This window comes from Halomicrobium zhouii (assembly GCF_900114435.1).
Classification (GTDB): Archaea; Halobacteriota; Halobacteria; order Halobacteriales; family Haloarculaceae; genus Halomicrobium; species Halomicrobium zhouii.
Genome location: NZ_FOZK01000001.1, coordinates 391,659 through 504,342, shown reverse-complemented (window position 1 = coordinate 504,342; position 112,684 = coordinate 391,659). Strand labels below are relative to the sequence as shown.

Genomic DNA, 112,684 nt, shown 5'->3' with positions numbered 1-112,684 from the left:
CGAAAACTCGGCGAGCGTGAATACCCACGGACTGCGCGTGATCGAGCCGTCGAGACGACTGTCGTCGCCGGATACGGCGCGTTCATCGGTGGCGCGCTCCTCGCACCAGTCGACTTCTTGCTGACGCCGCTGTATACGCTCGGCCTGCTCGCCGTGACCCTCCCGCTGGCGTACCTCCTCGTCTACCGCGGCGGCTGGGCGCGACTGCGAGGTGCGGCCTGAGTCGTCCGGACCACCGAGAACGCCACCGTTTAGGCCCCTGATGCTGGAATAGCTGGCATGGCTCGCGCGCCGCGGTTCAAACTCGCCGACACGGCCCAGCAGATCGTCGGCGGGTTCCTGCTGGCCGGCCCCTTCGTCGTCACCGAGGAGGTGTGGGTGCTCGCGGCCAACATGACCTGGGCCCACACGCTCGCGGTCGTCGGCATCGTCTTCGGCATCGGCTACGGCGCGCTGTACGAGGCCGACGACGACCGGGACCCCGACGCCGAGGCGGAGGTCGCCGGCGTCCCGCTGCGATTCGTCTCCCTGATGGGCGTCTCCTTCGGCTCCGTCGCCTTCCTCGCACTGGCCTTCACCGCACCCCAGACGTTCCTCGTCGAGGCCGGGATCCTCACCGACCCCACGACCACCGAGGTCCTGCTCACCACGCTCAAGGCCATCGCCGTCGGCGCTATCTTCAGCGTCGTCGGCGCCGCGACGGCCGACAGCGTGTTCTGATGGGCGAAACGTTCTGGGAGTGGCCCGTTACCCGCAGAGTTAAAGCGCCTGCCCGCGCCGTATTGTCCGTATGGAGTACACGCTCGCCATCGACGGGGCGCCGGAGACGATTCCGGGCGGCACGGGCGTCCTGTTGTTGCATCCGAGTACGGGCGAGACCGACCGCATCGACACGGACTTTCTGAGTACGGACACCGACAACCTGCTGGCCGTCTCGACGCGGACCTCCGCCCGCGAGGTCGAGCAGAAACTGGAGTACTACGAGGTCGACGAGGACCGGGCGACCATCCTCGACACCATCTCCATCGAACGGGGCTACACCCGCAGGGCCTCTGAGAACCTCCGCTACGTCGCCTCGCCGGACGACTGGGAGGGCATCGTGGACGAAGTCGAGACGTTCCTGGAGAGTCACGACGGCAAACTCCGGATCAGCTTCGACTCGCTGACGGAACTCATCTACTACGCCGACGAGGACCGCGCCGAACGGGCCGTGGAAGAGATTCTGGACCTGCTGGCGACCCACGACGCCGTCGGCCTGTTCCACCTGGCGAAGGGCGTCCACGACGAGGCGACGGTCGACCGGTTCCGCGACCTGTTCGACGGCGTCGTCGAACTCGCCGAGGACGACACGACCACCGCCGACTTCTGACCGGTCCCCGGACCGGAGCGATTCTGCGCCCAGATCGCCCCAGAGAGCCGCCAGAGCCGACTAACAGCACGACGGCGCCGTCGTGGTAGCTCGTGGCACATCACCAATCATTAAGAGGATAGCTGTCCTTACAGTTTCACGTATGCCGGAATGCCAGAACTGCGGCAATTTTGTAACGGCTGACTACGCACGGGTCTTCACGCCCAACGGGGTCGATGCGCCGCGGGTCTGCCCGCAGTGTGAGGACAAGATCCGAGACGGGGCGAGCGTCCGGGAAGCCCGGTCCACGCGTCGCGGATAGCACACGACTACAGCCCGCCGTCCTCGGTCCGTGCGGCCGCCGACACCGCAGGGGGTCAGTCGGTGGCCGTCTCGGACGAGAAACGCCGGGCCGCGCCCGCCCGCGACCGTGGGAGGCGGTCGACGGACGCGGCGCACTTCTCCCACCGCTGTCACTCACGCCTCGCTGGCCAGCAGCCTCACGCGTCATCGACCAGCAGTCAACCGTGGCGCCTGATCGGCCAGCAGCCACCCGTCATAGTGGTGGTTGTAACTTTGTACCGGCGTTCGCCGATACCGTCCACGTCGAACGCCGGCACGGGCTGACAACCACCACTATCAGTCCCGGCTCGCGTCGAGCACCGACCGTGCCCGTTCGAAGGCGTCGTCGGCCCGAGATCGCTCGCGTGCCTCGGCCGTGATTCGGACGAGCGGCTGGGTCCCGCTGGCCCGGAGGAGGAACCACGCGTCGCCAAGGTCGACCCGGACGCCGTCCAGCGTCGACACGTCCTCGAACTCGTCGGCGACGCGGGCGCTGACCCGCTCCATCACGCCAGTCTTGTCGTCGACTTCGACGCTGTCCCGGCGAATGGGGTACTCCGGCACGTCGGCGACCCGGTCGGCCAGCGACCGCTCGGCGTCGAGCGCGACGAGCTTGCAGGCCGCGAGCGGGCCGTCGGGACACAGCGTCTCCTCGGGCCAGATCCAGGCACCACTGGGCTCGCCGCCGAAGGCGACGCCCGGCTCGCTCGCGGCGTCGGCGACGTAGACGTCCCCCACAGGCGTGTAGGTCACGTCGACGTCGCGCTCGGCGAGGTAGTCGGCGACGGCGAGGCTGGTGTCGACCGGGACGGCGACCGCGTCCCCGGGCTCGGCGGCGTCCGCCGCGAAGATTGCCAGTAGTTCGTCGCCAGAGAGGTAGGTGCCGTCCGCGCTCGCGGCGCGGAGCCGGTCGGCGTCGCCGTCGTGGGCGATGCCCAGGCTCGCGTCGGTGTAGCCGACGAGCGTCGACAGCGACTGGCAGTTCTCGGCGGTGGGCTCGCTCGGGCGCCCGGGGAAAGACCCGTCGGGCTGGGCGTTGAGCGTCTCGACGTCACAGCCCAGGCGCGTGAGCGCCTCGACCGTCACCCCGCCGGCGCCGTTACCCAGGTCCACGACGACGGCGGGCGGGTCGGCCAGGGCCACGGCGTCGGTCAGGGCGGCGACGTGGCGCTCGCTGGCGTCGGCCGCCCGGCGCTCACCGACCGCGTCCCAGGCGACCAGTTCGGCCGCCTCCTCGCGTATGCGCCCCGAAATCTGCTCTCGCAGGTCGGCGTCGAACGCCTGGCCGGAGGGCTGCCAGAGCTTGATACCGTTGTCCTGCGGGGGGTTGTGGGAGGCCGTCACCGAGACACCGACGTCGGCCGACTCCCAGGCCACCGCGCGGCCGACCGTCGGCGTGGCCGCCAGCCCCAGGTCGACGACGTCAGTGCCCGACTCGCGCAGGCCGGCCGCGAGCGCGTCTGCGAGGAACTCGCCCGACTCGCGCGGGTCCCGGCCGACGACGACCCTGTCCGCGTCGACGCCGACCGCCCGGCCGACCGAGAGCGCGAGCGACGCGGTGACCTCGTCCCCGACCGGTCCCCTGATTCCGCTGGTCCCGAACATGGTTCCCAGTCAGGGGGCCGGGGGAAAAGTATCCACTGTTTAAATCGGCCGAAGGCGGCCCGAATCAGCGGGATCAGACCTGTGGGGCGGTGGCTGCGCGATCGTCGACGGCCGGCGCTGCAACGTCTCGGGGAGGGTGAACTGCTGGGGCCATCGTCGAGGCAACGATCGTACTCGTGACCATCGAGGGGCGTCGTCCGGTCAAAGTAACGCCCCGAGTACCACCGGACGAGGCGCCGGCTCCGACCGGCGACCGAATCCGGCCGCCACGTCGTTCGATTACGCCGACTGTAGACCCGGCTCAGGACTGGCTGGACCGGGACCACGCTGGACCGGGACTACACAGGACAGGATACACCGGACCGACGGTGACGACCAGCCGTAGCGATTTTCTACCCGCCCGCAGAGGGGACATACATGAAACAGGGCGGATCCGAGGCGGCCAAGCGGCGGGCGGGCGAGTCCGCCGCCGAGCGCGTCGCGGACGGGCAGGTCGTCGGTCTCGGAACCGGGAGCACCGCGGCCCACGCCATCCGCGCCATCGGTCGACGGGTCGATGGGGGGCTTGACGTCACCGGCGTCCCGACCTCCTTCCAGTCGCGCGAACTGGCCCGCGAGGCGGCCATTCCGCTGGCCGAACTGGACGAGGTGTCGGTCGACCTGGCCATCGACGGCGCCGACCAGGTCGCCGACGGACAGCTCGTCAAGGGCGGCGGCGCCGCCCACGCCCGCGAGAAGATCGTGGACGCGGCCGCCGACCGCTTCCTCGTCGTCGCCGACCCGACGAAGGAGGCCGACGTCCTCGACCACCCCGTCCCCGTCGAGGTGTTGCCGAGCGCCCGCACCACAGTCGCCGAGGCAGTCCGCGAGCTAGGCGGCGAGCCCGTCCTCCGCCGGGCCGAACGCAAGGACGGCCCCGTCGTCACCGACAACGGCAACCTCGTGCTCGACTGCGAGTTCGGCGAAATCGACCGACCGGACGAGCTCGCGACCGACCTCTCGGCGCTCCCGGGCGTGGTCGAACACGGCCTCTTCATCGATCTCGCGGACGAACTCCACGTGGGCACCGAGGACGGCGTCACCGTCCGACAGCTCTCGGGCTCCGAGTGAGTGTCGGGAGCCAGGACGACATCGCGAGGCCGTCGCTGGTCGAAGTAACGAAACGGAAAAACCGCGGAGTCAGCCTTACAGGTCGCGGGGCTGGACTGTCTTGCGGTCGTTCGAGTCGGCACGCCGGGCGGCGTCCTGGAGCAGTTCCTCAACTTCCTCGTCGAGCGAGTCGTAGAAGTCGGAGGCTACGTTCATGTCGTTGAGCGCTTCTTTCACGGCGGCTTTGACGATCAGGTCTGCCATACACCTCCGTGTTCCCAGTGGCACCTTATATACTTTCCTGAAGCACGGCCTCCTCGCCGGTACTCACGGGGGTTTGAGCGGTTTTGGCACTGTTTAGTTATATAAAGGAGGGTGTTTCGTCACGTTAGTCCGGTCGAAAACACCCGCCGAACGGTCCGCCAGGGCGAGAAACGGCCGCTCGGTGTCTCGCGCGCGGATTGACTTTCGAGGTGCGCGACCAGGTAGCCGGTTCCTTCGTCGGTACTTTCCCCGGCGAATTTCGTCTGCGCTTCCCCAGACTGGATTTCCTCGGGGCACGAGCGAACCGGTCAGCCTCGGCCTCCCTCGCGGCTCCCGGTGGTCGCTGTATAGCTGGCCCCTCCCTGCGGTCGGCGCCAGCCTAGCTCTCGGCTCCCGCTGGTCGCCGTTCGCTGTGTAGCTGGTCGCTCTGCGAGCGACCAGCCTACCTCACGGGTCGCTTCGCTCCCCGTTCGCATTTAGCCGGGCCCTCCCTTCGGTCGGCCCCGGCCTAGCTCCCAACCCTTACGACCACCCCCACCAGTACAACCACCATGCGCGACATACTCGATGCAGTCGCCGCGGGAGATCTCTCCCCCGCGGAAGCGGAAGCCGCGCTCGCCGGCTACGCGACGGGCGAGGCCGGTCGATACGACGCGGCGCGCGAGGAGCGGGCCGGCGTCCCCGAAGCGATTCTCTCCGAAGGAAAGACGTCCGAAGAGGTGGCGGAGCTGGTCCAGACGGCGCTGACGACGACTGGGCGAGCCATCGCGACGCGGCTGGAAGACGGCGATCCGGCGGCCATCCGCGAACGACTCGCGGAGTCCCATCCCGACGCCACGCTCCGGTGGGACGACCGGTCCCGGTGGCTGGTCGCCCACGGTCCCGACTACGAACCGACGCGGCTCGACGCCAGCGTCGGCGTCGTGACGGCGGGGACCTCAGACGCGGTTCCCGCCGGTGAGGCGGCGATGATCGCCGAGGAGATGGGCGCCGAGGTGTACCGGGTCGACGACGTCGGCGTCGCGTCGCTCACCCGGACGATCGACCGCCTCGACGAACTCCGCGAACAGGACGTGCTGATCGTCGCGGCGGGGCGCGAGGGGGCGCTTCCCACGGTCATCGCCGGCCTCGTCGACGTCCCCCTTATCGGGCTCCCCGTCTCGACCGGCTACGGCCACGGCGGCGAGGGTGAGGCCGCGCTTTCGGGGATGCTCCAGTCCTGTACCGCACTCACGGTGGTCAACGTCGACGCCGGATTCACCGCGGGCACGCAGGCCGGGCTCGTCGCCCGGCGTGTCGCCGACGCACGGCGGGACGACGGAGATACCTGACTAGTGGGTATGAGAGTACTTCTATCGTGGGAACGTATGACAAACTGCCGGCGACACCGCCGGCTATCACGATGTCCAACTGCACTCACTGCGGCGAACACGTCTCCGATCGGTTCGCGCGCGTCTTCGCCGACGCCGACGGCGAAGTCCGCGCGTGCCCGAGTTGCGCCGCGAACGCGGGGATCGCGGAAGTCGCCAAGCGACGCGCGCTCGAAGCCTGATCGGCGTCGCCGTATCGCCCACAGACCACGACACGCGCTCGGCCGGACCCGGCGGTGGGCGACGTGAGTGACGATCACTTCGTCTACGTCCTCCGGTGTGCCGACGAGTCGCTGTACACCGGCTACACGACCGACGTCGAGCGGCGGGTCGACGAACACGACTGCGGCGAGGGCGCGAAGTACACGCGCGGGCGGACGCCCGTCGAACTCGTCCACGTCGAGGCGTTCGGCTCCCGGTCCGCGGCCATGCGCAGGGAGTGGGAGGTCAAACAGCTCTCCCGTGCCGAGAAGGAAGCGCTCGTCGACGGCGACGCCCCCTAGCCCGCCGCGACGGGCACCTGTCGCCGAACCGGACCTTTTTGCTCGCCCGGCGAGCATCGTACTCTATGACCGACGACGAGGCGCGCGCCGACGCCATCGCGTTCGGCACCGACGGCTGGCGCGCGACGCTGGACGAGTTCACCGACGACCGCGTGCGGATGGTCGGCCAGGCGGTCGCGACCTACCTGCGGGACCAGGGAGAGACGGCGCCGGTCGCCGTGGGCTACGACGCCCGCGAGCACTCCCGCGGGTTCGCCGAGGAACTGGCCCGCGTCCTGTGTGCCAACGGCTTCGACGTGGTCCTGCCCGAGCGCGACGCGCCGACGCCGGTGGTCGCCTGGACGGTGCGGGACCGCGACCTGGCCGGCGCGCTGATGATCACCGCCTCCCACAACCCGCCGGAGTACAACGGCGTGAAGTTCGTCCCCGGCGACGGGGCGCCGGCGCTCCCCGACGTCACCGACGACGTCGTGGCGAACCTCGCCGAGCCAGAGAGCCTGCCAGACGAGGAGTGGGGCGACGTCGAGGAGACGGACCTCGTCGGGCCGTACCTCGACCACGCGCTGGCGTTCGTCGACGACCTGCGGGCGGGCGGCCGTGACCTCTCGGGGCTCCGCGTCGCCTACGACGCGATGCACGGCAGCGGCCGCGGCGTCACCGACCGGTTGCTCGAACGGGCCGGCGCCGACGTCGAGCGCCTCCGCTGCGAACAGGACCCCGAGTTCGGCGGCGGCGCGCCCGAACCGGTGGCCGAGCGAGCCGAAGAACTCACGGAGACGGTCACCTCGGGCGACGCCGACCTGGGCGTCATCAACGACGGCGACTCCGACCGGGTCGCCATCGTCACGCCCGAGCGCGGCTTCCTCGACCCGAACCTCTTCTTCGCGTCGGTGTACGACGACCTGTTATCCGGCGCATCCGGCGACGTCGTCCGCACCGTCTCCACGAGCAGCATCGTCGACCGCGTCGCGGAGGCCCACGGCCAGTCCGTCCACGAGACGGCGGTCGGGTTCAAGTGGGTCGCCGCGGCGATGGGCGAGCACGACGCGCTGATGGGCGGCGAGGAGTCCGGTGGCTTCGGCGTCAGTGCCCACCTCCGGAACAAGGACGGCGTCCTCGTCGCGCTGCTGGCCGCGGCCGCCGCGGCCGAGGAGCCCCTGGACGACCGCGTCGACGCGCTGCTTTCCGAACACGGCGAGATTCACCAGGGCCGCGTCAGCGTCGACTGCCCGGACGACCGGAAGGCCACCGTCCTGCAGAAACTCGAAGCCGACCTCCCCGAGTCGGTGGCCGGCGAGGGCGTCGCCGACGTCTCGACGGTGGACGGGTTCAAGATGACGCTGGCCGACGGGACGTGGGTGCTGGTCCGCCCCTCCGGCACCGAGCCGAAGCTCCGGGTGTACGCCGAGGCCGGGAGCGAAGCGCGCGTCGACGAGCTGCTCGACGCCGGGCGCGACGTCGTGGAGCCGCTGGTCTGATCTTAAGGCGCGACGCACCGTCGATCAGGTATGGACACCGACATCGAGTTCGCGTACACGCGCGGACTCGACGACGAGGAGGTAGAGCGGTACCTGCGCGAGACGCCGACCGGCGTGCTCGCACTGGCCGACGGCGACGAGGCCTACGCCGTGCCGCTGGTCCACGAGTACCGGGACGGGTCGCTGTACTTCCACCTGGGCGACCATCCGGGGAGCACGAAGCTGTCGTTCGCCGACGCGACGACCACGGCGACGTACGTCGTCCACGACGCCGAACCCACGGACGACCCCGAGGCGTTGACGTCCTGGAGCGTCCTCGCCAGGGGAGACCTCCGGGAGGTCCCCGACGACGACCCGGCGTGGGACGCGGTCGCGATCAACGAGGCGTTCGAACCGCTCCGGATCTTCGACGAGGCTGTCGAAGACGTGACCGTCGAGCTGTGGGAGTTACAGATAGAGTCGCTCACCGGGCGGACTACCTGAGCGCGGACAGGCGAACGAGGCCGTGAACCACTCGTTCAGCCGTCGGTGCCGACGACGTAGGTGTTCGCGGCCCGGTCGCCGATGCGCTGGCCGTCGTCGCTGAGGAACATGACGGCGGCCTCGATGACGAGCCAGACGGCCATGATGAACGCCGCGAAGACGAAGCCGAGTCCCTGCAGGACGGCGCCGAGGAGCGCCATCAGGGGGAACGGCGCGAGCAGGATACCGGCCCGGATCCAGCGCTGGCGCTTCGACGGTGCGGCGCCGTCGTCGCTGACGACCGCGACGTCCTGGGACCGCTTGCCGAACGTCTGGCCGTCGTCGGCGTAGTAGACGAAGTACCACACCAGTATCGCGCCGATGGCGAGCCAGAGCACGCCGTAGACGACGACGTTGACCGCCATCGTGGCGAGCAGGGACCCGCTAGTGACCGCGGCGGGATCAGCCGCGTCCATCCCCATACCGGCACCGAACGAGAGCACCGAACTGACCACGGCGGCGATGATCCACAGCACGAACGCGGCGCCGCTCAGTAACGCGAAGTCGATGAGATACGCGACGAGCCGGTCCGACGTGGCGTCGGCCGCTCGCTGGGCGATCGTTGCTGACATGAGTTAGCTACCTGGAAGGTGATCTTAGTGTCCAGATATAATCGTTTCGGGTGACACGCCAGTTCAGGGCCGTTCCGGGGTCCACAGGCCCCTGTATCGGTCTGGGTCGGCCGTCGGCTCGACGTCGAACCCCAGCCGTTCGTAGAACGGCCGGACGCCGGCGTCGAACTCGGCGACGAGGCGGTCTCGGCGGGCGGCGGCGGCCTCGACCAGTTCGGTTCCGATCCCCTGCCCGCGACGGTTCCGCCGGACCGCGACGGCGTCGATCCGGTCCCCGTCGAGGACGAGCGCGCCGAGGACGGTGGCGTCCGTTTCAGCCGTATCGTCGCTGCTACTGTCCGTACTCGTCGCCACGAGGACGGCGCCCTGGTCGAGACACTCGCGGAGTAAATCGTGGTCGACCGCTAGCGCGGCGCCGTCGAGGACGTTGCGGACGGCCGCGACCTCGCCGGGATCGGCCTCGCGGACCCGCATCTACCCGCCCTTGATGAGGCGGACGACGCGGACGTGGTCGGCGTCGACCGGCTGGTCCTCCGGGACGGTGTGGCCGTCGACCATCACCGAGACCGCGTGGGGGCTCAGGTCGACGGCGGCGAGCAGGTCTGCGTAGGTGGCGTCGTCGTCGACGGCCACGTCGTGGCTGTCCTCGCCAACGACGTCGACGGTGACGTTCATGGCCGACGATTGGCTGCGACGGCCTTGAGCGTGTCGTCACCCATCAGATCGGGTCGGTGGCGGCGGCCGGCGCGGCCTCGCCCCGGTTCCGGTAGCCCTCCCAGATGCCGAGGACGAGGGCGCCGAACCCGAGCACCAGCACGACGGTCTGGACGAGCTGGCCGAGCAGGGGGACCAGTCCGACCAGCGCGACGACGGCGACGCCGACGACCAGCGCGAGCCAGCGGTTGTCCAGGCCCGCCTGCGACAGCAGCCACTCGCCGAGCGCGTAGCGGCCGTACACCGAGGCGGCCCAGAGCACCACCAGGAAGAGGAGGAGCCCGGCCAGCGACAGCGGGATGCCGATGAACGTGACGAACAGCAGGACGAGCCCGACCACGACCCCGAGCGCGACGAGCATGCCGATACCGCCGGTCCGGACCGGGTCCCCCGCGACGCGGTCCGCGACCTCGGTCGAGAACCGCGGGAAGGCGAACAGCAGGACGGCGCCGAGCAGGAGCGTCGCGAGCGCGCCGTAGACCTGGAACACCGGGCCCGCGAACGACGGGACCGGGCCGCCACCGGTCTGGATACTCTCGTCTCGGGTGACCGTCCCCTCGACCGTCGCGCCGTCGGCCCGCGAGAGGTCGCCGTTGTAGGTGAGGTTCCCCTCGATGCGGGCGTCCGGGCCGAGCGTTATCGTGTCGGCGCCCAGTTCCGCGTCGCCGCCGACGACCCCGTCGACGTAGATGGAGCCCGCGCCGGCCTGGAGCGAGCCGCCGATCCGGCCGGTGTCGGCCAGGCGGACGGAACCACCGCCGGCCTCGACGTCGCCCGTGACGTTGCCCGCGATCTCGATGGAGCCGCCGGACATCTCGACGTCGCCCTCGACGGTGCCCGACTCGGCGATGCGCACGTCCCCGCCCGCGGTCGTCAGGTCGCCCGCGACGGTGCCGCGGACGACGACTGAGCCGGCGAAGGCCTCCAGGTCGTCGTCGACGGTCTCGCCCTCCTCGACGACGACGGTGCCGCCGCTGCGCGTCTCGGCCGCCGCGACCGCCGGGAGGGAGGCGAGCAGTGCGACGAGGACGATCAGCGTGAGCGCTGTGCGAGTCATTCGATCGAATTTTCTCACGGACCCCCTATAAAATCGCGAGCGGAGTTTCCGGCGCTGAAAGCGTGCGCCACGGCGTCGAACCGGCACCGTCGAACCGCGTCCGGTCCTCCGTCAGTCCTCGGTCGCCGTCGGGTAGTCGGTGCCGAGCAGGTCGTCGGCCGAGGCGGACTCGTCCTCGGCCTCGGCGGCCGGGCTCACGCTCCCGGTCTGGTAGCCGTGCAGGTCCAGCGTGACGTGGTCGAAGCCGACGTCGGCGATGTGGTCCCGGGCCGCCCGCACGAAGTCCGGATCCAGCGCCACGTCGAGTTCCTCCTCGCCCACTTCGATGCGGGCGAGGCCGTCGTGGTCGCGCACGCGGAACTGCTCGAAGCCCCAGGTCCGCAGGAGTCGCTCGGCCTTCTCGACGCGGGAGAGGCGGTCCTCGGTGACCTCCAGGCCCGTCGGGATGCGCGAGGAGAGACACGCCATCGAGGGTTTGTCCGCGACCGAGAGGCCGTACTCGCGGGCGATCTCTCGCACTTCCTCCTTGGTGATGTCGTGTTCGAGGAGGGGCGAGTAGGCGTTCAGTTCCTCCACGGCGCGGAGGCCGGGCCGGTGGCCCTCGCCGGGGTCGGAGGCGTTGGTGCCGTCGCAGACGACGTCGATGCCCTGCTCGCGGGCCTCGTCGTACATGGCCGAGAGGCGCATCGACCGGCAGTGGTAACAGCGCTCGTCGTCGTTGGCGACGAACTGCTCGCTGTCGAGTTCGGAGAACTCGACGATCTCGTGGCGGATGCCGATCTCCTCGGCGACGCGGTTGGCGTCCTCGAGTTCGGCCGCCGGGAGCGTCTCGCTCTTGGCGGTGCAGGCGACGGCGTCGTCGCCGAGCGCGTCGTGGGCGATGGCGGCGACGACCGAGGAGTCGACCCCGCCGGAGAAGGCGATCAGGACGGCGTCACGCTCGGCGAGGTCGGCGCGAGCAGCGTCGAGTTTGGCCGCGACGGCAGTCATGGGCTGTCGTTCGGTACGCGGAGAGAAAAGTCCGTTGCGTCTCGCGTCGTGTCTCCGGACGGTTGACACGACGGCGTCCGCCGTGACTACGGCCCCGGTCAGACGGCCGCCAACAGCCGTCTTCTCCCCGCAGATCCCGGCGACGTCCGGCGGTCCGATGACGTGCGTCATACGCACTTTTACAACCGAGAATCGCGAACTCACAGCCCCATGGGGGTCTATACCATCGCGGGCGGCAAGGGCGGCGTCGGCAAGTCCACGACGACGGCGTCGCTCGGCGTCGCGTTGCACGACGCCGGCTTCGACGTCGTCCTGGTCGACGCCGACCTGGCACTGCCGAACCTCGCCGAGGTCCTCGGCGAGCCGACCGAATCGGGAATCCACTCGGTACTGGCGGGCGAGGTGGTCGTCGACGACGTCCTCGTCGCGGTCGACGACGGGCCGGACCTGGTCGCCGGCGGCCAGACCATCGAACACTTCGAGCAGGCCGACCCGGCGAACCTGCAGGCGGTGGTCGACCCGCTCGACGACGAGTACGACGTCGTCCTGGTCGACACCGGCGCGGGGCTGAGCCACGAGGCGCTCGTCGCGACGGGGCTGGCCGACGGGACCGTGCTGGTGACGACGCCACACGAGGAGGCCGTCGACAACGTCGCCAAGACCGCCGAGTTCGTCGACCACGCCGAGGCGACGGTACTGGGCGCCGTGGTGACGCGCACGACTGCGGACACCGACCTCGGCGACGTCGCCGGCCGACTCGGCGTCCCCCTCCTCGGCGCGGTTCCGGAGGACGCCGCCGTCGACGCGGCGCCCGCCACCACCGGCCCGGCGGGTGACGCCTACCGCTCGCTCGCGTCGACGCTCGTGACCTGCCACGACGGCTGGGAAGACAGTGAGGAGGGAGCCGTCGACGCCCCCGCGAGCGTGGCCCTCGACGCCCCCCAGCGACGCGGGGCGACCGGAACCGAGAGCGTCTCGGCGGACTAGTCGCGTCGGCGTCCGGCCGAACTGCGTGAGGCCGGGCTCGGGAGACGAGCGGAGCGAGTCTGCCGGCGTCCACGCGAACGGAGTGAGCGTGGGCTCGACGGACGACCAACGGGAGTCAGCCGGCGTCCGGCCGAACTGCGTGAGGCCGGGCTCGATAGACGAACAAAGTGAGTCTATCGGCGTGCGACCGGACGCGTGAGAGCGACAACCCTTTTGCCGAACGGGCGGGTACCCGGTCACAGTTGATGGACCTCGAATCGGTCTCCGGCGTCGGCAGCAAGACGGCCGACGCGCTCGCCGAACTCGACGACCCGGAGCGCGCGCTCCGCGAGGGGGACGTGGCCGAACTGGCCCGCGCGCCCGGGATCAGCGAGGGGCGGGCTGCCCGCATCGCCCGCGCGGCCATCCGGGACGGCCACGACGACCCCGGCGGCTTCCTGGCGACCGACCGTGCCCGCGAACTCTACCGGGACGCGCTCGACCTGCTCCAGGCGCGGACCGTCACGGACTACGCCGCCAAACGCCTGGAGACGATCTATCCCAGTTCGGTGCCCGCGCGCATCGAGGAGGTCCGCGAGTTCGCCGAACGTGCGATGGACCGCGAACCCGATACCGACGTGCTGGCCGCCCTGGAGGACGTCGAGCCACTCGTCGAACCCGGCGACGTCCGCGTCAGGGACCGGTGTCTCGCGACGAGCGACGCCGAGCGCTACGCCGAAGCCCAGTCCGCGATTCCTGAGATATCGGTCGAAATCGTCGACGACACGCGTCAGCTCGCCGAGCTCGGGCGCAGCTATGCGACGGTGGTCGCGCTCGACGAGTCCTTCGCCGGCGTCGAGGTGGAGGGCGACGTCCGCGTCGAACCGGACGCCCTGGAGACCCCGGCCGACGTCGTTCCCGAGCGCCCGCTGGCCTTCTTCGCACGGAACCGGGACCGGTTGCAGGCGGCGGTGAACGTCCATCGAGCCGCGGGCCTGGACTCGCCCTGCGATCTGGACGCGCTCGAATCCGCACTCGACCGTCTCGACGAGGACGGCGGCGTCCGCGACGACGGCGAACTCGACCGCCTGTCGACGGCCGTCGACGACCTCGACGCCGCGGTGTCGACGGCCGAATCGGTGGCCAACGACCACCTGCGGGAGGCCATCGAGGAACGGGACGTCACCATCGAGGGGACCGACCTGCTGTCGCTGGTCGAACGAGGCGCCGGCGTCGACTCCCTGCTCTCCCGGGAACTGGCCGACGAGTACGACCGCGCCGTCGAGAAGGCCCGCGACCACCTCGTCGACGCGCTCGACCTGCGGGACGCGGAGTCGACGGCGCGGATGGCTGTCCCCGACGAGCCGACCTACCCCGTCGACCGCGACGAGGGCGCGGTGTCGCGCCTGCGCGAGGAGCTGACGACTGCGCGAGACCGCCGGGCGGCCCGCCTCAAGCGCGAGGTGGCCGGCGACCTGGCGGGCCTGCGCGCGGACGCCGAGTCGCTGGTCGACGCCGCCCTCGAACTCGACGTGGAACTGGCCGTCGCCCGGTTCGCCGCGGACTTCGAGTGCGCGATGCCCGCCGTGGGCGGGGTCGACGGGGAGCCCGAGGAAGAACCGGGCTTCGCCATCGAGGGCGGGCGCTCGCCGCTGCTGGACGTCCCCTTCGACGACGTCGACCCGGTCGACTACCGCGTCGAGGGGATGGCCATCCTCTCGGGCGTCAACAGCGGGGGGAAGACCTCCACCCTGGACCTGGTGGCGCTGGTGACCATCCTGGCCCACATGGGCCTGCCCGTCCCCGCCGCGTCGGCCCGCGTCGAACGCGTCGCGGAACTCCACTACCACGCCAAGACCCAGGGCACCCTCGACGCCGGCGCCTTCGAGGCGACGCTGCGGGACTTCAGTGGACTGGTGACGGATATCAGTTCGGACCGACCGATCATGGTGCTCGTCGACGAACTGGAGAGTATCACCGAACCCGGCGCCGCCGCGACAATCATCGCCGGCATCCTCGAAGCGCTGGGCGAGCGCAACGCGACGGGCGTGTTCGTCTCCCACCTCGCGGGCGACGTCATCGACGCCGCCGGCACCGACCTCACCGTCGACGGCATCCAGGCCGAGGGACTGGTCGAGGGCGAACTCCGGGTGAACCGCTCGCCGGTCAAGGGGACGCTCGCGCGCTCGACGCCGGAGCTGATCGTGGAGAAGCTAGCAGACGGCGAGCGAACGGCGGCGAACGGCGGCGAGCCCGAAGCTGGGGCCGGTTTCTACGACGATCTGTTGGCGAAGTTCGAGGAGTAGGACGGTCTGAGCGGAGCGAAGACCGTCGAAACGGCGAACGGGGAGCGAAGCGACCCGTGAGGAGTAGGGTGGTTCCGAACGGAGTGAGGAACCACCTATATGCCGAACGGCGACCGCAGGGAGCCGTGAGGCAGGCCGGGCCCTCGCTTCGTGCTGACCCGGCTCGAGTCCAACCGCAGCGACGCATTCAAAATCGCACGACAGCGATGGATTCGACTATCCCGTCGCCCGCTAGCTTTACGCCAGCAGGCCACCTACGTGTAGTACGTTGCCATCCCACACAGCCATGGACAGACAGCACCGACGACTGGCGGGTGAGTGCGCCGATCTCAGAGAGCGGCTCGCGCAGACGGAGGATCGCGTGGAACAGCTACAGAACACTCTGCAGGCCGTCGCCCGGGAGACCGGCATCGCCTCGGTCACGCATCCCTGTCGGCGGTGCGAACGGAGCCTGCTGCTCGTCCGGGACGGACAGCTCTACTGTCCGAACTGTCGGTACGGCCGGACGGTCTGACCGGGCGCGGCGATGCACCGACCGAAAGGTACCTGTCCGGGGCGGCCCGTTCCACGGGCATGCGACGACGGACACTGCTGGGGACGATAGCCGGGTCTTCGCTCGCGGGGCTCGCGGGCTGTAGTAGCGACGGCGACGACGGGTCGGGCGGTGACGGCGGCGACGGATCGGGCGACGATTCGGGCGACGGCGGCGCCGAAGGGAACGAAGTCGCGGTCGCTCCCGGCGGGTCGCTCACGTTCTCGCCGGAGACGATCAGCGTCTCGACGGGAACGACCGTGACGTGGACGTTCGAGAGCCCCACGCACAACGTCTCCTGTAATCCCGACCACGACAGCGCCGGCGCGGTGTCGCTGCCCGAGGACGCCGAGCCCTTCGCCTCCTACGAGGGGGACGACCGCTTCGCCACGAACGAGGAGGGCGAGACCTTCGAACACACCTTCGAGGTCGAAGGGACGTACGACTACGTCTGCGTGCCCCACGTCACCAGCGGGATGGTCGGGACCGTGGAAGTGGAGTAGTTCGGACGTCGGTTTCTGCGAACGGAGTACGGCTAGCGTGCGATTGTCACGCGTTCCCGCGATCGGCCCCATCGCCCTCTTGCGGTTTCACTTTCACCGTAAGTGGTAAATCGTTAAGTGTCGCCAGCACCCCAGTGAAAGTGATGAGCGACGACCCCGGAGACGATATGCTCGGGTGGGACGAGTCCGTGTTCCGCAACGAGCACGTCTTCGAGATCGACTACCTCCCCGAGACGTTCAAACACCGGGAGACGCAGATGGAGACGCTCAAGTACTCGCTGCGGCCCGCGGTCCGGGGCTCCCGGCCGCTGAACGTCATCGCCCGGGGGCCGCCCGGGACCGGCAAGACGACGGCGACGCAGATACTCTTCGACGAGTTGCGCGCCCAGACGGAGGTCCAGGCGGTGCGGGTCAACTGCCAGGTCGACTCCACCCGCTACGCCGTGTTCTCGCGGCTCTTCGCCGAGATATTCGACTACGAGCCGCCGTCGTCGGGCATCTCCTTCAAGAAGCTCTTTTCGCAGATCACCGACCGCCTCGTCGAGCGCGAGGAAGTGCTCGTGGTCGCGCTGGACGACGTCAACTACCTCTTCTACGAGTCGGAAGCCAGCGACACGCTGTACTCGCTGTTGCGTGCGCACGAGGCCCACTCGGGCGCGAGGATCGGCGTCATCGGCATCTCCTCGGACCTCGACCTGGACGTCATCGACGAACTCGACACGCGCGTCCAGAGCGTCTTCCGCCCCGAGGAGATCTACTTCAACAAGTACGACCAGACCGAGATCGTCGACATCCTCAGAGAGCGCGTCGACCGGGGCTTCCACGAGGGCGCCGTCGGCACGCAGGTGCTGGACCGGGTGGCCGAGTTCACCGAGGAGCAGGGCGGTGACCTCCGGGTCGGCATCGACCTCCTCCGGCGAGCCGGGATGAACGCCGAGATGCGGGCCTCGCGCTCCGTCGAGGCCCAGGACGTCGAGAAGGCCTACGACAAGTCGAAGTACGTCCACCTCTCCCGGCGGCTGGGCGAACTCACCGACTCCGAGAGCGCGCTCGTCGAGGTCATCGCCGAGAACGACGGCGAGCGCGCCGGCGACATCTACGAGGCGTTCAACGACCAGACCGACCTGGGCTACACGCGCTACTCGGAGATCATCAACAAGCTCGACCAGCTGGGTATAATCGAGGCAAGCTACACCAACGTCGAGGGACGCGGCCGCTCCCGGGAGCTGACGTTGCAGTACGATTCGGACGCCGTGCTGGAGCGGCTGTAGCGCCGGCGGTGGCCGGTGTGTGGGGAAGTGCCACGCGACGGCAACCGTTATTCCGCTCGTGTGAGCAGTCGTCGGCATGCCAGGACCTGCGTTTCTCGCCGGCGACCGCCTGACCCTTCGGACGGTGACGCCCGACGACTGCGAATTCATCGCGAGCCAGTGGAACAGCCCGCAGATTCGGCGATACACCAGCCAGCACGACCCCCAGTCCGTGGCCGACGTGCGCGAGATGGTCGAGGAGAGCGACGATAGCTTCGTGGATTTTCTCCCCTGTCGGGACGAGGACCCAATTGGCTACGCCTGGGCGTTCAACGTGAACGACGTGAGCGGTCACGGCGAAATCGGCTACTGGATCGTCGAGTCGGAGCGCGGACAGGGGTACGCCACGGAGGCCGTCGACTTGCTGGCCGAGTGGGCGTTCCACGACCGGCAACTCCACCGGATCCAGGCCCGCGTGTTCGCGGGCAACGAGGCGTCGATGCGCGTCCTGGAGAAGGCCGGGTTCGAACGCGAGGGCACCATGCGGGAGGCCTACCGCGTCGAGGGTGAGTTCGTCGACGCGGCGCTGTTCGGCCTGCTCGCACGCGAGTGGGAGTGATGAATTCTATCTGACAGTGGAGAAGGTACATAAAGGATCGTGCGTAACGAACGGTCGATGAGTAACTCATTCGAACACGACGCGATGGGCGGACACGCGACGCCGTCGCTCAACCTCGGCAAGATCACCGGGATGGCCACGGCGCTGGTCGTCCTCAACGTCGTCCTGATGCTGGTGCTGGCCTACGCGGTGGGCCCCATCGCACAGCTGCTGTTCTCGAACTTCTTCATCGGCATCGCCGTCTTCGTCGTCACCGTCGGGGGCGGGTTCTGGGTCGCCAACAAGGGAGTCCAGAGCGGGAACTACCCGCTGGCCGGCGTCGGCGTGACGATGATTCAGGCCGGCTACGGCCTGTTCGGCGCGGCCATCCTCGCCGCGTTCGGCGGCCAGCAGGGGCTCTGGATCCCGGCGCTTGCCATCACCGCTGTCATCACGGGCCTCATCACGGCGGTCGTCGCCCTCGTCGTGTTCAAGACGGACCACTCCTTCGCCAACTGGCAGAAGTACTCCTGGGGCTTCTTCATCGGCGGATTCGCGCTCGGTGCGGTCGGCTTCTTCATCAACCCGATGCTCATGCTGGTCGCCGGCTTGCTGTTCTTCCTCGGCTTCGTCGTCGACCTGACCTACGAGATCTGGGCCGTCAAAGCCAACCGCTACGAGAGCGACCTGCGCAACGCCCTCGGTATCTACGTCGCCGTCATGGGCGTGTTCGTCCACGTCCTGCAACTCGTCCTGCGCGTGCTCTCGATGCTGGATAACTGATTCCGAGACGGTTTTGCTGGACGCTCGCTAGGAGTCGACGAAAACACCGCAAACAGGGGAAAGCCCTCGGCCCGCTCGCGCCGTTCGCGCAACAGGTGGCGCCTAGCGCCACCCCGTCCGGCGCGAATCACGCTTCCTACCGCACGGCCGCCAGTTCGTCCTTAATCACCGCCTAAGCCATCGCGAACGAACTCGTCGGCGGCCCTGGCGGCCAGTCTCGCCACGCGGAGCGGTTCGGGTCGACCGCCTTCGGGCGTGAACCCACGGACCGCGTCGTTCGCCGCGTCGTCCCCGATGCCGACGTTGCGAACGAAGACGGTCTCGTCGTTGACCGAGAGTCGTCGGCGGTCGGGCTGGTCGTGATAGGTCGCCAGCCGGTCGCGGACGACGTCGGCGTCGTCGAGCGCCTCGCGGATGGCCGGTTCCAGGCCGAGGCTCTCCTCGAAGGCGACCGAGAGCACCGGGAGGTCAGTGGTTTCGTGGATCCGGTGCAGGTCGAGCACGTTGAACCAGGCGGGAGCGATGCCGGCGACGAAGAGGTACTGGACGTCTTCGCGATCGAGGCGGGCGACCAGGTCGCAGACGGCAGCGGTCGCGTCGCTGCCGCCGACGGTACAGCTCCCGAAAACGAAGCCGTCAGTGACCCTGTCCGCTCGCACGACGGTGCCGGCGAGCGTGCTGGTCTGGTCGCGATACGACTCAGCGACGCCGAGGGCGCGAGCCCCGGCCTTCATCACGTGTTCTCGTCGGTCTTGATGTCCTTCAGACGGTCCAGCAACTCGTCGTTCGAGGCCGTGAACTCGTACTCGACCTCGCCTTCGTGGGTGTTCTCGGCCGTGTCGACACCCTCGTCGTCTTCGAAGTCCGTGTCATACTCCTGATTATCTTGTTCCGATTCGTCGTAGCTCCCAAACCCCATACACGAAAGACTATGAGGTTCTTATTGAAAAATCACTCGCCGCAAAAGTTGGCAATCTTACACTACTTCGCCACACTCAAGCGGTGACCGGCCGACCACGTGTCCATGGCGGTCCACACTGTTACCGACGCCGCGGAGTCGTTCACCTGCAACGCCTACCTCGTCGACGGCGAAGTCACGACGCTGGTCGACGCCGGCGCCTACCCTGGCGTCGTCGACGCGATCAGAGACCACGTCGACGGCGTGGAGCGGGTCGTCCTCACCCACCAGCACGGCGACCACGTCGCGGAGCTGGATTCGGTCCTCGACGCCTTCGACGCCGACCTGTACGCCTACGGCGACCACCCGCGACGGGCCCAGAGGATCGAAGACGGCGACTCGGTCCAGATCGGCGACGAGGAATTCGAGGTGGTGTACACGCCGGGCCACGCCGACGACCACGTCTCGTTGGTCTCCGAGTCCGCGCTGTTCTCGGGCGACGTCGTGGTCCACGACGACGGCGCCTTCGACGACGGCAGTTTCGGCCGAACCGACATGGCCGGCCAGTCACGCGACCGGCTCGTCGAGTCTATCCGCCACCTGCTCGACCGCATGCCCCACTCCGTCGAGCAGATGTACTCGGGGCACGGCGGCGTGTTCGAGGGCGACGTCCGCGAGGTCGTCGAGCGCGCGCTCGAGCGGGCGGAGCGCAGAGAGCCGAAGTACCCCGACGAATAGGGAGAAGAGAGCTAGCGCTCGCGACTCGGAGAAGATCCGAACAGTGGCCGCAGAATCAGGTCGACCGCGGTTCGCTCGCTTTCGGCCGAAGCTTCTTGTACCCGCACTTGCGGCACTTCTCGGCACCGCCGGGGTTCCGGGCGTTACAGCGCATGCAGATCTGTTTGTTGAGGAGTCGCTCCGACGCTTGCTCGAACTTGGCCATACCCACCCTTGACGGGCCTGCGTGGTTAAGCGTTTCCGAATCCGCCTCTCGAGTCAATAGACGCGGAAACGACCGGAGAGGGACCTCGAACGACCTGAAAGCCCCACCCGGTAGTCTGATCAGTCGCGGATACTGGTCCCCTGGTCCACCGCCGTTAAGCCCCGGCAGCCCGACGTGCGAGTATGTACGACCGGGTCGCGGACCAGCCACTTACTATCGAAGGGTACGACCTCACCCGGCAGGAGAAGGACACCTCCAGCGGGTTCACACGGGTGACGACCACCGTCACGGTGCGCGGGGAGGGCGTCGAGGGGAAAGGTGAGGACGTCACCTACGACACCGAGGACCACGACGCGTTCGAAGCGTTCGACGCCGACCTGTCCGGCGAGTACACGCTCGACTCGTTCTCCGCGTTTCTCGACGACGTCGACCTGTGGCCCGAACCGCCACAGCGCGAGGCGTCCCGTCACTATCGGCGATGGGCCCTCGAGAGCGCGGCGCTGGACCTGGCCCTGAATCAGGCCGACACGGACCTCGGGAGCGCCCTCGGCCGGGAGTACGACCCGGTGCGGTTCGTCGTCTCGACGCGACTCGCCGAGGACGACGAGGGAACCCCGTCGACAGACCGGGTCGACCACTGGCTCGACGTCGACCCGGCGACGGAGTTCAAACTCGACCCGACGCCGGCGTGGGACGCGGACGTGGTCGCCCACCTGGCCGACACCGACGCCGTCCGCGTGGTGGACCTGAAGGCCCTCTACGAGGACTCGCAGGTCGAGACGCCCGTGGAACCGGCGTTCTATCGCCGTATCGTGACGGGGTTCCCCGACGCCGTCGTCGAGGACCCGGGCGTCACCGAGGAGACTCGCTCGGTGTTCGACGGCCACGAGAATCGGGTGTCGTGGGACTACCCCATCACCGGCGTCGAGAGCGTCGAGACGCTGCCGTTCGACCCCGAGTGGCTCAACTGCAAGCCCTCGCGGTTCGGCACCGTCGAGTCACTGCTCGACTTTCTGGCCTACTGCGAGCGAAACGGGATTTCACTGTACGGCGGCGGCCAGTTCGAACTCGACGTCGGTCGCGGCCAGATCCAGCTCCTGGCGTCGCTGTGCTATCCGGATGGGCCGAACGACGTCGCTCCCGGCGGCTACAACGCGCCGGAACCCCAGAGCGGACTCCCGCGAAGTCCGCTCGATCCGCCGTCCGATCCAGTGGGATTCCGGTGGGAGTAGCGGTCGTAGCGCGTGACGAACTGTCGGTCGAAACCAGCGGTACAGCGACCCATGTGGGACCACCAATAGCCTTTCGGCACAACCCTTTTGCTACCCTTCGGAAATGGGGTAGTATGTCCGACGAGCGGCGGTCGTTAGCCTCTCGGCGCGCGTACCTCGCCGCGAGCCTGGGAGGAGTCACGTCACTCGCCGGGTGTCCGAGTCCGTACGACCGGCGACGCGGCGTGCCGACCGAAACGGAGACGCCAACCGAGACAGCGACGCCGACCGAGACGCCCCAGCCGACGGTGACGGAGCCCGCGACGGTGGGCAAAGACGTGCTCGTCGACCAGGTCGGTTACCGCCCGGGCGACGAGAAGGTCGCCGTCGTCAGGACCCCCGCAGAGGCGTTCGACGTCGTCGACGTCGACAGCCGTTCGGTGGTCGAGAGCGGCGAACTCGGGGACGAGATCGACGACGAGTCCTCCGGTGACACCGTCCGGCAGGCGGACTTCAGCGACCTCTCTACCCCCGGGACGTACGCTCTCAGGACCGCAGACGGTTCGGCGGGGTCGTACACGTTTACCGTCGACGAGGGGGTCTACGGCGAGGCGCTCGCGGCGACGTGTCGCGCCTACACGCTCAGGCGGTCGAACACCGAAATCGACGACGACGTCACGGGGCTCGAACTGCGGCCCGGTCACACGCAGGACAGCGAGGCGAAGCTGTACTTCTCGGACGAGTTCCACGACGAGGGCGAGCAGATCGACGTCGCCGGTGGCTGGTACGACGCGGCCGACTACGGGAAGTACGTCCCCCTGGCAGCGGTGTCCGTCGCCCAGATGCTACTGGCACACGAGCGAAATCCCGCAGTCTTCGAATCGGGCCAACTGGGTATCGACGCGGCGCTGGCCGACGAGACGGCACCCGTCTGGCTGCCGGGCCTCCTCGCAGAGACGAGGTTCGAACTGGAGTGGCTGGAGAAGATGCAACGCGAGGACGGCGCCGTCTACCACAAAGTCGCCGGGACCGAGTGGCCATCGTTCGCCCCGCCGGCGGCGGACACCCAGCAGCGGTACGTGTTCGGCCTGTCGACGTTCGGCACCGCCCAGTTCGCCGGCGCGATGGCGCTCGCCGCCCGCGTCTACGAGGAGTACGACCCGGCGTTCGCTTCTCGCGCTCTCGAGAACGCGGAGGCGGCCTGGTCGTTCCTCCTCGACAACCCCGAGCCGTACTTCCGGCACGACGAGGGGCAGAACGGTGGCTCCAGCAGCTACCGGAATCCCGGCACACTGGGCGACGCCGGAGACCGTTTCTGGGCCGCGGCGGAACTGCTCAAGACGACGGGCGAGTCACAGTACGCCGACTACCTCGAACGCGAACACGCGGACCAGTTCTCGGCCAAACCCTGGCCGGTCGAGTGGTACAGGACGTTCCCGCTCGGTCAATGGGCCTACTACACCGCCGACGCGGCCGCGCCGGACCGGCGCTCGTCCGTCGAGGACGCGATTCTCGCGTACGCTGACAGCCAGGTCCAGCAGATCCGTCGGGACGGGTACAACGTCGCACTGACGGAGGGACAGTACTACTGGGGGTCGACGAGGGTCGCCATCGGCGAGGCGGTCCTCCTCCTCGTGGCGAACGCCGTCGAGGCCGACGAGGCGTACGTCGACGCGGCGCTCGACCAGGTCCACTACGTCCTCGGTCGGACGCCGACCACCAGGTCCTACGTCACGGGCGTCGGCAAGAACCCGCCGGAGCACCCGCACGACCGCATCAGCGCCAGTGCCGACGTCACCATCCCGGGCTACCTCGTCGGCGGCCCCAACAAGGACGGCGGCGACCCGGTGCTCGACGAGTACATCGAGTCCGAGCAACCGCCGCCGGCGAAGGCCTACGTCGACGACCAGGGAGCCTTCGCCGCGAACTCGGTGAGTACCGAGTACTCGGCCCCGCTGGTGTTCGCCCTCTCGCACTTCACTGTCGGCGACGCCGTACGGCCGCAGGCGGACGACGAGTGACGCTCGAGTGACTGGGCCAGTGACCGCGGCCCCGCGGTCGCCGTCAGGAGGATTCGGGTTCCCGGTCCGGGTCGTCCTCGGCGACCAGGTAGTCGTCCTGCACGGCGACGACCTCGCTGCTGTCCGCGCACTCCGCGTAGCGCCGGAGCGGTTCCTCGTTCAGTTCCAGGAAGGTGTGGCCCCAGGTGAACTTCGAGAGGATCTCCTCGGCGTGGTCGCGCTCGCCGAGTATACAGAGCGCGCCGGCGAAGGCCTCGACGGTGTTGAGCTGGAAGGCGGTGCCGTAGTTGACGGGGTTGGCGGCGACGAGGAAGGGGAGTGAACGGTGGATCCCCTCCAGGTCGAAGGCCTCGCGCTGGGCGGTCTCCCAGGAGCAATCGAGCGCGACGAGGCGGTCGTGGCGCTTGCCGTCGCCGGGCCCCGGGGCGTCCGCTGGCGAGAGCGCCTGGTCGGCGAAGGGGTTGAGGACGATGCCTGGCGGCGTCGAGCGGGTCGCCTCGTGTAGCTCTGCCAGGTCGAAGCGCGCGAGTTTTCGCGCGCTGCACTTCTTCGGGTCGTCGTCGCCCTCGTAGCGCACGTGTAGGTCCACGACGACCGGTAGGGGAGAGCGGGCTAAAAGCCCCACGAACGCCGATTCAGCGGCCGAAACGGGGTACTCGCCGAGCACCACGCGTCGTCACCCGTCGAGGGTCACCGACGCGCTCCGGTGAGTGAGGTTCTCCGCGACGAAAATCGACTCGCGCCGGGGATATCGGCCTCCGAATCGGCACGTACGCTTAAGTGCGGGAGCGAGAATGGTTTTGCCAGTGATCCCAGCGGGAACCGACGCACCGGAGTTCGAACTCCCGGGACTGGTCGACGGGGAACACCGCCGCGTCGCCCTCGGGGAGTTCCTCGGTGACGACGTGGTGATACTGGCGTTCTACCCGGCCGACTTCAACCCGGCCTGTGACTTCGACTCCGATCTCGACGAACTCGACCTGTTCACGATGCAGAAGGACGTCGAAGTGCTCGCTATCGGGCCGGACACCCTCTACAGCCACGCGGCCTTCGCCGACGAGTACGACCTGCACATCCCCCTCCTCTCGGATACCAGCCACGACGTCGCCGAGACCTACGGCGTCGACTTCGAGGACGACGTCGGCCAGCGACTGGTCGAACGGGCGGTGTTCGTCGTCGACCACGACGGCGTGATCCAGTACGCCTGGAGCACGCGCGACATGGCGGAACTCCCTCGCAGCGAGGAGATCAAGGACGCCATCGCCGACACCGGCGGCGACGACACCGCCTTCGCCCGCTACCGGGTCGGCCACGCCCACTACACCGAGGGGCGGCGGGCCTTCACCAGCGCGATGGGGTCGTACCGCGACTCGGAGTGGATGGTCGCCCAGTCGGACTTCAGGCGCGCCCGTGAGGAGTTCGAGGAGGCCGCCGACCACCTGGACAGTTCGGCCCGGTTCGTCGACGACGAGACGTTCGAGGCGTACTACGAGCGATCACAGGAGAAGGCGACGGCGCTGTGGCAGGCCGCCGACTGGCTGAGCAAGTCAGCCAGCGAGTACTCCAGCGGCCGCGGCGCGGAGGGCCAGCGCCTGCGCGACGACGCCGAGGGCCCCCTGGAGACCGCCCGCGACCTGGGCGAACCGGTCGACCCCGACGACTGGCCGCCCGACGAGGACGCCGACGACGAACACGATAGCTTCCTTCCCCAGGAAGCGGAGGGCGACAGCGCGCTGGCGGTCGACATCGACGAAGCCGCCGAGAGCGAAGCGGAAGGAGCCGAGGCAGAATTCGCCGGTACGGACGTCGACGGTGACGCCGAGGGGGAGGAGTCCGGCGGCGAAATCGACGACGCGGAACTCCAGGAGATCGAGGCCGAGCTCACCGCGAGTCAGCCCGACAATCCCGAAGGCGAGGAACTCGAGGAGGCGCCCACGAGCATGGTCGACGCGCCGCCCGAGCGGACGGACGAGCGGGTCGACGGGAGTGATGTCGGAGGCGACGACGGCGCCGAGGACGCTGGCGACGACGAGATCGACGACGACGACCTGAAGGAACTCGAGGCGGAGATGCAGGCGAGCCAGTCCGCCGCCGAGGCCGCCAACCGGGCCGCCGCGGACGAGGACCCGTCCGACGACGGCGAACGGGCGCCCCTCGACGACGACGGGGGCGGCGAACTGGACGGGGATGCGGACGGGGCGGACGACGGGGTGGACCCGCTCGCCGAGTCGCCCGACGACGCACCGGCGGACCCAGACGCCGACCTGTCGAGCGGCGGTTCGCCAGCGCCCGGCGCGTCCCGGTCGCTCGAACCCGCGGGAGGCGACGGATCCGGACCCGGCGGCGGCGACCCGCTGGAGCCAGACGGGAGCGACGATGCGCTGGACACCGACGGGCCGGGCGACGACGACGACGTCCTGGACGACGAGCCCCAGGGCGCCAGCGACGAGGACCTGGCCGACATCCCGACGGCCGAGGACCTGGCTGCGGACGAGGACGGGGAGGACGAAGACGGTGGAGACGAGGCTGACGAACCGAGCGACGAGAGCGGCGGTAGTGGCTACTGACCGCCGACGGATGCTGACCGCCGACGGACGCTGACCGCCAACGGACGCTGACCGCCGGATTGTAGTCGCTGGCCTCCGTCGTCGCTCGCATGGACCGGACGGCGATGGCCCGTGCGTACTACGACGCGCTCGACGACCAGACGTACGACCGCCTCGCCGACCTGCTGGCCCCCGACTTCGCCCAGTCACGGCCGGACCGCGCCTTCGAGGGGCGCGACCGTTTTCTCGAGTTCATGCGCGAGGAGCGGCCCCAGACCGACACCTCCCACCCCGTCGACGCCGTGTTCGAACGGTCAGACGGCGTGGCTGTCGAAGGGCGATTGATAGGGAGTGACGGAAACCTGATCGCGGCGTTCGTCGACGTCTTCGCCTTCGACGGCGACCGGATTGCCGAGATCCGCACCTACACACGGTGAGGAGGGGCGCTGGACGGTCGCTGCCGTCGAGCGAAACTGTCGTCCGGACGCGTCGGTCGTCACTGAACCGACCAGTTGTTTTAATTACTCTTCCTGCGCAGTCCGGATTATGCGACAGGTCCTCGCAACGCAGCTCTCCGACAGGCCGGTGATGGGCGCCGACGGCGAACGCCTCGGCACGGTGCACAACGTCACGATGAACACGACGACCGGCGAACTCGTCTCCGTCGTCGTCACTCCCGAGGGGGACCTCCACGGCTTCGACCGGACGGACGACGGACGCGTCCGCCTCCCCGCCTCCAGCATCCAGGGCCTCGACGACTACCTCGTCGTCAACCCCACGCGCGAGACGTGGAAAGGCGGCGAGGCCGAGTCGTGAGCTCGGTCGAGGTGAGGACGCTCCTTAGTCGAGTGCCGTAAGCAGCACCACGGTGAGCGCCGCGACGGCGGCCATGGCGACCGCCCAGCCCAGTCGGCCGGCGAGCCCGTCGGCCATCGACGTCGCGAACGAGACGACGCCGATGCCGACGGCTGTCCCCAGAGCCAGCTTCAGTTCGTCCCGCTCAACCTGCGAGAAATCGAACATCAGGACCGGTACTCGTTGTCGTTATTCCCCGTCGCCCTCGCCGACAGCGGTCTCGCCGATGGGGTCGTGGCCCTCGATGACTTCCTGGCCGCCCATGTAGGGCTGGAGCGCCTCGGGGACGTCGACCGTACCATCGGGGTTCTGGTAGTACTCCAGGATGGCGACGATGACGCGCGGCGCGGCGACGCCGCTGCCGTTGAGCGTGTGGAGGTACTCCGCCGACTCGTGGCGCTCGGGCCGGTAGTGGATGCCGGCGCGGCGGGCCTGGAACTCCTCGAAGTTCGAGACGCTGGAGACTTCGAGCCAGCGCCCGCCCTCCGCGGGGCCCTCGTCCATGTCGTCGCCGGGGGCCCACACCTCGACGTCGTACTTCTTGGCCTGGGTGAAGCCCATGTCGCCGGTGCACATGTCGAGCACGCGGTAGGGGAGTTCCAGGCGGTCGAGGACCTCCGTCGCCTCGTCGAGGAGCCCCTCCAGGCGGTCGTAGCTCTCCTCCGGGCGGACGAAGTTGACGAGTTCGACCTTGTTGAACTGGTGAACGCGGACGTAGCCCCGGGTCTCCGTCCCGTGCTCGCCGGCCTCGCGGCGGAAGTTCGGGCTGAAGGCCTGGTGTTTGACCGGCAGGTCGTCGTCCAGCAGAATCTCGTCGCGGTACATGTTGGTGACCGGCACCTCCGCCGTCGGGAGCAGCCACAGGTCGTCGTCGTCGTAGTCGTCGCCGTGGCGAGCGCCGACGCGGTATGCGTCCTCGTCGAACTTGGGAAGCTGGCCCGTCCCGCTCATCGACGCGCTGTTGACCGGGATGGGCGGGGAGACCTCGACGTACTCCTGCTCGCGGTGGACGTCGAGCATGAACTGGATGAGGGCCCGTTCCAGGCGCGCGCCGTCGCCCTTGACGAACTGGAACCCGCCGCCGGTGACCTTGGCGCCGCGCTCGAAGTCCAGGATGTCCAGTTCCTCGCCCAGGTCGTAGTGGGGCACGACCTCGTCGGGGAGGTCCCGGAGGTCGTCGAACCCCTCGCGATAGCGCTCGACGTTGTCCGACTCGTCCTCGCCGACGGGGACGGAGTCGTGAGGGACGTTGGGAATTTCGAGGAGTCGTTCCTCTAATTCCGCTTCGAGTTCGTCGGCCCGGTCCTCGACGTCCTGGAGTTCTTCCTTGATCTCCGAGGAGCGCTCGATGGCCGCCTGGGCCTGCTCCTCCTCGCCCTCGCGCTTGTACTCGCCGATCTGGCTGGAGACCTCGTTGCGCTGGTGGCGCAGGTCGTCGCCGTGGGCTTTCAGCTCCCGCCACTCCTCGTCGATCTCGAGGATCTCGTCCAGGTCGACGCCGGTGACGCCCTTGTGCTCGATGGCGTCCCGCACGACGTCGGGGTTCTCCCGGACGAACTGCCTGCTCAACATGTCTCGGGATTCTCGGGCGCTCTCCGTATACGTGTCGATGGTGAGTCGGCGTGTGACACAGCAGTACAGAGGGAAGTCGGTGCGATGACGTGCGTATCATAGTGGAACGCCCACTGCCCGCTACCACCGAATAAAAACTTCAGTCGTTTTCTTTGAATCGGGCGGGGTCCAATTCGATCTACTTTGATCTGACGGAGGCAATATCCAAACTTTCGCCATTTTCTTTGGATCTCCCGCCGGCCGGCCCTGCCGACTGTGGGTCCTCGACGGCTGATCCAAACTTTGGACGCTAACTTTGCTTTCGCCGATGGTGGGAAATTTACAGTATAACCCCGTCGACTGCACAGCAGCACTCACGTCAGCACGATTGAGAACCACGTGACCGTTCACCGGACGGCCCGCCGACACCAACGCTTAACCAGCGGCCACCCGGGAGTGCAGACATGGCAATCGGGGACGTCACGCACGCGAGCGAGGTGCACGAGGACCTGTGGTACGTCGACACCGGGATGTACGGCGTCGAGGAGTACGGCTCGGTGTACGTGATCGACGCCGAGCGTCCCGCCGTGGTCGACACGGGCCTGGGGACGAACTACGAGCGCGTGCTCGACGCCGTCGAGGCGGCGGGGATCGACCCGGAGGACGTCGAGGTCATCGCGGCGACCCACGTTCACCTCGACCACGCGGGCGGGGCGGGGTTCCTGGTCGAGGAGTTCGAGGACGCGGCGGTGTACGTCCACGAGAGCGGTGCGCGCCACCTCGTCGACCCCGAGCGGCTCTGGGAGGGGACGAAGGCGGCGGTCGGCGACCAGATCCAGTACTACGTCGAACCCGAGCCCGTGCCGGAGGACTGGATCGTCGAGATCGAGGACGGCGACCGGATCGAACTGGGCGACCACGCGCTGGCGGTCCACCACGCGCCGGGGCACGCGCCCCACCAGGTCGTCTTTCACGACCCCGAAATCGACGGGGTGTTCACGGCCGATGCGGCGGGCATCTACAGCCCGTCGACCGACGAGGTCCACGTCACGAGCCCGCCGTCGAACTTCGACCTGGAACGGGCGCTGGACGACGTCGAGACGCTCGAAGCGATCGACCCCGAATGGCTGCTGTACGGCCACTTCGGACCGGCACGGACGGCCGGTCGCCTCGACACCTACGCCGAGATTCTGTCCGCGTGGGTGGCCGACGTCGAGTCGGCCCGCGACGAACTGGGTGACGACGACGCCGTCATCGAGCGGTTCAGGGAGACGGTCGACACGCCCGACATCTGGGGCGAGGAGAAGTCGGCCGCCGAGGTGGGGATGAACGTCCGCGGCGTGTTGACGTATCTGGACCGCAGGGAGTCCTGAGAGCGGCCCGGTCACCGACGCGGTCAGACGGGTTTTATACGGGAGAGACTGGAAGAGCGTAGTGAAGATGGCCGAGTCGACGCTGTTGTTGCTCGTGGCCGGGATCATCGCCATCGGGGTCGTCGCCCAGATACTGGCAGACCGGCTTCAGGTGCCCGCGATCATCTTCTACATCGTCGTGGGGCTGGTCATCGGTGAACCCGGCCTCGACCTGGTCACCCAGGAGACGTTCGGCGAGGCGCTGCCGACCATCGTCGGGTTCGCCGTCGCGATCATCGTCTTCGAGGGCGCGTTTCACCTGAAGATAGAGCGGATACGCGAGGCCCCCGCGGCGGCCATCCGGCTGGTGACGATAGGTGCCGTCATCGCGCTCGTCGGGACGGCCGCTGCCGTCAAGTTCGTCCTGGACGTTCCCTGGGACCTGTCGCTGGTCATCGGGTCGCTGCTGGTCGCGACCGGTCCCACCGTCGTCACGCCGATCCTGCGGGTCGTCCCGGTCCGGAACCGGGTCGCGGCGGCCCTGGAGACGGAGGGGATCGTCAACGACGTGTCCGCGGCGATCATGGCCGTCGTCTTCTTCAACCGCGTCAACCCGGCGGCCTCCATCGAGAGCCTGGAGCAGGCGTTCGTGACGCGCCTGGGCGTCGGCCTCCTGTTCGGCGTCATCGTCGCCGGCCTCGTCTACTACCTGCTGCGGTACGTCGACCTCTCGCCGGGTGACGCCCCGCGCAACGCCCGGTTGCTCGTCCTCGCTGGCGCACTGGTCGCCTTCGCGGCCGCCAACTACGAGGCGACGGAGGCCGGCGTCGCCGCGGCCGCGACGGCCGGGTTCCTGCTCGGCAACGCCGACATCCCCTACGAACACGACATAGAGAGTTTCAAGGGCGACGTGACGTTGCTCGTGCTCTCGTTCGTCTTCATCGCGCTCGCGTCGCTCGTCAGCATCCGCACCCTGGAGGTGGTCGGGTTCGAGGGGTTGCTGGTCGTCGGCCTCATCGCGCTGGTCGTCCGCCCGGCGCTCGTGTTGCTCTCGACGGCCGGCGACCGGTTCTCGACGGGCGAGCGCCTCTTCATGTCGTTCGTCGGCCCGCGGGGGATCATCCCCGCCTCCGTCGCGACGCTGTTCGCCGTCGAACTCAGGGCGGAGGGCCTGGAGACGCAGGCCGACGTCCTGCTGGGGACCGTCTTCCTGGCGATCTTGCTGACCGCCGTCTTCCAGGGCGGCCTCGCGCGGAAGATCGCCGAATACCTCGAAGTGATACCAATGAGAGTCATCATCGTCGGAGGCGGCAAGGTGGGCCGATCGCTCGCCGAACGCCTCGAAGACCGCGGCGAGAACGTGGTCATCGTCGAAGAGCGGGACCGAGTGGTAGAGAGAGCCCGGAACGAGGGGTACACGGTGCACCAGGGCGACGGCACCGACACCGAGGTGCTCCGGTCGTCGGGCGCCGAGAACGCCAAGACCGTCGTCGCCGCCACCGGGGACGACGACGCCAACCTGCTGGTCGCCCAGCTTGCCAAGTCGAAGTTCGACGTCGAGCGGGTCATCGCGCGGGCGAACAACCCCGACAACGTCGACGCCTTCGAGGACCTCGGGGTCCGGACTATCTCCTCGTCCATGGCGACGGCCTGGGCTATCGACAACCAGATCGAACGGCCCGCCATCGCCCACTGGATGACCGACGTCGGCCGCGTCGGCGACGTCCAGGAGGTCGAGGTGACCAACGACGACATCGTCGGCAAGCCCGTCAGCGAGGTCGGCCCGATGCTTCCGGACGCCTGCCTCATCGCACTCATCACCCGCGACGGGGAGACCGACGTCCCGACCGCCGACTTCGTCGTCGAGCGCGGGGACATGCTGACGCTGCTTGGCCGGAACGACTCGGTCCGCGAGGGGATGGCGTTCGTCAACAGCGACGCCAGCTAGCGGTCGTCGTCCATCCCGTCGTCCGCACCGCCGCCGCCGTCACCGTCGGCGACGTCGGCCTCGCTGTCAGCGTCCTCGGTCCACGGTGACTCCCCGTTCTGTCCGCCGGTCTTGTACACGCCGCGAGCCGTGGCGACGTGGTGGTCGTCCGCATCGTGCACCTCGACGTTCACGACGGCCACGCTCCCGCCGTTGCGGACGACGTCGGCCGTCGCGGTCAGGTCGGCCGTCGCCGGCGCGAGGTAGTCGATGCGCATGTCCACGGTCGGCGCGACGTCACCGGTGAGCGAGACGACGGCCGCGCCGCCGACGGTGTCGGCCAGCGAGTAGGTGACGCCGCCGTGGGCGACGCCGCCGTGCGGATTAGTGGTGTGTTCCTCCCGGAGCGGGAGTCGCCCCTCGGCGTGGCCATTGGCGGCCTCGGTCACCTCGATGCCCAGCGACTCGACGAACGGGATCTCGTTGAAGACGGCTTCGAGACTCATTGCCAGTGAGAGGAGGGTACGCGGGATAAGCCCTCCAGAACGGGAAGGAACGGGCCGCGCGTGGTGAGTGACCCGTCACGCTTTTTCCATCGCCCGACCGACCACCAGCCATGACCGAGATCGAACGCGCCGCACGAGCCGTCGAGGACGGCGACCTCGTCGTCTACCCGACGGAGACGGTGTACGGGCTGGGAGCGGACGCACTGGATCCCGACGCTGTCGAGCGGGTGTTCGCGGCGAAGGGCCGGGACCCCGACGACCCGCTCTCACTCGGCGTCCCGGACGTCGACACCGCCCTCGAGTACACCAACCCCACCGAGCGCGAGGAGCGCTTCATGCGGGCGTTCCTCCCCGGCCCCGTCACCGTCGTCGTCGAGCGGGGCGACCAGGTGCCCGACGAACTGACGGGCGGGCGCGACCGCGTCGGGATCCGGGTACCCGAGCACGAACTGGCCCGTGACCTCCTCGCCGCGGCCGGCCCACTCACCGCGACGAGCGCGAACGTCAGCGGCGAGGGGAGCGTCCGCCGGGTCGCGGACCTCGACGACGAGATTCGCGAGGCGGCGGCGGTCGTCCTCGACGGCGGCGAGACGCTCGGGGCAGAGTCCACGGTCGTCGACGTCGGTGAGGAGGAGATACTGCGGGACGGTGGGATGGTGACGGCCGTCCAGATGTGGCTCCGGAGTAACTAGGCCGGGCCCGACCGACGGGAGGGGCCGACTTATGTGCGAACGGTGAAACCCCGAGCCACCCGGGAATCACGGTTTCAGGATGCTCTTGAGCGACCGCGTTCGCGTGCCACAGGACTCCCGGTACTCGCAGGGTTCGCACTTGGCGCCGTTCGACGTCCGCGGCGGCGGGCCGTCGATGGACTCGGCGGTCCGGAGCGCGCGGCGGTAGTCGCCCGTGCGACGCGTCGTCAGTTCGATCTCGCGAACGACGCCGTAGGCCGGGTACTCGGCGTAGGCGCGGTCGACCTGCCGTTCGCGTTCCCAGGAGAGCGCCTTGGCGGCGGCGACGAGTCGGACGGACTGGGGCTCCCAGACGCCGTCTTCGGGCGGGCGACCGGCGAAGACCAGCGACGGGGCGAGCGGGTCTTCCAGCACCTTGTGGGCGACGCCGCGACAGTCCTTCCCTTCGAGGAACGCGTTCTTCAGCGGCGGGTCGGCGAGTTCGTCCCACGAATCGAGGTCGTCGCTCGCCGTTCGGAGTCGGTCGCGGAACGCGCCGGGCGAGACCTCGATGGGTGCGGCGAGCAGCGCCGCGTCGACGGCCAGCAGGTGCTCGTACTGGAAGGCCAGTGACCGGACGTCGCTGACGTCGGGTATCTCGACGTCGGCGTCGCGGCGGCGGTGGTACAGCTTCCGGGCGCAGTACGCGGCGGTCTCCAGGTCGCGGAAGGCGTGCATGGACCGCTCTGGTCCCGTCTTCACTGATAAAGGGTCGGCCGCGCCGCCGGGGTGGCCGGCGCTAAAAGCTGACGTCCGCGTCCTCTTCGAGCGAGCCGATGTCCTCGGTCGTGTCGTCGAGGCCGTTCTCGGGCATCGCGTCGGTCATCGCCGTGAGGCCGGCGTCGGCGAGGGCCTCCTCGAACTCGGCCTGGAAGCGCTGGCTGACCTGCCGGGCCTCGTTCTGGGCGGTGACGACCCGGCGGTAGTGACGGACCGCCTCGGGCGCGACGTCGAGGTCGTCGGCCAGCGTCGCGACGTCGTCTCCGGCCCGCTTGCGGAGCGGTGCGAGGTCGAACGGCGCGTCGGTGTCAGCGTCGCGGAAGAGGTGGAGATCAAGCCTGGCGTCGAAGACGTCCTCCGGTGCGACGTCCAGGTCGTCGGCGATAGTGGCGTCGTCGTCGCCGTCGTAGAACCCGCGAACGACGGCGGCGAGTCGCTCGTCGTCGAGCCCGGAGTCGAAGTCGTACCGGTCGCGCATGCGTTCGATAACTGCGGCGATGCGGTCGTCCACCCCGTCCTCGTCGGTGGTGAGCGAACCAGGCGACTCCTCCTGGGACTCCGTGACGGTCTCCTCGCCGGCGACGTCGACGAAGATGTCGCGCAGTTCCTCGGTCTTCTCGTCCATCGACCGTGAAAGGGTGGACGGACGGGTAAGTATCTGTCGGGAACGGGCCAAACGGGCGGGAATGCGGCAGATAGCTGGACAGTACGACCGCAGCCAGTGGGGCGTGAACTCTGAACACCGATTCTGTTTCCGACAGACTGCGGCGGGGCCCAGCAAGACTTAAGCGGCAGGACGATGGGTGATATCACATGACATTGCCGCTCCAGGCGGCCACGCGGCCCACCTTCTGGCAGATCAGCCCGCTCGGGAAAGCGATCTTCTACTACCTCTCGGCGGTGGCGATCCTCGTCTTCCTCGTCGGCGTCTACGGGCGATTCTCCCGGTACGCACGCGCGAGCGAGGACCCGTTCCCGCGACTCGACGACCTCCCTGCCCGGGTGGTCACGGCCGCCGGCATCGTCTTGTCGAACCAGAAGCAGTTCGACCGCGACTGGGTCGCTGGCCTGTGGCACTCCTTCGTCTTCTGGGGCTTTCTGACGCTGCTCACCGGGACCACTATCCTGGGGATCGACATGGACCTCTACCGGCCGCTGACCGGCGACTCGTTCTTCGTCGGCGACTTCTACCTCTCCTATTCATTCGTGATGGACCTGATGGGGCTGTTGTTCGTGGTGGGACTGGGAATCGCCATCTGGCGGCGCTACGGCGTCCACATGGACCGGCTCTGGGGTCGCCACACCGACAGTTCCGATCACCTGCTGGTCTGGTCGCTCTTCCTCCTGGGCGTCGGCGGCTACCTCACCGAGGGCGTCCGGATCCTCGGGACGTCGGCGACGCGGGACGTCAGCTTCGAGACGGTGAGCTTCGTCGGCTGGACCGTCGCCCGCGCGTTCGAGGGAGCGGGCGTCACGCCGGAACTCGCGACGGCGGCGTACCCCGCCGTCTGGTGGAGCCACTCGCTGCTGGCGCTGTGGTTCGTCGCCTGGGTCCCCTACGCCAAGCCGTTCCACATGCTCTCGTCGTTCGCCAACGTCCTCACCCGTGACGAGAAGGCCGGGGTGAGACTACCGGGCGTGCCCGCCGACGCCGCCCCGGAGGAGATCGGCCCCAACGAGATAGACGACTTCTCGTGGAAACAGCTGCTCGACCAGGACGCCTGCACCAAGTGCGGCCGGTGCTCGGACGCCTGCCCCGCGAAGGACGTCGGCCGGCCGCTTGACCCACGGGACGTCATCCTCGACCTGAAGCGCTACCGCGAGGAGCGCGACGCCGGGGAGGCGGGAGAGATGCCCATCATCGCCGACGGTGGCACCTCCGTCGTCGACAGCGAGACGATGGAGTCCTGCCTGGCCTGCATGGCCTGCATGGACAGCTGTCCCGTCGAGATCGAACACCTCACCAGCTTCACGGAGATGAACCGCCGCCTGACGGAGTCGGGCCAGATGGACGAACACGCCCAGGACGCCATGATGAACGTCTTCCAGCACGGGAATAGCTTCGGCGACCCCGAGCGCAAACGTCCGGACTGGACCGACGAACTGGACTTCGACGTCCCCGACGCCCGCGAGGAGGCCGTCAAATTCCTCTGGTACGTCGGCGACTACCCCAGCTACGACGGCCGGAACCAGGAGATAGCGAAAGCGCTCGCCCGCGTCTTCGAGGCTGCAGACGTCTCCTACGGCATCCTCTACGAGGACGAACAGAACGCCGGCAACGACGTCCGCCGCGTCGGCGAGGAGGGCCTCTACGAGATGCTCGTCGAGGACAACGCCGCCGCCATCCAGGACTGCGAGTTCGACCGCATCGTCACCACCGACCCCCACGCCTACAACACGTTCATGAACGAGTACCCCGAGTTCGAGGCCTGCGAGTGGGGCGAGGACGACGTCTTCCACTACACCCAGGTCGTGGCGGACCTGGTGGAGACCGGTGCGCTCGACGTGCCGACGACTCTGGACTACACCGTCACCTTCCACGACCCCTGCCACCTGGGCCGCTACAACGGCGAGTTCGAGGCGCCCCGGGAGCTCGTGGACGCGACGGGGTGTGAGCGGGTGGAGATGCCCCGCAACCGGAAAGATTCGTTCTGTTGCGGGGGTGGCGGCGGCGGTCTCTGGATCGAAGTCGAGGAGGAGCGCAAGCCGAGTGAAGAGCGGTTGCGGGAGGCGGTGGAGGATACGAAGGCCGGAAGCGGGGTCGAGAAGTTCGTCGTCGCCTGCCCGATGTGTACCACGATGTTCGAGGACGGCCGCAAGACCGGCGGCTTCGAGGACGAACTGGAGATCGTGGGCGTGACCGAGTTGCTCGCAGAAGCCCTGAACGATGGTGAAGTCGCCGCGTCTGCGTGATCCCGGTCTGCCAGCCCGCAAACCAGGAACGGATCTGCAAACGACAAAGGAAAGCCCTCGGAGCGCTCGACTCGTGCGACCCCGCTGCGCCCTTCACTTCGTTCCAGTGCTTGCGGGGTCGGACTTCGCCGACCGCACCTCGCCCTTTCATTCCTCCAGGACAACACGGCAGCCCTGCCCTTCCCCTGGTCGCGCGATAAAACGCGCTCCCGGCCAGACTGCGTTCGGCTGGAGACAGTCATGGCGCCGGACGGAGAGCAGCGTTCGCAGACTCGCTACCCGTCCCAGGAGACGCCGGGAACGTCCCCGACCGTCGCCGGCGCGTCGGCCAGCGCCGCCCGGAGGTCGGCCACACCGGGCTTGTCGACCCGGTCCGGGTTGACCCGGACTTCCACGGACTGGTGACCGAGTGAGACGAACCCCATATCCAGTTCCTCGGCCGTCGCCCGGAGTGCGAGGCCTGCGTCCGCGTCGCCCGCGGCGACCCGGCGTGCGGGACCCTCGTGGCCGGGCGCCGTCCGTTGCGCGCCGTCGATGGCGTTCACGAGTTCACCGCGCGTCGCGTCCCGTTCGGCGGCCAGGTCGTCGAGCGCCGCGTCGAACGCGTCGCGCAGCCCGGACCGGCCCTGGTTGACGAACCGCCAGTCGCCGTCGACGAGGGCGGCCAGGCCGTCGATTCCCGCGGCCGCCGCCGTGTCGGGTGCGACGACGATTCCCCACTCGCGCGTCCAGCCGCCGAGTGGCGTGCCGGCAGCGCCCTCGTCGTCCCCCGTCACGACGGCGACGTCGGGGACGCCATCGGCGAGTCGGCGGTCGCCCTCGGCCGACCCGACGGCGAGGAAGCGCGTCCGGGGAACGCCGTCGAGCAGGTCCCAGAGAGCCGGGTCGGCCTCGCCGACGCCGAACAGGCGCGGCGGGCGGACGTCGGTGCCGAACAGGGCGACGGTGACGGCCGTACCCGCCTCCAGCAGCGACGTCTCGGCGGCCATCTCCACGATGCCGTCGGCGTTCGTCAGCGTCGTCGTCGCGCCGCTGCCCTTGTCGACCGGGTAGGCGAGCGTCCCGCCCGCGCCGTCGGTGACCAGCCCGACGGGGAGGAGTCGGTGGCGCCCCTCGTCGTAGTGGACGTCCTCGCTGAGTTCGGCCCGGCGCTCGGGTCGCTCCAGCGGCGGGCGCCCGGCCGCCTCGCGGATGGCGGGCGCCACGAGCGTCCGGAACACCGACAGCGCCGACACCGGGTAGCCCGGGAGGCCGACGAACGGCGCCCCGTCAAGGCGGGCGACCAGCGTCGGCTTGCCGGGCTTGATGGCGACGCCGTGGTGCAGTTGCTCGCCGCCGTCCGCGATGACCTCGGAGAGGACGTCCACCGCGCCGGCGCTGGTGGCGCCGGAGGTCGTCACGAGGTCGCAGTCGGCGGCGGCCTCCCGCAGGACCCGTTTCATTTCGGCGGTGTCGTCGCCAACGGTGGGGTACACCGCCGGTTCGCCGCCGGCGTCGCGGACCGCGGCGGCGATGGACTGCCCGTTGACGTCGTATATCTCGCCGCGTTCGGGGTGGAGGTCGTCGCCGAGGGAAACCAGTTCGTCGCCCGTCGAGACGACGGCGACGCGGGGTCGGTCCCGGACCGCGACGGTCTCGCGACCTAGCGCGGCCAGCAGGCCGATCTCCCGGTTCGTCACGACGGTTCCAGGCCCGAGCGCCCGCTCGCCCGGCGCGACGTCGTCGCCGGCCGGCATGACGTGATCGCCAGGGGTGACGGTAGTCCTGATCGCGACGTCCGACTCCCGGCGGCTGGTCCGCTCGACCATCACGACCGCGTCCGCGCCGGCCGGCATCACGGCCCCGGTCGACACCTCGACGGCGGTCATCGGGTCGACGTCGGCGTCCGGTTCCTCGCCGGCGTGGACCTCGTCGACGATCTCGAGGACCGTCGGCGCGGCCTCGCTGGCGCCGACGGTGTCGGTCGCCCGGACGGCGTAGCCGTCCATGCTCGCCCGGTCGAACCCCGGTACGGCCAGGTCCGCGTCGACCCGTTCGGCGAGGACGAGCCCCTGCGCCTCGGCGAGCGGGACGGTCTCGGTGTCGCCGCCCAGGTCGAATTGGGCGATAGTCTCGCGGACCGCGTCGGGGTCGGCCAGCGTCAGGAACTCGGTGCGGTCGCTCATTGCTCGGCCCTCCAGTTCTCGACGGCGACGGTGTGGCCCTCCGGGAACCCCTCCGTCTCCTCGGGGACGACGACCCAGCCGTCCGCCTCGGTGACACTGGAGAGGACGCCCGACCCCCGGGCGCGAATCGGCGTCGCCACGCCGTCGTCGAGGGCGACGCGGGCGTACGTCCTGGTGCCGACGGGGCTGGCGAGTTTGCGGGAGAGCGTCGCCTCGGTGGTCGGCAGATCGGCGAGAGGACGGTTGGCCAGCCGACTGACGGCGGGCCGGACCAGCGCCGTCGCGGCGACCAGACAGCCGACGGGGTAGCCCGGCAGCATGACGACCGGCGTCTCCCCGGCGGTGCCGAAACCGACTGGGTGGCCCGGCTGGAGTGCGACGCCGTGGCCCTCGACGGAGCCGATGGACTCGACCGCACCGGGCACCCGGTCGCGCTCGCCTGCGGAGGTGCCGCCGAGGGTGAGGATCAGGTCCGCGTCGCGCTCCTCGCTCGCCTCGCGCAGGGCCGCCCGGAGCGCCTCGCTGTCGTCGGTGACGGGCTCGAATCGCTCGGTGTCGCCGCCCCAGCGCTCGACGTACCGGCCGACGGTCAGGCTATTCGACTCGACGACCTCACCCGGGTCGGGGTCGGCGCTCACGAGTTCCTCGCCGGTCGGGATGAGGACGACCCTGGGCCGTCGAAAGACGTCGACGGCGTCGAGACCGACCACCTGGAGGAGTCCGAGGTCGGCCGGTGCGAGCCGATGGCCGACGTCGAAGAGTCGCGCGCCGGCTTCGACGTCCTCGCCCTCGGCCCCCACGTTCTCGCCGGGCGCGACCGCCTCGAAGACGAGCACTTCGCCGTCGACCAGCTCGGTCCGTTCGACCATCACGACTGCGTCGGCGCCGGCCGGCATCGCCTCACCGGTGTCGACAGAGACCGCCTGCCCTGGGCCGCCGGCCTCGTCGCCCTCGTTGTCGCCCTCCTCGTCATCGCACTCGGCGAGTGCGAGCCTGACGGGCGCGCGCTCGCCGGCGTCGACGACGTCCGTCGCTCGCACGGCGAAGCCGTCCATCGCGGCGCGGTCGTAGTGCGGGACGGCTCGCGGGGCGTCGATGTCGGTCGCGATGATCCGGTCGTCGGCTTCGGCGACGGGGAGGGATTCGGTCTCCTCGACGGGCGTGATCAGGTCGAGGAGCGCCGCCCGCGCGTCGTCGACCGCCGTCCGCTCGCCGACGGCCGTCATCGTCGGGCCAGCCCCAGGACGTGGTCGATTTCGGGCAACAGTACTTTCTCGACGCCGAGTTCGACGGCGTCGGGGTTCCCCGGGAAGGCGTAGACGGCCGTCCCGTCGGCGACCCCCGCGGTCGCTCGCGAGAGCATCGCCATCGTCCCGACCTGCTCGTGGCTCAGCCGCCGGAAGTACTCGCCGACGCCGGGGAGTTCCTTCTCCAGCAGCGGGCGGAGAGCCTCCACCGTCACGTCGTCGGGCGTCAGCCCCGTCCCGCCGCTGGTGACGACGACGTCGACGTCGCCGAGGAGCGAGTCGATGGTTTCGGCGATCTCGTCCTCGTCGTCCGTGACGATTTCCTGTACTGTGACCTCGTGGCCGGCGCTCTCGATGGCTTCGCGGGCCACCGCCCCGCTCCGGTCGTCGCTCGCCGAGCGCGAGGTCGAGATCGTGAGGACGGCGAACGACCAGGTCTCGTCGGCCCCGTGGTGATGGTGGTCGTGGTGGTTGTGGTCGTGGTGGTCGTCGTGACCGTTGTCTCCGTGATTGCCACGGTCGTGGTGGTCGCTCACGACAGCGCCTCCTTGTGTTTCTCGACGACGCGGACGTCCTCGATGCGGGCCGCGGGGTACTCGCCATCGTCGTCCTTCTCGGCGGATTTCACCATGTCGAAGACGGTGAGCAGCGCTCTGGTGACGCCATTGAGCGCCTCCATCTCGACGCCGGTCTGGCCCGTCGAGGACACCTCCACGGTGCTCTCGACGGCCGCCTCGCCGACGTCGAACTCGACGGTGACGCCGTCGATGGGGATCTGGTGACACAGCGGAATATCGTCCCAGGTACGCTTGACAGCCTGGATGGCCGCGACGCGGGCGGTGGCCAGGACGTTCCCCTTGGCCACCTCACCGGCCTCGATGATCGCCGCCGTCTCGGGCCGGACGGCGATGCGGCCCGTCGCCACCGCGCGGCGGTCGACGGTCGCCTTGTCGCCCACGTCGACCATCTGCACGCGTTCGTCGTCGTCGACGTGACTGAACTCGTCCATACCCTATGGTCCGGGGCGAGCCACTAACCCCTTTCCACGCGAACGACGTTTGCGCCGGTGAGAAACTATACGTACGTCCGGGTCCCGTTCGAAAACGTGTACGTCCTGGGAATCGCCGGTCCCTCCGACGCGGGCAAGACCACGCTCGTCGAGCGCCTGGCGGAGCGCCTCTCGGAGCGCGGGTCCGTCGCGACGGTCAAGCACCTCACCCACTCGCCCGACGTCGACACGGATGGCAAAGACACCGCCCGCCACCGCGCCGCGGGCGCGCAGGCCACCTACGGCATTACCGACGACGAGGGCTGGTTCGCCACGGGCGCCGATCGGACCCTCGTGGACGCGCTGGACGAGCTAGCGCCCGACTACGACTACGCGCTCGTCGAGGGGTTCTCCGATGCCGCGATCCCGACCGTCGCGCTGGGGGGTCGGGACCACGAGGGAGCGCGGGTTACCGCGGCGCCGACCGCCGACGACCTGGCCCTCGATTCGGTGGTCGACGCGCTGCACGAACGAGAGCCCTACGAGACGCTGGGCTCGCTCGCCGCGCGGGTGAAACGATCCGCCCGGCAGGATCGGGCCGGCGCCATCGCCACCTTCACCGGGCGCGTGCGCGAGCGAGACGGCCCCGACGACGACCCGACCGAACACCTGGCCTTCGAGAAGTACGACGGCGTCGCCGAGGAGCGACTGGCGGCGATCCGGAGCGACCTGCTCGACCGCGACGGAATCTTCGAGGTCGCACTCCACCACAAGACGGGCGTCGTCGAGGCCAGCGAGGACATCGTCTTCGTCGTGATCCTGGCCGGCCACCGGGCCGAGGCCTTCGAAGCCGTGGAGGACGGGATAAATCGCCTGAAAGACGAGGTCCCCCTGTTCAAGAAGGAAGTGACCGTCTCCGACGAGTTCTGGGCCCACGAGTCGGAGTAACTGCGGCTGGCAACCCCGTCTCTTGATCTGACTTCGTCATCGGCACCGCAAACAACTCGAAAGCCCCGACCGCCTCAACTCTAGGGACTACCGCTAGCTCGGAATACTTCACCACAAACAGCCAGAAAGCCCTCGGCGCGCTCGGCTCGGGGGACTCGTTGCGCGCGCTCGCGTTGCTCGCGTGCTTACGTCGTCCGCCGTCGCCGACCGCACCTCGCCCTTTCATTCCTCCCAGGACCACAGGCAGCCCCGCGCTCCCGGCCGAGCGGTTGCGTTGAGCCGAGCACCGCGAGGCGATGCTCGTCAGAACGGAGTTCTGACGGTGGAGCGGTCAGGACGCGTGTCGCTCGCCGGACGGCGAGCGACCGGGGAGGTTTGGTGGAGCCATTCGCGAGCGCCTTCATGGCGCGAGCTATGCGATCCCTGGTGGACTGAAAGGGCGAGACGGGGTCGGGGAAGCACGCCGACGCAAGTACCGGAGCGAACGGAAGTGAGCGAGGAACGCAGCGAGGCGCGCGACTCGAGCGCGCCGAGGGCTTTCGACGTGTTTGCGGTAATGCTGTCGACTCCTCGCACGCAATCCTGTAATATTCCACCCACGCCGATCCTCCCATCAGAACCTAAAACACCAACAGTCGGTCCAGAGACCACCGAGTCGAAGGTGATCACATAGACACCCGAACACGTTTCTAGTGTACGATTATGAACGAATACTGTTTTGAAGGTTGAATACGAGGGGGTAAACAAGAGATATTCCCATGGGATTCGAACAAATGCGGCCGAAATATGGGCAAACGTTCGGCAATATTTTCCAGCAGCGGGGTGAGCCATGAGCGACTGGGTGCCGACGACGTGCATGCGGTGTGCCGTCGGCTGTGGCCACCTCCAGCAGGGCGTCGACATCGGCTACGGCGTCGACGTGGTCCGGGGTGACGCGGCCCACCCGGTCAACCAGGGACTTGCGTGCCAGCGCGGCGTCAGGGAGAGTCAGGACCCCGACGGCGAGTGGCTCACGCAGCCCCTCGTTCGCCGCGACGGGGAACTGGTTCCGACGACGTGGGACCTCGCGCTGGCCGAGGTGGTCGGTCACTTCGAGGACACCCTCGACGCTGGCGACGACGTGGCGGTTCTCGGGAGCGGCCAGCAGACCAACGAGGCGGCCTACGCGCTGGGCAAACTCGCCCGCGGCGGGTTCGGGACGCGGTACTACGACGCCAACACCACCCTCTGCATGGCCAGCGCGGTGACGGCCTACTACCAGGCGTTCGGGAGCGACGCGCCGCCGTGTACCTACGACGACATCCCTGAGGCCGAGAGCCACGTCGTCTGGGGGGCGAATCCGGCCGTCGCCCACCCGGTGATGTTTCGGTGGATCCGTCAGGCCGCAAGCGAAGAGGGCTCCGAGATGCTCGTCGTCGACCCCGTCGCCACCCAGACCGCCGAGCACGCCGACGGCCACGTCGCACCCGAACCTGGCAAAGACCTCGCGCTCGCCCGCGCCGTGCTGGCGCGCCTCGTCGAGACCGACCGCGTCGACGAGGCGTTCGTCGAGGAGGCCACCGAGGGGTTCGACGAGTTGCTGGCGACGCTACCAGAGCCCGAGGCGGCGGCCGAGGAAGCGGGCGTCGAGATGGCCGACGTCGACAGACTGGCCGACGCCTTCGACCGGAAAGCCCTCTGTTACTGGGGCATGGGCGTCAACCAGCACGTCCAGGGCACGGAGCTCTCCCGCGCGCTCGTCGACCTCACGCTGGCGACGGGGAACCTCCGGCCCGGCGGCGGCCCGTTCTCGCTGACCGGCCAGGCCAACTCCATGGGGACGCGCGTCTGCTCCTCGAAGGGGAGCTGGCCGGGCCAGCGGCCCTTCGCGGACCCGAACGAGCGCGCGTTCGTCGCCGACGCCTGGGACGTCCCCGTCGAGCGGCTGCCAGACGACCCCGGGCCGGGGCCGGTCGGCGTCGTGGAGGCCGTCGACGACGAGGTGGAGGCGGTCTGGACCGTCGCCACCAATCCGGTCGCCGGGATGCCCGACGCGGGCCCGGCCAGAGAGCGGCTCGAAGACGTCTTCGTCGTCGCCCAGGACGCCTTCCGCTCCGAGACCACGGAACTGGCCGACGTCGTCCTGCCGGCGGCGACCTGGGGCGAGTCCTCGGGGACGACGATGAACATGGAGCGCACCGTCTCGCGCGTGCGCCCGGCGACGGCGGTTCCAAGCGGCGTCCGGAGCGACCTGGAGATCATCGCGACCATCGGCGCGCGCCTCTTCCCTGACCTGTTCCCCGAGAAGTCGCCCGACCCCGAGACCGTCTTCGACGAGTTCCGCGAACTCACCGCGGGGACGAAGGCCGACTGCTCGGGGATCGGCTACGACCGCCTCGACGACGAGAAGGCCGTCCGCTGGCCCGCGCCCGATGCCGACTCGCAGGGCGGCTACCGCTACTACGAGGGCGGTGCTGGTGACGCGGAGGACGGTGCCGACGATGCAGACGACGGCGGCGCCGACGCGGACGACGACGGCACCGAGTCCTGGACGTTTCCCACGGCGTCGGGCAAGGCGCAGTTCTCCACCGGAACCCAGGGGGGCCTCCCGGAACCCGTCGACGACGAGTACTCGCTCACGCTGACGACGGCACGGGAGTCCGATGGGTACAACACCGGGATCCGGTCGCGGTCCGTCGACGACCCCGGCCTGGTAGTCGCGCGGATCAACCCCGAGACGGTCGCCGGCAGCGACGCGGTCGAGGACGACCGGACCGTCGTCGAGTCCCGCCGCGCCGCGGTCCCGGCGACCGTCGAACCGGACCCGGCCGTCCCGGAGGGGATGGTCTGGCTGCCCATCCACCACCCGTCGACGAACCGGCTCACCGTCGACGCGCTGGACCCCCAGTCGAAGGAACCGAACTTCAAGCAGTGCGCCGTCCGCCTGGTCGCGCCTGCCCAGCGCGACGCCGCGAGCCTGTCGGTCCCCGCCGACGACTGATAGTGGTGGTTGTAACTTTTTACCGGCGTTCGCCGGTACCGTCCACGTCGAACGCCGGTAAGGGCTTACAACCACCACTATGAAGGCGGGTAGCGCACCGGGCGCTCCACGCGGGCGCCGCTGGCGCGCTCGCACTACTCCGCCAGTCGTCGGCCTCGTCGGTTCTCGCGCCGGTCGATCGCCCCGTAGCGACGGCATCGTCGTGCGGTCGGCCCCCGTTACGCCGACAGGGCCGCGTCGAGACGGGGCCTGCTGAACCGTGCGAACGGGCAGCAGAACCGGATCGATCGTGATAATATGCATATTACTTCGTTTAATTGTGGCCGGCCGTCCACCGTAGTGCCCATAATTCGAACGATCGGTGTGGCCAGCGTTAATAGGGTCGCAATCTACCAACTATCCGTACATGAAGTCGCCAAACATTACGGGAGGTGGCGGAAAACGATACAAATGGCCAGATTTCCCCGATAACGATCGTGGAGGATCGACGGGGCGTGGCGTGAGCGACCGGGCGGGCAGTCCGGTGGAGGTGGGAGACCGATGGGACTGATCCGGATGACGAAGTGGCGGACGCTCGTGCTCGCCACCGTCGGGTTCAACTTCTCGTTCCTGATCTGGTTCTCCTTCGCCCCCTTCACCGGGCCGATGGCCGAGGAGTTCGGCCTCTCGCTGGCCGAGATCGGGATCCTGGCGAGTTCGGCCATCTGGCTCGCGCCGTTCGGCCGGATCCTGACGGGCTGGCTCTCGGACAAGTTCGGGGCGCCGGCGGTGTTCGCCATCGTGCTGGGCTACGTCGGCGTGTTCTCCATCGCGAGCGCCTTCGCCGAGAGCTACGGCGTGTTCTTCGTCACTCGCCTCATCGTCGCGACGGCGGGCATCACCTTCGTCATCGGCATCCAGCACGTCTCCGAGTGGTTCGAGGAGGGCCAGCTCGGCACCGCGGAGGGCATCTACGCCGGCATCGGGAACGCCGGGGCCGCCGGTGGGGCGCTCGTCCTCCCGCGCGTGTTCGGGCCGGACTGGTCCGGCCCCGTCTTCCAGACGAACTGGCGCGCGGCGTTCTTCTGGACCGGCCTCGTCTCCATCGGCCTCGCCATCGCCTACTACGCGCTCGGCGAGGCAGCGAAATCCGAAGAGAAGCGGGAAGCGACCGCCCAGAGTGCCACCTTCAAGCAGTGGGTCCACACGGCGACCCGCTACGGGACCGTCGTGCTCGCGCTGGCGTACGTGATGACGTTCGGCCTGGAGCTGTCGATGAACGGCTGGCTCGCGACGTACTACAGGGAGGGGTTCGCCACGGACAACCTCGTGCTGGCCTCGACGTTCGCCGCGACGTTCTCCGTCGCGGCGGGCCTCCTTCGACCGATCGGCGGCTACGTCAGCGACCTGCTCGCGCGCAAGGAGAAGGACATCCTCCCGTGGTTCACGGGGCGCTACCGCGAACAGTGGACGTTCCTGACCCTGTGTTTCGTCGTCGTCGCGATGGTCGGGATGACGTTCGCGGGCCTCAGCGGCGAGGTGCTCGTCGCGGTCGGCGCGGGCTTCCTCGTCGGGACAGGCTGTGCCTTCGCGGAGGGCGCCATCTTCGCGCAGGTCCCGGCGATGTTCCCGGACAGCTCCGGGTCCGTCGCGGGCATCGTCGGCGGCATCGGCACGGTGGGCGGCATCGTCTACCCGCTCGTCTACTCGTCGACGCTGCTCCCGAACCTCCACGTCGGCTACGCCATCGTGGGCGCCTCGATGATCCCCATCGTCCTGCTGAACGCGTGGGTCTACCGACCCCACATCGCCCGGCGGGCGACCACCGACGGCTGGCTGGTGGGTTCGTCGGGCACCGAGTCGACGACCCCGGGCGGGGACTGAGGGCGGGCCAGGCCGTCGTTTCACGGCTGCTCCGGGGGAACCTGGCGCGCACCGGTGGCGGTCGCGTCGCCGGGTGGGGCCGCCTTCGAGCGACGGTTTCCGCCCGGTCGTGTGGATACCCGGGCAGTTTCTCCACGCTTTACAACCTTAAACAGAGGGAACACATCCTCATATCGACCGTCCGTCCAGCCGGGCCAGAGATAGGTTGACGAACGTGTTGCACACCATTTAGTCCGCGTGGATACTTCGTATCTCGTAGTGAATACTGCGTGCGTGTAACGGAATTACCGACTTCAGTGGACGGTTGCACGGATCGAGTCTGTCGCGGCCGGTTCCCGCCCGGCTCGCGGCCGAGCGCGGGTCGCTGCCCTCGCCCGGACCGAACCGGGGTGAGTCGATGGGACTGATCCGGATGACCCGGTGGCGGACGCTGGCGCTGGCCACCGCCGGGTTCAACTTCTCCGTGATCGTCTGGTTCTCCTTCGCCCCGTTTACGGGCCCCATCGGGGACGACTTCGGGCTGTCGCTGGCCGACGTGGCCGTGCTGGCCAGTGCCGCAATCTGGATCTCGCCGCCGGGACGGGCCGTCGCCGGCTGGCTCGCCGACCGGTTCGGCGCGTCGAACGTGTTCGGAGCAGTCCTGGCTGTCGTCGGGGTCAGTTCCGTCGCCAGCGCCTACGCGACCGACTACGTGGTGTTCTTCGCCGCGCGCCTCGCGGTGGCGACGGCGGGGCTCACCTTCGTCGTCGGCGTCCAGCACGTCGCACAGTGGTTCCCCGACGAGCAACTGGGGCTCGCCCAGGGCCTCTACGCCGGACTGGGGAACACAGGGGCGGCCGTGGGCGCGCTGGCCCTCCCGCGGCTGTTCGGGACCGACTGGCGGTCGGCGTTCGTCGTCACCGGCGTCGGCGCGCTGGCGATGGGAGCGCTGTACCTCCTCCTGGGGACCGACGCGCCCAGCGAGTCCACCGCGGCGGAGAACGCCGAGAACGCGACGCTGTCGTCGTGGCTCCACATCGCGACGCGCTACGGCGTCGTCGCGCTGGCGCTCGGCTACGCCCTGAGCTTCGGGCTCGAGATCTCGATGAACAGCTGGCTCCCGACGTACTTCCGCGAAGGGTTCGGGACCGACCTGGTCGTCGCCTCGACGTTTGCGGCGGCGTTCCCGCTGGCCTCGGGCCTGCTGCGCCCGATCAGCGGCTACGTCTCGGATCGGCTCGCGCGGGGCGAGACGAACGTCCTCCCGTGGTTCACGGGGCGCTACCGGGAGCAGTGGACGCTGATCTGCGTGTCGACGGTGGTCGCCGCGATGGTCCTCCTCACCGCCGTGGGCCTGACGGGGAACGTCCTCCCGACCGTCGCCGCGGTCGGGCTGGTCGGCCTCTGCTGCGGGTTCACCAACGGCGCCATCTTCGCGCAGGTGCCCGCGATGTTCCCCGACAGGTCGGGGGCGGCGGCGGGCATCGTCGGCGGCGTCGGCACCGTCGGCGGCATCGCCTTCCCCGTCGCCTTCGCCTCGGTCGCGGACGTCTGGACCATCCACGGGGGGTACGCCGTCGTCGCGGTGGTCGTGGTCCCCATCGTGGCCCTGAACGCCTGGGTCGCCCGCCCGGAGATCGCTGCCCGGGCCAACGTCGACGGCTTCGTCTCGGTCGAGTCGGAGGGGCCGCAGGTCGAACCCGGAGGCGACTGAGATGCGCTCGGGACTCGTCCTCGCCGGCGGTCGCTCGACGCGCTTCGGCGAGGCCGACAAATCCTTCGCCGAGGTGGACGGACGGCCGATGATCCGTCGCGTCGCCGACCGTCTGGGAGCGGTGACCGACGAACTCGTCGTGAACTGTCGGGACGACCAGCGGACTGCCGTCGCCGACGCGCTGGAGGGGATCCCCTACCGGGTGGCCGTCGACCCCGTGCCGGACGAGGGGCCGGTCGCCGGCATGCGGACCGGACTGCGGGTCGCGAGCGGGAACGCCGTCGCCGTCGTCGCCTGCGACATGCCGCTCGCCGACCCCGCGCTGTTCGAGCGCCTGTTCGCGGCCGTGGACTCGGCGGCCGTGCCGCGGGCAGACGACCGCCTCCACCCGCTCCACGCGGTCTACGATCGCCACGCCGGCCGCGTCGCCTGTGACCGTACGCTCGCGGCGGGGTCCCGGCGGCTGTACGACGTTCTCGCGCGCGTGGACCCCGTCGTCGTCGACGCCGACGACGTCACCAGGTACCGATCGCCCTTTACGAACGTCAACTCGCGCACCGATCTGGCGGCCGTCACTGGACGGATCGAAAATTGAGGGGCAGTATAAGGCGTTCTAGGTCCTTGTACTTCGACCGTTCGTCCGGATCCAGGCCGTAATTTTTGAAATGTGTGACGATTACCCTTATTGCCGGCGCGTTCGCGTATTCTAGCCGTAGAACAAAGGACGTTCGTGTAGATATGAAGCGCGAATGAGGAAGATCTACAAAGACAGAGTGATACAATGGCCCACAAGAAGGAAGACTGGAAAGGAGAACTGTACGGCGACGACGTCAGGGAGAAGCTAGAGGAGTTCGCCGAGAACGGCTGGGAGTCGATCCCCGAGGAGGAGCGCGAGGAGTGGTTCTCCCGGTTCAAGTTCTGGGGGGTGTTCCACCACCGCGGCGGCCAGGAGAGCTACTTCATGATGCGCCTGACCAACTGCGGCGGCGTTCTGGAGCCCGGCCAGCTCCAGGCCATCGGCGAGGTCGCCCGCGACTACGCCAAGGGGCCGGTCGAGAACCCCGAGTTCGGCAACGGCTGGGTCGACTTCACGACCCGGCAGTCGATCCAGCTCCACTGGCTCAAGCTCGAGGACATTCCCGAGATCTGGGAGAAACTCGAGGCCGTCGGCGTCTCCTCGCGCTCGGCCGGCGGCGACACGATGCGCAACATCTCCGGCTGTCCGGTCGCCGGCAAGGCCGACGAGTACGTCGAGAGCCGCGAACTGCTCGACGAGATCCAGGCGGGCATCCGTGGCGACGACGCGCTGTGCAACATGCCCCGGAAGTTCAACATCTCGGTGTCGGGCTGTCGCCAGGGCTGCGCCCAGGACTCTATCAACGACATCGGGCTCGAACCCGCTCACACCGTCGTCGACGGCGAAGAGGTCAAGGGGTTCAACGTCCGCGTGGGCGGCGGCCTCGGCGGCCGCGAACCGCGCCCCGCCCGCTCGCTGGACGTGTTCGTCCGCCGCGACCAGGCCTACGAGACGGTCCGGACGTTCGTCGAACTGTACCACGAGGAGGGCGACCGGCAGAACCGCTCGAAGAACCGCGCCCGCTTCTTCGTCGACGACTGGGGGACGGAGAAGATCCGCGAGGAGATGGTCGAGCGGCTCTCCTTCGAGCCCGCCCGCGCCGGGACGAACTTCCGCGGCGAGTACACGTACAACGCCGGCAAACCCGCCGAGCGCGGCGCCCACGACCACGTCGGCGTCTACGACCAGCAGGACGACCGGAACTACGTCGGGCTCTCGGTGCCCGTCGGCCGCATGCCCGCCGAGGACGCCATCGAACTGGCGGACCTGGCCGACGCCTACGGCTCCGGCGAGGTGCGGCTGACCCGCCGCCAGAACCCCCTGATCATGAACGTCCCCGACGGGAACCTGAAGAACCTGCTCACCGAGCCGCTGCTCGATACCTACACGCCCGAGCCGAACCCCTTCGAGCAGGGGGCGATGGCCTGCACCGGGACGGAGTTCTGCTCCATCGCGCTGACCGAGACGAAGGCGCGGACCGCGCGCCTGCTGCGCTGGCTCGGCGAGCACGTCGACGTCCCCGACGACGTCGACCGGATCAAGATCCACTACTCGGGCTGTACGGCCGACTGCGGCCAGGCGATGACGGCCGACATCGGCCTCCAGGGGATGCGGGCCCGCAAGGACGGCGAGATGGTGGAGGCGATGGACGTCGGCGTCGGCGGCGGCATCGGCGAGGAGCCCACCTTCATCGACTGGGTCCGCCAGCGCGTCCCCGCCGACGAGGTACCCGGCATGATCGCCAACCTCGTCGAGGCCTACGCCGCACTCCGGGAGGACGGCCAGACGTTCCGCGAGTGGGTCGACGCCACCGGCCACGAGACCATCGTCGAACTCGCCGAACCGGAGGAGGTCGAGGGGTACGAGGACCTCTCGCTCACCGACGCCAAGCAGTCGTGGTACCCCTTCGACGACGGCGAGAGTCCGGCGCCGACCGACGCCGAGGGGGCGCCGATTTCGGCAGATGATTAGGATGGTCCGAGCGAAGCGAACGACTGCCTCAGTTTCGACCGGGCGTCCACCGGTTTAGTTGGCGCGTCGCGGCTGGACGATTCCCTTCCATACGCAGTACAGCGTCATCAGGCCAATTTCCACCGTGTACAGCGAGACCGGCTCGACCGAGCCGTCCGCTATCAGCCGGGACTGAACTGCGACGACGACGACGAGCAGGGCGAGCGCTATCCACCCGCGTCGAGAGACGGTACGGCCCTGGAGCTCCATCTTGTTTGAGATGCCGGCGGATACGAAATCAATCTTTGTACAGTGGCGTCTCGCCGGGCGCTACACACGGTCGCGGAAGGCATCTCGAACGCGCTCGCCGCCGAGGCCGGCGGCCCAGGAGAGCGTCCCGAGGACGACGGCGGCGACGCCGAGGAAGACCAGGCCGTCGGGGGAGAGGAAGGCCACGAGGCGCTCGATCAGTGGGCGGCTCGACAGGCCGAGCAGGTAGTGGTCGGCGTTGGCGCCGAGCAGCGGCATGTAGGCGGCGAGCCAGCCGAAGATCAGGCCGCTTTGCCGGTAGCCCATGGTGGCGGCCGCGATCGTACCCACGATGGCGGCGTCCATCGCGAGGAAGACGACGCCACCGGTGACCTCGAAGAGGCCGACCGCGTACGCCAGGAAGGTGCAAAGGAAGAGCCCGACGGCGAACACCAGGTCGAGGCGACGCTGGAACCGGTGTTCTGGGGGACCGAGGAGGAGCGTCCGGAACGAGGGGACCATACTGACGGTCCCGACGGCATGGGTCAAATTGCTGTGGGTACGTGGCGCCGGGAGTGCGGAGGCGCTCGCCGCCGTTCCCTCGAATTACGACGCGGTCGCCGACGAAGTGGTCCGGTCGGGAACGAGCCACGCGGGAACGACGCGCGTGAGGACGACCATCCCGGTCAGTTCGACGAGGGTCTGGGTCACGACGACGGCCGGCGCGAGTGCGTACTCCGCCGGCAGCGCGAGCGCCAGCGGCAGGACGACCAGCGAGTTCCGGGTGACCGAGGTGAACACGAGCGCCCGGCTCTCGCCGACGTCCATGCCGAGGGCGCCCGCTGCTAGCCGACCCAGCAGCGGCATGACGACGAGAAAGGCGACGTACACCGGGACGACGGCCGCTATCTGGCCGATAGAGTCCTGCACGCGGGGCAGTTGGGAGGCGATGACGACCAGCAGCGTGGCACCCATCATCGGCACCGGTAACCACCCCATCGCCGACTGCCACCGCTCGGCCCGGGGCGAACGCTCGGCCGAGACCTCGGTGAGCCAGGCGAGTGCGAGCGGGCCGGCGATGATGACGAGAAAGGCTTCGAGGAACGGACCGGCCTCGATGGCGCCCGCGACGGCCGGGCCAACGAACAGCCAGAGGTACGCCGGCAAGAGGAGCAACTGGACCACCATCAGCACCGGCGTCGCCGCCGTGACCTGCTCGGCGTCGCCGCCCGCCAGGTCGGTGAAGGAGATGACGTAGTCGATACACGGCGTCAGCAACACCATGAAGGCGCCGACGAGAATCACCGGCTCCGGTGGGAGGAAATGACTGAGTGCCCACGCGACGGGCGGGACGACGAGGAAGTTCATCCCGAGCGCGGCGGCCATGAACCGGCGGTCCCGGAACGCCGCCCGGATGCGGACGAACGGCACCTCCAGGAAGGTGACGTACAGCAGGACCGCTAAGACGGGATTGATCAAGCGTTCCAGCGACCGGGCCGCGCCGGGGCGGCCGACGCCGAGGGCGACGGCGACCAGGACTGCCACGGCGTACACCGCGACCTGGTGGCGCTGGAGAGATCGTTTCGAGATCACGAGTGGGGAGCCACCGTGGAGTTCACCAGACGTCGGCCGGGGTCGAATCCTCCGCGACGTCGGTGTCGAGGTCGATGTCCTGGATGAGGTCGACCAGCGCCTGGAGTTCGGGGAAGGTGTAGACGGTGAGGTCGATGTCGGTGTCTTTGCTCACAATGTGGGAGTCGATGACGAACACGAGGTCGGACCTGGGCCAGCCGCCCATGTCGTCGATGATGGCGGGCGTGCGGTCGAACAGCAACTGAGGCGTGCCCATGTCGATGGTCGTATCGAGCACGTTCGCCCAGCCGTCGATGAACCCGGACGTGAGGATGTTGCCGATCTCCTGGAGCCCGCTGCGTTCCATGTCGGTGAAGCCGTCGCCGTCGTCTCCACTCCCCACGCCACCCATCATCTGCCCCACCAGGTGCCTGGCGTCGGTCGGGTCGAGGACGAACAGGACGTAGCCGCCGGGCGCCTCGGTGAGTTCGACGTAGATACCGACGCGCTCGGCGTCGCCCATGTGGGTCTTCACGTCGCCGATGTCGAGGAAGTTGATCTGGGACGTCCGGACGGCCGCCGGCACCCCGGTCAGCTGTTCGAGGTGGTCGGCGACCGTGCTCGACCCCTCCTTCGCCATCGTGTTGAAGAGGTCGAGCTTCCGGACGTCGACTTCGAGACTCATACGCTGCTGTCCGGAGCGAACGGCTTAACGCCACCGACGGACCGGGGTTCGCGTGTCAGACGGTTCGTACCAGTCGTCTCTCCGTGAGCGGTTCAACTACTGTGTTGATCGATCTGAGCTACGACGGCCACTGGAGTGATAAACGACAGCCCGAAAGCCCCCTCCCGCTCGGGTCGGGGGGCTTGCTGTGCTCCTCGGCTTCGCCTGCGGTGCTTACTGCGCCCGCCTTCCCCGAGCGGTCGGCCCCTTTCAGTCCACCCGAATCGGCCGATCCGTCAGGAGCAAAAGGTGGGACTGAAAGGGGCGACGTGCTGCGGGAACCCCGGCGATGCAAGCACGCGAACGGAGTGAGCGCGCAGCGAGCCGCGGGACCGCAGCACGTCGGGGCTTTCCTTTGTCGTTGGTAACGCCGTCAGTTGTTCGGTCCCAAATTGATCAATCTAGTAGTTCAGTCATTCGCGAACGAAACCGTCGAATCCAGCGTCACACCCGGCAGTCGACACCAGTCGCTACCCAGGTAGAGTGTCGCGAAAAATACGTGATCAGTCGGTTCAGTCGCCGCGGAGCGGCGACAGCGGGTCGTCGGCGACCGTGTCGAGGACGACCGCGGTGGTCACCTCGGCGACGCCCTCGGTGGTGACGAGTTCGCCGACGCGTTCGTTCAGTTCGGCGGTGTCGCGGAACCGGCCGACGGCGACGACGTCGTACTCCCCGGTCACCTCGTAGACCGTGACGTACTGGTCTGCCGTCCGCAGTTCGTCCAGCACCTCGGCCCGCCTGGCGTCGGCGGCGGTCAGCTGGACGACGGCGGTGACGTCGAAGCCGAGTTCGTCGTAGTCGACGCGGGCCTCGTAGCCCGCGATGGCGTCGCGCTTCTCGAGTCCGGTGACTCGCTGTTCGACGACGGGCGGGGAGATGCCCGTCGCGGCCGAGAGGTCGTTCGTCGTCGCCCGACCGTCCTCGGCCAGGGCCGCGAGCAGTTGGCGGTCGGTGTCGTCGACCTCCATTCGCTTAGACGGCGTCGGGGCCGCTGTTGCCAGTGCGGACCTGAACGGCGTCCGTGACCGGGAGGACGAAGATCTTGCCGTCCCCAGGCTCGCCCGTGTGGGCGGCCTCGCGGATGGCGTCGACCACGTCGTCGGCGGGGACGTCGGCGACGACGCACTCGATCTTCACCTTCTGGTGGAGGTCCACGACGTACTCCTCGCCGCGCCACTGGCCCTTCTTCGCGGGCTGGGAGCCGCGGCCGGAGACGTTGGTCACCGTCAGCGACGGGGCGCCGACGTCGGTCAGTGCTTCCTTGACGTCCGCCAGCTTGTCGGGGCGGACGATCGCCGTGATCATCTGGATGTCAGTGTCAGTTGCAGTTTCACTCATTGTCGGTCACCTCGCTGCCCGCAACGCTGCCGTCCGTTCGCACGATGCTTCCTCCATCGGTGGCGACGCCGTCGTCGACCCCGAACTCGGGGTACGTGTCAACGCCGTGTTCGCTGATGTCGAGGCCGTCACGTTCGTGTTCGGGCGTGACGCGGGCCTGTCCGATGGCCTTGAGGACGCCGAACACGAGTGCGGTCGCGGCGATGGTCCAGCCGGCGACGATGACGACGAAGACCACCTGGTCGATGAACGCGCCGACCATCGTGGTTCCTTCGAGGGCGCTCGACGTGGCCACGAAGGGAAACAGCAGGGTCCCGATGACGCCCGCGCTCCCGTGGACCGGGAAGACGGCGCAGACGTCGTCGATCTTCAGGCGCTTCTCGACGAAGCCGAAGACGATGGGGAGCTGGGCGCCGGCGATGCCACCGACCACGAACGCGCCCCACCAGGTGGTGGTGTCCGGGATAGCGGTGATGCCGACGAGGCCCGCGAGCAGGCCGTTGGCGACGTACAGCGTGTCGACCTTCCCGGTCTTGATCAGCGAGACCGCGCTCGCGCCGATGGCACCGCAGGCCATGGCGATGGTCGTCGTCATGGCGACGCGACCGACGTAGCTGAACGCGCCCAGGGTGAGCGCGCCGTCCTCGACGGCGAAGACGGTCGCGGCCGTGCCGACGTTGAAGCCGTACCAGCCGAACGCGAGGATGAGCGTCCCGAGCACGGCGAAGGTCAGCGAGTGGCCGGGGATGACGTTGACGGAGCCGTCCTTGTTGTACCGCCCGATGCGCGGGCCGAGTACCCAGGCCGCGGTGAGACCGGCGATGCCGCCCATCCCGTGGACGATCATCCCGCCCGCGAAGTCCTGGTATCCCAGCGAGGCGATGAAGCCGCCGCCCCAGGTCAGCCCGGTGACGACGGGGTAGATGACTGCGGCCAGCAGGATGGTGTAGGTCACGTACGCGCGGAGCTTCGCGCGGCCGGCGACGGCGCCGGAGACGATGGTCGCCGCGGTCATGGCGAACACCGCGCCGAACAGCCAGCCGACCCAGTCACCCGAGCTGCCGACGAGAGCGGCACTCGCGAAGCCCGAGCCACCGACGAGGCTCGAGATCCCGCTGCCGATCAGGAAGAACATGACGACCCCGACCGACCAGGTCAGGAGGTTCTTCGTGAGCTGGTTCGCCACGTTCTTCGAGCGCACCTGCCCCGCCTCGAGCATGGCGAAGCCGGCGTGCATGAAGAAGATCAGGAACGTTACGACGAGTACCCACATGAGGTTGACACCCTCGGCGAGTACCGCTGGATCGATTTGCAGTGGTGCGAATGACATTATGATGTTCACTTTGGTGGTTTTGGCTGCTTATCGTGATTGAACGTCCAACATTCTCTCGTAAACGCCCGACTTTGTCATGCAGTTCACGGAGGAGGGGTGGGAATCACACTACATAAGGGTTAGCTTGAAGATAACCAGATCCTGTGCTAGATTAATAGACGGCCGTCCAGATTAGGGCACAATATTATGGATATAAGGTGGTTGGCCGTCCAGAAAGGAGACGCCCCACAGCCACCGATTCCGACGTTCGTCCAGGGCGTTTCCGCAAAAATAGCCGAATGTGGCCCGAAATCCTCGCGCGCGCTCCCCTCTCGGAACGGTCAGTCGGACCGCCGAAAGCGACCGTCACACCGGCGGGAGAGTGGTCGTCGTGGACTCACCGGCGGAGTGCGGCGGTCAGGCTGACGGCGCCGAAGAGGATCAGTGCGAGCGCGAGCGGCGGAACCGACCCCCACTCGACCGAGTAGACGAGGTAGAGCGCAACGGCCGGGCCCGCCACCACGGCCGTCGTGCCGGCGAGGTGGGCGAGTTCGAGGTCGCGACTGGGGGCAGTGCCGACGCTCTCGGCCAGGTCGATGGCGGCGTGGGCGAACGTCCACGAAAGGATAATCCCGACGGCCGCGGCCAGCAGCGGACCGGCGGGCGCGCCGCTCGCGGCCGCGAGGACGAGTTCGCCGAACAGCCCGACGCCCGCCAGCGTCGCGAGGACGCGACTCGACCGGCCCAGCGCGGTCAGCAACAGGAGGACGCTCGCGACGCCGACGAGGGTCGCGAGCGTGTCGACGCCGGTCAGGACGAACGCCGAAAGTCCAGCCATCGCGGCGGCACCACCGGTGATCCGGCCTGCGGAGGCGTTCCCGATACCGCTCGCAGAGCCAGTCACGCTGGCCGTCCCTCCGTGCGCGTGAGGAGCCGATCCAGGGATTCGTCGGACTCCCAGTCGTGGACGGCGACGCCGAGCGAGCGCACCGTCCACAGGCGTTCACGGCGTTCGAGAGCGACCAACCGCTGGCCGGTCGTCCCCGCTGCGGTCGGGTCCGGGCTGAGGACGGCGACGGAGAACTCACGGGCCACGAGCCGACGGACGAACGCCGCGGCGTCCCCGTCACAGAGCGGGCTCAGGAAGACGACCGTCGCGTCCCCCGGTGGCTCGGACAGGACGCGTCCGCGACCGTCGTCGCTGGATTCCGAACCGGTGTCCACGGTGTCCGCGGTGTCCGCACTGTCCGCGCCCGACGCCGCGAACGCCGAATGGCCGGCGAGGCGGTCCTGGAGTCGACGGCGATGGGAGGCACCGCGACCGGGCGGCAGCCAGCACGGCGTCGGGCCGAGCGCGGCCAGGCCGGTCCGGTGCCCGGCGTCCCCGAACGTCTCGACGAGCGTCCGTGCAGCGGCGCTGCTGCGTTCGACGGCCGTCTCGCTGTGCTCGCCGGGCGCCAGATTCGCCGCCGGGCGCGAGTCGACGACGACGACGACCGTCGCCGTCCGCTCGCGCTGGAACTCGACGGTCGCGAGGGTACCAGTCCTGGCGAGTCGGTGCCAGTCGACCCTGCCCAGCGGGTCGCCGGGCCGGTGCTCGCGGACGGCGTGGAACGCCAGCCCCTCGCCGGCGTCCCGGGTCACCAGGTCGCCCACCGCACCCAAGCGGCGAGGACTGAGCGGGATCGTCGACGCGTCGGCGTTCGTGGGCCAGGTCAGCGTCTCGGTCGCCGCGGCCACCCGGGCCCGGCGTTCGACGACCCCGGTGACGTCCCGGACGGCGACGTGGGCCGGGTCGAACGCGGTGCGCTCTCGGCCGCCGCGTATCTCGTAGGTGAGCGTCGTCGCCGCCCCAGACCGGAGTGCAGTCGCGAGACGGGCGTCGCCGTCGACGACGCGAACCCCGTCGGGGACGCCGTCCGCGAGTCGCAGGTCCGCGATGGTCCGTTCGCCGACGTTCTCGACGGTGAGTGTGACGGTGACGGACTCGCCGACGCCCGGCTCGGCCGGGTCGAAGCGACGTTCGAGAGCGATCGAGACCGGCGGTGGCGCAGCGACGCGCTCGTAGGCGACAAGTGCCACGCCGACGCCGGCGACCAGCAACAGCCCGGCAGACCGGAGCACCAGTCCCAGCGCGGCGGCCGCCAGCGCCCCGCCGGCCAGCCCGACCCACCGGTTCGTCCGGCGCTCCGACAGTATCTCCACGCGGTCGGCGTCGGTCATCCGTCGACCACCCGGCGGTGGAGTTCGGCCACCGCGTGGTCGGCCCGGCGCTGGAAGGGCGTCTCACCGGTCGCGAGCGCACGCACGTGGTCACTCACAGACGGTTGATCCTCGCCGTCAGACAGGAGCGCCGCGGCCCGCTCGTCGTCGGTCCACGTGCCGTCTCGAAGCCGCTCGCGGGCCTCCGCGGGCGTCCACCCCTCGGTCCGCACGAGTGTGGCGACCGCCGCCCGCTCGATCCGGTCGGCGAGTTCGGCCCGCGTCTCCCCCTCGCGCCACGACACACCGGCGAGGCGTTCGTCGACTCGCTCGCCGGGAATCCGGGCGTTCGCGGTGGTACCGGGGTCTGGCAACGGCTCCGTCGTCGGCCCCTCGGCCGACCGGACGAGAACGGAGAGGGCGGCGATGGCCCCACCGGCGAGGACGGCCATCGCGAACGGGAGCGTGCGCGGGCCGGGCGAGGGCGCGGGTCCGCCGGTCACGACGAGACCGAGGCCGGCGAACGTGGCGAGGACGCCGACGGCCAGCGGCAGGCGGTGGACTCTCACGGACCGTCCTCCGCCGCGGGGTCGCCCGCCCCGGCGTGCTCGGTCCCACCGCGCGCTCGCTCGGCGGCGGACCGTGCCCGTTCGGCGCGTTCGTCGGTCACCTCGGCCCGTCCGTAGCGAACGCGGCGAAAGAGGTCGGTGAGCGTGTCGACGGCTACACCGTTCCAGCCTCGTTCTCTGGCGAGGGCGGCGTACTCGCCGGGCGTCGTCGTCTCCGGGTCGCTCGCGTCGATGGCGTCGGCGACGTCGCGCCAGGCGCGGTAGACCGGGTTCGACGCGGGCGGGTCGTCGGGCGTCCACGCCGCAGTCGACCCGGCGTCGTCGTCGGTGTCGAGGCCCGCATGGTCGTCGGCGACGCCGTCGACGGCCGCGCCAGTGCCACGACCCGCGCGAAGCCAGAGCAAGCCGGTGACGACCGAACCGAGGCCGGCGAGCGCGAGGAGGACAGTTCTGGGGACCGTCGGAAGCAGGCCGGTCGTCGTCAGTTGGATGCCGGTAGCCGGACAGGTCTCGCACGACCCACCCACGGGAGGCGCGTCGTCGGCCGGACCCGCGCCGTAGCGACCTTGCCGGTCGACGAATTCGCCGTCACCGCCGGTCGCGGGGTCCGACGGCCCGAGGGCGTCGTCCAGGGTCGCCGCGCCGACGCCGAACGCGGCGACGGCCGCGGCGGCGACGAGCGCGACGAGGAGGGTCTGTCGGTTCACGGCGGAGGCTGCACAGGGGTCGGAGGAATACGTTACGGAAACTGAAAGTGTCGTCCGTTGTTACGAGTGGCGAGCCCTCGTCGCTCCGGTCAGACCGTCCCGATCGCCCGGTGTCGGCGAACCAGATAGTAGCCCCCCGTGATGGGGAACACGACGGGCGCAAGGACGAAGAAGAAGACGGCGAGATTGAGGTAGTTCCCCGGGTTCGGCCGCCAGCCACTGGAGTTGAGCCGGACGTAGGTCGCGTCGCGATAGATGGCCAGCGGGAACGGGACGGCGGTCAGGATAGCGAGACCAACCAGGAGGAAGGGGACGATGGTGCCACTGTTCGTCCCGACGGAGAAGGCGAGCGCGAGCAAGATGGTCGGGAGGACAGTCCCGGCCGCCACGAACACCCACCACCAGTCGCGCTCGACCCAGTCGACGACGAACTGGTGACGCTTGTAGATGTGGTGGAGCTTCATCAGATACCCGAAGAAGAGGCCGAGAACCGCGTACAGCACCGGACTGGGCTGCCACTCCAGGTCCGCCTCGTTGATCTTCATCGTGTCCAGGTAGAGGACGACCGGCGTCAACAGCCAGGAGACGAAGAAGAGCGCGAGGCCACCGACCCACCACGCGCTCACCGCGGCTACGGCGCCCATGAGCCCCGCTTCGCTCTCGCCGAACCCGAGCAAGATGATACCGACGCCGAGCAGCGCGTAAAGTGCGATCGGTAACAGCAACAGGATCTCGACGCCGCGATACGCCTTCGAGGGGACGTCCTCGACCGTGACCATCCCGGTTCTGGTTCCACCCATGAGTATCTGCACGCACGTGTCGACGGGTCAGATATAATAATTTCGGCTGTTTCGGGCGGGAAAATGTCGCTCTCGGCCGGTCACAGTCCGGGATGGCGGACACGGCAATCGGAGTGGGCGCCATCGCTGCCCCGAACCACCGACGCGACGGGCCGTGAACGCCTCGCCGGTCAGTCCAGCCGACTCGCCAGGTCCTCGGCGAAGTAGGTGAGGATGAGGTCGGCGCCGGCGCGCTTGATGGACAGCAGGGACTCGTAGGCGACTTCCTCCAGGTCGAGCCAGCCCTTCTCGGCGGCAGCGTGGAGCATCGCGTACTCGCCGCTAACGTTGTAGGCTGCGACGGGGTGGTCGTACTCGCGGCGGACCGCGCTGACGACGTCGAGGTACGGCAGGGCGGGCTTGACCATCAGCACGTCCGCGCCCTCCTCCACGTCCAGGGCCACCTCGCGCATCGCCTCGCGACCGTTCGCCGGGTCCATCTGGTAGTGCCGGCGGTCGCCGAACGCCGGAGCGCCGTCCGCCGCGTCGCGGAACGGGCCGTAGAACGCCGAGGCGAACTTCGCCGCGTAGCTCATGATGGGCACCTCGTCGTAGCCGACGTCGTCGAGTCCCGTCCTGATGGCCCCGACCATCCCGTCCATCGCTGCCGAGGGAGCGACCATGTCAGCGCCCGCACGTGCGTGCGAGACGGCCGTCTTCGCGAGCAGGTCGAGCGTCTCGTCGTTGCGGACCGTGAGCGTCGGGTCGTCGGCCGCGTTCTCCTCCACCAGGCCACAGTGCCCGTGGTCAGTGTACTCACAGAGACAGACGTCCGTGACGACGTAGGCGTCGGTCTCCTCGCTGATCCGGCGAACGGCCGCCTGGACGACGCCGTCCTCGGCCCAGGCCCGGGTGCCCCGGTCGTCCTTCGACTCGGGGATGCCAAACACCATGACGGCCTCGACGCCCGTTGCCAGCACCTCCTCGACACGCTCGACCGCTTCGGCGACGGGCACGCGCTCGTGGCCCGGCATCGACTCGATGGGGACCCGTTCGTCGGTCGTCGCGTCGACGAACACCGGTGCGATGAGGTCCGACGCCGAGAGGTCCGTCTCCCGGACGAGCGACCGGACGCCGTCGGCCCGCAGACGACGGGGTCGGCGAGTGGGGTTCATGCTCGCGGGTAGCGTATCGGCGGTGAAAGCCTTACTGCCTCGCCGCGTTCCGAACAGAAGACATTTGCACGCGACGCGATTCACAGACGACTAATGGCCTCCACGCAGTCCTCGCGCTCGCGGCTCCGCGTCTTCGCCGAGGACTACGGACTGCTCGTCATCGCCGCCTCGTTCGCGCTGTTAGCGATCACCGGCGTCGTCCTCTTCTTCGTCGGCGACGCGGCCTTCGCCAAGGAACTCATCGAGACCTACGGCCTGTACGTCCTCTTCCTGATCTTCGTGCTCGAAGGCGCGATGTTGCTCTACTTCGCGCCGAGCGAGGGGATCGTCCCCTTCGCCATCGGCGCGCTCGCGACGACACCGTCGGGGTACGAGCTGGACACCATCGCCCTCATCATGGTCGTGGCCGTCGTCGGCGCGACCATCGGCCAGACGGCGCTGTTCCTGCTCGCCAAGCGCGGCGGTCGGGAGTGGCTGCTCCAGAAGCCGTGGTTCCGCGTCAGCGATTCGAAGCTGGAGCGGTTCGAGGGCTGGTTCGACCGCTGGGGTCGCCCGGCCGTCCTCGTCAGCAACGCGCTGCTGTTCACTCGCGGCATGCTGACCGTCCCGGCAGGGGTCGCCGAGATGGACCTCCGAGAGTTCGTCGTCCTGTCGGCCGCCGGGACGCTGATCTTCGAGTCCTGGCTCGCCGTCGCCGCCTACTACTTCTTCGAGTTCGGCGTGATGGAGCTGTTCTGAGCGCCAGATTGTGTCACAGCCCTGCGGAGAGTACCGACAGGTAGTGTTCGACGATACCGCCGGCCCAGAGCGTCGCGTGGGCCACCGCCGGGACGACGAGGTTCTCCGTTCGCTCGTAGGCGAGGCCGAACACCAGGCCGCCGACGAACGTCTCCACGGCCACTGCGAGCACAGGACCCATCCCCTCGGAGAGGAGCGCCATCGGGACGTGCATCAGCGCGAAACAGCCGGCAGCGAGGACGAGCGCCGGGGCGACGTCGAACGCCTCCCGCAACCGTCCCTGGACGACGCCCCGGAAGAGCAACTCCTCGGCCGGCGCGGCGAACAGGAACCAGACGACGAACGCGACGAGCAGGAGCGTCGGCTGCGTGGCCAGTTCCGGGACGCCCGCCGAACCACCCGAATGCGTGACGACGCCGAGGAACGCCAGCACCGGCCCGACGACGAGCGCGACAGCCTTGAGAAGGGGAAAGACGGCCACAATCCAGAGGGCGTCCCGAAGGGTCGGCCGCCGGAAGCGGGCGTACCGTCCCGGTGCGCCGCAGTAGACGACGTACGCGAGCGCGACGATCAGGAATCCGATCTGGACGCTCTTGTTCAGCAGTATCCGTGCGGCGGCCGCGTCGCTCACGCCAAGCAGTCCGGCGACGGGCCAGGCGACGATCGCGACGGTGATTGCTGCGACGGTGCCGACGACCGTCAGGCCGAGCGCCACAAGGGCGGCGGCGTACGGGCCGTCCCCGGACGCACCGAGCCGGTCCCCGAGCGAGCGGATAGTTGACATATCGGCGCCGACGCGCGGCTCACCTATAGGTCGCCGAGCAGAGTTTCAGAGCCGGAAATCGCGTCGGTCTGGCCAGTTACTGTGATCGCATTCCAGGTCCACGCCACGGCGGCGACCATCCGTCACCGTCGTCCGAACGCTTCCGGATGCCGGCCCCCGGTTGCGACTGCGGCCGTCTGACCGGGTGCGAAATCTCGTCTGGATCTGGTGCTCGGACGAACGTTTATCAGACAGAACGGTCTACTCGCCCCTATGGCGACGTCGGTACCGGTTAGCGACGAGACCAAGGCCCGGCTCGAACAGCTCCAGGCCACTATCGAGCGGGAGACGGGCCAGTCCGTGACCCAGCAGGAGCTGCTGGACCGGATCGTCGAGCGGGAGTTCGAGTCCCGCGACGCGCTGATCGCGTCGTATCGTGACGACTGGGACGGACTGTCCGACGAGGAGAGAGATCAGTGGCTCTCGGGAACGCAGGCTTCCGGCAATCCGGTCGACGAGGGCGACATCGATGCGGTTCTGTACGAAGACGAGGCGCTGAACGAGTGAGTATATTCGTCGATACTGGCGTCTTCTACGCCCACCACGACGAAGATTCACCGCGGCACGACCCAGCGACGGCGGCCATGAGAGCCGCCATCAGCGGCGAGTTCGGTCGGCTTCTGACGAGCGACTACGTCTACGACGAAACGGTCACGCTAGCGCTTTCACGCTTCGAGGACCCCGAAGAGGCCCGCGGTGTCGGGGACCGTATACGAGGCTGTGGTCCGTTCCCCGACGCCGTCGATATGGTGTTCGTCGGGCGTGAAGGTTCGTCGACGGCGTCGAGACGCTCGATCGGTTCGACGACCAGGGACTGAGTTTCACGGACGCGACCACCATCGCACTCGTCGAGCGCCACGACGTCGACCAGGTACTCGCGTTCGACGACGACTTCGACGGCATCGTGCCGCGACTCGACCCGGCGACGTTCTAGTCGTCCACCACTTCGATCTCGTCCCGGAGCCACGCGACGGCAGCCTCGACGGCCTCCGAGTCGGTGCCGGTCACCTTCACCCGCCCCGGATCCCGCCCCTTCACGGGATAGCTCCCCACCGTCACGTCGAACCGGCCGCGGATGTCTTCGAGCGCCGCGTACAGCGCGCCCTCCGGCGCCGGCGTGGTGAGCGTCTCCGAGATGGCGTCGCCGCCGAAGTCCTCGGCCACGAGCGCGAACATGGCCCGGAGTTCCTCGGGAAAGCCCGGGAAGACGTAGACGTTCTCGACGGCACAGCCCGGCGCGAAACTGGCGTCGGTGATCAGCGGTTCCGCGCCCGCGGGCAGGGCCGCCTGCGCGTCCAGGTCGATGTCGAACGCGTAGTCCTCGGCGAGGTCGGGGTTGTCCTCGCGGAACTGCCTGGCCTTCTCGGCGATGGTCTCGCGGACCGACTCCTGGACGACGAGGTCCCGGTCCAGCGCGTCGGCGACCGCCTCTATCGTGACGTCGTCCGGCGTCCCGCCGAGACCACCCGTGACGACGACGGCGTCGAACGCCTCGCTCCACTCGCGGACGTAGTCGGCGATCGTCTCCTCGTCGTCGGGGACGGTGAGGATGCGCCTGGCGGTGGCTCCCCGATCCCTTAGCTGCCGGGCCAGCCACGTCGCGTTGGTGTTCTCGGTGTCCCCCGACAGGATTTCGTCGCCGACGGTGAGGATGGCGACCTCCATTTGTAGTGGTCGATGGTCGCTGGCCGATTAAGCGTTGTTCGATGGGAAGCGGTGTGGCGCTCCGACAGCGGGCAGCCTCCCGCCTAGATACCGCCGGCGGCCATCAAGAACAGGGCGAGCGAGATGACACCGAACAGCACGGCGACGCCCTTCTTGATCGTCTCCGTATCGAGCGCGTTCGACACGTAGGGAGCGATCTGGCCGCCGAGCGCGGCCGCGGGAACGGTGAACACGACCATGTTCCACGGCGTCGTCGCGAGGCTCAGGGAGTGGCCGCCGGGGACGAGACCGCCCCCGAAGACGTGGACGAGCGAGGCGATGATCGCCGTGGTCGCGACGACGACGTGGTTCGTCCCGATGGCCACCCGGACCGGCACGTCCGTCCGGAGCTTGGAGATGATGCCGAGTTCGCCGATGCCGAAGCCGGCCAGCCCCTGGAAGAGCCCGCCGACGGCGTAGTTGGCGAACCGTTCGAGGTAGCCCGACCACGTGTACGTGTAGGTGTCTCCCGAGCGGTCGACGCGCGTCACCATTCCCGCGTCGTCGATGCCGACGCCCGCGGGGCCCAGCTTCCCGTCGTCGTCCGGCAGGCCCGCGTCGGTCCCGCCGTCCGTCGCCACGTCGGCGCCGCCGCCCCCACCTGGCTCCTCGTGGCCGAGGTCCGCCGTGAACATGAGATACGCAGCGGCGACGAGCGCCAGCGCGAGCAGTGCGTGAAACAGCGGCTCGGGAATGACGAACGACAGCAGGGCGCCCCCGACGACGAAGGGGAGCGCGCCGAGGACGAGCGTGAGCCCCAGCCGCCGGTCGACGAGGCCGTACTGGATGAACGCCAGCGCCGAACTCGACAGCCCGAAGGACTCGCTGATCAGCCCGACCTTCACGAGCGTCTCCGGTTCGAGCGGGTGGGCCAGCAGCGGGAAGATGAAGATCAGGAACGGCACGAACAGTGCGGACCCGCTGATCCCGACGGTGTTGACGATGGTCGCCCCCAGCAGGAAAAAGGGGAACAGCCACCAGTAGTCGAGCCAGTACGACAGTCCGACCCCCTCGGGCGTCGGTGCGGCCAGGACGACCGCCGCGACGAACACCAGGGGCGCGGCGAAGACGAACAGGTGCTGGCGCCGCAGGAACTCCCGCTGGACCAGCTGGGCAGAACTCGCAGACATCGTGGTTCAGGGCAGGCAACGCGCGACTCGTGGCTCGTCCCCGCCACGCCGGCCGAACTGACCAGCGCGCGATTGCCGGGTAGCTTCCCCGGGCGACTGAGTAGTGTTCGATCGATCACGACCGTGCTCGTCGACGCTACCGACCATTGGCGGCGCTGTTGGATTGGACTTTGAAAAGATCTGTGTGTGAGGTTCCGTGTGGTGTGTCTCCCCAAATGGAACCGCGACCGAATCGACCGTTCCCGGCGGGTTCGCTCGCCGTTCGCTGTATAGCTGGTGGGTCGCTTCGCTCGGCACCGACCTGCCGTGGCTCACGGCTCGTTTCACTCGCCGCTTGCCGTTTCGTCGGCCCCTCGCTGCGCTCGGCGCCGACCTACCTCGGCTCGCTTGTCGCTGGCGCTCCCGCTCGCCATTTAGTTGGTGCTCGCTGCTCGCGGCTACCGCCGCTCGCGCGTTCGGAGGCGCTCACTCCGTTCGCGCCTCCCGTCGCTCGCACCAACCTACCTCGGCTCACGGGTCACTTCGTTCCCCGTTCGCCGTTTCGCCGGGCCCTCCCTCCGGTCGGCCCCGACCTACCTCGGCTCGCGTGTCGCTGGCGCTCCCGCTCGCCATATAGCTGGCCCCTCACTTCGTTCGGCGCCAGCCTACCTCGCGGGGTTTAAGCCCACCCACACCCACCCTTCGTCCATGAGCGAGGCCGAGGCCGAAGCGGTCGGGCGCGAGGAAGTCTGGATCGAAAAGTACCGCCCGACGTCGTTCGACGACATCGTCGGCCACGAGGACATCGTGGAGCGGCTGCGGAGCTACGTCTCCCGCAACGAGCTGAGCCACATGCTGTTCTCCGGGCCGGCGGGGACGGGCAAGACCACCAGCGCCGTCACCATCGCCCACGAACTGTACGGCGAGGACTGGCAGGAGCACTTCCTGGAGCTGAACGCCTCCGACGAGCGGGGGATCGACGTGGTCCGGGACCGGATCAAGAGCTTCGCGCGCACGAGTTTCGGCGGCGTCGACTACCGCATCATCTTCCTGGACGAGGCCGACGCCCTGACCAGCGACGCCCAGTCGGCGCTCCGCCGGACGATGGAGCAGTTCTCCAACAACGTCCGCTTTATCCTCTCGTGTAACTACTCCAGCCAGATCATCGACCCGATCCAGTCCCGGTGTGCCGTGTTCCGCTTCTCGCCACTCTCCGACGAGGCGGTCGAGGAGGAGATCCGCCACATCGCGGACGTCGAGGGGATCGAACTGACCGAGGACGGCGTCGACGCGCTGGTCTACGCCGCCGACGGCGACATGCGGAAGGCGATCAACGGGCTGCAGGCGGCCTCGATTACGGGGAGCGTCGTCGACGAGGAAGCGGTCTTCGAGATAACCTCGACGGCGCGCCCAGAGGAGATTCAGACCATGGTCGAGTCCGCGCTGAGCGGCGACTTCACCGCCTCGCGGTCCAAGCTCGACGAGCTGCTCACCGACGAGGGCATCGCCGGCGGCGACGTCATCAACCAGATCCACCGGTCGGTGTGGGAGTTCGGCCTCGACGACGAGCAGGCCGTCCGCGTGCTCGACCGCGTCGGCGAGACCGACTACCGCATCACCCAGGGCGCAAACGAGCGCGTCCAGCTCGAGGCGATGCTGGCGTCGCTGGCGCTCGAGAAGTAGGTCGCTGGGCCCCGCGAGGTTCGCGTCGTCTCACGCTCGAAGGCGGGACAAGTGTCTTGTGACTGCACTGACCAGTCGACCTGGTGGTGTGGGCGCCCGACCGCGTGGCCGCCAAGGCCCGTGATTGGCTGCCGTCTCCCGGTTTCGCCTATCGTCGGCCGACCCCTTCGGAACAGTTTTAGGCGCTGGTCGGCCAAGAATACCGCAATGAGCGACCTCGCCGACGAATACCGACTAGACTACTTCGAGGAGGAGGGGTTCGTCCGCCGGGAGTGTTCCGAGTGCGGGGCCCACTTCTGGACGCGCGACGAGTCCCGCGAGACCTGCGGCGAACCGCCCTGTGCGGAGTACGGCTTCATCGACGACCCCGGCTTCGACGAGGCGTACACGCTGGAGGAGATGCGCGAGGCCTTCCTCTCGTTCTTCGAGGACCACGGCCACGAACGCATCGACCCCTACCCCGTCGCCGCGAACCGGTGGCGCGACGACGCCCTGCTGACCCAGGCCTCTATCTACGACTTCCAGCCGCTGGTCACCTCGGGGTCGACGCCGCCGCCGGCCAACCCGCTGACCATCAGCCAGCCCTGTATCCGGATGCAGGACATCGACAACGTGGGCAAGACCGGCCGGCACACGATGGCCTTCGAGATGATGGCCCACCACGCGTTCAACGCCCGCGAAGACATCGAGAACCCCGAGCAGTACGCCTACCAGGGCGAGGTGTACTGGAAAGAGGAGACCGTCGAGTACTGCGACGAACTGTTCGAATCACTGGGCGCTGACCTCGACGAACTCGTCTACATCGAGGACCCCTGGGTCGGCGGCGGCAACGCCGGCCCCGCCCTCGAAGTCATCTACGAGGGCGCCGAGCTGGCGACGCTGGTCTTCATGTCGATGGAGCAGGACCCCGAGGGCGAGTACGAACTGAAGGACGGCAACACGTACGCCCCGATGGACACGTACGTCGTCGACACGGGCTACGGGCTCGAACGGTGGACGTGGATGTCCCAGGGGACCCCGACGGTGTACGAGGCGATCTACCCCGACATGATCGCCTTCCTGAAGGACAACGCTGGCGTCGAGATGACCGACGAGGAGGCCGAAATCGTCCACCGCGCCGCCAAGCTCGCCGGCCACATGGACATCGACGAGGCCGAGGACATCGAGGCCGCCCGGGACACCATCGCCGACCAGGTGGGCGTCTCGACCGACGAGCTGCTCGACCTGATGGAGCCACTGGAGAACATCTACGCCATCGCGGACCACTGCCGGACGCTGGCGTACATGCTGGGCGACGAGATCGTCCCCTCCAACGTCGGCACGGGCTACCTCGCCCGGATGGTCCTTCGCCGGACGAAACGGCTCTGTGACACCGTCGGCGTCGACGCGCCGCTGGACGAACTCGTCGACATGCAGGCCGAGCGGCTGGGCTACGAGAACCGCGACCACGTCCGCGACGTCGTCCGCACCGAGGTCGAGAAGTACCGCGAGACGCTGGACCGGGGCGGCCGTCGCGTCCGGCAACTGGCCGACGAGTACGCCGAGAAAGGCGAGGCCATCCCGGTCGACGAGCTCATCGAGCTGTACGACTCCCACGGCATCCAGCCGGACATGGTCGAGGAGATCGCCGCCGAGAAGGACGTCGACGTCGAGGTCCCCGACGACTTCTACGCGCTCGTCGCCGGCCGCCACGAGGGCGGCCAGGCCTTCGAGGACGAGACGGGCGTCCCCTACGCCGACCGCATCGCCGAACTGCCCGACACCGAGCGACTCTACTACGAGGACCAGAACCGCATGGAGTTCGAGGCCGTCGTCCTCGAGGTGTTCGACCGCGAGGACGGCGACTTCGACGTCGTCCTGGACCAGACGATGTTCTACCCCGAAGGCGGTGGCCAGCCCGCGGACCACGGGACGCTGGCGACGGACGACGTCACCGGCGAGGTGACAGACGTCCAGCTCCACGACGGCGTCATCGTCCACACCACCAGCGAAGACCCCGGGAAGGGCGAGTTCGTCCGCGGCCAGATCGACGCGACGCGACGCCGGCGCCTGATGCGCCACCACACCGCGACCCACCTCGTCGTCCACGCCGCCCGGCAGGTGCTGGGCGACCACATCCGGCAGGCCGGCGCCCAGAAGGGCACCGAGAGCGCCCGCATCGACGTCAGCCACTACGAGTCCATCTCGCGCGAGCAGGTCGAGGCCATCGAGGACCTCGCCAACGAGATCGTCCGGAACAACGTGCCGGTCACCCAGGAGTGGCCCGACCGCCACGACGCCGAGGCCGAACACGGCTTCGACCTCTACCAGGGCGGCATCCCGCCGGGCGAGCAGATCCGGCTGATCCACGTCGCAGAGGACGTCCAGGCCTGCGGCGGCACCCACGTCGCCCGCACGGGAGACGTCGGGACGATCAAGGTTCTGGGCACCGAGCGCGTCCAGGACGGCGTCATCCGGCTCACGTTCGCCGCCGGCGACGCCGCCATCGATGCGACCCAGCGGACCGAGAACGCGCTGAACGAAGCCGCCGACATACTCGACGTCAGCCCGCAGGACGTCCCGGAGACCGCCGAGCGGTTCTTCTCGGAGTGGAAGGCCCGCGGCAAGGAGATAGAGGAGCTCAAATCCCAGCTCGCCGAGGCCCGCGCCAGCGGTGGGGCGGACGCAGAAGAGGTCGACGTCGGCGAGGCGACGGCCGTGATCCAGCGCATCGACGCCGACATGGACGAACTCCGCGCCCAGGCCAACGCCGTCGTCGAACAGGGGAACATCGCCGTGCTCGGCTCGGGTGCCGACGGGGCCCAGTTCGTCGTCGCCGTCCCGGACGACGTCGACGTCAACGCCGGCCAGGTCGTCGGCGAACTGGCGGGGATGGTCGGCGGCGGCGGTGGCGGCCCCGCCGACTTCGCCCAGGGCGGCGGCCCCGACGCCGACGCGCTGGAGGATGCGCTCGAGGACGCCCCCGACGTGCTCCGCCGCGTCGCGAACGCCTGAGTTCCCGATTCATTTCTCGCGACTCGACCGACGCTCGCCAGCGACTGCGCTCGTGCTCCCGGATTCGGCTCGGGACCGCGCGGTTCGCCCTCCGGCGTAAACGTCCGGATCGGTTCACCGCCTGTCGAACCGCTGTCGGCCAGTTTCACTTTCACTCCCCTGTTAACGGGGGTTTATATCCCCCCACGCATAAGGGAAATCCATGGCAGCACAGGAAGAACTCGAAGACCTGCCGGGCGTCGGACCGGCGACAGCAGAGAAGCTCAAGGAGAACGGATTCGACAACTACCAGGGCATCGCCGTCGCCAGTCCGGGAGAGCTCTCCAACACCGCCGACGTGGGCGAGTCCTCCGCCGCCGACATCATCCAGGCCGCCCGGAAGGCCGCCGACATCGGCGGCTTCGAGACCGGTGCCACAGTGCTGGAGCGTCGTGAACAGATCGGCAAGCTCACCTGGGGCGTCGACGAGGTCGACGAACTCCTCGGCGGCGGCGTCGAGACCCAGTCGATCACCGAGGTGTACGGCGAGTTCGGGGCCGGCAAGTCCCAGGTGACCCACCAGCTCTCCGTCACCGTCCAGCTTCCCTCCGAGCACGGTGGCCTGGAGGGCTCCACCATCTTCGTCGACTCCGAGGACACCTTCCGCCCGGAGCGTATCGACCAGATGGTCCGCGGCCTGGACGACGAGGTCCTCGCGGACACGATGGAACTCCACGGCGTCGTGGGCGAGGAGGAGACGGCGGACCCGACCGACGAGAGCAACCTCGAGGCGCTCGTCGAGTCGGTGCTGGACAAGATCCACGTCGCGAAGGCGTTCAACTCCAACCACCAGATCCTGCTCGCCGAGAAGGCCCAGGAGATCGCCAGCGAGAGCCAGGACGAGGAGTTCCCCGTCCGCCTGCTCTGCGTCGACTCGCTGACCGCCCACTTCCGCGCCGAGTACGTCGGCCGTGGCGAACTCGCCGACCGACAGCAGAAGCTCAACAAGCACCTCCACGACCTGATGCGCGTCGGTGACCTGAACAACACCGCGGTCCTCGTCACCAACCAGGTCGCCTCGAACCCCGATTCCTTCTTCGGTGACCCGACACAGCCCATCGGTGGCAACATCCTGGGGCACACGTCGACGTTCCGTATCTACCTCCGCAAGTCCAAGGGGACCAAGCGGATCGTCAAGCTCGTCGACGCGCCGAACCTCCCCGACGGGGAGGCAGTCATGCGCGTCGAACAGGACGGTCTGCTGAACGAATAGAAGGGCGACGCGACCGACGGGAGCGGGTCCTTCTCACACCCGAACGGTCCTGCGGAGCGGGAACACGTTCGGCGGTCGATTCTCGCGGTCGATAATCGACGAACGGCCTTATACTCACACACCACGTACTAACGGCATCGTGACCGATTCACGCCGACGCGTCGAGGCGGACGAACTCCGGTCGCTCGCCTTCGACGCCATGCCAAGCGAGGTGGCCGTCCTCGACGCGGACGGAACCATCCTGGAGACGAACGGGTGCTGGACGACCTTCGCGGAGGACAACGGCATCGCGTTCCACCCGGACATGATCGGCCAGAACTATCTCGACACGTGTGACGCCGCAGAGGGCGACGAAACGGCGACAGAGGCCGCGAGCGGTATCCGGTCCATCATCGACGGCGAACGGGAGTCGTTTCAGTTCGAGTACCCCTGTCACTCGCCCGACGAGCGCCGGTGGTTCATGATGCGGGCGCTCCCGTTCGAGTACCAGGGGAGCCGCTGTGTCCTCGTCGTCCACACGGACATCACCGACCGCCGGGAGGCCGAACTCGCCGTCGAGGAGCGCAACGACCAGCTCACGCTCCTGACCGACGTGCTGAGCCACGACCTCCGGAACCCGCTGAACGTCGCGCTCGGCCGGGCCGAACTGCTCGACGGCGACGACGAACAGGTCGCGGCCGTCCGGTCCTCGCTCGAACGGATGAACACGATCGTCGAGGACGCGCTCGTGCTCGCTCGCAAGACCGACGTGGAACAGCTCTCGGCCGTGGACCTCCCCACGGTCGTCCGCGACGCCTGGTCGCACGTCGCCACCGCGGACGCGACGCTGACCGTCGAGCCGATCGATCGCATCGAGGCCGACGAGAGCCTCCTCAGTCAGCTCCTGGAGAACCTCTTTCGCAACGCCGTGGAGCATAGCTCCACGAGCCCACCCTCGCACGCTCGGGAGGACGCCGTCGAACACGCCGGCAGTGACGTAACCGTCGTCGTCGGCCCCCTCGACGACGCGTCGGGCTTCTTCGTCGCGGACGACGGTCCCGGCGTCCCGGCACCAGACAGGGACGAGGTGTTCGAACCCGGCTACACGACCAACGCGGACGAGGGCGGCACCGGCCTCGGCCTCGCCATCGTCGACCGCATCGCCGACGCCCACGGCTGGTCGGTGCGCGTGACCGACGGCGACGACGGGGGCGCCCGGTTCGAGTTCTCCGGCGTGACGTCAGCGTCCTGAGAGGCGTCTGACGCCGGACCGGATCTGTCGTGGTATATTGTACCAATCGCAGGCCGGCAACTGATTTCGAGCCGAAGCGATCGGGTTGGGATCGAGTCACGGGGCGAGAGACCTCTCGGAGAAGAGAGAGGACGGCGTCGATGATCAGCGTCGAACCCCCTCGGTTCGAGTCGAACCGACCGCCGTCTCGCGTCTGACGGCCGTCTGACCCCGGAGCGAAAGTCGAACGACGGACGGAGAAATCGAGAGATGGCGAAGGGATTCGACGGGAAACGGAGGGGTTCCAGCGTCCTCCAGGCGAAATCCGGCTCCCTCAGTCGCCCACCTCCGACGGTCAACTGACGACCACGCACGACGAGAGGCGTGGGTGTGGTCAGTCGCCCGCCTTCGACGGTCAACCGACGACCACCCACGACGAGACGTGCGTGTGGTCAGTCGCCCGCCGACTTCATCCCGGTCCCCTCGAGGTCAGCCCCGTCGACCGAAGAGCGAAGCGCGTCCATCCCGTCGTCGCGGTCGATCCCGAAGTTGTCCGCGTAGAGGGCCTGCACGCGCTCGAACTCTGCGTCGGAGAGCGGCGGCGTGTCGGAGGCGCCCGCCCACTCGTCGACGTCGTCGGTGGTTCGGAACGTCGGCGTGACGCTCGCCACCTCGTCGTGGGCCAGCAGCCACTGGATCGCCGCCTGGCCCATCGTACGGGTGCCGTCGGCGTGGTCCGGGTCCGCTCGCGGCTCGTCGCCGCTCGCGCCGTCGCCGGAACTTCGTTCCGGCCGTTCGAGGAAGCGCAGCGTCTCTACCTTCTCCCAGCCCGTCTCGTACCACTCCTCGGGCCGGAACCCACGGTGGTCGCCCTCGTCGAGTTCCGTCTCGGGGGTGACCTGTTCGTTCAGCAGGCCCGAGGAGTGCGGAACGCGGGGCAGGACGCTCGTGTCGGCGTCGAGTTCCCGGATGGTGTCGATGAAGTGCTGGCCGGGGGTCTGCTCGAACAGGTTGAACACGACCTGAACGGCGTCGAACTCGTTCTCGATGGCGGCGTCGCCCTCGGCGAGCCAGCCGATGGAGGGGCCCAGCGCCCAGCCGATGGCCTCGACCTTCCCCTCCTCGCGGAGTTCGTCGAGGAGTTCGAGGACGTCCGGCGTCACCTCGTCGACGTTGGCGTTGTGGAGCATCAGCAGGTCCACGTAGTCGGTGTCCAGGCGCTCCAGGGAGCGGTCGAACGCCGTGCGGAGGTAGTCGGCGTCCATCTCCTTGGGGAGTTCGCCGTGGCCGGCCTGCGGGTTGTTGTAGAAGTCGTACCCCACCTTCGTCGAGAGGGTGACCTCGTCGCGGTGTTCGGCCAGCGCCTCGCCGACGAGTTCCTCGGAGTTCCCGTGGCCGTAGACGTCGCCCGTGTCGAAGAACGTCACGCCCTCGTCGAGGGCGTGCTGGACCATGCCGATCGCCTGCTCGCGCGTGCGGTCCCCCCACCAGTCGGTGCCGACGACCCAGGCGCCGAAGCCGACCTCCGACACCTCCACGCCGGAGTTGCCGAGCTCGCGGTAGTGCATGATCGGATCTATTGAGCGCGTCTACTTAGGCGGTGTGGAACCCGCCTTTCGGCGAGACAGTTACGCCGTCCCGTCCCCGCCGCCAGCGAGGCGTCGCTTCAGCAGGTAGCCGCCAGCGCCGAGGGCGGCGAGCGCGCCACCGACGGCCAGTCCGGGCCCGAACCCGTCTACAGGCCCCGAAGACGACCGGGCCCAGAACTGTTCGCCGTAGGTGGCGTCGTCCGCGAACGCGTCGGTGAGTGGCGTCTCCCCGCCGACGACGGGCATCTCGACGGCGCTCTCCGAGAGCGATAGCGTCACCGTCGCGTTCCCCGGCGGGCGGAGGGTGAACTCCCTGTCGGTCGCGTAGACGACCAGTCCGATCCGGGACCCCTCCTCGAAGACGTGGTCGGTCGCCTGGAGCGGGAACTCGACTGTCACCGGCTCGTCCGCATCGAGCGGGCGTGACTCTCGCAAAGACTGCTTGTACGCGACCGGCGAGTCGTACTCGCGATAGCTCGGCCGGTTCAGGGGATCGGCCCAGCCGCGAGTCACGACGTCGGCCCCGGAGGGCCCGTACTCGACGAGCGCCACGCTCACGACCGTCGGATCGTCGAAGGAAAGCGAGAGGCTGGGGACGACGCGCCCGCTGACGTGGACCGACGTCTCGAGGGGCGGCGTCCCGTAGCGGAGCCGGTGGCCCGATTCCGTGGCCACGGCGTGTTCGCGGACCGGAATCGACGGGTCGTCGACGAACGACTCCGCTGCCGGGTCGGGGTCGCCGACGGACGCCTCGCCCGCCGTCGCTCCGCCGGTCCGGAACCGGAGCGTCACCGGTTCGGCGCCCGGGACCGGCCACTCCTGATACGTCTCTCGTGACCCTCCGAGCACTGGCTTCCCGCCCCGGACGACCGTCACCGGGTCCTCGTCCATGACGCCGTTGTCGACATCCTTGAGCCAGTAGGCCCACCAGCGGTCGAGTAAGGTTTCCCACCGCTGCCCCCGAGGCGATCTGTGACCCCCCTCGTGTAACCAGAGCTTCAGCGGGACGTCGGCCGCGTCGAGCGCCTCGTACCAGTCCGCGACGTTGTTCGGCTTGACGATGGGGTCGTCGACCGCGTGAGTCAACAACACCGCGGCGTCGACGGCGTCGGCGTCGGGGAGGAACTCGCGCTCGTGCCAGAAGTCGTTGTAGTCGCCAGTGGCGGTGTCCTGTCCCGTCTCGATCCGCTCCGTCCAGTGGTCACACGCCGGTCGCCTGGCGTTCCCTGCCTGGACCCACGTCCCGAGGTCGGTCATCCCCGCCGACTCGTCCGGTACGACGGATATCGGCGTCCCGTTCGCGCGGAACAGCGAGTACTGGCCGTTGTTGGCGGACTGTGGGACGACGGCTTCGAGCCCGTCGACCCCGGTCGTCGCCAGGGCGTTCGCGAGTTCACCGTTCGCGGACGCCCCGATCAGCCCCGTCGTCCCGGTCGTCCAGTCGGCCTCGACAGTGGCCCCGCCCGTCGGGGAGTCGTACGCCGTCGCGCGGCCGTTGAACCAGTCCACGACGGCCACGAGCGCCTCGATCGTCGGCGGACCGGCGGCCGTGTAGCAGCCGGTTGATCGGTGGGTCCCGAGCGACGACACCTGTGCCACCACGTACCCCTTCGACACGTACCGACGCTGGAGAGCGCGTGCGTCGGGCAGCGAACTCGCGTGGGCCGGCCGGTGGTCGGGGCTTCTGCGGTCCGTCCGACGACTACTGTCGGTCGCGTCAACCGTCGCCCTGGCGGAATCGCCGTCCTCGCTCGCGGAGAGTTCGACTGCGCGGTCGTACAGCATCTCCGGGGTCGAATCGCTGTGGGTCTGTTCACCGTAGTAGGGGCTCGCGGTCGCGATGACGGGCAACTGGTCCCCGTTCGCCGTCGACGCCGGCCGCGACACCCTGACGTAGATCCGGTCGACATCCCCGCTGCCGTCCGTGTCGACGACCGTCTCGACCCACGCCTCCTCCTCGATTCGCTCGTCGTCGGAACCCTGTGCGTCCGCGGCGGCCAGTCCCGCACGGTTCGGCGTGGCGACCGTTCGCCCGGTGAGGCCGCTGGCCCCGACCGCCGCGGCAGAGCCAGCGGCCAGCAGTCGCCGGCGGGAGAGCGAACCTGCAGACCTCGAACGGGAACGGTCACCGGCGTCTCCCCTCTGAGAGTCAGCCATCACTCGCGAGTCAAACTGCTGCCATATCTTCCTTCCGGACCGTGTTATTTGTATACTACCTGGACCAGTCCGCTCACAGTAGTAGTTGTAAGCCCGTACCGGCGTCCACGCGAACGGAGTGAGCGTGGGCTCGGGTGACGACCAACGGGAGTCAGCCGGCGTCCAGTCGAACTGTGTGAGACTGGGCTCGGGAGACGAGTGCAGCGAGTCAGCCGGCGTCCGGCCGAACTGTGTGAGACTGGGCTCGAGAGACGAGTGCAGCGAGTCTCCCGGCGTTCGACGTGGCCGGTACCGGCGAACGCCGGTACAACGTTACAACTACCACTATCAGTCCGCCCCGCCGCCCGCAGTCCGTCGCGGCTCCCCGTCGGAAGCCCCTTCGTCGCGCGAGTTCCGCAGGTCCGGGACGGCGACGCCGGTGGGGAACCAGTCCGTGGCGCCGCTCCGGCGGACCCACCACCAGGTGAGGCCGATGGCGAGGGCCAGCGCCACGTAGACGACGAGACCGGCCTCGGGGCCGAACGAGCCACCAGTGACCAACGGATCGCCGGTCTGGCGGACGTCGAGGACCGTCGCCGGCGTCGTCAGTCCGCTGACGGGGAAGCCGTACACCGACGACAGCGAGAAGTTCCAGGTGATATGGACGCCGATGGCGATGCCCAGGTCTTCGGTCACGATGTACGTCCACGCGAGGAAGACGCCGACGACGGTGATGTTGAACGCGGAGACCAGCGTCGCGTTCGGGTTGGCGATGTGGACGATTCCGAAGATGGCCGAGGTGGCCACGGCAGCGATACCGAGGGCGGTCCGGGGACCGATCGGGCCGAGCCCGTTCAGCCCCTCGGCGACGTTCGTCATCAGGTAGCCACGGAACAGCACCTCCTCGCCGACGCCGACGGCGACGAACATGAGGACGGTGAGGACGAACGCGACGGGGAACGATTCGTCGATACCGAGCCCGGGCCTGCTGAGGAACAGCTGTTCGACCGTGATCAGCCCGGCGGCGAGTTCGACGGCGAAGACGGCCGTCGTCATCGCCAGGCCGAGGAGGAGGCCGAAGCCGAGGTTTGGCCACCAGCGCCGGCCGCCGAGCCCCACGTCGGGGAGCGTCCGGCGGTCGACGAACCACGCGGCGACCACGAGCACGCCCGTGATGAGGACGTTCGACGCGGTCTGGGCCACGAGTGTCGAGGCGAGGATTCCGCCGACGACCAGCGGGCCGGCGAACGACAGGATCGCCTGGGCGTAGTCGACGGCGAGGAACAGCGCCAGCGACGCGAGGACGAGAATGAACGTCGCAGCGATCAACCGCCACCCGGCCCGGAGTCGCCGTTCACGTCCGTTCACGAACACGCGTCTGCTCAGTGACCGGTCGCCCGGCTCTGTCATGGCTGATCCGTCTCGAAGCCGGAACTTAGTTCTGGGTGAAAGATACCTATTCACCGCCTAACACGCCTGCGTCGGGTGGTTACACTCGGGTAACGGAAACCCCTTTGTCCGCCCACTGTGTTGAGCAGTGTATGACCAAGCGTCACGTCTCGTTACCGCCGCTCGCGGAGGAGGGGCTGCGGGCGTTCATCTCCGACGTCGACGAGCGCCTCTCGGGGGAGGAGGACACCTGCGACGTCGTCGAGGACGTGCTGATCGACCTCCACGGGGACCGGGCCGCCTACGAGCGCTGGCAGGCCGGGGACAGCGTCTCGCCCGCCGAACGGGTGCGCCTCCAGGGATACGACCCGTGCAACGCGACCCTGGAGAGCGAGTACTACGCCGAGAAGGACGAGGAGCGGTTCACCCGGTCGAAACACCTCCAGTGGCTCTGGCGCCAGTTCGACGCGACACCGATGGCCGACAACGTCGAGTTCGCGCTGCGCTTCCGGCAGATGATCGCCGAGCACCTCTTCGAGTCGGTGGGGGAGAACTGCCGCTTCTTCAAGGGGATCTCGTTCACCTACGGCCACAACATCTCCGTGGGCGACAACGTCGTGATCCACGACGACGTCCACCTCGACGACCGCGGCAAACTCACCGTCGGCGACCGTGTCTCTATCTCCGACGACGCCCACGTGTACAGCCACGACCACGACGTCAACGACCAGACCGCCATCGAGAACTATCACACTATCATCGAGGACGACGTCCGGGTGACCTACGACTCGATGGTCCGCGCCGGCGTCCGTCTCGGGGAGAACAGCGTCCTCGCCGCCAAGTCTATCGCCGCCCGCGACGTCCCGGCCCACCACATCGCCGCCGGGACACCGGCCGAGAGCGTCAAAGTCAAACCGGGCTGGGAGTCGGTCGCCGAGCCCATCGAGGGCGCCAACGTCGACCGCCGCGACGAACGGGAACTCGACTACGCGGTCCCCGACGACGTGGAGACGTTCGACGAGTTCGGGCGCGACCGGACCCCGCCGGACGCCTGACCGGGACAGGGATCGCGGCCACCAGCGTCGCAGACACCTGCATCGCGGCCACCAGCGTCGCAGACACCAGCATCGCGGCCCTCGCCGCCACGTAGCAGTCACCAGATACGGACCGGGAGACGGCCAGATCCCCGCGGACTCGCTTCTCGCCCCAAAATGTCCAAGTATCTTGCCAACGTATGACACAGCATGGAAGCGCTGGGCTGGCTCGTCGCGTACGTCCTCGGGTTCGCGCTCGTCCAGCTCTTGCTCTACCGCTACATCCAGCGGGACGACGCCTCACCGGACGCCGCCCCCGGCTCCGTCGACCGCTCCGCACGCCGGTCGATGGAACAGCCGTCCGCCCGACCCGGAGCGGGTGACGGCGACGGCGAGGAGGGAATCCACTGTCGCCACTGCGGGACCCTCAACGACCACGAACAGCAGTTCTCCTACTGCCGGGAGTGCGTCCAGCCGCTCCAGTGACCGCTGTCGGCCCGCTCCAGTGACCGCTGTCGGCGACGGCTCGTCGGGGCTCGAATTCCCAGGAACTCCCCCGCGGCCACCTGCCCGACCAGTCGGTTATCAGCCCTGAAAACCGAGCGCAAACACCTATACCGGGAGTTGGCATTGCAGGCAGTATGCGCGTTTCGAGCGGCGTTCCGGGATTCGATCAGCTCGTCGAGGGTGGGCTTCTCGAGGACCGACTGTACGTCATCAGCGGCCCGCCAGGGAGCGGCAAGACCACGTTCTGTGCGCAGTTCATCACCCAGGGCGCGAAGAAGGGCGAGGACTGCCTCTACGTGACGATGCACGAGACTCAGACCGAGCTGATGCAGGACATGTCGGGCTACGAGTTCGGCTTCGACCGGGCGATGCAGTCCGACGCCATCCAGTTCCTGAACCTGGTGACCGAGAGTGGCAAGCGGACCATCTCACAGTTCGGCACCGAGAGCGGGCTGACGAACCGGCTCATCGCCTTCATCGAGCAGAACGGTGTCGACCGCGTCGTCGTCGACTCGACGATGCTGCTCCAGCACTTCCTCACCGACGTCTCCCAGGAGATTACGGGCTTCCTCTCGGCGCTCAAGCAGACCGACGCCACCATCCTGCTCATCTCGGAGATGACCGATCCGTCCTCCTACAGCGACGAACACTACCTCGCCCACGGCGTCATCTTCTTCCACAACTTCCTCGACCGCGGCAGCATGACTCGCGGGATGCAGGTGATCAAGATGCGCGGCACCGCCATCGACTGCGACATCCGCCAGATCGACTTCTCCAACCAGGGCCTGCAGGTGTATCCGGACGAGAAAATCGAGTCATGAGCCTCTACGAGCGCGAGTACGGGACCGACTGGGACGCCCTGGACAAGGACGAGGCCACCGAACGGGCCTACGCCATCGGCGTGGCCGAGAAACTCGGCGAGTACAACCGCGACGAACTGGAGGCCGTCTACGACGAGATGGACACCTCCTACAACAAGAGCCTGGTCGAACTCGCCTACCGCGAGGGGCGCCAGGAGGCCACCGAGGCCGCCGAGCGGGCCAACGCCGACGGCGACGCGGTCTGGGCCGAGCTCGTCGAGGGCGAGACGGTCACCGTCGACCCGGACGACCGCCCGACCGGCGGCCGCGACGGCCTCCCCGAGGCACTGGAGACCAGCGACGTGCTCGACCGCCAGGAGGTCGATAGCACCGACATCGTCGACCGACCCGAGTTCCTGGACCGGTAGTTCGACGTCGGATTTTCGGAGTGAGTGGTAATGTTTGCTCAGTACAAGTGAGCTACGTATCGATCTGTGACGGCCGAAACGACCTGAGTGAGCACGACCGTAAACACCTCGAAAGCCCTCGGCGGGCTCGCGGTCGCTCAGCGGGATACCCTCACGTGCGTTCGGGTAGGGCCCGCTGAGCGACTGCCTTGCAGCGCGACCCCACCTCGCCCTTTCAGTCCCCCAGGGACAGCCGTCGCTCGCGCTGCCTCACTCCGTTCGGCACGCACTCGCGATTGGCTCCGCCACCCCTCCCCGGTCGCGCCTGGCGGCGCGACACGCTTCCTGACCGCTCCGCAACCGCCCGGCCGGGAGGCCGTCTCGTCGGCCGACCAGGGGAAGGGCAGGGCTGCGGTGCTGTGCCTGGTGGATGAAAGGGCGAGGCGGGGTCCGGGAACCCCGGACCTTCAAGCACCGGAGCGTAGCGAGGAGCACAGGAGGTCCGCGGGACCGGAGCGCGCCGAGGGCTTTCTGGCTGTTGGTAGTCTTGTTTTTTCCAGCGCAATTCCGACGAACCACCGGTTCAACTCACAGGCTGCAAGAGCGGCTGGTCAGAGGTCGACTGGTCTGGTCTCCGGGTCTACGAAGGGTGATCAGACGGGGATCTACACCCAGAAACGCTCCCCGCAGGAAACGGAGCCCTAAATCGAGAGCTGGTCGGGGCCGTCCTCGCTGATGGAGACCGGGTCGCGGTCGGAGTAGCCCACGCGGCCGATGCCCTTCGAGGAGACGGCGCTGTACATCGCCAGGCGCGCCTGGTCGGCTGACTCGTACGTCTCCGGCGTGAGTCGTTCGAGCACGTCGCCGAGGGACTCCGTGCCGTTCGGGAGGTCGAGTTGCACGTCGCCGTAGGCCTCGATGAGGTCGCTGGTCGTCGCGGGGTAGTCGTGGTCGTTCATCGGCGTCGTCGCGCTGTCGAGCAGTCGCATGCACCAGCATTCTTCATGGTCGTTAATAAACCTTCACTATTAATCATACAATGCCATCAAGGGCGTATAAGGTGCACACCGGAACCGGCATAGGGTGAGCGGGCGAGGGTCGAGTCGAGATGGTCGTCGCCGACCTGCACGTCCACACCACGAACTCCGACGGGACGCTGACGCTCCCGGAAGTGCCCGGTATCGCTCGTGAGGCAGGGCTGGACGCCGTGGCCATCACGGACCACGACCGCCTTCATCCCGACCTCGACGGGCCCGTCGTCGAGCGCGACGGGATGCTGGTGATCCACGGAATCGAACTCCGGGTCGACGCCGGCGACCAGCGCGTCGACCTGCTGGGCTACGGCGCCCGACCGACCAACGCGCTCGTCTCGGAGTGCGACCGAATACAGGCGAACCGCGAGGAACGCGGCGCCGCCATCGTCGACTGCGTCGAGGACCGCCTGGGTGTCTCGTTGCCCGTCGAGCCCCGACCCGGGCTGGGTCGCCCCCACGTCGCACGCGCCATCGCCGAGGTGAGCGAGTACGACGTCCAGGGAGCCTTCGACGACCTGATCGGCGACGACTGCCCGTGTTACGTCCCCCGCGAGGTGCCCTCGTTCGAGCGCGGGCGCGACCTCCTCGCCGAGGCCTGCGGGCTGGTCGGCCTGGCGCATCCGCTGCGGTACCCCGACCCCGACGCCGCGCTCGCCCTGTGTGACTCGCTCGACGCCGTCGAGCGCTGGTACCCCTACGACGACGCGGTCGACACGGCACCCGTCGACCGGGCCGTCGAACGATACGACCTGCTCGAAACCGGCGGGAGCGACGCCCACGGAGAGGTTCTCGGCGTGGCCGGCCTCGACGACGCTGCCTTCGAGCGCATCCGCCGGGCCCTCGACGTCTGATAGTGATAGGTGTAATCCATTACAACCGGCCGTCTGACGCCTGGCATACGAGAGCGGAGGGTTCAATGCCCCCCAGTCCATAGCGCCTGCCATGCAGTGCCACTACTGCGAGAACGAGGCCGACGTCGCCGTCGAAAAGGACGCGGTGAAGGTCGGCGTCTGCCAGGTGCACTTCCGCGAGCAACTGGAGGAGCTCGAGGAAGCCGAGTGGCTCTCGGACGTGGACGAAGAGCTCGACATCGACCGGTCCGAGTGAGCCCCGCCGCCCACACGCGCCCGTAGTTCTACGACAGCGGTCGGACGCCGGGAGACTCGCTGCACTCGTCTCCCGAGCCCAGTCTCACACAGTTCGACTGGACGCCGGCTGACTCCCGTTGGTCGTCACCCGAGCCCGGCCTCACACAGTTCCGCCGGACGCCGGGAGACTCGCTGCACTCGTCTCCCGAGCCCAGTCTCACACAGTTCGACTGGACGCCGGCTGACTCCCGTTTCTTCGCGATACCGTGCCCGACCAGCAGCGGCTCCGCCCCGCACGCCCAGTACCTTTACTCGCTGGCCGCCCAATCGTCAGACATGGAGAAGGTCACTCTCGACGCCGTCGACTCGCGGATGGGTCCCGCCGACGTCAAGCGCCCGCTCTCGAACGCGCTCGACACCGACGACGTCGCGGTGAACTACTACGAGCTCGCCCCCGGCGACAGCTTCGGCTTCGGCTACCACCGCCACGCCGACCAGGAGGAGGTATTTCACGTCCAGCGCGGCACCGTCACGTTCGAGACGGAGGACGGTGACGTCGACGTGGCTGCTGGCGAGTTCATCCGCTTCGCCCCCGGCGAGTGGCAACTCGGCACTAACCGGGGTGACGAGCGGGTGGTGGCGCTCGCCATGGGCGCACCCGCCGACGCCGGCGCGACGGAGATGCTCCGGGAGTGTACGGACTGCGGCGGCCGCACCGAGAACCGCATCGAGATGACCGACGACCGCGACGCACTCGTGACGGTCTGCGAGGAGTGCGACGCGGAGACAGGCCGGTTCACATGATGTCGACTGCACACACCGCACAGACCGCCGCTGCCCCGCCACGGCTCGTCTACGACGACCAGTGTGGCTTCTGTACCTGGTCGGTCGAGCTCGCACTCCGTCACGGGGAGTTCGAGCCAGTGGGTTTCTCGGAGCTCTCGCCCGACCAGCGCGCCCGACTGCCCGAGTCCTACGACCGGTGCATGCACCTCCTGACCGACGACGCGGCCTACTCGTGTGGCGCCGCCGCCGAGCGAACCATCGAACTGGCGCTCCCGGCGACGCGGCCACTGTTCGGCGCCCTCAGGCAGGTCCCCGGCTACGCCCGGTTCCGGGAGGGACTCTACCGCTGGATCGGCGACCGACGCACGATCTGGGGGCGCTACCGGAGCGCCTCCCCGCCGGCGAGTCGGTGACACCCAGACAGTCACGCCGATGACACCCAGGCAGTCACGCCGGTGACACCTGGGACAGTCGACGACAGTCGTCTCTCCATCAGTCGCGGATATTCAGTGTACAGACACACATAATCTAAATTTTCAGTCTGTGCATCACTTCTGTCGCCGTCTGTCGCTTTCCACATCCCTCGGGAAAGTGATACGACGGTGCGAGGTACTGGAGTCGGTCCCCCGATCGCCCGACGTAGGTGCGTCTGACAAACGATTAAGTGGGTAGAACGAGCAACAGTAACACATCAATGGGCAACAAGAACAAGACCATCTCGTTCAGGGTGAGCCAGGAGAAGTTCGAGACGCTCCGGGACATCGCAGAGGAACGTGACATCTCGCTGTCTGCAGTCTTCCGTGACTACGTCGACATGCTCGTCGCCCACGACGGCCAGGTCGAGGTCGTCCCCGAACACGAAGTCGGCGAGTCCGAGAGCACCACCGAGAGCTTCCCGCCCAAGGTCGAGGTTCCCAAGAGCTTCGTCCGGGAACACGAGCGCCTCGAACTGGAGGCCGACCACCTGCGCGAACAGCTCGAAGAGCACAAGCGCTACGTCACCAAACTCCGCCAGCAACTCGACCAGAACGACGACGAAGACGTCGTCCAGCTCGAGGACCTCGACGGCGACGACGAGGAGGAGACCTCCTACCGCATCGGGAGCTTCGAAGACGCCTAGCTGAACTCGGCCCGGCCCTTCTCTGCGGCGTCTCTCCCCTTCAACAGCGAGAGAGTCACGCCGTTCACGGCATCCTCAGAACGCTGAGCGTTCTGATGGGCATCGCTAAACCTTCGGTTTGTTCAATGGGCGTGAATAGCGTACGCTCCGCTGAGAAACCGCCGTGGAACTGCTCATCCCGAGTCTCCACCAGCTTTACTTTCGCCCAGAAGGACTGTAATTTATGTTCCAAGCGCTCCTTCCATCAGTTGGCAGATGAAGCGAACCAACACATTCGCCGTCCGACCACTCTCCGAGAGTGGAGAGCAACTGCTGGTGGACCTGTTGGACGCTTCCGCCGCTCTCTGGAACGAAGTCAACTACGAACGCCTCATGCGGTACAACGACGAAGAGGGGTTCGAGGGCGGCGTCTGGGACGCCGACACCGGCAGTCTCGAAGGTCAGTATAAAGGCGTGCTTGGTGCATCAACCGCGCAACAGGTGATACGGACAAACAGCGAAGCGTGGCGCGGGTTCTTTCGTCTGAAAGACCAGTATCACGGCGAGTCGAACACATTAGTCACGGAACACCCGGAACCACCGGGCTTCCGTGGGAACGAAGATGACGGCCGGCAACTCAAGACCGTCATTCGCAATACGTCGTACACGGTCGAATGGGGCGAGCGCTCCCGACTTGAAATACTCGTTGGGAGCGAGTTGAAAGACCGATACGACCACACTGGACGACTCCGGCTCGAAATCGCTGGCGACCCGAACTGGCCTGAGTACGAAAAACAGGGTCGGTTGGACCTGTGGTACGACGAGACTGATAGCACCGTCCGAGCTTCGCAACCCGTCACTGTTTCTGAGGACGTCCGGGACACTCCACTGGCTGACGAGACGGCCGCTCTGGACATCGGTGCGAACAACCTCGTCGCCTGCACTACCACGACCGGCAAGCAATATCTGTACGAGGGCCGCGAGTTATTCCAGCGGTTCCGCGAGACGACGCGAGAGATTGCCCGATTACAGTCGAAACTCGAAGATGGCCGATACAGTAGCAAACGCATCCGGCGACTATACCGGAAACGAACCCGTCGCCGCGAGCACGCTCAAGAAGCGCTGTGCCGTGACCTGCTGGAGCGGCTCTACGAGGACGGCGTGAACACGGTGTATATCGGTGGATTGACCGACGTACTGGAGACGTACTGGTCTGTCGAGACTAACGCCAAGACCCACAACTTCTGGGCGTTCAAGCAGTTCACCGAACGATTAGCCTGTACTGCCGAAGAGTACGGAATTGCAATCGAAGTTCGGTCGGAAGCGTGGACGAGTCAAGCGTGCCCGCAGTGTGGTTCGACAGACCGAACGACACGGCATCAGGACACACTCACGTGTCCGTGTGGGTTCGAGGGACACGCCGACCTTGCAGCATCAGAGACGTTCCTGAAGCGGCACACGAGCAACGCAGTCAGGCCGATGGCACGGCCCGTGCGGTTCGAGTGGGACGACCACACCTGGTCGGAGTCACCACGCTCTCACCGTCCCAAAGAACAGCGCACAGACCAGAGTACCGTCCCTCGTGACGGGAATGTTGCCTCCGGGGAGTCGCAGGCAGTCTGAGACTCCCACGCCGGAGAGGAGATCCCGGTGTTCACACCGGGGAGGATGTCAAACCAGGTCGTCCCGTTTCTGGCGCGCCTTCGCTGCGACGTCTCCCTGCCCGTCGACTTCCGCCAGCGCCTCGACCGCCTCCAGCGTCCGGATCGAGTCGTCGAGGAAGTTCCGCACGTCGCCGGGATAGGCGTACAGCATGTAGTCGTCGCCCATCACGTCGACGACGCCCTGAGGCCCCAGGCCCTGCTCGCGGAGTTCCAGCAGGTAGCGGGTGAACTTCCGCTCGGCACAGCCGCAGTGGGGGTTGGCCTGGCAGTCACAGTCCAGGAAGTCCTCGGCGAACTCGAGGACCCGGTCGCGACTGGCCTCGTTGAGCTTCGCCAGCCCCTCGCCCTGGAACAGGATGTCCAGGGTCGCGCCCTTGAACGCACCCTTGGGGAACGACGTCTCCAGCTGTGAGGCGAGCTGGCGGTGGTTCTTGACGTATATCTTGTCCGTGATGGCCACGCTTGCACGGGGAAAGGCGGTCCGGGTGCAAAAGCCTCTCGAAGCGGGGGTGGAGTCGTAACGTATATTTATCTCAGCCGGTTATCCTCATATGCTTCAACGTGTCCGGGTTGGGGTAGTGGCATCCTACAGCCCTGTGGCGGCTGTGAGGCGGGTTCAATTCCCGCACCTGGACCTAGACAACTTTTGCCGCTAAGTTTCCGGCGAGGTTTCCCCCGCACCGTTTTACTTTCACCGCGCTTGGGGAGTTTTTAATTTCTCGAAGGTATGCTGGAATAATATGGCGGAACACACGTGTCCGACCTGTGGTGATCAGTTCGATAGCAGGCGTGGACTGGGCGTCCATCACAGCGCTTCGCACGACGAGCGCCTACCGAATCGTGAGTGTGAGGAGTGTGGTGTCTCGTTCTACAGCGACTACGCGAAGAAGTACTGCTCGTCTGAGTGCCACGATAGAGCAGTCTCGTACGATGGTGAGAACAATCCGAACTACCGGGGTGGGAAGGAAACCACGGCGTGTGAGATCTGTGGGGCTGACTTCGAGTACTACCCCAGTGAGAAACCGGGGAAGTTCTGCTCGACGTGTGTCGAAAGTGAGTCGTGGCGAACGACGCCCCATCTCGAAGGCGATGCGAATCCACGCTGGAAAGGGGGGAAACGACAGTACACGTGCGACGTCTGCGATGTGTCGTTCGAACGGTACCCGAGTGGCGTCTATGGCGAGGCGACGCTCTGCTGTCGTGACTGTCTCGCAGAGTGGATTTCCGAGGAATTTACGGGAGAGGGACATCCAAACTGGCGTGGCGGTGGGAACGAAGCGTATGGATCAGGCTGGGACCAGGTTCGCAGTCAGGCGCTCGAACGGGACGAATACGCCTGCGTTATTTGCGGAGCCGACGCTGAAACGCTGGGCCGTAATCCGGACGTTCATCACATCATTCCGGTTCGAGTCTTCGTCGAGTCGCCAGTGTTTTCGATGGCAGACGCCCACACCCTCGACAACGTCGTCTCCCTCTGCATCGCCTGTCACCGCCGCGCCGAGTTCGGCCACTACTCGCGGGCGGAACTCCGGTGGCGGGCAGGCGTCCTGCGCGAGCGGAGGGAGCGCAGGGCTCGATAGACGAGCGGAGTGAGTCTATCGGCGTCCGAGCGACACCGTGCTGAGAGGCGGAGTACGGATCAGATACGTACCAGTTGTTGATAATTTCGGCATCCAGTGGCAGTGAGACCGCAGTACTGCGGCGATATTGTCCTCCCCGCCACACCTATAGAAATCCAGATAGTTACCACCCGGAGTTAAGGTGGACGAGAGTAATCACCGTCTGTGCAGTCACAGACACGAGTCGCGGTACTGCAGTCGATTTTGCTGGTCGTCACGCTGTCGCTCGTCGGGGTGCCGGCCCTCGCGGGGACCGCTGCGCAGTCACCCGAGATGGACGGGACTGTCGCCGCGAACGCGGAGGCGAACGCGACGGACGGTGGCAACGAGTCGCTGGCCGGCGAGACGGTCACGCTCCACGTATCGGGCGGTGAGGGGACTGAACGGGTGTTCTCCTTCCACGTGAACGAGAGCGGGGGGATCGAGGGGCTCGAACGCGGCGCGCGCGAAGACGCGACGGTGACGCTGCGGACCGACGAGAAGACGTTCGAGCGAATCGCGCACGCATCGGACCCGGAGCGAGCGTTCAGAACGGCCATCGAACGGGGTGACGTCGAGACGCGGATCGCCGACGACGCGGCCGACGCCGAGTGGGACGTCTTCGAGAGCGTCGAGGAACTCGCCCGGTCGCTTGGCCTCTGAGCGCGGGCAGTAGCTGTTTTCGCCGCCGTCGCCTCCCTCAGGACTGGGGTCGGAAGACGGCGGCGTCGCTCTCCTCGGCGCCGTTCTGGTAGTTCGGACTCGATTTGATGATCGTCAGCGCGGTCATGATGTCGGTCCGGGTGAGCAGGCCGAGGAATCGGTCGTCGTCGAGGACGAGCAGGCGACCGACCTCGTTGTCGTCGAGTTCCGTGAGCGCCGTCATCACGTCGTCGTCGGGCGAGACGGTGAACAGCTCGGTGGTCATGACGTCCCTGACGCGGTAGGCGTCGCGCTCGACGTCGCGCACGGCGCGGGCGTCGTCGAGCGTCACGAGGCCGACGACGTCGTCGCCGACGGCGACGGGGTAGCCGGTGTGGCGCTCGCGGAACATCGTCCGGATCAGTTCGCTGACGCTCGTCTCGGGGTCGACGGTGGTGACCCGTTCGGCGGGCGTCATCACGTCGCGGACGGTGACGCCCTCGAAGGCGGCCCGCATCACCGTCTGGCGGGACTCGCTTTCGGCGCCGATGTAGATGAAGAATGCCAGCCCGATGAGCAGCGGGTTAAAGGGCGGAATCAGGCCGAAGAGACCCAGCAGGATGGCGAACCACTTCCCCACCTCGGCGGCGAGTTCGGTCGCCCTGGCGAACGGACGGTTGCGGGCCAGCAGCGCCCGGAGGACTCTGCCGCCGTCCATCGGGAACCCGGGGAGGAGGTTGAACGCGGCGAGTGCGACGTTCATCAGCGCGAGGTAGCCCAGCACGAAGCGGGCGGCCTGGAACCCCGTCTCCGCCGACCCGGGGACGACGACGAAGGCGACGTACGAGAGGACGCCCAGCACGACGCTGACGATGGGCCCGGCGATGGCGATAGTGAGTTCCTGGCGCCAGTCCTCGGGCATCTCGGTCAACTGGGCGATGCCGCCGAACAGCCACAGCGTGATGGAGTCGATGGGGTAGCCGTAGCGCCGGGCCACCAGCGAGTGGCCCAGTTCGTGCAGGACGACGCCGGCGAACAATCCGACGGCGGCGGCGACGCCCAGGACCCACGGGAGCGAGCCAGTGGTGAGCACCGCCGCGTCGAGACCGGCGCCGGCCCGGTTGAGCAGGTCGACGGTCTGGGTGACCTGCGACCCGATGATCCACGCGAAGATGGGAAGGACGAGCAGGAAGGTGAGATCGAGCTGGATGGGGATCCCGAACGCGCTCCCGATACGGAACCGTCGCATGCGCGAGGCTAGAGCGGGGACGGTCTTAAGCCCCCTGTAGAGGACAGATTCCGGCCGGTCGAGGACGCCGGTCGATACGCCTTTCGGGCCCGGAGGCGAACAGGCGTGCATGAGCGACCCACTCGTTCGCCGCGCGGAGGACGTCGAGTACGAGGACGTCGGCGCCGCCGACGGGATGGCCAAGGGCGTGCTGGTGGGGGAGGATCAGGGCGCCCCGAACCTGGCGATCCGCCGGTTCACGCTCGAACCCGGCGGGTCGGTCCCGAAACACACCAACGAGATCGAACACGAACAGCACGTCCTGGCCGGGAAGTACACCGTCGGAATCGAGGGCGAGGAGTACGAGGTGGAGGCCGGCGACAGCCTCCACATCCCCGCCGGCGCGGTGCACTGGTACCGCAACGACGGCGACGAGGAGGGTGCGTTCCTCTGTGCGGTCCCGGCCGGCGACGACGCCATCGAACTGGTGGAGGAGTAGGCCGCCGGTCGAGCAAGACTCCCCCGTGTGTGGGCGCGCGGTAACGACGTTATTATACGATCAGGTCGCGGTGGAATCTAGCCGAGGCGACGGCTCACCCGGTTCGACCTGCAATGACATCGAAGAACCCCGCGATTGAGATCGTCACGACGGGATGTGGACTCTTCGTCAGTCTCGGGCTCGTGACCGACGGCTACCAGGAGTTCGAACGGGGCGCCCCGATGGCCGAGTGGGTCCCGCTGCTGTCGCTGGGTCTGATCGTCGGACTGTTTCTGGTCGCGATGGGAGTCGCATCGCGCGTCGGCGAGGACCCCGAGACGACTGAGGGCTTCCCACTCGCTCTCCAGGCCGCGACCGGGACCTTCGTCCTGACCACTGCGGCCGGCGTAGCGTACGTGACTGCCAATTTCACGGCTATCCTGAGCTGGGGGCACGTGGTCATCGGGTTCGGCGGGCTGCTGGTGATGGGCTGGGCGTGGCTCCGAACGGCCTCGTGAACGATGGGGTGTCCGCTCATTCCGCCGGCCCGAACGCGTAGAGGCCGTCGACGGCGTTGACGAAGAGTGCGCCGTCGGCGACGACCGGCTGGGACTCGACGCCGCCCATCACCTGGTCGCCGCCGACGACTTTGTCCGGGAAGTCGTGACGCCAGCGCTCGCTGCCGTCGGTCGGGTCGAGGACGACCAGGGGCGCATCGAGGCCGATGGTCCCGGCGTAGACGGCGTCGGTACCGACCGCCACCGACTGGACGGACTCGCTCTCCGAAGCGGGGACGACCTGCCAGTCGACGCTGCCGTCGCTCGCTGCCAGGGCTGCCAGGGAGCGCCCCGCGCCGACGTAGACGGTCTCGCCGTCGACGGCGAGACCACGAGGCCGGCCCTCGAAGTCGCGCCGCCACCGCTCCGACCCGTCGGCCAGTTCGAGCGCCTGGACGTAGTCGTCGCTACTCGCCACGTACGCCGTGCCGTCCACCGCAACGGGCGTCGTGAAGGCGTCCCCCGCTACCTCGGTCCGCCACCGTTCGCTCCCGTCCGCGAGCGACAGGCCGAGGACGACGCCCGTACCGTCCCAGCCGCCGGAGGCGACCGCGACGGTCCCGTCGGCGACAGCGACGCCGTTCTGGCGCTTCGGCGGTTCGACCGACCACCGTTCCTCGCCGTCGTCGAGCGCGTAGGCGCGGACCGAGGGGCGACGGACGTACTCGCCGGACTGGCCGTCGACGGAGCCGGAGAACGGAACGACGACGGCGTCGTCGACGACGGTGGGATCGGTCGGGCTGTCGTCGCCGACGTCGACGCGCCAGGCGGGGCTGCCATCCGCGACGTCGAACGCAGCGACCTGCCCTTTCACGCAGGTTATCACCCGTCCGTCGGCGAGGGCCGGCCAGCCGCGGCTCGCGTTCGGTAGCGACTGCGTCCACTCGATCCGGCCGTCGCTGGCGTCGCGAGCCACGAGTGCGGGCGGGCCGTCGACTCTGTGGACGAGCGTGTCCTCCTCGGGGGTCGGCGTCAGCGTGGGTCGGTCACTGGTGTCCTCGCCGAGTTCCGCGTAGTGGAACAGCCGCCCGTCGGCCAGCACCGGTGGGCCGCTGCGGATCCGCCGGAGGTGCCAGTACGGTTCGCCGTCCTCGGGGAGGCCAGTGGCGGCCGTGACGCCCGTGTGGCCCGCTTCGGCGCCGAACTGCGGCCAGGTGCCGGCGGCGTCGAGAGGCTTCGGGGAGCGTTCCGTCGCCGTCGGTCTGTCCTCCTCGTCGGTCGGCGCCGTCGTGGTTTCGTCGGTGTCGGGGCCGTCGGTGGGAGTACCGGGCGCGTCGCGGTCGCTACAGCCGGCGAGTGCGAGCGGGGCCGCTGCCGCGACGGCGCGGAGGGCACGCCGTCGGGGCCAGGGGTCGGGCATGTGTCTCGACGCAGAGGTCTACTGTCGGAGGGTAAGTGCTTTCCGTGCGCTCAGGCCAGTTTTTCACCGTTCGGCCACACACAGGGCAGTTGTGAGCGAGCGGGGCTGCAGTGTGTTCCCCGTGATCGTCCCACATAGCCAGTCCGAACATCTCAAGTAGCGCAGCCTCCTCGATACGGCTGTGTCTCAGCAGGTCGCGCAGGTGGACACGCTGTTCCTCCACGAGCGAGGGGACGACTACCGGGTGGCCGTCCAGCGGGACGGCGATCGCGTGTTCCACGGCGTGCTCGAATGCAAGCAAACCGACGCCGGGCCCCGTCCCCGGCGGCTGCGGATCAAGGACGGGTCCAGCGAGGAGCTGCGCAGCCCGGACCAGTTCGTCGAACTGGCCCGCCGAGCGGAGCGCATCCACGTCTCCCAGCAGACCTCACCTGCGGGTCGCGAGGAGATTCGCGAGATGCTGGCGGGCTACCAGCTGGAGTGTACCGTCGTGCGGACCTGTCGCTTCTGTGCCTCCAGCGGCGAGTACTCGCCGATAACTTCGAATACTGCGATCGACGCCGACGGCGAGTCCATCTGTCCGGACTGCGCGAAGGCCGAACTCGACCGGGAACTGGCCTTCAGCGGCGGGATCACTAGCGACGCCAGGGACCGCCTGGAGGACCTGCTGCTTGAGGTGCAGGATCTAGAGCGCATCTCGAACCTCCTGAAGGGGAACCTCGACCCCGATCTCACGAAATTCGACGAGATTTCGGCGACGACGGACGACGTCGACCCGGTCCGCGTCGACTCGCTGGACCTGCACCCCGGTATCCAGCAGCACCTGGAGGGACGGTTCGAGCACCTCCTGCCCGTCCAGAGCCTCGCCGTCGAACACGGCGCCACCGACGGCGAGGACCAGCTCGTCGTCTCGGCGACGGCGACGGGGAAGACCCTCATCGGCGAGATGGCCGGGCTCGACAGGGTCCTGAATGGGAAGGGGAAGATGCTCTTCCTCGTGCCGCTCGTGGCCCTGGCCAACCAGAAGTACGAGAAGTTCCAGGAGCGCTACGGCGACATGGTCGACGTGACGCTCCGGGTGGGCTCGTCCCGCGTCGGCGGCGACGGCAACCGCTTCGACCCCTCCGCCGACGTCATCGTCGGCACCTACGAGGGCATCGACCACGCGCTCCGGACGGGGAAGAACCTCGGTGACATCGGTACCGTCGTCATCGACGAGGTCCACACGCTGGGCGAGGAGGAGCGCGGGCACCGCCTCGACGGGCTGATTTCCCGATTGAAGTACTACTGCGAAGAGAACCCCGGCGCGGACGGCACCCAGTGGATCTACCTCTCGGCGACCGTCGGCAACCCCGGCCAGCTGGGCGACCAGCTCGGCGCCAAGCTCATCGAGTTCGAGGAGCGGCCGGTGCCCATCGAACGCCACGTCACCTTCGCCGACGGCCAGGAGAAGACCGACATCGAGAACAAGCTGGTGAGGCGGGCCTTCGACAGCAAGTCGAGCAAGGGCTATCGCGGCCAGACGATCATCTTCACCAACTCGCGGCGGCGCTGTCACCAGATCTCCCGGAAGCTGGCGTACGATTCGGCCCCCTACCACGCCGGGCTGGACAACCGCAAGCGCAACCGGGTCGAGCGCCAGTTCGCCGACCAGGAGATCGCCGCCGTCGTGACGACGGCCGCGCTCGCGGCCGGGGTCGACTTCCCCGCCTCCCAGGTCGTCTTCGACTCGCTGGCGATGGGTATCGAGTGGCTCACCGTCCAGGACTTCTCCCAGATGCTGGGTCGGGCGGGTCGGCCGGACTACCACGACAAGGGGACGGTGTACCTCCTCGTCGAGCCCGACTGCTCGTACCACAACAGCATGGAGATGACCGAGGACGAGGTGGCGTTCAAGCTCCTCAAGGGCGAGATGGAACCCGTCATCACCACCTACGACGAGTCCGCCGCCGTCGAGGAGACGCTCGCGAACGTGACCGTCGGCGGGAAGGCCGCCAAGCGGCTCAACGACCGCATGGTCGGCGAAGTCCCGACCAAGCACGCGCTGGGCAAGTTGCTGGAGTACGACTTCATCGACGGGCTGCGGCCGACGCCGCTCGGCCGCGCCGTGACGCGATTCTTCCTCGCCCCGGACGAGGCGTTCGCGATTCTCGACGGGGTTCGGAAGGGCGATCACCCCTACGACGTCGTCGCCGACATGGAACTCCGTGACGAGTACGAGTGACTCTCTGTTTAGTCCGGGAACGTTTTCGGGTGATCGCTAGGCGTTGGTGATCTGGCTGAGAGTAGTGGAAAGTCATCGATCCGCGCTCTCGGCGTCAGTGCCAATACCGCAAACAGTGGAAAGCCCTCGGCGGGCTCCAGTCCCGGGGCTTGCTGCGCTCCTCACTGCGTTGCGGTGCTTACTGCGCCCGGGTTCCCGGAGCCCGCCTCGCCCTTTCAGTCCGCCAGGCCCGCTACCGCAGCCCTGCCCTTCCCCTGGTCGCGCGATAAAACGCGCTCCCGGCCGGGCAGTTGCGGAGCGGTCGGGAAGCGTGATTCGCGCCGGACGGCGCGAATTCGGGGAGGAGTGGTGGTTCCAATCGCGAGCGCCTTCATGGCGCGAGCAATGCTGACACTGGTGGACTGAAAGGGCGAGGTACGGTCGACGATGCCGGACGAAGCAAGCACCGCAGCGGAGCGAGGAGCGCAGCGAGTCCCGCGAGTCGAGCGGACCGAGGGCTTTCGAGGTGTTTACGGTTCCTATCCAGACGCTTGCAACCGGGCCGAGGGATTTCCTCAATTTGTAGCTTCAATGTCGGCGATTAGCAGTCGAACCGATGTCGCGCCATCGTTCGCAGCAGATCGCTGTACAGACCACTAGCCTAGATTTCATATCCGAGAAATCGGGAGATAGTTTCTTGTGTGCCGATGAAATGGGGGAGATATGGGCGTGTTCGACTTTCTCCCCGGTCGGGGTGGGGACGGCGAGGGGGCATCGTCGTCCGAAGATGCCGCGACCAACGGAGAGGGGACCGGGGGAACCGACCGAATCGAAGACCTGACGCCGGCGGACTTTCGCGAGCGTGCCGAGACGCTGGCGAAGCGTTCGGACGTGCCGACGCTGGATTTCACCGTCGACTCGCTGGCGGCGCTCGACGACCTGGCGACCGGGTCGGTGGGCGGCATCGGCGAGGTCGCCTACGGCAGTTACCTCGGCGAGACCATCGTCCGCGAGTACGGCGGCGAGTGGACCGACGAGGACGGCTGGCAGGTGGCCGTCGCGCTGGCCGACGACCGGACGACCGTCGCCGTCTTCGACGCCGCACGGATGTCCATCGAAGGCGACCCCGTCTTCAGCAAGGTCACGGCCCGACTGGAGGCCGAGGGCGCGGTGCGGATGCCCGACGTCCCCGGAAACCCGCCGGACCCCGAGGAGGCAGCCCCGAAACGGGACGTGAGGACCGACTCGACGGCGAGCGATGCGGGCAGCGAACCCGCGACCGAAACCGCTGTCACCGACGACCCGGCGGGCGACGAAGCGGACGGTGGGACGGCCAGGGACGAAGACGGCGGTACGGCCGACGAGGACGCCACGGTCGTGACCGACGGCACCGCCGAGGACAGCACCGCTGTCGAGGCCGACGCCGGAGCTGGCGACGTCGGTGGGCCCGAGACGGACGTCGGGGCCGACATCGGGGACGACGCGGACTCGACGGGAATCGACGGCGTCGGTTCGGACGACGTGGCGTTCGGCATCGACGACGGCACGGCCGGCGACGACGATGACGACACCGACGACCGAACCAGCGTCCTGCCCTTCGGCGGGTCGAGCGACGCGACGGGATCCGACACCGAGGACGACTCCGAAGCGTCGATGACGACCGACGACGGCCCGTCGGGACTGGCGACCGACGACGAGACCGGTGCCTCAGCGGGGCTCGCGGACGAAGTGGCCAGCCAGGTAGCCAGTGACTCGGCCGTCGGCGACGTGGCGCCGGAAGGCGACGAGGAGTCGTCGAGCGACGACGCGGCGGGCATCGACGTGGGCGCTTCGAGCACCACCACGGCCGACGCGACCGACGAGAGCGGACCAGTCGGGAGCAATCCAATCGAGAACAGTCCAGACGGGGACAGTCCAGACGGCAACAGTCCAGCCGGGAACAGTTCAGCCGACAACAGTCCAACCGGGGACAGTGCAGCCGGGAACAGTCCAGACGAGAACAGTCCAGCCGGGAGCGATCTGGGTGGCGCCACCTCCGCGAACGCCGACGCGCCCCGTGGCGACACCGACGGGGAGGACGAGCCGACGGCGCCGAAACGGTACGTCCTCCGTGAGGCCGCGGAGGAACTCGCGGACGGCTGGCCGTCGCGGGACCTCGATTTCACCCCGGCGTCGCTGCCCCGGCTCGACACCTTCGTCGAGGACCAGTGGGACGGTCGGTTCCGCGCGAGTAGCCTGGCCGACCGGACCGTCGACCACGAGGACACCGGCGACCCGCTCGCCCAGCTCGGCACCTACTACGCCGAGGTGCTCGTCCGGTGGCTCGACGGCGAGTGGGTCGCCACCGACGACGGCGAGGGCGCCATCGAGGTGCCCGACGTCGGCGAGAAGGTCGAACGGGTCGCCGTCTTCGACGTCGCCCGGGAGTGTCTGATCCCGCCGTCGACGTTCGCCTACCGCTACGACGCGCTGGTCAACCGACTGTACGCCGACGAGGAGCCCGTCAGCGACGGCCGCGCCGACGTGTTCGACGACGACCGCGCCTCGCTCACCTCCTCGGACGTGATCACGCAGTTCGCCGACACGGCCGACGAGTTCGTCGAGTCCTGGCCGAAGTACCCGCTCGATTACTCGCCGCGGTCGGTCCGGGCGCTGGACGAGATTGCCCAGCGCCAGACCAGGGACTGGGACCCGGCCGGCGTCCCCCTGGGCGACGGCACGGACCCCGAGTCACTGCGCCTGACCGCGCGGGCGACCGCGGCCGGCGCCTACTTCGCGGCCGTCCTGGTCAGGCACAGAGACGCCCAGTGGCGGATCGACGGCGACGACGTCGAACTCGTCGTCGCCCGGCCCGCCGGCGAGCGAACGGTCGACCCCGTCGCCACCGCCGCCGACGCGCTTCGCGGCCGAGACAGTTTCCTCGACACGTACGCGAGCCTCGACGACTGACTGGCACACGCGGTCCCGTCGAGGTACACGCGGTCCCGTCGAGGTACACGCAGTCCCGTCGAGGTACACGCAGTCCCGTCGAGGCACACGCAGTCCCGTGGATAGCCCGAATCCCCACCTTTTTCGTCGCTGCGGGCGCCTCATCTGACGTGCCACTCGCAGCCGTCACGCCGGAGATGGCCTTCGTCTTCGCGCTCGTGGTGGCCTCGCTCGTCCTCTTCGCCACGGAAGTCGTCCCCGTCGACGTCACCGCCATCGGCGTGATGGTCGCGCTGTTGCTCGCCGAGCCCGTCACCGTCATGCTGGCCGACGCTGGCCTGATCGCCGGGCCGCTGTACGTCCTCCACCAGCCCGGCGACGGCCTCTCGCCCGTCAGTCAGGGCCTGTCGGGCTTCGCCTCGTCGGCGACTATCACGGTGCTTGCGATGTTCATCCTCTCGGCCGGCGTCCAGCGCACCGGCGTCATCCAGATGCTGGGTGCGATGATCGCCCGGTTCACCGGTGACGACGAGACCCGTCAGCTCGGGGCCACCATCGGCCTGGTGGGCCCCATCTCGGGCTTTATCAACAACACCGCCGCCGTCGCCATCCTGCTGCCGATGGTCACCGACCTGGCCCACGAGGGCCGCACCTCGCCGTCGAAGCTCCTCTTGCCCCTCTCGTACGCCTCGATGTTCGGCGGGACGCTCACCCTCATCGGGACGTCGACGAACATCCTCGCGAGCGAACTCGCCGGCAACCTGGCACGGCAGAACCCGGCCCGCTACGGCGCGCTCCGCGAGTTCACCATGTTCGAGTTCACCCAGCTCGGCGTCGTCGTCCTCGTCGTCGGCACCATCTACCTCATGACGGTCGGCCGGTGGCTGACGCCCGCCCGCATCAAGCCCGAATCCGACCTCACCGAGGAGTTCGAGATGGCCGACTACCTCACCGAGGTGGTCGTCCGCGCGGACTCGCCGCTGGTCGGCGACACCGTCCGCGACGCGCTCATGGCGACCGACCTCGACGTCGACCTCGTCCAGCTGATCCGCGACGAGGAGGTGTTCCTCGAACCGCTCGGTCCGAGGGTCATCCGGGCCGGCGACGTGTTCGCGCTCCGGACCGACCGCGACACCCTCGTCGAGTTACTCGACACCGAGGGGCTGGACGTCGTCCCCGACGCCATCCTCGACGAGGACGACCTCGAGGCCGCCGAGGAGCGCCAGAACCTCGTCGAGGTGGTCGTCTCCCCCGGCTCGTCGCTCGTCGGTAACTCGCTGGTCTCCGCCAGCTTCCGCCAGCGCTACGACGTCTCCGTCCTCGCCCTGCGACGGGGCGGCGAGCTCATCCGCCGCCGGATGGACGAGGCCGTCCTCCGCGTCGGTGACACGCTGCTGGTCCAGGGGACCGCCGACAGCATCGACCGGCTGAACAACAACCCCAACTTCATCGTCGCCCAGGAGGTCGAGCGACCGGACTTCCGGCAGTCGAAGATTCCCGTCGCCGTCGGCATTGTGGCGCTGGTCGTCGGCCTCGCCGCGGTGACGCCCATCCCCATCGTCGTCTCCGCACTCGCCGGCGCGCTCGCGATGGTGCTGACCGGCACCCTCCGGGCGACCGAGCTGTACGACTCCATCCAGTGGGACGTCATCTTCCTCCTCGCAGGTGTGATTCCCCTTGGCCTGGCGCTCCGGGAGACCGGCGGCGCCGGCCTGATCGCCGACATGCTGGTGCTGGCCGCCCCCGCCCTGCCCGCTCTGGTCGTCCTCGGCCTGGTGTACGTCGTCACCGCGCTGTTGACCAACGTCATCTCCAACAACGCCAGCGTCGTCCTGATGATCCCGGTGGCGGCGGAGGCCGCAGTGCAACTGGGCGCCAACGCCTTCGCGTTCATCCTGGCCGTGACCTTCGCCGCATCGACGGCGTTCATGACGCCCGTGGGCTACCAGACCAACCTCTTCGTCTACGGCCCCGGTGGCTACCGGTTCATGGACTACGTGAAGGTCGGCGCGCCGCTGCAGGCGGTCTTTGCGGTGGTGACGACTGTGGGAATCGCCTTCTTCTGGGGCCTGACTCCGTAGGAGAATTTGGGTGATTGACCGCCTCTACTGCTGGTGCCAACAACAAAGGAAAGCCCCCGGCCGTCTGGACGAACCCCGGTCCAATGAGCACCGCAGGCGAAGCCGAGGAGCGCAGTTGTGGCCGCGGGAGTCCAGACGGCCGCCCCTTTCATTCCCGCCCGGCGTGGATCGTGTCGGTCGGTATCGTGGACTGATCTGCAACGAAACGCTTTACCTTGCGAAGGATGGACGTGTTAGTGCGGGACCATGGGTTAGTGGTATACTTCGAGCCTTGGGTGCTCGTGACCCCGGTTCGAATCCGGGTGGTCCCATTCGATTTTGCGACGAACGGACGTGAGGAGTAAATCGATCAAGAGCCGCCGGATTCGAACCCTGGAAGTCGCAGCGGCCGAACGGAGTGAGGCCGACCGTCTTCCTCTGGTGAGAATCCGGGTGGTCCCACTGAACTTTTCACGGCACTCACGTTCGAACGGCGCGTATGCGCCATTCACACACTACGATATCGGGACGACCGTGAAGGCTGCAGAAGCTGCGGAGTGTGGGCTGGGCGAGACGATGGGCGCATTCATCGCGTGGGCCGCCTGCCACGTTGTCGACGTGAACGACGACCATGAGGCCCAGATGACGCTCCGCTTTGATGGGACGAAGACGGTCACGAAGGCCGGCGAGTCACTCCGCAAGGGATTCCGGGTGTGGACAGACGCCGGACTGCCAGAAGAACGGTTCCGACAGGCAACCGTACGGTTCCCTGACGGGAGTGTCGGCCAGGCTTGGCGGTTCCTGAACACCGGGTTGCGCCGGGTCAGGATAGAGGCATCACTGTTCTACACACCGAACACACCACTATTTTCGCCTCTTTCTCGCCGTCCCAGCCACGGTGACGATCTCGAGGAGCATGGACTGGCCACTGAGCCAAGAGCCTGGCCGCTTTGAATCCAACCCGGTGGGTTGTATTCCGCTTTAGAGGTGTGGCTAAGGCCACGAATTTAAAATACTACCCCACAAACAAACGGCAGGTACCCAGAACAACCAGCTATGACATGGAATTTCGTCCGGCGCTTCAAGGATATTGATTTCAGATCTTTCACAGACCTGAATGTGTCTTATTTGTCATTCATCTTAACTACATTGGCAATAACTACTATAGCAGTTTTACTTTCAATCGGCGGATACCATTGGCTGGACTGGACTGCGGACACTACCCAATTGTATCTTCGTGCTGCTGGAACACTTGCAACAGTATTACTTGTCGCCGCCAACCTCGCCGTTCTCAGACATAGTTTGAGAGTTGACAAAAGAGAGCGCTACCAGGATATTGCTGAGGATATCATCTCAGATCATTTGGTTCCTATGAAATCAGCACTGGTATCTAATCTAAATTCTCTTCACGACAGTACTGTGCGATGGGATAATACCTCTACCCCGGAACCATTCCAGAATCCATTTGATGCAGGGACTGCATCACATTCGCTGAGCCATATATTTTCCCAAGCCTACCCAGAATTCACTACAGAGATTCGCGAATTGTACTCTGACTTTGTTTCATACAGTATAGATGCTAGAAGGGTTTCAGATGATCTGGAGCCAGTGATTAAAAGGATATTACGACAGACTGAGATTCAAACAACCGGTGTCCCTTATGATGCAGATGAGGAACCCCCGTATCATGAAATCCAAGATCGCGACGGGTTAATTGTGAATATAACCTCTGGGGATGACGCCCCTGAATTTGATACCGATGATCTTATATCGAATCTAATTGCGGGGAACACTCCCAGGCAAAATGAATATGCTCTAGCCTTTTGGTTATCATTCACCTCCCACTTTAGAGATCAAATGCATGAGAACCATCCTGAGTTACTGGAAAGATTTGATGAAATGAAGGGAGAACAGGAGGAGCTAACCACTGAAACCGACGATCTTATTCGAGAACTTGATGGGACAATTCAGTATATAAGAACAAATCCTGATTATATTTCCCCCGAAACAAGCTAGTCATTTTCCATCCGCATTTGTTTAATCATATCATCGTAGAGTTGACTTTCCAAATATGTCTGCAATGGGGAGCTTGCTTTGGTGGCATTCCGGTGCGCTCCACCGCCATGCCAATTGAGTTTAGGAAGCCTTGATGAATGGCGCATTTCCATACATACTACCTGTATGCCCCTTCCCCGGATTCGATAGACGGCAAATACGTACCAACCCTTTTCTCGCCTGAGTTTTTGGTAATAGGTCGAATAGAGCTTGAAAGTCCCGGGTTGCCTATCTGCGTGCCGATACATCGTGCTCTTGATCTCGATAGGTGCCCCATCACCGCGGCGCGCATCATGCCAACTAGATCGGTCAAGTTTGAGTCCATATCACTCGGCTGCTTTCCGTTCGCAGAGCGTCCCGTAGTGGTTCGCTTTGTGTGACCGACTCATTGGAGATCGCGCGCTCGTCGCGCGTCATATATATCACTCCTCCGGCCGTCTTCGGGCGATTGCCCATGGCTGGCGCACGCTCGCCTCCGGCGAGCGTGCCATGGGCCTGCACTTTCCAGTACGCCGGGGGTGGTGCAACGTGCAACGCCGTGCGTCGTACTCCAATCATGCGATTAGGTTCTCCACTCGTTGCACCGCATCGACGTACTTGCCGTCCTCCTTGTACCGCTTCCACCGGCGAGAGCAGGTAGAGGGTCCCACAGCGTCTTTTTCGCCAGTTACCGGTACGCAACGGGGCCCTCTTGCTCGCGCTCATTGACGATGGTCCACATCGCGACGTCCTCGACGGCGTCGTCGTACTCGACGTCCTCTCCGGACCAGCTCCACGACGTCGGTTCCTTTTCGTCGTACCGCCAGTCGTTCTCGGGAATCCCGGTGACCGACATGATCGGCCGGTGGCCGCGACGGTTTCGGACGTCCTGGTAGAATGTGGCTTCCTTGAGTCCCTCCTTGTGGATGGCCGTCCCGAGTTCCCGAATCAGTGGGTGGACGTCCTTGCCGTCGTGGCCGATGACGATGAGCGACCCGCCGTATTTGCGAATCTTGTATGCCAGCGGCCCCAAGATATTCGCAGATACTGTGCTGGTCCACATAGTGACAATTGGAGACAAAGGGTTGAGATAGATGATCAGAAATGGATTTAACTTAGCTAGTAGAGCAAGAGAGATATATATCTGATAGCTATGTCATCCTTCGCTTAGTTCCGAAGATAGTTTGTTAATAACCCGTTCAAACCTCTGTTCTGTTTCTTCGTACTCTCTGTCTCCTTCTCTAAGGGCAGTTCGGAGAGTGGAGGTGATATTGGTTGATAATTCCTTTTTAAAAGCATCTATGTCTAGATCTTCGTCATCGAGTTCATCATCAAGAATATCCATGATGGGCTGCTCTGTGACGTCTGCACGCTGAAGAATCAAGCTTTCATCTAAAATTCCCCCAACTATATCGTTGAGAGAGGATACAAGCAGTTCCGTTTCGATTAAATCTTCTACTTCAATAGGATAATCAACTTCCAAGTCCTCCCATTCTATGTCTCGATAATACAGAGTCCGATCCTCCATCCAATCGTCGAATTCTTGGCTAGCCTTGTCATCATCTAACAATAATACATGTTCTACTTCTTCAGCATTTAATATCCGTGACAAAAATGCGATTCGATCCCCGCCACCTACGACAAATCTAACCTGTTCATCGAGGTGTTCCCTGTCTTCCTGGAAACTGAAGAATTGATTGAAAACTTCCAAATATAGCTTATCGCTCTGACCTTCAACTAGAATTGTTTTCTTTCCGCCAAACAATGAGTCCGAAAGTGTCCAACCCAATGCATCTCGCGCGGTCGAAAGTAAATCTATCTGAGATTCCTCGTCTCTTGCAGAGCCCAAATCAGTCGTTACAGATGTTCCAGTTTCCCCACTATACTTGACGATCCGGAGCTGTTGTGGATTTCTTTGATCAACTAATACCGGTGAATGGGTGCTATAGATAATCTGTGCTTCTGGAACAACGTAATATAAGGCACGGTACAATTTCTTCTCAGCCTCTGGATGGAGATGAATGCCGGGGTCGTCAAGTAAGATAATTCCACGCTTGTCAGTTGCGTTGCCCTCTGCAAGAACGGACAAAAGAAAAGTTAAAATCCATCGCATACCGTCGCTCCGCTGGTCTAAAGGCACAGGCTCCTCATCACCCTCGCCCAATCGCAGTTCCACGGTGGTGCTTGTTAAATTGTAGCTGACTGAATATGGAGCGTCAGAAACCGCAGGCAATTCATCAATTCCTTCTCGCCTTGAATAATCAAAAGCCCAGAAAGCATTGAGATAACGCTCTAACTCATCGCATGCGTATTCCAGATCGTCTTTCAGTTGATCTGATTCAAATGAATTGTAACTATCCAAGGCGATAGAGCCGAGTCGAAATAGCCCGTGTAAAACAGGGGATTGTCGGTCTTCAAGAATATCATATTTTGGTCTGGCAAGGGATATTTCCATTTGGTCAATTATAACAGGCAGGCTCCCTAGCGGATTGCTTTCACTTGTGACTTCAGCTAATGTTGTTCGTAATGTAGATGCCTGAGAAGCTACCTCAATGGTTGCAGGACCAGCTGAAATTTCCCCTTCGCTGCCTGAATAGATGTCCTCGTCTGAGGGGATGTTACCATCATTCTGGTCCCTGAATTGATGTTCAACTCTCTCTAAACTTTCCCGGACATCTGCTGGAGTACTGACCGGAAAATCATCACCCAGAATCTCACTCAAGCGAGGGTTTTCTTGAACATCATGAAGAAATTTCCGCCCTAATGTAATTAGGTCATTTTCCCGCTTTTCGAGAAAGTCTTCCAGGGGCATTGGATATTCCTCCAATAAATCTTGCTCTCTATGACCCCAATCTCCAGAACTCGGAGTGAACGATAAAAGATGATCCCCACTGGCATAACGAACGATCTGAACTTTAGCCTGTTCTAAGAGCGGACCGGCTTTAAGTTCATCAAATTCATCATCAGTCGTATCCCTTGTTGGGGGAATATCAATGAGATCTGAAGTTACATATGGCTTGTTTAGCCATTTAATCTGGCTTTTAGCTTCTTCTGAAAGGGTAGTGGTAAGTAATTCAACGTCATCATATGAATTCGGATCATATTGGTGTACATTGCTTAACTCATTTGGGACCAAAGGACGCTCATTTTGGAACTTGGAGATACTTTTCAGGACGTTCGATTTGCCAGCTTCATTTGCCCCGATAAGGATAGAGATCCTGTCATCGACAGGCAGAGTTGTAGATTCCCAGATCGATCGATAGTTCTGAATAGTAAACTCTTCTATCATACCCAGGGTATAGAGACTCAATTCTTGCACCTCCGATAAAAAGTTGAGGACTATATCGGCTGTCGTTCCCAAAATTATAATTTCTCTGGGCAGAAGGAGCTAGTATTCCTATGAGCGACACCGATAACAATTCTTCAAAACTCGCTGCTAAGGAGCCTCCTTGTGAGGTCACCCTCTCTCATCTCAGAGACGAAAATTTTGGTCTCACAAAATATAGTGCCAAGTATGATATTCATCACTTCTACGTTCGCTGTAGTGAGTTACAGCATGCAGATCTTCCATTAGAAGCTAATCCACGCGAACCAGAAGTCACAACACAAGTTAAAGCGATGAAGCAAACTCTACAAAGCGAGCCCACTGAGTTTGTAAATAGGAACAACGGGATTGTTGTACTTGCTTCTTCAGTCAAGAGCTCTAATGGCGAAGTCAAGCTTGGCTTTGAGGAGGGAGAAGGAGTCTGTAACGGTGGCCATACATTGCTAGCAATCAACAAATATACTGATAATAAGAAAGCCATTGCTCACTTAGAAGTCATCGAACTCAACACCCCAGACGCGACATCGACTCACCGGCAGAACCAAATTGCCAAGATCGCCGATGCGCGAAACAATAATAACCAATTGCAAGAGCGCTCTGAAGCGAATTTCTTAGGATATTATGACGATTTCAAGAGCCAATTGATTGATCAAAACCTCGTGCATTGGCATGAAGGCGATTCAGATGCGAATAAGTATGCAATTGATGCATACCAATTCTTTCGCTTACTAAAATCGTTAGATGTGAAGCAATATGGCCATCCACTTTACGATCAACGGGGAAAGAACCACAGCTCATTAGCAACTAGCGTAACTCGAATTCACAATAAATGGAAGAAAAGAATGGATGAGTGGCAAATGGAGAACGGTGAAGACTATAACCGCCCACTTCAGTATCTAACTCCCTTTGTAAACGATGTTTTCTTTCTGAGAGACCTAATTTCACACCACCTAGAATACTACGAATATCCAGGAGGAATAAGACGAACTGCGCTCTTTCAGGACTATATTAAATCAGACAATCGCGATCTCGTGTTCAACAACTTCGAAAATGCGGAAGGATTCAAACTCACTTCACCCCTAGAAGTCCTAATGGTGGGGTTGTTCCGTTCCAACATTTACTGCTCGACCAGTGACGTCGAAAATACAAACTTAGTTGGTTGGTTCCGCGACCCGGTACGGCTCTTTGAACAACGTAGTCTTGAGGTTTTAAACAATCTTCAAGGAGATTACAAGGACAGCGGTAAAGATTCGAAAAATTTCATTAGACTCAATGGACCATTTACGCATGGCCTATATAAACATGGCATGAACCAAGAAGTTACAGAAGCACCGGAGCATGTGTACGAAGTTAAAACAGGTCAGAGGTATACAACTGCAGATAATTGGGAAAATGCATCTCATGGGCTTGTAGTAAACCGTGATGTGGATAGTTCAGATGTGCTACAACCGAAGAGTGAAGCACCATCAGAAGCAGAGCCAATGAAACACCAGCCTCTGGATGAAGCGTATCACTATACAAAGCCAAAGTAATCACCTACCGTGAGATCGTGATTCTGATGGGTTAGTTCCCCATTCAATCAGGATGGTAAGGATCAGGGACAAATAGCTGGATCAAGAATCTAATCCTCTACAATCTTTCGTATATCTAACCTCATCACACGATCCTCAAGACACCGCAAGGAATCCAATTCATTGCGGAAGCAGTTATCTACAACACGCATTGACTCCTCATCCAACTTCGATTCCAAGCCAGCATACAATCTAACCATTCCCTCGATTTCCTTCTGAATACTTTTCATCATCCCTTCATTGTATCTCCTTCTTAGATAGATATCATGGCTAACGAAATCTTTTGGATCGTCCGGAGACAGGTTAGCTTGTATATCAAAATCAGATAGAGGATTATCATTGGTCATGATATCTTACTTGTTCTATCATACTTCGAGCTTCTAGCTACTATTATAACTTTGGAACAAATCGATAGCTAGCTACATAGTACGTAGATTTAAGATCCTGGGATCCTGTGAGATAAACAATGCCGAAGCCGATCCTCAAATGGGCTGGAGGAAAAAGACAAATTCTTGCTCAAATACGTGGTCACTTTCCTCCGGAAGAGGACATTAATTCTTACCATGAGCCATTCTTTGGAGGAGGCGCAATTTTCTTTAGAGAGACACACAAGGATACCGCCTCCATAAACGATGTTAATACTCGGTTGATGAATTTTTATGAGATAGTGAGAGAAAGACCCGGTGAATTAATTGAGATTCTTTCTGGCTTTGACCATCCTGAATCGGAACCTGATACGTCTCGACCATATTCAAAACAAAGTGAGAGTGGCGATAAGATTGACAATTACTACTACCAACAGAGAGAGCTCTTTAACCGCCGTCCGCGAGATCTCGCTTTCGATGAAGTTGAAGAGGCTGCTTTGTTACTATATCTGAACAGGACTTGTTTTAATGGCCTATACAGAGAGAACCAGTCTGGAGAATTTAACGTACCATGTGGTTCGTATACTAATCCAGATTGGGTCCAAGAATCACGAATCAAAAAAGCAAGTAAGGCTCTCAAAGGAGTGGAAATATATAATGAAGATTTCTCCTATATCATTGACCAAGCTAAAGAAGGCGATCTAGTTTATTGCGACCCTCCATATGATCCGAATGGAGAAGCGTCCACCTTCTCGGAATATAGTTCAGGAGCATTTGGCAAAGAAGAGCAGGAACGGTTAAGAGACGTAGCCTTGAAATTGAATGACAAAGGGGTCAATGTCGTCATCTCCAATGCCCCATCAGTGGGAGAGATATATCAGGCATTCAATGAAGATGGTTTCCGTGTGAGCCGTGTAGGTGCAAAGAGATCGATAAATTCAGATGGAGAGAGTCGCGGCGAAGTCAAAGAAGTGATCATAACAAACGCAATAGAAATGAGAGAGCGGGATACCCATCTCACTGAGTACACCTTCTAGAAGTCAGTGAGATCCATCTTGTAGTATTCAAACCAGACCATCCCAGATTCCATTCGTTTCACATCTGGATGGCGACCAAGCCATTTACCAACGGTGCTAGTTCGCCTCCGTACTGTGGTTCCTGTCACCTCAGTATTTTCACGAATGATTTCTTCTACCCTTGATCTTGGGATTTTGTACTCTTCTTTCACTTCAGATACAATTTCTTCGATGATATCTACCCTGCTAATGCGTTGGGCAAGATGGTCAGAGGCCAATTCTTCCTTTCCAGTTGATCGAAGCGAGACATATTCATCCCCTGCTTCTGTAAGACTCCACCTACGCATATCAAGACTATCTTCATTGGATTTTCCTTCTTCCAAGTACCCCAAGATCTGCCCTGCCGTAGTATAATAATCTGCTTGACGGGGTGTCCAATTGTCCTCAGTTTCCCGGGCTAAATATTCGGCAATTTCGGGTTTATATCGGACTCCATTTTTAACCGCCGTAAGCGTTAATCCAAGAATGAAGTCCGAGTCTGCTTGTGGGACTTGCCAGGAAGGAATCAAATCTCCAGAGAATTTTTCGAACCGGCCCCAAAATTCTGGATCGATAATGTATTCCTCACTATCCTCCCCAGGCTGCTGCTTAACGCCAAGTTCATTGTCCAACATCAGCTCGGCAAGCTCCTCACCGTCTATCAATTCTAGAGAGAAACTGTCAGTATCATTTACTTCTGCAATCGCATCCGATGTAAAAGAAGAAGTAGTGATTAGCGTCCCAAATCTACATCCGCCGCTCTGAAGGGACCCAGCAAGACCTCTTACGGCTCCCGACGAAACTTTACTGTCGTATTGCTTCACTTGAACCCCAAACTCACCATTATAGAGCTTTCCACCGACAAACCCTCGAACATCAATCCCTCCATCCTTGCTACGCCGAGTTGTTTCGATTCCTTCTGGTCTTTCGATCTCCTCAATAACTAACTTACAGAGATGTTCAAATTGCAAGGGATCAACCTCATAATTTCGCTTCATTAATTCTTGAACTGCTTCGGATCGGTTCATAGCCATAGTCGTACCAAAGAAGCGTGTATCCCCATCCATATAATATTGCTTCAGAGCTAACAAGACATCCAGTGTACGGGAGAAATTCAATGGATCCACCGTTATACGAGATTACCCACTACTTGGCATTAAGAAATTGAAGCGGAAAGGTAGGCGCAAGAACAGAGATTATCCGAGGATCTATAGGCTGAAAACCTTCACTGAAGCAAACTGGAAAGAGTTGGTAGCCTTTGTCGCCGTTACTATTATGCTATACTTGGGCCTCGCCGGCGGTATCTGATTCTGGAGCTTCGATTGTAGTGGTGAGTGAACTCTAGAGAGACTTAGGCGGTTATTCGCCTCGCCCCGTTGACCACTCGTGGCTGTACTCAACGGGTAGTTCGTCAGTATAGAGGATGTCCACGATCTCGTTTGGCGTCAGGCTTCCCTTCTCGACGGCTTGTTTCATGAGATCGGGAACAGCACCATTCGGTACCGCGGGATTGTCACCACTCATTTTGAGGTAGTAGTCTGCAGCCACATCGAGCGCCCCGCTTTTCGTTCCTTCGCCTGTGGCGTCCATCAGGTTCTCGAACCGCCGCTCGCGCCGGTCGTTCATTCGGAGCCTCATGTTTGTGCACACGCTCCCTACGATCCTAGTTTTTCGACTAACTCAATGGGCGTGTTATTTATGGAATTCCCTGCTGACGATATATCTCCCCCTGCTTCCATGTGATCGGAGTAGTTCAACTGGGTCATTGTGCACACGGGCATGGCCATCGACGTGTGCAAAATAGAGAACCGGTTTCTGTCGACGCGTAACTGCATGGGGTCACTATTCAGACCCACTCTATCCGTTGTAGTTTAGCGGATTTCTATTAACTCGATCACACATTTCGGCCATATGTGTCCCGCCACAGAACCCTTTTCAACCTATCCGCCGAAGAACGTCATGTAGCCCGATCGGGCCACCGCTTTACCCACTTTGGTCCTCTGTCGGGCTACACGATGAGCACCAGCTATGGCAGAGAATCAGGATTCCCCAGGAACAGATGGGGAAGATAACGAGGAAGAACAAGCCGACGTTCCAAGTATCCTTGAACAGGTGAGAACGACAGTCGAGATTGTCTGGATAATCGCAAGGCTCCTCGGAATGTAGAAACACGGTTGGTTCCGATCGTATCGATCGGACCACCGCTTTACCCGTTTGTAGGTAACGCTACGAGATACATAAACTTCACCCATACCGCCCATGCTGCCCCACCCCTTTGGACCGCCCATGATAGCCGTATTTACGACGGCCGTAACACTGTGATTGCCAAGAGGCCTCTAAGACCGGCCAAATTTCCCCATCACCTTTCGTTTCATGCCGCCCATACCACCCATGCTACCAATACCTCCAAATTTGGATATGGATCTGTCCTGCTGCCCGGGTTACTAAGCAGATTCCGAACCCAGTTGTAGAGCCGCTGCTAATTGGAACTGATAAGGAGGAATGGTTTCAGCCTCGTTTACTTTCACTTCCAGTCCACTCTAGGCTAACAAACTTTCTTTCCCAACTCTGCGGCTAAATTGGAATGGGTCAGGTAGAAACGAGCCGACTCGTGACGTTCGAAACCGACAAACGAGAATTGTTAGCCATCATGGCCGGTTGTGGAGAATACGACCGCCAGACCATCTATCAGGGAAGCGTCGATGGACGGTATGCAGTTGTCCCTGTTGACGAACTCATAGACAGCGATACGGGAGATTCGCTTGATGGACTCGATGACGCGGAGTTGCTTCTGCAGGAGATGCAGATCGTCGGTGATACGGTGGACATTCCGGACGACGATAATACGGAGATCACCCTGTCGAAGGGAAACAGAGCAAGTCGAGTGAATGGACCGGCGGGGGACGTACGATCCACCCTGGATTCCGGCCGAGTAGACACTGGTCAGTTCTTCCGGTCTCGAGGCAGAGGCCGCAGACGAGAAACAGGCCGCATTTTCGAACAGTGAATTTCGGGGCCTACACCAGATTTCATCCTATGGCCCCTACCCCAACCCCCAACCCACTTCGCGGAGAAGCCCCATCACTCACCATGAACGAGGACGACCCGGACCTCACGGTCGACGAATTCGTCGACTACTGTCGGACGCAGGCGGGCCTGCTCTCGGGGCACATCGAGACCATCGGGGCGGAGGCCGACGAGTTGCTGGACGAGATCGACGCGGAGATGGCCGAGATCCGCGAGCAACTGGACGCTGGCGATGGATCGATCCAGGCGACGAACGTGCCGGAATCGACCGACGGGCCCGACGAACCGGCGGAGACCGGGGTGGACGTCGCGGCTATCGAGGAACGCGAGGCAGACCTGGAGTCCAAACAGAAACTCGTCGAGGCCAAGCAGGCGCGGATGCGGGCCTATCAGGACCTGGCCGCCGGCTACACCGCGCTGGCCGGGGAACTGGCGTCCGACGCCGAGGACGGCCAGGCGGCGATGACGCGGGTGGTGGAGTTCGAGGCCGCTGAGGACGCGCCGGCGTACTTCGAGGAGCAGACGGTGCTGGAAGCCGCCGTGGAATCGACAGACGGCGACGGCGGGGAGTAAGAACGATCGAATCCGACCACGCGGTCACCGGTCGGGCTCGTGCAGCGTGTTCTCGATAGTTATCTGGACGTCGTCGACGGAGGCGGTGACGTCGAGGGCGACGAAGACCGCGGCCGAATCCGTGTGGGCCCGGACGACGATGCCGTGGTCGAGGAACGTGACGAACGTGCCGACCTCGCCGAGCCAGAGCATGTCCGCCAGGAGGTCGCGTTCGAGGAAGTCGATGTGGTAGTAGTCGAACAGCGAGTCGGCCTGGTCCTCGACGCCGTCGAGGCCGCCGTGTTGCTCGGCCACGTCGTCGGCGACGTGCAGGAGCTGGTAGGACTGGGCGTCGTACTCCGCGATCACCTGCAGGTCGTCGGCCGCGACCGACTCCAGGGCATCCGCCAGCGCGTCCGCCGGTGGGCCGACGATGGTCGACGCTCGCTTGAAGGGCATCGTTCACGATTGATTGCCACGTATCCTGTTAACGATTGAGCCTATACTGTTAGGAGGTGGCAAGAGTCCGGTATTCTACCGGCCAGGAGCCGGTCGGCTGTCGACGCCGGTCGATGGACGCGGTGTGGCGAGCGCCGTCAGGGGTCCACCGTGACGACGACCTTCCCCTGGTGTTCGCCGCCCTCGACGTAC

114 protein-coding genes and 2 tRNA genes (2 of these 116 only partly in view) are annotated in these 112,684 nt (G+C 66.1%); 66 read left to right on the top strand and 50 right to left on the bottom strand.

What is annotated here, in order from left to right:
* From BM337_RS02450 to BM337_RS21950, 4 genes are all read left to right on the top strand, one after another.
* Nucleotides 1-222 carry the 3' portion of a hypothetical protein gene (locus BM337_RS02450; protein WP_089813565.1) on the top strand. 207 nt of this gene lie to the left of the window's left edge, so only the last 222 of its 429 coding nucleotides appear in the window; its start codon lies off the left edge, out of view; the stop codon is at nt 220-222.
* A gap of 57 nt (nt 223-279) precedes the next feature.
* Nucleotides 280-720 (top strand): DUF2391 family protein, encoded by a 441-nt coding sequence (locus BM337_RS02445; RefSeq protein WP_089813563.1) that lies wholly within the window; start codon nt 280-282, stop codon nt 718-720.
* Between the two features lie 70 nt (nt 721-790).
* The gene (locus BM337_RS02440; RefSeq protein WP_089813561.1) at nt 791-1,369 is read left to right on the top strand and encodes a DUF7090 family protein; all 579 of its coding nucleotides are present in this window, start codon (nt 791-793) and stop codon (nt 1,367-1,369) included.
* 142 nt (nt 1,370-1,511) lie between these two features.
* On the top strand, nt 1,512-1,670 hold the full coding sequence (locus BM337_RS21950) for a DUF7563 family protein (protein ID WP_449271692.1): 159 nt from the start codon (nt 1,512-1,514) through the stop codon (nt 1,668-1,670).
* Between the two features lie 317 nt (nt 1,671-1,987).
* On the opposite strand, the gene glmM is transcribed toward BM337_RS21950, so the two are convergent.
* On the bottom strand, nt 1,988-3,295 hold the full coding sequence (glmM, locus tag BM337_RS02435; protein WP_089813559.1) for a phosphoglucosamine mutase: 1,308 nt from the start codon (nt 3,293-3,295) through the stop codon (nt 1,988-1,990).
* Nucleotides 3,296-3,712: 417 nt separating this feature from the next.
* Here glmM and rpiA point away from each other — a divergent pair, with 417 nt between their 5' ends.
* The gene (rpiA, locus tag BM337_RS02430) at nt 3,713-4,405 is read left to right on the top strand and encodes a ribose-5-phosphate isomerase RpiA (RefSeq protein ID WP_089813557.1); all 693 of its coding nucleotides are present in this window, start codon (nt 3,713-3,715) and stop codon (nt 4,403-4,405) included.
* Between the two features lie 75 nt (nt 4,406-4,480).
* Here the strand turns inward: rpiA and BM337_RS02425 are convergent, their stop codons facing one another.
* Nucleotides 4,481-4,648, bottom strand: a complete 168-nt coding sequence (locus BM337_RS02425; RefSeq protein WP_089813555.1) for a DUF1931 domain-containing protein — start codon at nt 4,646-4,648, stop codon at nt 4,481-4,483.
* Between the two features lie 551 nt (nt 4,649-5,199).
* Between BM337_RS02425 and larB the strand changes: the two genes are divergently transcribed.
* The 5 genes from larB (at nt 5,200) to BM337_RS02405 (ending at nt 8,482) form a co-directional block, all read left to right on the top strand.
* Nucleotides 5,200-5,979 (top strand): nickel pincer cofactor biosynthesis protein LarB, encoded by a 780-nt coding sequence (larB, locus tag BM337_RS02420; RefSeq protein WP_089813553.1) that lies wholly within the window; start codon nt 5,200-5,202, stop codon nt 5,977-5,979.
* Nucleotides 5,980-6,050: 71 nt separating this feature from the next.
* The gene (locus BM337_RS20900) at nt 6,051-6,200 is read left to right on the top strand and encodes a DUF7563 family protein (protein ID WP_177227113.1); all 150 of its coding nucleotides are present in this window, start codon (nt 6,051-6,053) and stop codon (nt 6,198-6,200) included.
* Between the two features lie 63 nt (nt 6,201-6,263).
* Entirely contained in the window at nt 6,264-6,521 is a 258-nt protein-coding gene (locus BM337_RS02415) for a GIY-YIG nuclease family protein (RefSeq protein WP_089815523.1), read from the top strand.
* Between the two features lie 65 nt (nt 6,522-6,586).
* Entirely contained in the window at nt 6,587-7,999 is a 1,413-nt protein-coding gene (locus BM337_RS02410; RefSeq protein ID WP_089813551.1) for a phosphoglucomutase/phosphomannomutase family protein, read from the top strand.
* 30 nt (nt 8,000-8,029) lie between these two features.
* Nucleotides 8,030-8,482: a pyridoxamine 5'-phosphate oxidase family protein gene (locus tag BM337_RS02405; protein ID WP_089813549.1), complete on the top strand. Its 453-nt coding sequence runs from the start codon at nt 8,030-8,032 to the stop codon at nt 8,480-8,482.
* A gap of 35 nt (nt 8,483-8,517) precedes the next feature.
* Here BM337_RS02405 and BM337_RS02400 read toward each other — a convergent pair whose 3' ends face one another.
* The 5 genes from BM337_RS02400 to larE all read right to left on the bottom strand — a co-directional run bounded on the left by BM337_RS02400 (nt 8,518) and on the right by larE (nt 11,854).
* Entirely contained in the window at nt 8,518-9,093 is a 576-nt protein-coding gene (locus BM337_RS02400) for an RDD family protein (protein ID WP_089813547.1), read from the bottom strand.
* 63 nt (nt 9,094-9,156) lie between these two features.
* Nucleotides 9,157-9,567: a GNAT family N-acetyltransferase gene (locus BM337_RS02395; protein ID WP_089813545.1), complete on the bottom strand. Its 411-nt coding sequence runs from the start codon at nt 9,565-9,567 to the stop codon at nt 9,157-9,159.
* Nucleotides 9,568-9,768, bottom strand: a complete 201-nt coding sequence (gene samp2 / locus BM337_RS02390) for a ubiquitin-like small modifier protein SAMP2 (protein WP_089813543.1) — start codon at nt 9,766-9,768, stop codon at nt 9,568-9,570.
* 43 nt (nt 9,769-9,811) lie between these two features.
* A complete protein-coding gene (locus tag BM337_RS02385; RefSeq protein WP_089813540.1) occupies nt 9,812-10,864 on the bottom strand; it encodes a bactofilin family protein in 1,053 nt (350 codons plus the stop codon).
* A gap of 111 nt (nt 10,865-10,975) precedes the next feature.
* Nucleotides 10,976-11,854, bottom strand: coding sequence for an ATP-dependent sacrificial sulfur transferase LarE (gene larE / locus BM337_RS02380; protein WP_089813538.1), 879 nt, complete (start codon nt 11,852-11,854; stop codon nt 10,976-10,978).
* A gap of 210 nt (nt 11,855-12,064) precedes the next feature.
* On the opposite strand from larE, the gene BM337_RS02375 reads away from it, so the two are divergent.
* The 7 genes from BM337_RS02375 (at nt 12,065) to BM337_RS02345 (ending at nt 18,792) form a co-directional block, all read left to right on the top strand.
* A complete protein-coding gene (locus BM337_RS02375) occupies nt 12,065-12,841 on the top strand; it encodes a nucleotide-binding protein (RefSeq protein WP_089813536.1) in 777 nt (258 codons plus the stop codon).
* A gap of 245 nt (nt 12,842-13,086) precedes the next feature.
* The gene (locus BM337_RS02370) at nt 13,087-15,126 is read left to right on the top strand and encodes a helix-hairpin-helix domain-containing protein (protein WP_089813534.1); all 2,040 of its coding nucleotides are present in this window, start codon (nt 13,087-13,089) and stop codon (nt 15,124-15,126) included.
* A 361-nt stretch (nt 15,127-15,487) separates the two neighbouring features.
* Nucleotides 15,488-15,640, top strand: a complete 153-nt coding sequence (locus tag BM337_RS02365) for a hypothetical protein (RefSeq protein ID WP_218155504.1) — start codon at nt 15,488-15,490, stop codon at nt 15,638-15,640.
* 59 nt (nt 15,641-15,699) lie between these two features.
* A complete protein-coding gene (locus tag BM337_RS02360) occupies nt 15,700-16,161 on the top strand; it encodes a plastocyanin/azurin family copper-binding protein (protein WP_089813532.1) in 462 nt (153 codons plus the stop codon).
* A 143-nt stretch (nt 16,162-16,304) separates the two neighbouring features.
* On the top strand, nt 16,305-17,432 hold the full coding sequence (locus BM337_RS02355; RefSeq protein WP_089813530.1) for an ORC1-type DNA replication protein: 1,128 nt from the start codon (nt 16,305-16,307) through the stop codon (nt 17,430-17,432).
* 76 nt (nt 17,433-17,508) lie between these two features.
* Nucleotides 17,509-18,030 carry a GNAT family N-acetyltransferase gene (locus BM337_RS02350; protein ID WP_089813528.1) on the top strand — a complete coding sequence of 174 codons (522 nt, stop codon included), beginning with the start codon at nt 17,509-17,511 and terminating at the stop codon, nt 18,028-18,030.
* Between the two features lie 57 nt (nt 18,031-18,087).
* The gene (locus tag BM337_RS02345; RefSeq protein WP_245778590.1) at nt 18,088-18,792 is read left to right on the top strand and encodes a hypothetical protein; all 705 of its coding nucleotides are present in this window, start codon (nt 18,088-18,090) and stop codon (nt 18,790-18,792) included.
* A 161-nt stretch (nt 18,793-18,953) separates the two neighbouring features.
* On the opposite strand, the gene BM337_RS02340 is transcribed toward BM337_RS02345, so the two are convergent.
* Together BM337_RS02340 and BM337_RS02335 are read right to left on the bottom strand one after the other, a co-directional pair.
* Nucleotides 18,954-19,526: an endonuclease dU gene (locus BM337_RS02340; protein WP_089813526.1), complete on the bottom strand. Its 573-nt coding sequence runs from the start codon at nt 19,524-19,526 to the stop codon at nt 18,954-18,956.
* Nucleotides 19,526-19,711: a DUF5786 family protein gene (locus BM337_RS02335; protein ID WP_089813525.1), complete on the bottom strand. Its 186-nt coding sequence runs from the start codon at nt 19,709-19,711 to the stop codon at nt 19,526-19,528. The genes BM337_RS02340 and BM337_RS02335 overlap by 1 nt, the downstream gene beginning before the upstream one ends.
* A gap of 105 nt (nt 19,712-19,816) precedes the next feature.
* On the opposite strand from BM337_RS02335, the gene BM337_RS02330 reads away from it, so the two are divergent.
* Complete coding sequence (locus tag BM337_RS02330) at nt 19,817-20,428, top strand: MBL fold metallo-hydrolase (protein WP_089813523.1); 612 nt, start codon at nt 19,817-19,819, stop codon at nt 20,426-20,428.
* Nucleotides 20,429-20,483: 55 nt separating this feature from the next.
* Here BM337_RS02330 and BM337_RS02325 read toward each other — a convergent pair whose 3' ends face one another.
* On the bottom strand, nt 20,484-20,633 hold the full coding sequence (locus BM337_RS02325) for a 50S ribosomal protein L40e (protein WP_089813521.1): 150 nt from the start codon (nt 20,631-20,633) through the stop codon (nt 20,484-20,486).
* A gap of 182 nt (nt 20,634-20,815) precedes the next feature.
* On the opposite strand from BM337_RS02325, the gene BM337_RS02320 reads away from it, so the two are divergent.
* Together BM337_RS02320 and BM337_RS02315 are read left to right on the top strand one after the other, a co-directional pair.
* The gene (locus BM337_RS02320; protein ID WP_089813519.1) at nt 20,816-21,865 is read left to right on the top strand and encodes a hypothetical protein; all 1,050 of its coding nucleotides are present in this window, start codon (nt 20,816-20,818) and stop codon (nt 21,863-21,865) included.
* A gap of 113 nt (nt 21,866-21,978) precedes the next feature.
* Nucleotides 21,979-23,865, top strand: coding sequence for a glycoside hydrolase family 9 protein (locus BM337_RS02315; protein WP_089813517.1), 1,887 nt, complete (start codon nt 21,979-21,981; stop codon nt 23,863-23,865).
* 43 nt (nt 23,866-23,908) lie between these two features.
* Here BM337_RS02315 and BM337_RS02310 read toward each other — a convergent pair whose 3' ends face one another.
* Nucleotides 23,909-24,454, bottom strand: coding sequence for a DUF367 family protein (locus BM337_RS02310; RefSeq protein ID WP_089813515.1), 546 nt, complete (start codon nt 24,452-24,454; stop codon nt 23,909-23,911).
* A 217-nt stretch (nt 24,455-24,671) separates the two neighbouring features.
* Here BM337_RS02310 and BM337_RS02305 point away from each other — a divergent pair, with 217 nt between their 5' ends.
* From BM337_RS02305 to BM337_RS02295, 3 genes are all read left to right on the top strand, one after another.
* Complete coding sequence (locus BM337_RS02305) at nt 24,672-26,432, top strand: redoxin domain-containing protein (protein WP_089813513.1); 1,761 nt, start codon at nt 24,672-24,674, stop codon at nt 26,430-26,432.
* 89 nt (nt 26,433-26,521) lie between these two features.
* Complete coding sequence (locus tag BM337_RS02300) at nt 26,522-26,848, top strand: nuclear transport factor 2 family protein (protein WP_089813511.1); 327 nt, start codon at nt 26,522-26,524, stop codon at nt 26,846-26,848.
* A gap of 109 nt (nt 26,849-26,957) precedes the next feature.
* Complete coding sequence (locus tag BM337_RS02295) at nt 26,958-27,227, top strand: PRC-barrel domain-containing protein (RefSeq protein ID WP_089813509.1); 270 nt, start codon at nt 26,958-26,960, stop codon at nt 27,225-27,227.
* A 24-nt stretch (nt 27,228-27,251) separates the two neighbouring features.
* Here the strand turns inward: BM337_RS02295 and BM337_RS02290 are convergent, their stop codons facing one another.
* Complete coding sequence (locus tag BM337_RS02290; protein ID WP_089813507.1) at nt 27,252-27,434, bottom strand: hypothetical protein; 183 nt, start codon at nt 27,432-27,434, stop codon at nt 27,252-27,254.
* 21 nt (nt 27,435-27,455) lie between these two features.
* A complete protein-coding gene (serS, locus tag BM337_RS02285; RefSeq protein WP_089813505.1) occupies nt 27,456-28,838 on the bottom strand; it encodes a serine--tRNA ligase in 1,383 nt (460 codons plus the stop codon).
* Nucleotides 28,839-29,281: 443 nt separating this feature from the next.
* Between serS and BM337_RS02280 the strand changes: the two genes are divergently transcribed.
* Nucleotides 29,282-30,190, top strand: a complete 909-nt coding sequence (locus BM337_RS02280) for an MBL fold metallo-hydrolase (protein WP_089813503.1) — start codon at nt 29,282-29,284, stop codon at nt 30,188-30,190.
* A gap of 67 nt (nt 30,191-30,257) precedes the next feature.
* On the top strand, nt 30,258-32,117 hold the full coding sequence (locus tag BM337_RS02275) for a cation:proton antiporter domain-containing protein (protein ID WP_089813501.1): 1,860 nt from the start codon (nt 30,258-30,260) through the stop codon (nt 32,115-32,117).
* Here BM337_RS02275 and BM337_RS02270 read toward each other — a convergent pair.
* Nucleotides 32,114-32,602 (bottom strand): PaaI family thioesterase, encoded by a 489-nt coding sequence (locus BM337_RS02270; RefSeq protein ID WP_089813499.1) that lies wholly within the window; start codon nt 32,600-32,602, stop codon nt 32,114-32,116. The two genes, BM337_RS02275 and BM337_RS02270, sit on opposite strands and share 4 nt — an antisense overlap.
* A gap of 110 nt (nt 32,603-32,712) precedes the next feature.
* On the opposite strand from BM337_RS02270, the gene BM337_RS02265 reads away from it, so the two are divergent.
* Complete coding sequence (locus BM337_RS02265) at nt 32,713-33,294, top strand: L-threonylcarbamoyladenylate synthase (RefSeq protein WP_089813497.1); 582 nt, start codon at nt 32,713-32,715, stop codon at nt 33,292-33,294.
* A gap of 66 nt (nt 33,295-33,360) precedes the next feature.
* Here the strand turns inward: BM337_RS02265 and BM337_RS02260 are convergent, their stop codons facing one another.
* Both BM337_RS02260 and BM337_RS02255 read right to left on the bottom strand, forming a co-directional pair.
* The gene (locus BM337_RS02260; protein ID WP_089813495.1) at nt 33,361-34,011 is read right to left on the bottom strand and encodes a CRISPR-associated protein Cas4; all 651 of its coding nucleotides are present in this window, start codon (nt 34,009-34,011) and stop codon (nt 33,361-33,363) included.
* A gap of 61 nt (nt 34,012-34,072) precedes the next feature.
* Nucleotides 34,073-34,678, bottom strand: coding sequence for a conditioned medium-induced protein 4 (locus BM337_RS02255; protein WP_089813493.1), 606 nt, complete (start codon nt 34,676-34,678; stop codon nt 34,073-34,075).
* 188 nt (nt 34,679-34,866) lie between these two features.
* Here BM337_RS02255 and BM337_RS02250 point away from each other — a divergent pair, with 188 nt between their 5' ends.
* On the top strand, nt 34,867-36,966 hold the full coding sequence (locus BM337_RS02250; protein WP_089813491.1) for a (Fe-S)-binding protein: 2,100 nt from the start codon (nt 34,867-34,869) through the stop codon (nt 36,964-36,966).
* A 275-nt stretch (nt 36,967-37,241) separates the two neighbouring features.
* Here BM337_RS02250 and BM337_RS02245 read toward each other — a convergent pair whose 3' ends face one another.
* Genes BM337_RS02245 through moaC form a run of 4 tightly spaced genes read right to left on the bottom strand, consistent with a single transcriptional unit; the run spans nt 37,242 to nt 41,387 of the window.
* Nucleotides 37,242-39,131 carry a molybdopterin biosynthesis protein gene (locus tag BM337_RS02245; RefSeq protein WP_089813489.1) on the bottom strand — a complete coding sequence of 630 codons (1,890 nt, stop codon included), beginning with the start codon at nt 39,129-39,131 and terminating at the stop codon, nt 37,242-37,244.
* Nucleotides 39,128-40,357 (bottom strand): molybdopterin molybdotransferase MoeA, encoded by a 1,230-nt coding sequence (locus tag BM337_RS02240; protein WP_089813487.1) that lies wholly within the window; start codon nt 40,355-40,357, stop codon nt 39,128-39,130. Before BM337_RS02240 ends, BM337_RS02245 begins: the two co-directional genes overlap by 4 nt.
* On the bottom strand, nt 40,354-40,914 hold the full coding sequence (locus tag BM337_RS02235) for a MogA/MoaB family molybdenum cofactor biosynthesis protein (RefSeq protein WP_089813485.1): 561 nt from the start codon (nt 40,912-40,914) through the stop codon (nt 40,354-40,356). The genes BM337_RS02240 and BM337_RS02235 overlap by 4 nt, the downstream gene beginning before the upstream one ends.
* Nucleotides 40,911-41,387 (bottom strand): cyclic pyranopterin monophosphate synthase MoaC, encoded by a 477-nt coding sequence (moaC, locus tag BM337_RS02230; protein WP_089813483.1) that lies wholly within the window; start codon nt 41,385-41,387, stop codon nt 40,911-40,913. The genes BM337_RS02235 and moaC overlap by 4 nt, the downstream gene beginning before the upstream one ends.
* Nucleotides 41,388-41,483: 96 nt before the next feature.
* On the opposite strand from moaC, the gene BM337_RS02225 reads away from it, so the two are divergent.
* From BM337_RS02225 to BM337_RS02200, 6 genes are all read left to right on the top strand, one after another.
* Entirely contained in the window at nt 41,484-42,314 is an 831-nt protein-coding gene (locus BM337_RS02225) for a molybdopterin synthase (RefSeq protein ID WP_089815518.1), read from the top strand.
* A gap of 829 nt (nt 42,315-43,143) precedes the next feature.
* Nucleotides 43,144-45,294 carry an assimilatory nitrate reductase NasA gene (gene nasA, locus BM337_RS02220; RefSeq protein WP_089813481.1) on the top strand — a complete coding sequence of 717 codons (2,151 nt, stop codon included), beginning with the start codon at nt 43,144-43,146 and terminating at the stop codon, nt 45,292-45,294.
* Nucleotides 45,295-45,849: 555 nt separating this feature from the next.
* Nucleotides 45,850-47,157 carry an MFS transporter gene (locus tag BM337_RS02215; protein ID WP_177227258.1) on the top strand — a complete coding sequence of 436 codons (1,308 nt, stop codon included), beginning with the start codon at nt 45,850-45,852 and terminating at the stop codon, nt 47,155-47,157.
* A 397-nt stretch (nt 47,158-47,554) separates the two neighbouring features.
* Nucleotides 47,555-48,850: an MFS transporter gene (locus BM337_RS02210; RefSeq protein WP_089813477.1), complete on the top strand. Its 1,296-nt coding sequence runs from the start codon at nt 47,555-47,557 to the stop codon at nt 48,848-48,850.
* 1 nt (nt 48,851) lies between these two features.
* A complete protein-coding gene (gene mobA, locus BM337_RS02205) occupies nt 48,852-49,445 on the top strand; it encodes a molybdenum cofactor guanylyltransferase (RefSeq protein WP_089813475.1) in 594 nt (197 codons plus the stop codon).
* Between the two features lie 186 nt (nt 49,446-49,631).
* Nucleotides 49,632-51,398, top strand: a complete 1,767-nt coding sequence (locus BM337_RS02200; protein ID WP_089813473.1) for a nitrite/sulfite reductase — start codon at nt 49,632-49,634, stop codon at nt 51,396-51,398.
* 54 nt (nt 51,399-51,452) lie between these two features.
* Here BM337_RS02200 and BM337_RS02195 read toward each other — a convergent pair whose 3' ends face one another.
* From BM337_RS02195 to hemB, 13 genes are all read right to left on the bottom strand, one after another.
* Nucleotides 51,453-51,647, bottom strand: coding sequence for a hypothetical protein (locus BM337_RS02195; protein ID WP_089813471.1), 195 nt, complete (start codon nt 51,645-51,647; stop codon nt 51,453-51,455).
* 60 nt (nt 51,648-51,707) lie between these two features.
* Complete coding sequence (locus BM337_RS02190) at nt 51,708-52,148, bottom strand: hypothetical protein (RefSeq protein ID WP_089813469.1); 441 nt, start codon at nt 52,146-52,148, stop codon at nt 51,708-51,710.
* A gap of 84 nt (nt 52,149-52,232) precedes the next feature.
* Complete coding sequence (locus tag BM337_RS02185; RefSeq protein ID WP_089815516.1) at nt 52,233-53,216, bottom strand: arsenic resistance protein; 984 nt, start codon at nt 53,214-53,216, stop codon at nt 52,233-52,235.
* A gap of 25 nt (nt 53,217-53,241) precedes the next feature.
* Nucleotides 53,242-53,883, bottom strand: coding sequence for a chemotaxis protein CheC (locus BM337_RS02180; RefSeq protein WP_089813467.1), 642 nt, complete (start codon nt 53,881-53,883; stop codon nt 53,242-53,244).
* 551 nt (nt 53,884-54,434) lie between these two features.
* The gene (locus BM337_RS02175; protein ID WP_089813465.1) at nt 54,435-54,890 is read right to left on the bottom strand and encodes an Lrp/AsnC family transcriptional regulator; all 456 of its coding nucleotides are present in this window, start codon (nt 54,888-54,890) and stop codon (nt 54,435-54,437) included.
* A 4-nt stretch (nt 54,891-54,894) separates the two neighbouring features.
* Nucleotides 54,895-55,260, bottom strand: coding sequence for a nitrogen regulatory protein GlnK1 (locus BM337_RS02170; protein WP_089813463.1), 366 nt, complete (start codon nt 55,258-55,260; stop codon nt 54,895-54,897).
* On the bottom strand, nt 55,253-56,590 hold the full coding sequence (locus tag BM337_RS02165; RefSeq protein WP_089813461.1) for an ammonium transporter: 1,338 nt from the start codon (nt 56,588-56,590) through the stop codon (nt 55,253-55,255). The genes BM337_RS02170 and BM337_RS02165 overlap by 8 nt, the downstream gene beginning before the upstream one ends.
* A 379-nt stretch (nt 56,591-56,969) precedes the next feature.
* Complete coding sequence (locus BM337_RS02160; protein WP_089813459.1) at nt 56,970-57,476, bottom strand: DUF7519 family protein; 507 nt, start codon at nt 57,474-57,476, stop codon at nt 56,970-56,972.
* Nucleotides 57,473-58,795: a DUF58 domain-containing protein gene (locus BM337_RS02155; RefSeq protein WP_245778589.1), complete on the bottom strand. Its 1,323-nt coding sequence runs from the start codon at nt 58,793-58,795 to the stop codon at nt 57,473-57,475. Before BM337_RS02155 ends, BM337_RS02160 begins: the two co-directional genes overlap by 4 nt.
* On the bottom strand, nt 58,792-59,343 hold the full coding sequence (locus BM337_RS02150; protein WP_089813457.1) for a DUF7269 family protein: 552 nt from the start codon (nt 59,341-59,343) through the stop codon (nt 58,792-58,794). The genes BM337_RS02155 and BM337_RS02150 overlap by 4 nt, the downstream gene beginning before the upstream one ends.
* The gene (locus tag BM337_RS02145; protein ID WP_089813455.1) at nt 59,340-60,050 is read right to left on the bottom strand and encodes a DUF4129 domain-containing protein; all 711 of its coding nucleotides are present in this window, start codon (nt 60,048-60,050) and stop codon (nt 59,340-59,342) included. The genes BM337_RS02150 and BM337_RS02145 overlap by 4 nt, the downstream gene beginning before the upstream one ends.
* Before the next feature lie 89 nt (nt 60,051-60,139).
* Nucleotides 60,140-60,850 (bottom strand): hypothetical protein, encoded by a 711-nt coding sequence (locus BM337_RS02140; protein WP_245778588.1) that lies wholly within the window; start codon nt 60,848-60,850, stop codon nt 60,140-60,142.
* A gap of 170 nt (nt 60,851-61,020) precedes the next feature.
* On the bottom strand, nt 61,021-62,004 hold the full coding sequence (gene hemB, locus BM337_RS02135) for a porphobilinogen synthase (protein ID WP_089813451.1): 984 nt from the start codon (nt 62,002-62,004) through the stop codon (nt 61,021-61,023).
* Between the two features lie 93 nt (nt 62,005-62,097).
* Between hemB and BM337_RS02130 the strand changes: the two genes are divergently transcribed.
* Nucleotides 62,098-62,742: a DedA family protein gene (locus BM337_RS02130; protein WP_089813449.1), complete on the top strand. Its 645-nt coding sequence runs from the start codon at nt 62,098-62,100 to the stop codon at nt 62,740-62,742.
* 13 nt (nt 62,743-62,755) lie between these two features.
* On the opposite strand, the gene BM337_RS02125 is transcribed toward BM337_RS02130, so the two are convergent.
* Complete coding sequence (locus BM337_RS02125; RefSeq protein WP_089813447.1) at nt 62,756-63,526, bottom strand: CPBP family intramembrane glutamic endopeptidase; 771 nt, start codon at nt 63,524-63,526, stop codon at nt 62,756-62,758.
* Between the two features lie 252 nt (nt 63,527-63,778).
* Between BM337_RS02125 and BM337_RS02120 the strand changes: the two genes are divergently transcribed.
* Both BM337_RS02120 and BM337_RS02115 read left to right on the top strand, forming a co-directional pair.
* Nucleotides 63,779-64,072: a ubiquitin family protein gene (locus BM337_RS02120; RefSeq protein ID WP_089813445.1), complete on the top strand. Its 294-nt coding sequence runs from the start codon at nt 63,779-63,781 to the stop codon at nt 64,070-64,072.
* Entirely contained in the window at nt 64,069-64,383 is a 315-nt protein-coding gene (locus tag BM337_RS02115; RefSeq protein WP_245778587.1) for a type II toxin-antitoxin system VapC family toxin, read from the top strand. The genes BM337_RS02120 and BM337_RS02115 overlap by 4 nt, the downstream gene beginning before the upstream one ends.
* 112 nt (nt 64,384-64,495) lie before the next feature.
* Here BM337_RS02115 and BM337_RS02110 read toward each other — a convergent pair whose 3' ends face one another.
* Nucleotides 64,496-65,230 carry a competence/damage-inducible protein A gene (locus BM337_RS02110; RefSeq protein WP_089813443.1) on the bottom strand — a complete coding sequence of 245 codons (735 nt, stop codon included), beginning with the start codon at nt 65,228-65,230 and terminating at the stop codon, nt 64,496-64,498.
* 83 nt (nt 65,231-65,313) lie between these two features.
* Nucleotides 65,314-66,399: a sulfite exporter TauE/SafE family protein gene (locus tag BM337_RS02105; protein ID WP_089813441.1), complete on the bottom strand. Its 1,086-nt coding sequence runs from the start codon at nt 66,397-66,399 to the stop codon at nt 65,314-65,316.
* A 687-nt stretch (nt 66,400-67,086) separates the two neighbouring features.
* Between BM337_RS02105 and BM337_RS02100 the strand changes: the two genes are divergently transcribed.
* The 4 genes from BM337_RS02100 (at nt 67,087) to BM337_RS02085 (ending at nt 73,538) form a co-directional block, all read left to right on the top strand.
* A complete protein-coding gene (locus tag BM337_RS02100; RefSeq protein WP_089813439.1) occupies nt 67,087-68,061 on the top strand; it encodes a replication factor C small subunit in 975 nt (324 codons plus the stop codon).
* Between the two features lie 207 nt (nt 68,062-68,268).
* A complete protein-coding gene (gene alaS, locus BM337_RS02095; protein WP_089813436.1) occupies nt 68,269-71,055 on the top strand; it encodes an alanine--tRNA ligase in 2,787 nt (928 codons plus the stop codon).
* A 202-nt stretch (nt 71,056-71,257) separates the two neighbouring features.
* Nucleotides 71,258-72,307, top strand: coding sequence for a DNA repair and recombination protein RadA (radA, locus tag BM337_RS02090; protein ID WP_089813434.1), 1,050 nt, complete (start codon nt 71,258-71,260; stop codon nt 72,305-72,307).
* A gap of 139 nt (nt 72,308-72,446) precedes the next feature.
* On the top strand, nt 72,447-73,538 hold the full coding sequence (locus BM337_RS02085) for a PAS domain-containing sensor histidine kinase (protein WP_218155502.1): 1,092 nt from the start codon (nt 72,447-72,449) through the stop codon (nt 73,536-73,538).
* A gap of 431 nt (nt 73,539-73,969) precedes the next feature.
* Here BM337_RS02085 and BM337_RS02080 read toward each other — a convergent pair whose 3' ends face one another.
* The 3 genes from BM337_RS02080 to BM337_RS02070 all read right to left on the bottom strand — a co-directional run bounded on the left by BM337_RS02080 (nt 73,970) and on the right by BM337_RS02070 (nt 78,652).
* Entirely contained in the window at nt 73,970-75,085 is a 1,116-nt protein-coding gene (locus tag BM337_RS02080) for an aldo/keto reductase (protein WP_089813432.1), read from the bottom strand.
* A 60-nt stretch (nt 75,086-75,145) separates the two neighbouring features.
* Nucleotides 75,146-77,263: a CocE/NonD family hydrolase gene (locus BM337_RS02075; RefSeq protein WP_089813430.1), complete on the bottom strand. Its 2,118-nt coding sequence runs from the start codon at nt 77,261-77,263 to the stop codon at nt 75,146-75,148.
* Nucleotides 77,264-77,590: 327 nt separating this feature from the next.
* Complete coding sequence (locus BM337_RS02070; protein ID WP_089813428.1) at nt 77,591-78,652, bottom strand: CPBP family intramembrane glutamic endopeptidase; 1,062 nt, start codon at nt 78,650-78,652, stop codon at nt 77,591-77,593.
* Between the two features lie 131 nt (nt 78,653-78,783).
* Here BM337_RS02070 and BM337_RS02065 point away from each other — a divergent pair, with 131 nt between their 5' ends.
* The 4 genes from BM337_RS02065 to BM337_RS02050 all read left to right on the top strand — a co-directional run bounded on the left by BM337_RS02065 (nt 78,784) and on the right by BM337_RS02050 (nt 81,400).
* Entirely contained in the window at nt 78,784-79,686 is a 903-nt protein-coding gene (locus BM337_RS02065) for an acyltransferase (protein WP_089813426.1), read from the top strand.
* 189 nt (nt 79,687-79,875) lie between these two features.
* Entirely contained in the window at nt 79,876-80,151 is a 276-nt protein-coding gene (locus BM337_RS02060; RefSeq protein ID WP_089813424.1) for a DUF7577 domain-containing protein, read from the top strand.
* 155 nt (nt 80,152-80,306) lie between these two features.
* A complete protein-coding gene (locus BM337_RS02055) occupies nt 80,307-80,993 on the top strand; it encodes an RAD55 family ATPase (RefSeq protein WP_089813422.1) in 687 nt (228 codons plus the stop codon).
* Complete coding sequence (locus BM337_RS02050) at nt 80,990-81,400, top strand: DUF8057 family protein (protein ID WP_089813419.1); 411 nt, start codon at nt 80,990-80,992, stop codon at nt 81,398-81,400. The genes BM337_RS02055 and BM337_RS02050 overlap by 4 nt, the downstream gene beginning before the upstream one ends.
* 680 nt (nt 81,401-82,080) lie before the next feature.
* Here the strand turns inward: BM337_RS02050 and BM337_RS02045 are convergent.
* Nucleotides 82,081-82,368, bottom strand: a complete 288-nt coding sequence (locus BM337_RS02045) for a DUF5789 family protein (RefSeq protein WP_089813418.1) — start codon at nt 82,366-82,368, stop codon at nt 82,081-82,083.
* A 119-nt stretch (nt 82,369-82,487) separates the two neighbouring features.
* On the opposite strand from BM337_RS02045, the gene BM337_RS02040 reads away from it, so the two are divergent.
* The 6 genes from BM337_RS02040 (at nt 82,488) to BM337_RS02020 (ending at nt 87,009) form a co-directional block, all read left to right on the top strand.
* Nucleotides 82,488-83,264, top strand: a complete 777-nt coding sequence (locus BM337_RS02040) for a PHP domain-containing protein (protein ID WP_089813416.1) — start codon at nt 82,488-82,490, stop codon at nt 83,262-83,264.
* Between the two features lie 91 nt (nt 83,265-83,355).
* On the top strand, nt 83,356-83,520 hold the full coding sequence (locus BM337_RS20895) for a DUF6757 family protein (RefSeq protein WP_177227112.1): 165 nt from the start codon (nt 83,356-83,358) through the stop codon (nt 83,518-83,520).
* Nucleotides 83,521-83,837: 317 nt separating this feature from the next.
* Nucleotides 83,838-84,305 carry a cupin domain-containing protein gene (locus BM337_RS02035; protein WP_089813414.1) on the top strand — a complete coding sequence of 156 codons (468 nt, stop codon included), beginning with the start codon at nt 83,838-83,840 and terminating at the stop codon, nt 84,303-84,305.
* Entirely contained in the window at nt 84,302-84,700 is a 399-nt protein-coding gene (locus BM337_RS02030; protein ID WP_089813412.1) for a thiol-disulfide oxidoreductase DCC family protein, read from the top strand. The genes BM337_RS02035 and BM337_RS02030 overlap by 4 nt, the downstream gene beginning before the upstream one ends.
* 281 nt (nt 84,701-84,981) lie before the next feature.
* Nucleotides 84,982-85,407, top strand: coding sequence for a DUF8146 domain-containing protein (locus BM337_RS02025; protein ID WP_089813410.1), 426 nt, complete (start codon nt 84,982-84,984; stop codon nt 85,405-85,407).
* A gap of 255 nt (nt 85,408-85,662) precedes the next feature.
* Complete coding sequence (locus BM337_RS02020) at nt 85,663-87,009, top strand: RNA-guided endonuclease InsQ/TnpB family protein (RefSeq protein ID WP_089813408.1); 1,347 nt, start codon at nt 85,663-85,665, stop codon at nt 87,007-87,009.
* Between the two features lie 48 nt (nt 87,010-87,057).
* Here the strand turns inward: BM337_RS02020 and BM337_RS02015 are convergent, their stop codons facing one another.
* Nucleotides 87,058-87,510 carry a DUF5814 domain-containing protein gene (locus BM337_RS02015; RefSeq protein ID WP_089813407.1) on the bottom strand — a complete coding sequence of 151 codons (453 nt, stop codon included), beginning with the start codon at nt 87,508-87,510 and terminating at the stop codon, nt 87,058-87,060.
* A gap of 104 nt (nt 87,511-87,614) precedes the next feature.
* Between BM337_RS02015 and BM337_RS02010 the strand changes: the two genes are divergently transcribed.
* The 3 genes from BM337_RS02010 (at nt 87,615) to BM337_RS02000 (ending at nt 89,311) form a co-directional block, all read left to right on the top strand.
* Nucleotides 87,615-87,685: transfer RNA gene (locus BM337_RS02010), tRNA-His, on the top strand.
* Nucleotides 87,686-87,790: 105 nt separating this feature from the next.
* Nucleotides 87,791-88,630, top strand: coding sequence for an HNH endonuclease (locus BM337_RS02005; protein WP_089813405.1), 840 nt, complete (start codon nt 87,791-87,793; stop codon nt 88,628-88,630).
* Between the two features lie 204 nt (nt 88,631-88,834).
* The gene (locus BM337_RS02000) at nt 88,835-89,311 is read left to right on the top strand and encodes a hypothetical protein (RefSeq protein ID WP_143117619.1); all 477 of its coding nucleotides are present in this window, start codon (nt 88,835-88,837) and stop codon (nt 89,309-89,311) included.
* A 37-nt stretch (nt 89,312-89,348) separates the two neighbouring features.
* On the opposite strand, the gene BM337_RS01995 is transcribed toward BM337_RS02000, so the two are convergent.
* Nucleotides 89,349-90,539, bottom strand: a complete 1,191-nt coding sequence (locus tag BM337_RS01995; protein WP_089813401.1) for a site-2 protease family protein — start codon at nt 90,537-90,539, stop codon at nt 89,349-89,351.
* Between the two features lie 109 nt (nt 90,540-90,648).
* Between BM337_RS01995 and BM337_RS01990 the strand changes: the two genes are divergently transcribed.
* Together BM337_RS01990 and BM337_RS01985 are read left to right on the top strand one after the other, a co-directional pair.
* Complete coding sequence (locus BM337_RS01990) at nt 90,649-91,017, top strand: cupin domain-containing protein (protein ID WP_089813399.1); 369 nt, start codon at nt 90,649-90,651, stop codon at nt 91,015-91,017.
* Between the two features lie 113 nt (nt 91,018-91,130).
* Nucleotides 91,131-91,514 carry a hypothetical protein gene (locus BM337_RS01985; protein WP_089813396.1) on the top strand — a complete coding sequence of 128 codons (384 nt, stop codon included), beginning with the start codon at nt 91,131-91,133 and terminating at the stop codon, nt 91,512-91,514.
* A 16-nt stretch (nt 91,515-91,530) separates the two neighbouring features.
* On the opposite strand, the gene BM337_RS01980 is transcribed toward BM337_RS01985, so the two are convergent.
* Nucleotides 91,531-92,913 carry an outer membrane protein assembly factor BamB family protein gene (locus tag BM337_RS01980; protein ID WP_089813394.1) on the bottom strand — a complete coding sequence of 461 codons (1,383 nt, stop codon included), beginning with the start codon at nt 92,911-92,913 and terminating at the stop codon, nt 91,531-91,533.
* Between the two features lie 181 nt (nt 92,914-93,094).
* Here BM337_RS01980 and BM337_RS01975 point away from each other — a divergent pair, with 181 nt between their 5' ends.
* From BM337_RS01975 to BM337_RS20380, 6 genes are all read left to right on the top strand, one after another.
* Nucleotides 93,095-95,137, top strand: a complete 2,043-nt coding sequence (locus tag BM337_RS01975) for a DEAD/DEAH box helicase (protein ID WP_089813392.1) — start codon at nt 93,095-93,097, stop codon at nt 95,135-95,137.
* A 702-nt stretch (nt 95,138-95,839) separates the two neighbouring features.
* Entirely contained in the window at nt 95,840-98,065 is a 2,226-nt protein-coding gene (locus BM337_RS01970; RefSeq protein WP_089813390.1) for a hypothetical protein, read from the top strand.
* 176 nt (nt 98,066-98,241) lie between these two features.
* Entirely contained in the window at nt 98,242-100,125 is a 1,884-nt protein-coding gene (locus BM337_RS01965) for an SLC13 family permease (protein WP_089815511.1), read from the top strand.
* Between the two features lie 240 nt (nt 100,126-100,365).
* A tRNA-Pro gene (locus BM337_RS01960) sits at nt 100,366-100,436 on the top strand.
* A 22-nt stretch (nt 100,437-100,458) separates the two neighbouring features.
* Complete coding sequence (locus BM337_RS01955; RefSeq protein WP_143117618.1) at nt 100,459-101,058, top strand: hypothetical protein; 600 nt, start codon at nt 100,459-100,461, stop codon at nt 101,056-101,058.
* Between the two features lie 102 nt (nt 101,059-101,160).
* Nucleotides 101,161-102,120: a hypothetical protein gene (locus tag BM337_RS20380; RefSeq protein WP_143117617.1), complete on the top strand. Its 960-nt coding sequence runs from the start codon at nt 101,161-101,163 to the stop codon at nt 102,118-102,120.
* A 706-nt stretch (nt 102,121-102,826) separates the two neighbouring features.
* Here BM337_RS20380 and BM337_RS01945 read toward each other — a convergent pair.
* Together BM337_RS01945 and BM337_RS01940 are read right to left on the bottom strand one after the other, a co-directional pair.
* Nucleotides 102,827-103,201: a hypothetical protein gene (locus BM337_RS01945; protein ID WP_089813386.1), complete on the bottom strand. Its 375-nt coding sequence runs from the start codon at nt 103,199-103,201 to the stop codon at nt 102,827-102,829.
* A gap of 93 nt (nt 103,202-103,294) precedes the next feature.
* Nucleotides 103,295-105,427, bottom strand: coding sequence for an AAA family ATPase (locus tag BM337_RS01940; protein WP_143117615.1), 2,133 nt, complete (start codon nt 105,425-105,427; stop codon nt 103,295-103,297).
* 110 nt (nt 105,428-105,537) lie between these two features.
* Between BM337_RS01940 and BM337_RS01935 the strand changes: the two genes are divergently transcribed.
* Nucleotides 105,538-106,995, top strand: a complete 1,458-nt coding sequence (locus tag BM337_RS01935) for an AIPR family protein (protein ID WP_089813383.1) — start codon at nt 105,538-105,540, stop codon at nt 106,993-106,995.
* Nucleotides 106,996-107,084: 89 nt separating this feature from the next.
* Here BM337_RS01935 and BM337_RS20375 read toward each other — a convergent pair whose 3' ends face one another.
* Nucleotides 107,085-107,381: a hypothetical protein gene (locus BM337_RS20375; protein WP_143117614.1), complete on the bottom strand. Its 297-nt coding sequence runs from the start codon at nt 107,379-107,381 to the stop codon at nt 107,085-107,087.
* Between the two features lie 119 nt (nt 107,382-107,500).
* On the opposite strand from BM337_RS20375, the gene BM337_RS01925 reads away from it, so the two are divergent.
* On the top strand, nt 107,501-108,436 hold the full coding sequence (locus BM337_RS01925) for a DNA adenine methylase (RefSeq protein ID WP_089813378.1): 936 nt from the start codon (nt 107,501-107,503) through the stop codon (nt 108,434-108,436).
* Here the strand turns inward: BM337_RS01925 and BM337_RS01920 are convergent.
* A complete protein-coding gene (locus BM337_RS01920) occupies nt 108,433-109,482 on the bottom strand; it encodes a restriction endonuclease (RefSeq protein WP_177227111.1) in 1,050 nt (349 codons plus the stop codon). The genes BM337_RS01925 and BM337_RS01920 overlap by 4 nt on opposite strands.
* Before the next feature lie 331 nt (nt 109,483-109,813).
* Nucleotides 109,814-110,080 (bottom strand): hypothetical protein, encoded by a 267-nt coding sequence (locus BM337_RS01915; RefSeq protein ID WP_245778586.1) that lies wholly within the window; start codon nt 110,078-110,080, stop codon nt 109,814-109,816.
* Between the two features lie 402 nt (nt 110,081-110,482).
* On the opposite strand from BM337_RS01915, the gene BM337_RS20890 reads away from it, so the two are divergent.
* The 3 genes from BM337_RS20890 to BM337_RS01905 all read left to right on the top strand — a co-directional run bounded on the left by BM337_RS20890 (nt 110,483) and on the right by BM337_RS01905 (nt 112,054).
* The gene (locus BM337_RS20890) at nt 110,483-110,620 is read left to right on the top strand and encodes a hypothetical protein (protein WP_177227110.1); all 138 of its coding nucleotides are present in this window, start codon (nt 110,483-110,485) and stop codon (nt 110,618-110,620) included.
* A 418-nt stretch (nt 110,621-111,038) separates the two neighbouring features.
* Nucleotides 111,039-111,461, top strand: a complete 423-nt coding sequence (locus BM337_RS01910) for a hypothetical protein (RefSeq protein WP_089813373.1) — start codon at nt 111,039-111,041, stop codon at nt 111,459-111,461.
* A gap of 83 nt (nt 111,462-111,544) precedes the next feature.
* The gene (locus BM337_RS01905; protein WP_089813371.1) at nt 111,545-112,054 is read left to right on the top strand and encodes a hypothetical protein; all 510 of its coding nucleotides are present in this window, start codon (nt 111,545-111,547) and stop codon (nt 112,052-112,054) included.
* A 24-nt stretch (nt 112,055-112,078) separates the two neighbouring features.
* Here BM337_RS01905 and BM337_RS01900 read toward each other — a convergent pair whose 3' ends face one another.
* Nucleotides 112,079-112,492, bottom strand: a complete 414-nt coding sequence (locus tag BM337_RS01900; RefSeq protein ID WP_089813369.1) for a DUF7522 family protein — start codon at nt 112,490-112,492, stop codon at nt 112,079-112,081.
* A gap of 137 nt (nt 112,493-112,629) precedes the next feature.
* Nucleotides 112,630-112,684: the 3' end of a zinc-dependent alcohol dehydrogenase family protein gene (locus BM337_RS01895; RefSeq protein ID WP_089813367.1), read on the bottom strand. 965 nt of this gene lie beyond the right edge of the window; the window shows 55 of its 1,020 coding nt (coding positions 966-1,020); the start codon falls outside the window, past its right edge; its stop codon occupies nt 112,630-112,632.

Coding starts and splice junctions, on each gene's coding strand:
- BM337_RS02445 (WP_089813563.1), top strand. CDS start 280: ATGGCTCGCGCGCCGCGGTTCAAACTCGCCGACACGGCCCAGCAGATC.
- BM337_RS02440 (WP_089813561.1), top strand. CDS start 791: ATGGAGTACACGCTCGCCATCGACGGGGCGCCGGAGACGATTCCGGGC.
- BM337_RS21950 (WP_449271692.1), top strand. CDS start 1,512: ATGCCGGAATGCCAGAACTGCGGCAATTTTGTAACGGCTGACTACGCA.
- glmM (WP_089813559.1), bottom strand. CDS start 3,295: ATGTTCGGGACCAGCGGAATCAGGGGACCGGTCGGGGACGAGGTCACC.
- rpiA (WP_089813557.1), top strand. CDS start 3,713: ATGAAACAGGGCGGATCCGAGGCGGCCAAGCGGCGGGCGGGCGAGTCC.
- BM337_RS02425 (WP_089813555.1), bottom strand. CDS start 4,648: ATGGCAGACCTGATCGTCAAAGCCGCCGTGAAAGAAGCGCTCAACGAC.
- larB (WP_089813553.1), top strand. CDS start 5,200: ATGCGCGACATACTCGATGCAGTCGCCGCGGGAGATCTCTCCCCCGCG.
- BM337_RS20900 (WP_177227113.1), top strand. CDS start 6,051: ATGTCCAACTGCACTCACTGCGGCGAACACGTCTCCGATCGGTTCGCG.
- BM337_RS02410 (WP_089813551.1), top strand. CDS start 6,587: ATGACCGACGACGAGGCGCGCGCCGACGCCATCGCGTTCGGCACCGAC.
- BM337_RS02405 (WP_089813549.1), top strand. CDS start 8,030: ATGGACACCGACATCGAGTTCGCGTACACGCGCGGACTCGACGACGAG.
- BM337_RS02400 (WP_089813547.1), bottom strand. CDS start 9,093: ATGTCAGCAACGATCGCCCAGCGAGCGGCCGACGCCACGTCGGACCGG.
- BM337_RS02395 (WP_089813545.1), bottom strand. CDS start 9,567: ATGCGGGTCCGCGAGGCCGATCCCGGCGAGGTCGCGGCCGTCCGCAAC.
- samp2 (WP_089813543.1), bottom strand. CDS start 9,768: ATGAACGTCACCGTCGACGTCGTTGGCGAGGACAGCCACGACGTGGCC.
- BM337_RS02385 (WP_089813540.1), bottom strand. CDS start 10,864: ATGACTCGCACAGCGCTCACGCTGATCGTCCTCGTCGCACTGCTCGCC.
- larE (WP_089813538.1), bottom strand. CDS start 11,854: ATGACTGCCGTCGCGGCCAAACTCGACGCTGCTCGCGCCGACCTCGCC.
- BM337_RS02375 (WP_089813536.1), top strand. CDS start 12,065: ATGGGGGTCTATACCATCGCGGGCGGCAAGGGCGGCGTCGGCAAGTCC.
- BM337_RS02370 (WP_089813534.1), top strand. CDS start 13,087: ATGGACCTCGAATCGGTCTCCGGCGTCGGCAGCAAGACGGCCGACGCG.
- BM337_RS02360 (WP_089813532.1), top strand. CDS start 15,700: ATGCGACGACGGACACTGCTGGGGACGATAGCCGGGTCTTCGCTCGCG.
- BM337_RS02355 (WP_089813530.1), top strand. CDS start 16,305: ATGAGCGACGACCCCGGAGACGATATGCTCGGGTGGGACGAGTCCGTG.
- BM337_RS02350 (WP_089813528.1), top strand. CDS start 17,509: ATGCCAGGACCTGCGTTTCTCGCCGGCGACCGCCTGACCCTTCGGACG.
- BM337_RS02345 (WP_245778590.1), top strand. CDS start 18,088: ATGAGTAACTCATTCGAACACGACGCGATGGGCGGACACGCGACGCCG.
- BM337_RS02340 (WP_089813526.1), bottom strand. CDS start 19,526: ATGAAGGCCGGGGCTCGCGCCCTCGGCGTCGCTGAGTCGTATCGCGAC.
- BM337_RS02335 (WP_089813525.1), bottom strand. CDS start 19,711: ATGGGGTTTGGGAGCTACGACGAATCGGAACAAGATAATCAGGAGTAT.
- BM337_RS02330 (WP_089813523.1), top strand. CDS start 19,817: ATGGCGGTCCACACTGTTACCGACGCCGCGGAGTCGTTCACCTGCAAC.
- BM337_RS02325 (WP_089813521.1), bottom strand. CDS start 20,633: ATGGCCAAGTTCGAGCAAGCGTCGGAGCGACTCCTCAACAAACAGATC.
- BM337_RS02320 (WP_089813519.1), top strand. CDS start 20,816: ATGTACGACCGGGTCGCGGACCAGCCACTTACTATCGAAGGGTACGAC.
- BM337_RS02315 (WP_089813517.1), top strand. CDS start 21,979: ATGTCCGACGAGCGGCGGTCGTTAGCCTCTCGGCGCGCGTACCTCGCC.
- BM337_RS02300 (WP_089813511.1), top strand. CDS start 26,522: ATGGACCGGACGGCGATGGCCCGTGCGTACTACGACGCGCTCGACGAC.
- BM337_RS02295 (WP_089813509.1), top strand. CDS start 26,958: ATGCGACAGGTCCTCGCAACGCAGCTCTCCGACAGGCCGGTGATGGGC.
- BM337_RS02290 (WP_089813507.1), bottom strand. CDS start 27,434: ATGTTCGATTTCTCGCAGGTTGAGCGGGACGAACTGAAGCTGGCTCTG.
- serS (WP_089813505.1), bottom strand. CDS start 28,838: ATGTTGAGCAGGCAGTTCGTCCGGGAGAACCCCGACGTCGTGCGGGAC.
- BM337_RS02280 (WP_089813503.1), top strand. CDS start 29,282: ATGGCAATCGGGGACGTCACGCACGCGAGCGAGGTGCACGAGGACCTG.
- BM337_RS02275 (WP_089813501.1), top strand. CDS start 30,258: ATGGCCGAGTCGACGCTGTTGTTGCTCGTGGCCGGGATCATCGCCATC.
- BM337_RS02270 (WP_089813499.1), bottom strand. CDS start 32,602: ATGAGTCTCGAAGCCGTCTTCAACGAGATCCCGTTCGTCGAGTCGCTG.
- BM337_RS02265 (WP_089813497.1), top strand. CDS start 32,713: ATGACCGAGATCGAACGCGCCGCACGAGCCGTCGAGGACGGCGACCTC.
- BM337_RS02260 (WP_089813495.1), bottom strand. CDS start 34,011: ATGCACGCCTTCCGCGACCTGGAGACCGCCGCGTACTGCGCCCGGAAG.
- BM337_RS02255 (WP_089813493.1), bottom strand. CDS start 34,678: ATGGACGAGAAGACCGAGGAACTGCGCGACATCTTCGTCGACGTCGCC.
- BM337_RS02250 (WP_089813491.1), top strand. CDS start 34,867: ATGACATTGCCGCTCCAGGCGGCCACGCGGCCCACCTTCTGGCAGATC.
- BM337_RS02245 (WP_089813489.1), bottom strand. CDS start 39,131: ATGAGCGACCGCACCGAGTTCCTGACGCTGGCCGACCCCGACGCGGTC.
- BM337_RS02240 (WP_089813487.1), bottom strand. CDS start 40,357: ATGACGGCCGTCGGCGAGCGGACGGCGGTCGACGACGCGCGGGCGGCG.
- moaC (WP_089813483.1), bottom strand. CDS start 41,387: ATGGACGAGTTCAGTCACGTCGACGACGACGAACGCGTGCAGATGGTC.
- nasA (WP_089813481.1), top strand. CDS start 43,144: ATGAGCGACTGGGTGCCGACGACGTGCATGCGGTGTGCCGTCGGCTGT.
- BM337_RS02215 (WP_177227258.1), top strand. CDS start 45,850: ATGACGAAGTGGCGGACGCTCGTGCTCGCCACCGTCGGGTTCAACTTC.
- BM337_RS02210 (WP_089813477.1), top strand. CDS start 47,555: ATGGGACTGATCCGGATGACCCGGTGGCGGACGCTGGCGCTGGCCACC.
- mobA (WP_089813475.1), top strand. CDS start 48,852: ATGCGCTCGGGACTCGTCCTCGCCGGCGGTCGCTCGACGCGCTTCGGC.
- BM337_RS02200 (WP_089813473.1), top strand. CDS start 49,632: ATGGCCCACAAGAAGGAAGACTGGAAAGGAGAACTGTACGGCGACGAC.
- BM337_RS02195 (WP_089813471.1), bottom strand. CDS start 51,647: ATGGAGCTCCAGGGCCGTACCGTCTCTCGACGCGGGTGGATAGCGCTC.
- BM337_RS02190 (WP_089813469.1), bottom strand. CDS start 52,148: ATGGTCCCCTCGTTCCGGACGCTCCTCCTCGGTCCCCCAGAACACCGG.
- BM337_RS02180 (WP_089813467.1), bottom strand. CDS start 53,883: ATGAGTCTCGAAGTCGACGTCCGGAAGCTCGACCTCTTCAACACGATG.
- BM337_RS02175 (WP_089813465.1), bottom strand. CDS start 54,890: ATGGAGGTCGACGACACCGACCGCCAACTGCTCGCGGCCCTGGCCGAG.
- BM337_RS02170 (WP_089813463.1), bottom strand. CDS start 55,260: ATGAGTGAAACTGCAACTGACACTGACATCCAGATGATCACGGCGATC.
- BM337_RS02165 (WP_089813461.1), bottom strand. CDS start 56,590: ATGTCATTCGCACCACTGCAAATCGATCCAGCGGTACTCGCCGAGGGT.
- BM337_RS02155 (WP_245778589.1), bottom strand. CDS start 58,795: ATGACCGACGCCGACCGCGTGGAGATACTGTCGGAGCGCCGGACGAAC.
- BM337_RS02140 (WP_245778588.1), bottom strand. CDS start 60,850: ATGGGTGGAACCAGAACCGGGATGGTCACGGTCGAGGACGTCCCCTCG.
- hemB (WP_089813451.1), bottom strand. CDS start 62,004: ATGAACCCCACTCGCCGACCCCGTCGTCTGCGGGCCGACGGCGTCCGG.
- BM337_RS02130 (WP_089813449.1), top strand. CDS start 62,098: ATGGCCTCCACGCAGTCCTCGCGCTCGCGGCTCCGCGTCTTCGCCGAG.
- BM337_RS02125 (WP_089813447.1), bottom strand. CDS start 63,526: ATGTCAACTATCCGCTCGCTCGGGGACCGGCTCGGTGCGTCCGGGGAC.
- BM337_RS02120 (WP_089813445.1), top strand. CDS start 63,779: ATGGCGACGTCGGTACCGGTTAGCGACGAGACCAAGGCCCGGCTCGAA.
- BM337_RS02110 (WP_089813443.1), bottom strand. CDS start 65,230: ATGGAGGTCGCCATCCTCACCGTCGGCGACGAAATCCTGTCGGGGGAC.
- BM337_RS02105 (WP_089813441.1), bottom strand. CDS start 66,399: ATGTCTGCGAGTTCTGCCCAGCTGGTCCAGCGGGAGTTCCTGCGGCGC.
- BM337_RS02100 (WP_089813439.1), top strand. CDS start 67,087: ATGAGCGAGGCCGAGGCCGAAGCGGTCGGGCGCGAGGAAGTCTGGATC.
- alaS (WP_089813436.1), top strand. CDS start 68,269: ATGAGCGACCTCGCCGACGAATACCGACTAGACTACTTCGAGGAGGAG.
- radA (WP_089813434.1), top strand. CDS start 71,258: ATGGCAGCACAGGAAGAACTCGAAGACCTGCCGGGCGTCGGACCGGCG.
- BM337_RS02080 (WP_089813432.1), bottom strand. CDS start 75,085: ATGCACTACCGCGAGCTCGGCAACTCCGGCGTGGAGGTGTCGGAGGTC.
- BM337_RS02075 (WP_089813430.1), bottom strand. CDS start 77,263: ATGGCTGACTCTCAGAGGGGAGACGCCGGTGACCGTTCCCGTTCGAGG.
- BM337_RS02070 (WP_089813428.1), bottom strand. CDS start 78,652: ATGACAGAGCCGGGCGACCGGTCACTGAGCAGACGCGTGTTCGTGAAC.
- BM337_RS02065 (WP_089813426.1), top strand. CDS start 78,784: ATGACCAAGCGTCACGTCTCGTTACCGCCGCTCGCGGAGGAGGGGCTG.
- BM337_RS02060 (WP_089813424.1), top strand. CDS start 79,876: ATGGAAGCGCTGGGCTGGCTCGTCGCGTACGTCCTCGGGTTCGCGCTC.
- BM337_RS02055 (WP_089813422.1), top strand. CDS start 80,307: ATGCGCGTTTCGAGCGGCGTTCCGGGATTCGATCAGCTCGTCGAGGGT.
- BM337_RS02050 (WP_089813419.1), top strand. CDS start 80,990: ATGAGCCTCTACGAGCGCGAGTACGGGACCGACTGGGACGCCCTGGAC.
- BM337_RS02045 (WP_089813418.1), bottom strand. CDS start 82,368: ATGCGACTGCTCGACAGCGCGACGACGCCGATGAACGACCACGACTAC.
- BM337_RS02040 (WP_089813416.1), top strand. CDS start 82,488: ATGGTCGTCGCCGACCTGCACGTCCACACCACGAACTCCGACGGGACG.
- BM337_RS20895 (WP_177227112.1), top strand. CDS start 83,356: ATGCAGTGCCACTACTGCGAGAACGAGGCCGACGTCGCCGTCGAAAAG.
- BM337_RS02035 (WP_089813414.1), top strand. CDS start 83,838: ATGGAGAAGGTCACTCTCGACGCCGTCGACTCGCGGATGGGTCCCGCC.
- BM337_RS02030 (WP_089813412.1), top strand. CDS start 84,302: ATGATGTCGACTGCACACACCGCACAGACCGCCGCTGCCCCGCCACGG.
- BM337_RS02025 (WP_089813410.1), top strand. CDS start 84,982: ATGGGCAACAAGAACAAGACCATCTCGTTCAGGGTGAGCCAGGAGAAG.
- BM337_RS02020 (WP_089813408.1), top strand. CDS start 85,663: ATGAAGCGAACCAACACATTCGCCGTCCGACCACTCTCCGAGAGTGGA.
- BM337_RS02005 (WP_089813405.1), top strand. CDS start 87,791: ATGGCGGAACACACGTGTCCGACCTGTGGTGATCAGTTCGATAGCAGG.
- BM337_RS01995 (WP_089813401.1), bottom strand. CDS start 90,539: ATGCGACGGTTCCGTATCGGGAGCGCGTTCGGGATCCCCATCCAGCTC.
- BM337_RS01990 (WP_089813399.1), top strand. CDS start 90,649: ATGAGCGACCCACTCGTTCGCCGCGCGGAGGACGTCGAGTACGAGGAC.
- BM337_RS01985 (WP_089813396.1), top strand. CDS start 91,131: ATGACATCGAAGAACCCCGCGATTGAGATCGTCACGACGGGATGTGGA.
- BM337_RS01980 (WP_089813394.1), bottom strand. CDS start 92,913: ATGCCCGACCCCTGGCCCCGACGGCGTGCCCTCCGCGCCGTCGCGGCA.
- BM337_RS01970 (WP_089813390.1), top strand. CDS start 95,840: ATGGGCGTGTTCGACTTTCTCCCCGGTCGGGGTGGGGACGGCGAGGGG.
- BM337_RS01965 (WP_089815511.1), top strand. CDS start 98,242: ATGGCCTTCGTCTTCGCGCTCGTGGTGGCCTCGCTCGTCCTCTTCGCC.
- BM337_RS20380 (WP_143117617.1), top strand. CDS start 101,161: ATGACATGGAATTTCGTCCGGCGCTTCAAGGATATTGATTTCAGATCT.
- BM337_RS01945 (WP_089813386.1), bottom strand. CDS start 103,201: ATGTGGACCAGCACAGTATCTGCGAATATCTTGGGGCCGCTGGCATAC.
- BM337_RS01940 (WP_143117615.1), bottom strand. CDS start 105,427: ATGATAGAAGAGTTTACTATTCAGAACTATCGATCGATCTGGGAATCT.
- BM337_RS01935 (WP_089813383.1), top strand. CDS start 105,538: ATGAGCGACACCGATAACAATTCTTCAAAACTCGCTGCTAAGGAGCCT.
- BM337_RS20375 (WP_143117614.1), bottom strand. CDS start 107,381: ATGACCAATGATAATCCTCTATCTGATTTTGATATACAAGCTAACCTG.
- BM337_RS01925 (WP_089813378.1), top strand. CDS start 107,501: ATGCCGAAGCCGATCCTCAAATGGGCTGGAGGAAAAAGACAAATTCTT.
- BM337_RS01920 (WP_177227111.1), bottom strand. CDS start 109,482: ATGAACCGATCCGAAGCAGTTCAAGAATTAATGAAGCGAAATTATGAG.
- BM337_RS01915 (WP_245778586.1), bottom strand. CDS start 110,080: ATGAACGACCGGCGCGAGCGGCGGTTCGAGAACCTGATGGACGCCACA.
- BM337_RS20890 (WP_177227110.1), top strand. CDS start 110,483: ATGGCAGAGAATCAGGATTCCCCAGGAACAGATGGGGAAGATAACGAG.
- BM337_RS01910 (WP_089813373.1), top strand. CDS start 111,039: ATGGGTCAGGTAGAAACGAGCCGACTCGTGACGTTCGAAACCGACAAA.
- BM337_RS01905 (WP_089813371.1), top strand. CDS start 111,545: ATGAACGAGGACGACCCGGACCTCACGGTCGACGAATTCGTCGACTAC.
- BM337_RS01900 (WP_089813369.1), bottom strand. CDS start 112,492: ATGCCCTTCAAGCGAGCGTCGACCATCGTCGGCCCACCGGCGGACGCG.